Raw genomic sequence first — 115,343 nt, forward strand, 5'->3', positions numbered from 1 at the left:
AAAATGTAGTTATGGATGGTCGCGATATTGGAACTGTTGTTTTACCACAAGCGCCAGTTAAAATTTTTATGACAGCCAGTGTTTCAGAAAGAGCTCAACGACGTTACCGGGAAAATCTAACTCGAAATATTACAACCAGTTTGGAAACTTTGAAGATGGAAATTGCGGCCCGAGATTATAAAGATTCTCATCGGAAAATATCACCGTTAAAAGCGGCTTCGGACGCTGTTCATGTTGATACGACAGGGCTTACAATTGAACAAGTTGTTCAGAAAATATTAGAAATCATTCATGCAAAACTAAAAATATAAATAATAGCACTGGTAATTTGGCAGTTTTTCTATTAATATAGACTGCGAATGATGGCGAGGAGGATCTTAAAATGGCTGAAGATAATAACAGCATAAATCCCATGGAGCAAGCACTTGATAATTTTAATCAAGTTCAAGTTGGTGATGTCGTAGAAGCTGAGGTGCTTTCGATCGATGATCATCAATTAGTTGTCGGTATTGACAACTCCGGTGTTGAAGGAGTTGTTCCGGCTCGAGAATTGAGCGGAAGTTCTAAAACCGATATCCATGAGCTAGCCAAGGTGGGGGATAAATTAGAATTGCTCGTTATGCGGCGTTCTAATAATGATAAAGAAGATGGCAGTTTTATTTTATCACAAAGAAGAATTGCCAATCGCAAGAAATATGAAAAAATGGCTCAGTTACAGGCTGAAGATGCTACGGTAACCGGTCAAGTTACGGGGACTGTCAAGAGTGGTTTATTAGTTGACATTGATGGCTTACGTGGTTTCGTACCAGCTTCAATGATTTCCGATCACTTTGTTCGTGACTTGAAACGTTTTGTGGGTCAAGAATTGGAATTAAAGATTATTGAAGTAGAAGCTGCTAATAACCGTTTTGTTCTGTCACACAAGGAAATTGCGGCAGCTCAAAAAGCTGAACAAGAAGCAAAAGTTTTTGCAGAACTTTTACCAGGGGATGTCTTAGAAGCCCAAGTTTCCCGGTTAACTAATTTTGGGGCCTTTATTGATTTGGGCGGTGTCGATGGTTTGGTTCACATTTCCCAAATTTCTCATCAACATATTGCTAAGCCTTCCGATGTTTTGGAACCAGGTCAAACTGTGAAAGTTAAAGTTTTGGACTTGGATCCCGAACGGGGACGAATTTCCTTATCAATTAAGGCTACTCAACCAGGACCATGGGAAGACGCTGCAGCTAAGATCGCTCCTGGCGACGAGGTTGATGGCGTAGTTCGGCGTTTGACAGACTTTGGAGCATTCATAGAAGTTCTTCCTGGAGTTGAAGGTTTATTGCATGTTTCCCAAATCTCTTGGGATCGGATTAATAAACCAGCTGATGTTCTGGAAGTGGGTCAAGAATTACATTTGAAAGTTTTGAACTTAGATGTTGATCAAAAGCGCCTAGGTCTTTCTTTGAAAGCCTTGATCCCAGATCCGCATGCTAAAGAAGAAACTAAAGAACCAGAAGATGATCACTATACCTTGCCCGAAGAAGAACGTGGTTTTTCCTTAGGTGATATGGTTGATGCTGATCAATTTAAGTAAGATTATTATTAATACTAGGGGCTGGCACTTTAGAGGTGCCAGTTTTTTATCTTTATAAAGTAGGTGTGGATCCATGGTTTTACCAACAGTGGCCCTTGTCGGCCGTCCTAATGTCGGGAAATCGACGCTTTTTAATCGTATCGCTGAAGAAAGAATCTCAATTGTTGAAGATACACCGGGCGTAACTCGCGATCGAATTTATACCCACGCTGAGTGGCTGGGGAAGCAATTTAATCTGATTGATACCGGTGGAATTACGCTGGAAGAGCATGATTTGAATCAAGAGATTCGCAGCCAAGCAGAAATCGCGATTGAAGAAGCTGATGTGATTGTCTTGGTTGTCGATGCCCGTGTCGGAGTAACCGCTGCGGATGAAGTTGTTGCTCAAATCTTGTTTTCGGCTCATAAACCGATCGTGGTAGCGGTCAATAAGGCTGATAACTTAGAACAAAGGCAAGATATTTATGAATTTTACGCCCTAGGCTTAGGCGATCCTTATCCGGTTTCTGGAGTTCATGGAACTGGAATGGGGGATCTATTGGATCAGGTAATTCAAAGCTTTCCACGGGAGACTTTAATTGCTGAAGATGATTCGCTCAAGTTTAGTTTTATTGGTCGTCCCAATGTCGGAAAATCGTCCCTAGTCAACGCCATTTTAGGTGAGCAGCGGGTCATTGTTTCAAACCAAGAGGGAACGACTCGCGATTCAATCGATACGAAGTTTATCGATCAAGATGATGGCCAAGTGTATACCATGATTGATACCGCAGGGATTCGCAAGCGCGGTAAAGTCTATGAAAACACAGAAAAGTATTCTGTGATGCGGGCTTTAAAGGCAGTCGATCGCTGTGACGTTGTGGTTTTGGTCTTGGATGGTGCTCAAGGGCTCCGAGAGCAAGATAAAAGAGTGGCTGGCTACGCGCATGAGGCCGGTCGGGGAGTAATCATTGCTGTTAATAAATGGGATGCCGTTGAATATAAAGATCACAAGACAATGCAAGAATTTACGGATTATTTGCGGCAAGAATTGCAGTATTTAAGTTATGCGCCAATTATCTTCGTTTCGGCCCTTAAGAAACAGCGTCTCCGTCAAATCGTCGAATTAGTTCGGGCAATTAATGAAAATCAGAATCGGCGGATCCAGTCGGCTCTCTTAAATGAAATGTTACTCAAGGCAACGGCAATTGCACCAGCACCAACAGTGAAGCATAAACGTCTGCGAGTTTATTATGTAACTCAAGTAGCGGTGCAACCACCAACTTTTGTGGTTTTTGTTAATGATCCGGAGATTTTCCATTTTTCCTATGAACGATTCCTCACTAATCAACTAAGAGAAATGTTTGATTTTACGGGAACACCAATTCGTTTAATCGCGCGCCAGAGAAAATAAAATTGCGGAAAACGGGGAAAAACAGCAGTTATTTCTTGATACTAAGGTCATCTTATGATAATTTGTAACATGACGATGGTTGCGAGAAGTTATCATGGTTAATTACAGCAATATTTAAGTTATTGCTGGCGGAGGTGAATGCAAATGGCAAATAAGGCTGAATTAATTCAAAATGTTGCTGAAAAGGCTGAGCTATCTAAAAAAGATGCGACTAAAGCAGTGGACGCAGTTATTGAATCAATCAAAGAAACCTTGGTAAAGGGCGAAAAAGTCCAATTAATTGGTTTTGGTAATTTTGAAGTTCGACACCGTGCAGCACGCAAGGGTCGCAATCCTCAAACTAATGCCGAAATTACAATTCCGGAAAGCAATGTTCCAGCTTTCAAACCTGGTAAGACATTGAAGGATGCCGTTAAATAATTTAAATCGCTTTATTAATAAAAGATAGAAACAACGACTGGGTTGTTTCTATTTTTTTGTCTTTGGGAGACTGTTCTGTCTCCTTCAATTATGATAAGGTAAACATTTGAAAGGAAGGTTAACATGGCTTTTGTAGATCAAATGTTAGCACAATTAAATACTGGTGAGCTTGCTAATAGTGTCCAGTTATTAGAAAAGGCCCTCCAGTTCGATGACCCGGAAGAATTGTTTGCGGGAGCTGAACAGCTGGGTCAGGCTGGTTTCAGTCAGCAAGCTGCCCAAATTTATCAACACCTTTTGGATCAATACCCTCAAGAAGATATTTTAAAAGTTAATCTAGCGGAAATAAAAATTTCCAATGATCAAGTTGACGCAGCAACCGACTTATTGGCCCAGGTGTCACCAGATTCCCCGGCCTATTTGAACGCTCTCCTAGTGGGAGCTGATTTGTATCAGACCTTAGGCTTGTATGAAGTTAGTGAGCAGAAATTGCAGCAGGCGATTCATTTAGCTCCAAAAGAATCCGTGATTCAATTTGCTTTAGCGGAATTATACTTTAACGAAAATAAATTTGCAGCTGCCCTAACCTTTTATGAAAAATTACAATCCCAAGGTGAAAAAGAAATCTCAGGAATTGTTATTTCTCAACGTTTAGCTGCTGTTTACGCTGGACTAGGCCAGTATGAAGAAGCCGTCCAGGCTTATCAACAGACTCCCTTGGCTTTTTTAAATGCTGATAACCTATATAATTACGCTAGTCTAGCAAATAAATTAGAGCGAAATTCTTTGACCAAAAAAGTCTTGGAACAATTATTTCAACTTAGTCCCGATTATGCGCCGGGGTATTTATTGGCGGCTAAGTTGGCCTTCAAGCAAGACCAACCAGACAAAGCCTTGCGCTTCGCGCAAACTGGCTTAAGTTATGATCCCTTCCAAGTTAAACTCTATAAAGTTGGTTCTCAGGCTGCCCAGAAGTTGGCAGAGCCTGAAACAGCGGTTCAGTTATTGCAAATGGGAATTAAGCAAGTCAGTGAGAATACAGCTTTAGTCTTGAGTCTCAGTAGCTTGTATTTAAAACTGGGACAAGATCAAACGAACTTAGATCTCTTAGCTCAATTTGAAAAACAGCTTCAAGATGAACCGCAGGCAATTTGGAATCGAGGTCGCTCAGAATTACACTTAGACCAAATTACCGCGGCGCAAACTGACTTATTGGCTGTTTACCAAGCCTATCAAGCTGATCCTGTTTATTTACATGATTTGATTACCGTTTTACAGCAGGGTACTCAAGATAAGCTCCCAGCCCTCAAGGCGGCTTTAGATAAGTATTTAAAATTGGTTCCTGATGATTACGAAATGGATGCCTTAGCCCAAGAATTGCGAGGCCTAGATGAAGATTAAGACTCTACCTCAACCCTTGCAGGATGCTTTACCGGTTTTACAAACTTTAAATCAGGCAGGATTTCAAGCTTACTATGTTGGTGGCTGCGTCCGTGACACCATTTTGCAACGACCAATTCATGATGTTGATTTAGCAACCAGCGCTTATCCGGCGGAAATTAAAAGCTTGTTTGCTCAGACAATTGATACCGGAATTCAACATGGAACTGTAACCGTGGTTTTAAATCACGAAAATTATGAGGTTACAACTTTTCGGACAGAATCCGGTTATCAGGACTATCGAAGGCCAGATCATGTCGAATTCGTGCGATCTTTAGATATGGATCTGCAGCGGCGTGATTTTACGATCAATGCTTTAGCCTTGGATGCGACAGGAGAAGTTCACGACTTATTTGGCGGCTTGGAAGACTTACGGCGAGGTCAAATCAGGGCTGTGGGGCAAGCCGAAGCTCGTTTTCATGAAGATGCCTTACGAATGATGCGTGCGGTTCGTTTTCAAGCGCAATTTGGTTTTCCGATTGCGGAGCAGACTTTGGCTGGAATCACGCAAAATGCAGCTTTATTAACGAAGATTGCTGTAGAACGAATTCATGTCGAGTTTATTAAGTTAATGTTGGCACCTTATCGTAAATTGGGTTTAGACTCTTTTCAAGCTACGGGCTTGGCTAGTTATTGTCCGCAGTTTAAAGGACACGATTGTCGTTGCCTAGCTGGGCAAAGTTCACAACCTTTAACTAGTGAAGCAGTAGTCTGGACTTTAATCGGCTATTTATGGCAATTGCCGCCGACTCAATTGCGATCTTTGTTACGGGCTTGGAAAACGACTAATGAAACTCAAAAGCGGGTTACAAGAGCAGTAACTTTGTTACAATTAAATACATGGCGAGACTGGGATTTGTATCAAGCGGGAACAAAGAGTAGTCAACTAGCGCAAGAGGTTTTATTAGTGACTGGCAAGAGTAACTGGGCGCAAGAGTTACAAGAAAGACAAGAACATTTGCCGATTTACTGTAGCCAGGATCTAGCTCTTGGTGGTCAAGCAATTATGGAAATTTTGCATTTAGCACCGGGGCCAGAGGTGGGACGTCTTTTGGAAGAACTCCAGCAAGCAGTTGTAGCTCGAAAGATACCAAATCAAGTCATTGCTTTGACCCAGTTCTTACAGCAAAAAAGAAATTGAGTGATTAAGATGAAAACATTAAGTGTGGAAAATTTGAGTCAAACAATGGGCGATAAAACTCTCTTTGATCAGATTAGTTTTAAAATTCAAACCCCCGATCGAATTGGGTTGATTGGTCTCAATGGGACCGGCAAGACGACTTTATTAAATTGTCTGGTTGATGAACACTATTATCAAACCAAAACTATTACGCACCCTAGAGATTACCAAATTAGTTATTTACAGCAAAATCCCCAGTTAGATCAGAGTCTTTCGGTTTTGGAAGCGGTTGTGCAAGGGAAAGAAGCTCTATATGCGACCGTCCGTCAGTATGAACAAACTTTGAAAGCTTACGGGCAAAATCCAGAGGATTCCCGAATTGCGGACCACTTTTTTAAATTGCAGTCCCAAATGGATCAAGTTGATGGCTGGGAATTGCAGTCCCAAGTAGAAACCATTTTGACTAAGCTAGGGATTGTTGATTTTCAACAACAGCTAGCCCAACTTTCTGGGGGCCAGCAGCGATTAGTTGCTTTAGCCCAGGTCTTATTAGCTCCAGCCGATTTGTTGATTTTAGATGAGCCAACCAATCACTTGGATGAAGCAGCGATTAAGTGGTTAGCGACTTTTTTGAATAATTATGCTGGCGCGATTATTTTTGTAACCCATGATCGTTATTTCTTAAATCAAGTTGCCAACCGGATTTGGGAAATTGATCATCAGAAATTGCAAGAATACCAAGGTAATTATGAAGCTTATGTAGATCAAAAGGCGCAAAATGAAGCGACTCTCGCGGCGACCCAGCAACATCAACGGAATTTATACCGGCAAGAATTGAAATGGATGCAAGCCGGAGTTCAGGCTCGAGGAACAAAGCAGAATGCGCGCGTGGATCGTTTTCATGAATTGAGTCAACAAGTTCAGCAAGCCGCTGCTGATGATCAACGCGAATTGACCATTGATATTAAACAACAAAGATTAGGTAAAGATGTTTTTCGTTTAGAAGAGGCGGGGCTTGAAATTGGTGGTAAGGATCTTTTAATCGATTTTTCTTTACAAATTAACGCCGGCGAACATATCGGGGTTATCGGAGGCAATGGCGTCGGTAAGAGTAGTTTTTTGAATGTCCTAGCCCAACGGCAAGCTTTAAGTCAAGGAAAATTGACGGTTGGCCAGACCGTGAGAATTGGTTATTACACCCAGCATGTTGAAGGGATGGCTCCGGATCAAAGAGTGATTAATTATCTAGAAGCTGTGGGCCAAAATGTGGAAAATAGTTCTGGCTATCGCCTTTCAGCTTCGCAACTACTGGAACAGTTTTTGTTTTCTTCTCGCCAACAGGGGGCCTTTATCCGAGATTTATCAGGAGGACAACAGAGGCGCTTATATTTATTGGCGATTTTGATTCAGCAACCAAATGTTTTGTTACTGGATGAACCGACAAACAACCTCGATATTCAAACCATGACCATCTTGGAAGACTATTTGAATAATTTTCGCGGTTGTGTCGTTGCGGTTTCTCATGATCGCTACTTTCTCGATAAAATTACCAGTAATCTTTTGGTTTTCCAAGGTCACGGGCAGGTTAAGCGTTATTGGGGTTCTTATTCGGAATATTTAGAAATCGCACACCAAGAGAAAGCTAAAATTGCTAAAGCAGATAAGACCAGCAAAAGTTCCCCAGCAACGACAGCATCTAAGCCGAAGAAATTAACTTATCAAGAACAGTTAGAGTTAAAAGAGTTAGAGCCAAAGATTGAACATTTAGAAGAAGAACAGGAACAATTAAAGCAGCGGATGGCGACAGAAGGTCAGGATTATCAAAAATTAATTGCTGATCAAAAAGAATTAGAGGCTTTAGAACAAACTTTGGACCAAGTTTCTGAACGCTGGTTAGAATTATCGGAGAGGTGAGCTTGATGTCGACAAAAAATGAATTACAGTATTTGCAAATGTTACGCACAGTCTTAGAAGAAGGGCACTACAAGAATGATCGTACCCAAACAGGAACTTACAGTCTATTTGGGTATCAATTGCGTTTTGATCTCCAGGATTCTTTTCCTCTATTAACGACTAAGAAGGTTCCTTTAGGATTAATCAAGACCGAATTACTCTGGTTTTTGCGGGGAGATAGCAATATCAGATATTTACTCGAACATAAGAATCATATCTGGGATGAATGGGCCTTTGAACGTTTTGTGAATAGTAGTGACTATCAAGGTCCTGATATGCAGGATTTCGGTCACCGACATTTGGTGGATCCAGACTTTAATCAGGAATATCAAAGTCAAAAAAAGCAATTTTGTGAGCGAATCTTGGCGGATGTTGCTTTTGCCCAAAAATATGGCGAATTGGGAAATGTTTACGGCAAACAGTGGCGTCATTGGCGCAGAGCTGATGGACAAGAGATTGATCAAATTGCCCAGTTAGTGCAGCAGATTAAGACGACACCGGATTCACGGCGCTTAATTTTAACTGCTTGGAATCCGGCAGAAGTAGCCCAGATGGCCTTACCACCATGTCATACCTTATGTCAATTTTATGTTCGCGAGGGTCATTTATCTTGTCAGTTATATCAACGGAGTGCCGATATGTTTTTAGGGGTCCCCTTTAATATTGCCAGTTACGCTTTATTAACTCATCTCTTGGCGAAGGTGACTGGCTTAGAGGTTGGTGAGTTTGTCCATACTTTCGGTGATGCTCATATCTACCAAAATCATCGGACCCAAGTTGAAGAACAATTGAGTCGGACGCCGACGGCGGGACCACAATTAATTTTGGATCCAGCTTTGACCTCATTAGAAGACTTAAGGCCGCAAGATATTCAAATTCAAGATTATCATCCCCAAGGAGCAATCAAAGCTCCGGTAGCGGTTTAGGAGGAAGGAAATGTTAGCTTTCATTTGGGCAGAAGACCAGAATCATTTAATCGGCCAAGCAGGTCATTTACCTTGGCGTTTGCCTGCTGATTTACACTATTTGAAACAAACGACCTTGGAAAGTACGATTGTGATGGGACGTAAGACTTTTCTTAGTTTTCCCCAAGGGGCTTTACCTCATCGCCGAAATATTGTCTTGACGCGACAAAAGCGGCCTTGGCCACAAACTGAATTGGCTTCCAGTAAAGAGGCGGTAGAAGAACTAATTCAAAATGATCCCCGTGTTTTTATTTTTGGTGGTCGCAGTGTTTTTCAAGCTTTTTTACCAGAAGTCGAGTATTTATATGTTACTAAGATTGCCCATACTTTTACGGGGGATGTGCACATGGTGCCGATTGACTACGACCAATTTGACTTAATTAAACGCCAAAAAGGGATTGTCAATGCAGACAATCCCTGGGAACATGAATTTTTACTTTATCGGCGCCGGAACTTAGAGATAGAAGTAGACTGCAAAAAACATTAAGCCGGTCCCGAGCATCACAAAGAGATGCCAGATAACGTGGATATATTTAATTCCGCGCATGATATAGAGTAAAGCGCCTGCGGTAAAGGCCACGCCACCCCAAAATAAAAGGGCAATCCCGGTATCACCGAGGGCTTGATGTAAGGGTTTCATCGCCACTACGACCATCCAGCCCATAATCACATATAGGCTAGTATCAATAACCGGATGATGGCCGACGTTAAAAATCTTATAAATAATCCCTCCAATGGTGATTGCCCAAATTGTTCCCAAAAGCCACCAATTTAGGGGTTGAGGAATTCCTAAGACGCAAAAGGGAGTATATGTTCCGGCAATTAATAAAAAAATCGAGCTATGGTCAAGAATTTGGAAGACGTGTTGGGCCCGGGTGAAATAAAGACTGTGGTAAAGGGTCGAACAAAGATAGAGAAAAAAAAGAGTAAAGCTGTAAATTAAGTAAGAACTTAATTCGCTGGCCTGTAAAGATCCATGAGTACAAGCCTTGATAATTAAAAGTACCGCCCCGATGACGGCGAGAACAACGCCAATTCCATGGGTCACGGCACTGAAAATTTCGTTTGTTAAACGATAGATTTTGGAAACTTGACGGGGACTTTCAAGTAGTTTCACGGTGTAAGATCTCCTTATTATTCCTTAATTGTTAAAGTTTAGACGATAGTTTATACTGAGAACCAGTAGTCAATAACTTAAATTATATATTAAATAGCCTAAAGGATAAAGGTAGGAATGACATGACAACTGTTAAGATTGTAACGGATTCTTCAATTCAATTAACCGCTGCGCAAATGCAAGCATATTCTATTCACGAAATACCCTTGAATGTAGAAGTTGGAGGGCAACAATATGTTGATGGAGAAACAATTACCCGTTCAGAATTTGTCCAAAAAATGGCGGAATCAGACCAGTTACCCAAATCTAGCCAACCAGCAATTGGCCGTTTTGTGGAGGTTTTTGACGAATTGGGTCAGGATGGTAGTGAAGTCTTGGCGATTACGATGACCAAGGGCTTGAGTGGTACCGTGACCTCTGCTCAACAGGCTGCCCAGCTTAGTTCAACCAAGGTGACGGTAATTGATAGTGACTTTACCGATAGTGGTTTAAGCTTCCAAGTTTTGAAAGCTGCTGAAATGGCGCAAGCCGGGGCTTCAATTGCTGAGATTTTACCAGAATTAACTAAAATTCGAGAGACAACCAAAGTTTACGTGGCGATGCCAACTTTAGAGAACATTGTCAAAGGAGGTCGTTTAGGTAAACTAGCTGCGAGTTTAACGACCTTTTTAAAAATTAGTATTGTTGTTGAATTACGAGATGGCAAATTAAGAATTGCCAAAAAGGGTCGGGGGATTAAGACTATCCAAAACTTTGCCCAAGCGAAAGTTCAAGAATTAATCGAGCACGGAGATCGTTTAGGTGGAGTTTCTTTTTCCTATGTCAATGATGATTATCTGCCCCAAAAGTTTACGCAACAGATTAAAGAACGTTGGCCCCAAGTTCCAATTGTGACGGAAGTTACGAGTCCTGTAATTTCCACCCATGCTGGTTTGGGTGCTTTTGCGATCATTTATTATTACAAGTAAAGTTTTTGTGTAATTTTTAACTTTGCTTTGGAGAAGCTACGTCGCCAAGATCAAAAGATAAAGAGAAGCTTTTGCCTAGTTCTTGTTATTAATCAGTCTTAGTTACGTTCGCTTTTTGTTTGCTTAATTTTCTGCGGAAGAAGGTTTTTCGATGTCTAGGAAGGGCATTTACTGGCGCAGAATAATCTGTGTGAGTTTAGTTTTCTTGTTGGGGACAGTGAGTCTTTCAGTTAGCCAAGCCAAATCCAAAAAGACGGCTTTTCAAGTTACCGCCTTAGGAGATTCCTTAACTTATGGAGTTGGCGATAGTCATCATCGCGGCGGCTATTGTTATTTAATTCAAGCCCCTCTCAAAAAAACAGTTCGCAGACCAGTTCAAGTGCATAATTACGGTGTGAGTGGGGAAACTAGCCAACAAATTTTAGCGCGTTTGCGCGAAAAAACTAAAATTCAAAAAAAAATTAAAAATAGTCGAATCATTATTTTAACTTTAGGTGGCAATGATGTGATGCATGCTTTGCAGCATTATGGAACTAAATTGACACCTCAGAAATTAGCCCATTATCAGCAGGAATATACGGCTAATCTAACTCAGTTGTTGGCTCTAATTCGCTCTCAGAATGCGCGCGCCCCAATTTATGTTTACGGAATCTACAATCCTTTTCAGATTTATCTTCCGCAAGCTGTAGGTGTGAAAAAAGCCGTCAAATATTGGAATCAAAATACAAAAGAAGTCACTACTGAAGAATCTCGCGTTCATTTTGTCGATTTAAGTGCATTAGCACAGCCGAAACGCGTCACATATTCTAAAATTAGTAAAGAAGCTAGTAATCCCTTGTTGTATAAAAAGGATCATTTTCACCCTAATGATCGGGGTTATAAATTAATGACCCAGAAACTGTGGCGACAGCTAGTTAAGACTAAGAAAGAATGGAGTCGATAGAATGCAACGAACACAGGATGCTAAGAAGCACAATTTTTGGAAGTGGGCCTTTTGGCTGTTGGTTATTTTGATTATCGGAACAGTTGCTACGTCCACGACTTTAGCCTTTTGGCCTGAGAAGTCAACTGAACCCCAAACGGAAGAAAGTAGCAAGGCTTCGTCTAAGAAAGCCATCTTTGATGTCGCTTTGACCAATCAACAAGTTGAACGTTTAGCCAATCACTATATTGACAAACAACTCAGTCAAGGTGATATTAAGTATAGTTTAAAAGTTGGGGAACACGTTAGTCTTTTGGGAACGGTCGTTTTCTTAGGGTCGAAGATTCATTTTGAATTGATAACGGATGCTACAGCTACTAAGACTGGTGGGGTTCAGTTACGAGTTCGCGGTTTAAAAGTTGGCAAACTGGGAGTTCCGGTTGAATTTTTAATGTTTTATATCCAGCATAATTATCATTTTCCTAAGTGGGTCCAAGTTCAAAGTAGTCGTCGCTTGATTAAGATCAATTTGGAGCAATATCAGCAGACCAGTAGCGATGGTTACTACTTCCGAATTCAAAAGTTGAATTTGCAAGAAAATCAACTACGGGTCAAAGTTTATTCGAATAAATTTTAGGAGTTAAAATGCACAAGACCTTCTACCAATTTTTAATGAGCCAGCGGGATCCAGAAAATTCTGATCCCCTAGCTCATTTTGCGGATGCTGCTTTTTTTGATCAGCAATTTCCGCAACAAGAAAAAGAATATGAACCTTTATCGGAATACTTGGAATTAAACGGTTCGTATTTACCGAGTATGTCGATTTTTGATCAGGCCTTTGAACGGTATCGGGCGTCCGAAGGTAACTTTAATTAAGGATAAGAAAATATGAAGCGAAAATTTTCAGGAAAATTTGTCCTCGGAGTCAGTGTCCTAAGCCTCCTCTTGGGCTCAGCCTTAACCTTTGCCTTTGTCGCCTTGAAACTCTTAAGCTCTTCTAGTGCACCTTTGAATTCGGTGACCGAGGCTTATCAAAATATTATGCAAAACTATTACCAGCCGGTTAAGTCTCAGCAACTGGTTAATGGGGCAATTCAAGGGATGTTAGATACTTTGGATGATCCTTATTCGCAACTTTTAACCTCGCAAAATCAAACAGATTTTGATGAAAGTATTTCTGGTAAAATTTCGGGAATTGGGGCCACGATCGAACAAAACGGTGACCAAATTCAAATTGTCTCGGCGATGCCGCATTCCCCCGCGGCCAAGGCCGGATTAAAAGCTAGAGATCAAATCCAAAAGATTAATCAACACAGTACCAAGAAAATGACCGTCAGGAAAGCTTCCCAGTTAACTCGGGGTAAGCAAGGGACGAAGGTCGTTTTGACCATCAAGCGTCAGGATCGGACTTTTACGAAGACTTTGCGGCGGGCACCTATTCAAGTAGCCACGGTGCATGGTGAGTTAACCAAACAAAATTCTCAGGTGGGTCAAGTCACGATTACTCAATTTTCTGAAAAAACAGCCACCGAATTAAAGCGGGAGATCCAGAAATTACAGCGTAAGGGAGCCCGCAAGTTAGTCATTGATGTCCGCAATAATCCTGGAGGAGTGATGGATCAGGCGATTGCCGCGGCTAGTCTTTTTGTACCTAATGGGAAAGCCATTATGACAATTACGGATCGAGCAGGTGAACAAAAGACTTATCGGGCGGCAGCAAAGTATCTCGGGGGGACAAAAATTAAGTTGCCAACTGTAGTCCTCGTTGATGGCGGCAGTGCGAGTGCGGCTGAAATTTTTGCGGCAGCTTTGCATGAGTCTGCTCAAATTCCCTTAGTTGGTGAAAAGACTTATGGAAAAGGGGTCGTCCAAACCGTTAATTCTTTGGGGGCTAAGTCAGAAATGAAAATCACAACCGCTAAATGGTTAACGCCTAAGAAACATTGGATTAACCATCGAGGAATTGAGCCAACTGACCTTGTCAAGTATCCGGCATATATGAATTTGACGGCCTTTAAGAGCCAAAAGACTTTAACTGCTGGAGCCAATGATGCCGATATCCAGCGAGCACAAAAAGTTTTAAAGGCTTTAGATTATTCTCTTTCGGTAACCGGAACTTTGGATGCTACGACCGTCCAAGTTCTACGTGACTTTCAAAGCAAACAAAAGATAACGGTTAATGGAAAGTTGGATCTCGCGACTCGCCAAGCCTTGACTCAAGCCTTAGTTAAAAAGGCGCAAGCTCAAGACCCAATGCTGCAAAAGGCCCAAGAAATTTTAACTGCTAAATGATATTAAAAGCAATCCCTATTCAGCAGATTTATTCAGTAAATCTGCTCGAAAAAGAGATTGTTTTTCTTTTTGCTTTCATTACTTTTTAATAAGTTTTTCCTTATAGTAATCTAAAATTATGTTAAGATTTTTACGTGAGAGAATTTGGAGAAGGAGTTTTATTAATAATGACAATCCAATGGTATCCTGGCCATATGAATAAGGCCAAAAATCAAATTCAGGCGAACCTAAAATTTGTTGATGTTGTCTTAGAGTTGCGAGATGCGCGACTCCCCTTAGCTTCAGCTAATCCGGTTTTAAAACAAATTGTTCCGGAACCCAAACGGATCATAATTTTAAATAAAAGTGACCTGGCCGATGGGCAACAAACCCAGCAATGGGTCCGCTACTTTCAAGAACAGGGTGTGACGGTTGTTCCTCTTGATGTTCAACACCATCAGAATTTATCTGAGTTAACGCTAGCAATTGAACAGAAATTAGCCCCGCGGTTGAAAAAATATCAACAAAGTGGAGTGCGTAATTATACGATTCGGGCAATGTGTGTGGGAATTCCCAATGTCGGTAAGTCCACTTTGTTAAACAAATTGGTGGGAAAGAAAGTTGCGGTCACCGGTAATCGTCCAGGGGTGACGAAAAATCAAAATTGGCTAAAGGCTCCCCATAATTTAGAACTTTTGGATACTCCGGGAGTCTTATGGCCGAAAATCGAAGACCAAACCAATGGTCTCAAGTTAGCCTTGAGTGGGGCGATTAAAGATAGCTTAGTTTCGGCTTCAGAACTAGCTGTTTTTGCCTTAGACTTTTGGCGCCAGTATTATCCGGCAGCTCTGCAAAAAATGTATCAGCTCGATGACAGTGATTTAAAAGTCTCTGGGAGTGATCTTTTAATTCATTTAACGCAGGCTTGGGCTTGGCAAGAAGACTATGAGCGGACCGCTCAAAAAATTATTCAAGATGTACGTCAATTGCGTTTAGGACGGTACAGTTTAGATCGGGTGGAGAATAATCATGACTGATTGGCAAACTTATCCGATTTCGCAACTTCGTCAACTTTTTCAAGAAAAACAACTCCCGGATACTGCTTGGCAACAATTAGAAGCAGATCCCCGGAAGGGAGTCCAACTCTTAGTTTGCCAGCATCAGCATCTCCAAGAAAAGCGGGCTGAACTAAGGCAGGCCTTTCAGGATCGAACCAAGTGGGAGCAACCCTACTGGCAAGCTGGACAAATCGTGGCCGGTGTCGATGAAGTAGGGCGGGGTCCCTTAGCGGGGCCGGTAGTTACAGCGGCGGTAATTTGGCCCGCAGAAGCGGTTGTCTTAGGAATTAATGATTCCAAACAATTAAGTGTTCGTCAAAGAGAAAAATTATATCCCCAAATTGTGGCTCAAGCTATTGATGTCAGTATTGGCGTTGGGAGTCCGCAGTTGATTGATCGCGAAAATATTTACCATGCTACAGAATTAACGATGCGCCAAGCTGTTCAACATTTACGAATTCAACCAGATCATTTGCTAGTGGATGCGATGAGGATTCCGGTGGATCTTCCCCAAACCCGTCTGATTAAAGGTGATGCCCAAAGTATTCCGATTGGAGCCGCTAGTATCGTCGCCAAAGTTTATCGTGATCATTTAATGGCTGACTATGATCAGGTTTATCCTGGTTACGGTTTAGCTCAAAATGCCGGCTATGGAACTAAAATTCATCTGGAACATCTCCAAGCCGTGGGTCCTTGTCCTTTGCATCGGCAGAGTTTCGCGCCCGTTGGAAAAGCTCGCCAATCTTTGGGGTAATTTCAAATAAACCGTAAGGGTGGATTTGAAAATGGAATTAAGACAATTAATCAATCGCTGTGTTCAAACGCGAATTCCCAGTAATCGCTTATTGTTGAAAATGTCTCAGTACCAACGCTATACTGGAAGCTCAAGCTCGCAATTATTGACTTGGCTTGAGCAACAACTCTCTTCTGAACGAAAGGAGCTTTTTCAGCGTCGCTGGGGCCAACAAAAAGAAAATCTTAGGGGATCTTATTTAACTTTCTTAGATGATAATTATCCGCAAAAACTACGAGAGATTTACAATCCTCCCGTAATCTTGTATTATCAAGGAAACCTCCGTTTACTTAAGACTCCGACTCTGGCAATTGTCGGTGCCCGTCAGTGTTCCCATTATACGGAGCGGATTATTAAGGGATTGCTTCCCCAGCTAGTTCATCAAAAAATTACGACAGTCAGCGGTTTGGCCTTGGGAGCTGATGCTTGCTGTCATCGAGAAACTTTGTTTCATCAAGGAGCGACAATTGCGGTCTTAGGCAATGGGTTGGATTACTTTTATCCACGGGCCAATCAGCGACTACAAAAGCAAATTGCGCAGCAAGGTTTGTTACTTTCAGAATACCCGCCCCAAACTACACCCCGTCGCTATTATTTTCCACAAAGAAATCGGATTATTGCCGGCTTGTGTCAAAGTTTGCTGGTTACTCAAGCTCGCCATCGCAGTGGAACTTTAATTACTGCCGAACTAGCTTTAGAGAGTAATCGCAATGTTTGGGCGGTTCCTGGACCAATTGATAGTCCGCTATCTTTAGGCTGTAACGAATTAATTGCTGCGGGAGCACGGCCCTACTTGCAAGCAGCAGAATTATTGACAGATTTTTCCTAATTGAAGAGAAAGATTTGACAAACTAGAAAGCTCTGGCATATCATTTGAAGCGACTTATCAAGAAAGGAGCTTTTCTTTGACAGGCTCAAAAACAACGAAGCGAAAAACCGCACCAAAGAATTTGGTTATTGTAGAGTCGCCCGCGAAAGCCAAAACGATTGGTAAATATCTCGGACGAAATTATAAAGTTCTAGCTAGTAAAGGTCATGTGCGGGACCTACCCAAAAGTCGGATGGGAATTGATTTTGAAAACGACTATCAACCCACTTATATCTCAATTCGAGGTAAAGGGGAGACTATTAAAGAATTAAAAAAGGCTGCCAAAAAAGCGCAACAAGTTTATTTAGCTGCCGACCCGGATCGGGAAGGGGAAGCAATTGCTTGGCATGTGGCCCATCTCTTAGATTTAAATTTAGAAGATCAAAATCGAGTAGTTTTTAATGAGATTACTAAAGAAGCCGTTAAAGGGGCTTTTAAGACCCCCCGAAGCGTCGATATGAATTTGGTCGATGCCCAGCAAGCCCGCCGGATTTTAGATCGACTGGTGGGATATTCCATTAGTCCTATTTTGTGGCAGAAAGTCAAAAAAGGTCTCAGCGCTGGACGAGTTCAATCGGTGGCTTTAAAGCTGGTAATTGAACGCGAACAAAAGATCAAAGAATTTAAACCGGAAGAATATTGGACCCTTTTGGCCCATTTTCAAGCGACAACTGTTCGAAGCAAGTTTGCCGCTAATTTTTATGGTTTAAAACAAAAAAAGACCCCTCTGCACTCCCAAGCAGAAGTCCAAAAAGTTTTACAACAAATTAATCGTCAAGAGAAATTTACAGTTACTAAAGTTACCCGTAAGGAACGTAAACGTTATCCAGCAGGACCCTTTACGACCAGTTCCTTACAACAAGAAGCCAATCGCAAACTTAATTTCAAAACGCGCAAAACGATGATGTTAGCCCAGCAATTATATGAAGGAATTAATCTAGGCGGACGGCAAGGTAGTGTGGGTTTCATTACCTATATGCGGACCGATTCGACGCGGATTTCCCATGGAGCTCACCAAGAAGCCCAAGACTTCTTAAAGACCAATTATGGTTCGGAATATACTGCTCCGCGGGCTCGCCAAGTAAAGAACCCAGAAGGAGCGCAAGATGCTCATGAAGCGATTCGACCAACTTCCATTTTGCGGACGCCAGAATCAGTCCAAAAGTTATTGACTCGCGATCAATATCGTTTGTATAACTTAATTTGGACCCGATTTATGGCTAGTGAAATGGCGCCGGCAGTTTTAGATACGATGGGGGTTCGCTTGGAGCAAGGTGAAGTTCAATTTCGGGCGAGTGGTTCGAAAATTAAATTCCCTGGTTTCCTAAAATTGATGCCCCCAGATAGTAAGACCAAGGATAATTTGTTACCGGATCTCGAAGAAGGTCAAGAAGTTAAACTTTTAGATACCAATCCCGAACAACATTTTACCCAGCCACCAGCTCGCTTCACCGAAGCGGCCCTGGTTAAGTCTCTGGAAGAAAATGGTGTTGGTCGGCCCTCAACTTATGCTCCGACTATCGATACGATCCAAAGACGCTACTATGTTAAGTTAAACGGTAAGAGCTTTGAACCCACGGAATTAGGGACGATCGTCGATCATCTGATCGAAGAATACTTTCCAGATATTATTGATATTGACTTTACAGCCCATCTAGAGACCGAATTGGATGAAATCGAAGTTGGCAAACAAAAATGGACAACCGTAGTTGATGAATACTATCAACCTTTTTCTAAAGAATTAGAGGCTGCCGACTCTCAAATTGAGAAGTTACAGATTAAAGATGAGCCCGCGGGAATCGATTGCGAAGTTTGTGGGGCGCCCATGGTTATTAAATTGGGCCGTTACGGCAAGTTTTACGCTTGCAGCCGTTTCCCCGACTGTCACTATACTCAGGCAATTATGAAAGAAATTGGGGTTCAATGCCCGAAATGTAGCCAAGGACAGGTTATTGAACGCAAGTCCAAAAAGAATCGTTTATTCTATGGCTGTTCGCGCTACCCTGATTGTGATTTTGTCGATTGGAATAAACCAGTTGGGCGCAACTGTCCAAAGTGTCAACATTATTTAGTAGACAAGAAGGTCAAAGGTGGTCGTCAGGTCATCTGTCCAAACGGAGATTACGAAGAAGAAATTCAAAAATAGCTAATTTTATTAGCACCACCAATTCTCTTTATGTTATGGTATGAGAAGATTTGGGGGTGCTTTTGTATAGGCGAATTATGCCCCATATTTTTAATTAAACTTTCAAGTGAGGTCAAAGATGACAACAATTTGTGCAGTTCGGCACGGATCACAGACCGCGATTGCGGGTGATGGTCAAGTTACAGCCGGCGAAAAAACGATTATGAAAGCTGGTGCCCACAAGATTCGTCGAATTTTTGATGATCAGGTAGTAATCGGCTTTGCGGGCGGAGTTGCGGATGCGATTACCCTGCAACAATGGTTGGAAGAAAAACTACAAACTTACGCCGGAAATTTGAAGCGGGCTGCTGTCGCCTTGGCGCAAGACTGGCGAAAAGATCCAACTTTGCAGAAATTAGAAGCAATGCTGATTGCCTTTAATAAGGAAGATCTCTTGTTGATTTCTGGTAATGGTGAAGTAATTGAACCAGATGAGAATGTGGTTGCTATTGGTTCCGGAGGTAACTTCGCCCAAGCAGCAGCCTTAGGAATCTTACGCCATCCACAGGACTTATCGGCGCAGCAAATTGCTCAAGAAGCCTTAGAAATTGCTGCGGGAATTGATATTTTTACGAATACTGAGATTATTACAGATCAGATTGGAGGTCCTCAATAATGCCAACCCAATTAACTCCTAAGCAGATTGTTGATGAATTAGATAAATATATTGTTGGCCAAAATTCTGCTAAAAAGGCGGTGGCGATTGCTTTGTATAATCGCTATCGGCGTTCACAATTATCTAGTAGCTTGCAACAGGAAATTACTCCTAAAAACTTATTGATGATTGGACCAACTGGGGTCGGAAAGACGGAAATTGCCCGGCGTTTGGCCAAAGTTGTCGCTGCCCCTTTCGTGAAAGTGGAAGCAACCAAATTTACCGAAGTAGGTTATGTTGGTCGGGATGTGGAATCAATGATTCGCGATTTGGTTGATGTCGCCGTAAAGTTGGAAGAAGATCAACAGTATCAAAGTGTTCGGGCGCAGGCTAGTCGGGAAGCAAATAAGTTATTGGTGAAGTTAATTGTTCCCGGACAGAAGAAAGCAGCTCCACAAGTCAATGGCTTGCAAGATATGTTGACGGCTTTTAATTCCTTAGCTAAGGGGGAAAATCCAGTTGCCGATAATGAAGAAGTAACCGATAAAATTCGGGATCAACGTTTAAGTGTCAAAGAACAACTTGATCAGGGACTTTTGGAAGATGAAGAAGTAACCATTAAAGTTGATGAAAGCAGCAAAGTTAACCCAATGAACGATTTAATGGGGCAGATGGGAATTGATCTCAATAATGCGATGGATTCGATTCTCCCCAAGAAACAAGTTGAACGGACTTTGCCAGTTAAAGAAGCTCGAGAAATTTTGATTCAACAAGAATCAAAGAAATTTGTTGACGAAGCCGCAATTTATCAAGCTGCGATCCAAAGAGCCGAAAATGATGGAATTATTTTCATTGACGAAATTGATAAGATTACAGCGGGAAATAAGAACAGTTCTGGAGAAGTTTCCCGAGAAGGCGTGCAACGTGATATCTTACCAATCGTGGAGGGTTCTAGTGTTAAAACCAAGTATGGTTCTGTCAAGACTGATCACATTCTATTTATTGGTTCCGGAGCTTTCGCGGAAAGCAAGCCTAGTGATTTGATTGCCGAATTACAAGGACGTTTCCCAATTCGCGTCGAATTACAGGATTTAACTGAAGCCGACTCTGTCCATATTTTGACGGCGCCGGATAATTCTTTGGTAAAGCAATATCGGGCGTTAGTTGGCAGTGACGGAATTAAATTAACCTTTACTAAAGAATCCATCTTAGAGATGGCTCATATTGCTCACCAAGTTAATCAAGAAACTCAAAATATCGGGGCTCGTCGTTTGGCGACTATTTTGGAAAAGGTCTTGGAAGATATTATGTATGAAGCCCCTGATATGCAAATGGGCGAAATTACCATTACCCAAGATTATGTAGCGCAAAAGGTAGGGGCAATTGCCCAAGATAGTGATTTAACGAAATATATTTTGTAGAAGGTAATTATCATGACAAAAGTAGAACTGCATAATTCCCAATTAACTGTCCAAGTAGAGACCTTGGGGGCGGAATTACAAAGTGTGGTTGATCATCACCAAAAAGAGCGAATTTGGGGCGCTAAAAAAGAAGTTTGGGGGCGGCATGCTCCGGTCTTGTTTCCGATTGTGGGGCGGCTGCAAGCTAATCAGTATCAGTGGCAAGGTCAATCTTTTACGATGACTCAACATGGTTTTGCCCGTGATCAAGAATTTACGGTTACCCGGCAAACAGCGACGCAAGTTTCGTTACGACTCAAAGCTAATTCTCAAACCTTGGCCCAGTATCCTTTTCAATTCAGTCTGGTAATTAGCTATGTTTTACGAGCTAATTCAGTTTATGTTACTTATAATATCCAAAATCAAGATCAACAGCCTCTGATTTTTGGAATTGGCGGACATCCCGGCTTCAATTTTGATTATCAAAAGCCCCAAGCCCAATTGTTAATTAAGTATCCGCAGCAAGTTCAAAAGTTAAGTTTGGATGATTCTGGTTTAGTTGATCCCTACCAGCCAGAATTATTCCAAAGTGATAGTGTCGCTTTTCGTCAACAAAGTTTTGTCAATGATGCCTGGATTTATCAAAATCGGGCACAAAATGTTTTTACCTTGGCTTATGCTGGTCAGCCCCAAGTTAGTTTGGTGACCACGGCGCCATATCTGGGAGTCTGGTCTGCTTATCCGCAAACCGATCAATTCGTTTGCATTGAACCTTGGTGGGGAATTGCGGACACGGTTGATAGTGATGGCCAATTAACAGATAAGTTCGGAATGCAAACTTTACAACCGGCGCAACTCTTTAATGCTAGTTGGGGTGTTACTTTTTATTAATAATCATAGTTTTCTAATTTTAAAATTTTTACTGAAGAAGGATTGTCTCTAAGGTCAACCCTTCTTTTTTAGGAATATCTGAAAGGTAAATAATCCGCAAATTAATTTAATAAAGTAGTTGTATAATTACTTATTTTTATTAAAATAAATTTATGTCTAGGGAGATAATTAGATCTCATAAACGGAATCCGACAATCAAGGAGTAAGGGAGAATGATGCCTAAGAGGCAAGTGCTTCGTAGTTTTAAATTAATTTTGTTATTTGAAGTGGCGGATCTTTTATTAAGCGGTCAAACGATGTCCTCTTAGAAAACGTTTTCAAAATCCGAACAAGGGGGTTCTTTAGTTAATAAATCACCTAATCGATCAATTTTAAATAATAAAAAATATTTTTATTCTAATAACAAAACTAAGGCGAAACAGTTTCAGGATGACCACACCCGTTCGACTACAAATTTTGCGGCGGCGGATTCTCCAGCTAGCCGGTAAGACGCGGTTGAGAATATTAAACCTAATGCCAATCTGGATGTTACTAATCAAGATGGAAAAGCAGTCGGCGAAGGTAGTAAAGCTACAGCAGCAAAACCAGCTACCGCTGATGACTGGTGGTATTTTGATCAGAATGAAAATGGAGGCACTTTGCACATTAAAGTGGAAGCTACGATTAATTTTGGGAACGAAGATTTAAAAACGGCTCGAGATAAGACTGCGGAGATTTTTCCGCAACGTCTTCCCCGGGGTCGTATTAGGATAGAGTAATAATTCATCTCCTCTGGACTTGTGGTATCCCTCTAGGTGATGTGGCTGCCAATTATCTTGTCGGAATTAACTGTTGGCCAATGATTTGTCTTGGTGGTGTGAAGTTGAACCACAGTCTTTGACTAATGTGGCTAATCCGGGTGGTGATCCGAATAAGAGCATTGATATAGATAATCCGAAATATATTTCTGATTCTAGACATAGTTTTTAAGATGATGTTACGAACAATATGGATAATGGACAAGCTGATTATGATACCTAGCATAACTTTTCGGCGAAGGGGATTGAAAAAAATTATACCAGCACAGATTTAGCAGCTGATGGGAAGGCACACACTTATATTTGGCAACTTTACGATCGTTTTATTAGACTGGAGCAAGTATCTAAGGGTTCTGGTTTTCCCTAAGATAATGCTTGGCCTTATAAAATTAGTTTTAACAGTCAGAAAATTGAAAATACAGGAGGGAGATGTTTACACTCATTGGGCTCCTTCTCATATGGACCAGGACGATAATGATATTTATCCAGAACCTGACCCAGAGTCAATAATGAATTGGGCAAGATTTATAGTTGAGGATGCTCGAAAATTATCGGAACGAGAAAGAGATGTCATTCCTCTGCTGGGTAAAACAGATGGTGCTTGGAAAAATGGTAATGATCAAAAATCTTAGCAGATTAAAACTAAGGCCAGTATCGCAGGGGTACCGGGCTCAGCTAATAAACCTGATTCTATTCAGCCTCCTAAAACTGATGAAGCGGCAGAACCAGTTCAAATTGTACCCAGAAGGCTCCTTTTGACCAGGAAGGTCTTAAGATCCCAGTTGATTATCCTGTCGATTTTCTTAACAAGGGAGATATTGATGCTTGGAATAAGAAGTATGCCTCAGAAAATCCAGCTCTTAAGCGAAAAGAGGATTACTTTGTTTTAGATTTGGGGAATCAACCTCTATATTCCAAGTTGGGAACCTATAAAACTACATTGACTTATTCGATGAAATATACAGCACCAGCGGCTAGTTCGGTTTCTAGTAAGTAAGGTTTAGATAATAAGTGTATTAGGATTTATGATAGAGAAAAATGAGCTTTGCCTTTATGAGATAAAGGTTATTTTTACTTGCTGAGTTGATATAGTTCTAGGCAAAGAAAATTTGCTAAAATTAAAGCTCAGTTAGCTGCCTAGAATTAGTCTTCTTGTTTAGTATAGTAAATGTCTGGAGCTTGACTTTCATCGCTAGCGGTAACTATTTGTTCTGCGATACGCAGTTTGACTGGGCTGGTAATTAGCAAATTTGGGGGCGATGAACTCATCCCAAACGCCACTACTCCATTGATGATAGATCTTTTGATAGGTAACTTTATCAATCTGAATATTGCGCACTAAAATTGCGGTTTGAAGAATAACTACGTTGCAGACCATTAGGAAAATGGACGACAATATTTCGAGTAAGCGTTTTTCTTTCTTGTCTAGTATAGCTTTGATGTTGAACTTGGGCTGGAATGGTCTGCTGATTATCTTTGTTGGCCACAATCGTGGTTGGATTAGTTGTAGCCTCGTTAACTTGGTAGCCAGCAGGTAGTCGGTAAACAAGGGGATCGCCAGCGTAACCGCTGATTTCTTGAGTTTTTACAATTTTATTTTGCTGATCAAGGTATTGAATAGTTACTTTCTGTGATCTTTGATTGTAGAAAATATCAACTGTTTGGTCGGACGTGCTAGCGCTAATTACTTGAACACTAACTTCCTTTTGACTAGGCTCATAACCGACGATTTGTGGCAAAGTATACTTTTGCCAATTGGCGTTTGACCAGCTGCCATAAGTTCGAGTGCCATCGTTATTAATTATCATTGGATGAAAAATAGTTGCCGTTTGGGTTTCCGTATGCATCTCGCCGTTAGGTTGATAAATATTAATAGTTCTGGTTGCGGTATGCGTTTGGATAGTTCTTGTGAATCTAGGGAGACTATCCCATTCGTAAGTATTGGTCTGATTGTGACTATTTAAGTTTACTAGCTCGTCAGAGCTATACTTTTGACCCCTTTGATAACCGCTAATGGCCACCCAGTGAGATGAGCTAATGTGGCGATTAGTTCCGGGGATTTTGGTTCCCGGTCTAGGAACTGTTGGTAAAGCAATCGCCCTACACAAGTTAGGACGATTAGATTCCGGGTTGAGATAAGTATTTGCACCTAAGACTAGATGAGATAGGTTATAATATTTATAAAATAGATGGTAGGGAATATTTGATAAATGGACGGTATTAAAGTTGGCCAAATCCAAGTTAATTAGACTGAGACAGCGATAGAACATAGCATTCATATTGACTACCTTAGTAGTATTAAATTTTTTTAGATCCAGATTAGTCAAACTAACACAGTTTTTGAACATCCCGGCAATGCTAGTTGTATTGATAGTATTCAAATTTTCTAAATTGATGATTTCTCTAAGGTTTGCCAAATTTGCGAATAAAAAATTGGTACTTACGTTAGTCATAACCCCAAGATCGAACTGAATTTGGGTTAGTTTAGGGGGCCGTTCATCGTTAGATTGTAAGACGGTGCTTCCAATAGAGTTATAATAACCTCTTCGACCCAAAGTTCCCTGATGAAAGTGAAGCTGGTTTTTTTCGCCATCATGCAGATATTCTCACTTGCTGTTACCCCAAGTTCTGATTGTCGGTGTTGCTGTTTTCGTCGAGACAGCAGTCTTGGTTGGCGCCGGAAGCTGAGGATCAACAGGGGCTGGCTGAGATTGATTTGAAGTCGATTCTAGGGGGATGTCGGCTTGCTTGCTGAATGATCTGTAGGGTGACTTTAGAACTATCCACTGGTTCGCCTTCATCATTTTGAGAGGAAACCGGTTGATTTGATTGATCTGATTGGGAGATCTTGGCCGGTTTTTTTCGCTCGTGAAGGATTTTGGGAAGTAACAGCAGTCGTTGAAGTTGCCTTAGGGCTTATAGAATTTGCCGCGGGAGTGGTTGTGGGGTCCCGCTTTAGTTTTGTAATTCCGACTTGTCTCAGTTTGATTAATTGTGGGTTTGCTAGCTGTTACAGCTTGGAACTGTTTGGGGCTTAAAGCCCAGCCACAAACTAATCCCAGCACCGTGCTAGTTAAAGCTAACGATTTATTTCTAGAAATATTCATTAGAAGGCCTCCTAATATAATAATTTATTCGAAATATTGTTCGTATTTTTATGGCAACATTTTTAAATGAAATAATTATTTTTAAACTATTGGCTCTATTGAAACATAACTTCTTATACTGTTCAGGTAAATTGAACTGGAAGGGGATTTAAAGCTCTTAGTTTTTGAATAATTGGCGAAAAAACTGCAGAATATTTAGAGATGACTTGTTTAGCTGGATATCGATAACCTTAGTGCTTGCGGATGACAAAGATGAGAAAAAAGCTGAATTTAGGCTTGACTTTCTGAAAGATTCATTATAGTATCACTGCAAGCAGTTAATCAAAATAGTCAACAAACAAATTGAGTGGGGGAAGTAGTCCACAGTTAATGTACAGAAAGCCTCGATTGCTGAAATGAGGTCGTTAACGTGAATGAAAATGACCCATGATTGGTGTACTGAGTTTACTGAAGAGTTTTTTGGTAAATAAGGTAACAATGGCCGGTACCCATTAACGTACACGCGTATAGTTGTTTTGTACGTTGTCGAGTGGTTTAGTGTCAGCTAAACCAGAATTAGAATGGTACCACGGTCAAGCCGTTTCTATGAATTGTCTTTAAGGAGATGATTCGAGGAACGGCTTTTTTGTTTGCTGATTTATCTTGAAACTAGTAAATTTTATGAGGTGAGTTAAATGGTGAGAATTAAGAAAGTCGCATTATTATTGTTTAGTGTCTTAGGAATCTTATTGGTAGCAACCGGTTGTGGCCAAAAAGATCAAGATAAAACTGTCAAAGTGGGAATCAGTAGTGCTGATGCTCCAATTTGGAAGGTTGTCCAAAAACAGGTCAAGAAGGATCACATTAAGTTAAAGGTTGTGGAATTTAATGATTACAACCAACCCAATACGGCTTTATCGCAAGGTGAAGTAGATATCAATTCTTTCCAACATCAATTTTTCCTCGATGCTTGGAATAAGGCACACCACAGCGACATTGTTTCGATTGGAGTTACCATGATTCAACCAATGGCTATTTACTCCCACAAGTTGAAGAGTTTAACTGCTATTAAACCGGGAGCTAAGGTAGCTTTACCAAACGACGCTTCTAATGAAGCTCGGGCCCTACAATTATTAGAATCTGCTGGCTTAATTAGGTTGAGCCCAGCTAAGGATAATTTACCAACCCCTAAGAATGTGCGGGAAAATAAACTAAATTTGAAATTTAATGTTTTGGATGCTGCCCAAACAGCCCACTCGCTCAATGATGTTGATTTCGCGGTAGTTAATGGCAATGTTGCTCGGTCGGCTAAATTAACCGCCAAGGATCGGATTTACATTGAAAAAGTAAGTAAGAAGTCTAAGCCGTGGATCAATATTATTGCTGTTCAAAAGAAAAACAAAGATAATGCGACCTACAAGAAGATCGTTAAAGCTTATCAAACCGAAGCAGTTCTCAAGGCAGTTAAGAAGTTATACGGTCCGCAATCTGTAGCTGCTTGGAAAATTAAATTATAAGAAGAAGGAAGTTTTTAATTATGGTTCAAGTTGATGATCCTTTAATTCAAGAATCATTCCAGAATTTGGCTGCTTATATCGCTTTGCCATCAGTTTCGGCTAAGCAGCAAGCCCAGGCTGAAACCGCAACCTATCTCTGTGATTTGCTGACCGATTTAGGGGCTCAAGTCCAAGTTTTCTCAGATTATCAGGCACCTTTAGTCATTGCTCAATTAACGCCCCAAGACCCTGAAAAAGCCAAAACAACGGTTTTGATCTACAATCATTACGATGTGCAACCAGAAGAACCTCTGGAACTTTGGCAATCGGATCCTTTCAAACTACAACAAACAGCTGAAAAACTGATTGCTCGCGGAGCTTCTGATTGTAAGGCGGACTTAATCAGCCGAATCACTGCCTTAAAGCTTTACCGGCAAAAGCATGGTGATTGGCCATGTACGGTTAAGTTTCTACTTGAGGGGGAAGAAGAAGTTGCTAGTGAGCATTTGCCAGAGTATTTAGCGCAACACGGAGAAAGTTTACAAGCGGACCTAGTAATTTGGGAATCCGGAGGTAAGAATGACCGGGAACAATTCAGTCTGACTGCTGGCAACAAAGGCATCTTATGTTTCCAAATCACGGCTCGTTCTGCCGCAATTGATCTGCATTCCTCATATGCAGCGGTAGCTGATGGGGCTGCTTGGCGATTAGTAGCGGCTCTCAACACGTTACGGGCTAGTGATGGCACGATTCAAATTCCCGGTTTCTTTGATAATGTAGTTTCCCCGACAGATCAAGAAGAAGGATATTTAAAAGCTGCCCAAACACCTGATTTGACCGAACAATGGGGTTTAACCCAAGCTTTACTGAAGCATAAAAGTGTCAATGATAGCTTAGTCTTTCAACCGACGATTAATATTGAAGGTTTGACTAGTGGTTGGCAAGGGGCGGGAGTCAAAACGATCACTCCCAAAGAAGCGACGGCCAAGTTGGAATTTCGTTTGGTTCCTAATCAAGATCCAGAAGATTTATTTAAGAAATTAACGTGCTATTTAGAAGATCAAGGGTTTGCCGATCTTCAAGTTGATTATCTTCTCGGGGAAAAGGGTTATCGTAGTGATTTATCTCAACCAATCGTCCAAAGTCTGATTCAGACAGCACAAGCTTGTTATGGGGGACCAGAGCAAGTCGAAGTTTTGCCTTCGAGTGCCGGGACTGGCCCAATGGAAGTTGTCAGTCGTTATGCCAAAGCCCCAATCGTATCTTGTGGGGTCAGCTATGCGCAAGCCGGAAACCATGCCCCGAACGAAAATATTCGAATTGCCGATTACGTTCAATTTATTAACTTCTTCGGTCAATTCCTCGAGCAGTTGTAGGAGTTCAAATGACAGTCGAAAAGCAAGCAATTATTCAATTAAAAAAGATCAGTGTTCAGTTTCAGAATCAGGCGCGAACTATCGATGCAGTTCAAGATGTTTCTTTGACAGTTACCCCCGGAGATATTTACGGGATCATCGGTTATTCCGGAGCTGGTAAAAGTACCCTTGTCCGGGTGATTAACTTCTTGCAGCGGCCAACACAAGGGACGGTTACAGTGGCTGGTCAAGATTTAGGTCAACTAAGTCAAGCCCAACTGCGGCAGGCTCGAAAAAATATTGGGATGATTTTTCAACATTTCAATTTAATGGCTTCGCGAACGGTTTTTGGCAATATCGAGTTTCCTTTATTGGATCTAAAACTATCGAAAATCCAGCGGCAAGAAAAAGTAACTAAACTTTTGGATTTAGTTGGTTTAGCTGACTTGGCCCAACAATATCCTTCCCAACTATCAGGTGGACAAAAGCAGCGAGTGGCAATTGCTCGGGCTTTGGCCAGTGATCCCCAAATCTTGATTTCAGATGAGGCAACCAGTGCCTTGGATCCCGAAACCACTACGGAAATTCTCAACTTATTGCGTTATTTAAATAAGCAGCTCGGGATTACCATCGTGATTATTACCCACGAAATGGATGCCATTAAACAAGTCTGTAATCGAGTAGCGGTAATGGATCAGGGACAGGTGATTGAAAAGGGAACTGTTTTGGAAATTTTCGGTCACCCTAAAGCTCCCTTGACACGCAAGTTCGTCGATTCTTCGACTCAGTTGCGACCGGCTCTCAAGCAAATTAAAGCTAATAATTTAGTGCCTTTAGATAGTTCCAATCTGGTCGTTTTGAATTACACAGGAGAAGCTACGGAGCAACCTTTAGTCTTGGAACTTTATAAACGCTATCAAGTTAGTGCCAATATCCTTTTTAGTAATATTGAACAGCTTCAAGGAACGACGGTTGGAATTATGTTACTGCTCCTAGAAGGTGAACCAGACCAAATTCAAGCTGGTTTGGACTATCTGCGTGCTTTAAAAGTCCGTGTAAAAACGGTCGATTTGCAGAAAGTGGAGGTGGATTAGATGGGAGATCTAGTCAAAACTTGGCTTCCTAATGTGGTCGCTAATTGGTCGGGAGATAATGGCTTTGTGATGGCGATTTATCAAACTCTCTATATGACTTTTGTGGCGGCTCTCTTTGCGGGGATAATTGGTTTGATTTTAGGAATTATTTTAGTCGTGACTGCTGAAGGTAGTATTTTAGAATATCCTCACCTTTACTACTGGCTCGATAAAATTGTGAACCTCTTTCGGTCAATTCCTTTCATTATCTTATTGGCCGTAATTGGTCCTTTTACGAAGTTGATCGTCGGCCAGACGATTGGACCGACGGGAGCTTTAGTTCCTCTAGTTGTAGGAGCAGCCCCATTTTTTGCTCGGCAAGTGCAGTTAGCCTTGGTAGAAGTTGATCCCGGAGTGATTGAAGCCGCTACGGCAATGGGTTTATCACCGTGGAAAATCATCTATCGGGTTTATTTAAAAGAAGGTTTGCCGGAATTAATTCGTTGTGGAACTTTGACAATGATTAGTTTAATCGGTCTTACCGCCATGGCTGGAGCCATCGGTGGTGGTGGCCTAGGAAATATGGCGGTCGCTGTTGGTTACCAACGTTTTGAAAACGACGTGACTATTGTTTCCATGATTTTCATTTTAATTTTAGTCTTTATCATTCAAGGCCTAGGAGATTGGGCGATTCGCAAACTGAAACATTAATAAAAACTCCAATTATCGGGAATTTAACCTGACAATTGGAGTTTTTTACTGGCTAATTTGAAAGTTATTCGAAAGCTAATAGTGGTACTCTGACAAAAAAATTCCACTTGGAAAAAACCCTTGTTTCCAGTACAATAAATGACGCTCCCTTGCTATTTCCCTTTTCTAAGAGGATTTTTTCTTTTGTTGGAGATAGTAGGCAAGGCCAATATGAACTAAGTTTTCTTGATGATTTAGGAGACGTTTAATATTGGGCCAATGACGATAGTAAACAATGATTGTGACTACCACGGCCGCAAATAACAAGTAGAAATCGCCGGTAAATAAGATAACGATGGTTAAAACCGGTAAGACAATTAGACTAGCCAAACTCACAGTGCTGGAGAGTAAAATGATCGTGGCAAATAAAACCGCTCCAAGAACAAACAAGGGTGGATTATAAGCGAGCAAGATTCCAGAAGCCGTGGCCACCGCCTTACCACCTCTGAAATGTAAGAAGATGGAATAACAGTGTCCAGCTACCGCGGCCAAGCCGACAATAATCATCCAGAAATGATCAGGAATACGGAAGAAGAGTGGTAAACTGGCAGCCAAGGTCCCTTTAAAAATATCAAGGGCTAAAACAGCAGTTCCGGGTAAGACCCCAAAAGCCCGAAAAGTATTGGTCGTTCCAATATTCCCACTACCTATTTGGCGAATGTCTTGGTGGAAAAAGATTCGGCCAATCAGATATCCCGAAGGGAAGGAACCAATTAGATATGCTAGAATAAAACAGATTACAATTTTCAAGATAAAACCTCCGAAGTTAGGTTAGTACATCAAATATTTTAATACAAAGTAAGTAATTATTCTGTTCTTTTTTTGAAAGTAGGATTGTTTTCATGACACAAAGTAATAATTATGATGATGCCGCCATTCAGATTCTGCATGGTCTGGAGGCAGTGCGGAAGCGACCGGGAATGTATATTGGTTCAACGGACGCCCGTGGTTTGCACCATTTAGTTTACGAGATTTTTGATAATGCGGTCGATGAAGCTTTAGCTGGCTACGGTGATCGAATTAATGTCACCTTAAATGCTGATAATTCAGTCACAGTGCAAGATTTTGGCCGGGGAATGCCGACCGGAATGCATGCATCTGGAATTCCCACGATTGAAGTTATTTTGACCGTTCTCCATGCGGGGGGCAAGTTTACCGAAAATAATTACAAAACTTCCGGTGGTTTGCATGGGGTCGGTTCTTCAGTTGTTAATGCTTTGTCTTCTTGGTTAACGGTTGAAGTTGTCCGAGAGCATCAATTATACCGAGAAAAGTTTGTCGATGGTGGTCAACCGCAAGGAACCTTAGAAAAAGTTGGCCGTGTGAAACAAGTTAGTGGAACCACGGTGACCTTCCAACCAGATTCCCAAATTTTTCAAACGATTGAGTTTAATTATGATACTTTAGCGGAGCGATTACGTGAATCGGCTTTTCTTTTAAAGGGGGTCAAGATTACTTTAACTGATCAACGTTGTCAGCCGCAGCGAGTGGAAGAATATTACTTCGAAGATGGGATTAAATCTTTTGTTAAATACCTCAATGAAGGTAAAGATACCCTGAAAGATGTTTTCTACTTTACGGGAGAACAAAACGGAATCGAAGTTGAATTTGCGGGACAATATAATGATGGTTATTCCGAAAATACGATTTCTTTTGTCAATAATGTGCGGACTAGTGATGGGGGAACCCATGAGGCTGGGATGCGGTCAGGTTTAACCAAGGCCTTTAACGAATATGCCCGCAAAATTGGTCTACTTAAGGAAAATGCCAAAAATCTCGAAGGAAGCGATGTTCGCGAAGGTTTGAGTGCCGTTTTATCGGTCCGAATTCCCGAGGATTTACTGCAATTTGAAGGACAAACCAAGGGTAAATTGGGGACGCCGGAAGCTCGGAGCGCCGTGGATACGGTGATTTACGAACAGTTAACTTTCTATTTATTAGAACAAGGCGATTTTGGCCAAGTTTTAGTCAAGAAGGCCCTTAAAGCACGTGAAGCACGCGAAGCTGCCCGCAAAGCGCGGGAAAATAGTCGTTCCGGAAAGCGGAAAAAGAAAGACCAAGGTCTCTTATCCGGAAAGTTAACGCCGGCTCAATCTCGAGATTCTAAGAAGAATGAACTCTTTTTGGTCGAGGGTGATTCAGCGGGAGGTTCGGCTAAACAGGGACGAGATCGAAAGTTTCAAGCCATTTTGCCTTTGCGAGGCAAGGTTTTGAATACCCAAAAAGCTAAGCTGGATGATATTTTTAAAAACGAAGAAATTAATACGATGATTTATACGATTGGCGCTGGCGTCGGGGCGGAATTTCAAGTTGCAGATAGTAACTACGACAAAGTTATTATCATGACGGATGCCGATACCGACGGAGCCCATATTCAGATTCTCCTGTTGACCTTCTTTTATCGCTATATGCGTCCCTTGGTTGAACAAGGTCACGTCTATATAGCTTTACCACCTTTGTATAAGTTACAAAAGAAGTCTAATAAAGGTAAAGTTGATATTGAATATGCTTGGACGGATGCGGAACTAGAAGAATTAACCCAGCAATTTGGTGTTGGTTATAGTTTACAGCGTTTCAAAGGTTTAGGAGAAATGAACGCCGATCAACTGTGGGAAACTACGATGGATCCGACCACTAGAACCCTAGTCCGGGTCCGAATTGATGATGCAGCCCTAGCTGAGCGGCGGGTGACAACTTTGATGGGCGATAAGGTTGCCCCGAGACGGCAATGGATTGAACAAAACGTGAAATTTAATTTAGAAGATGATGGCAGTATTATTGAAACGGAAGTTCCCACGTCATCAGTAAAAGTGAGTGAAAATAAACATGGTAGATAAATCACGGGTTAAAGAACTAACCCTCGAAGCCATCATGGGCGATCGCTTTGGACGCTATTCCAAATATATTATTCAAGAAAGAGCCTTACCAGATGTCCGGGATGGCTTAAAGCCTGTTCAACGCCGAATTTTGTACGCAATGTATTTAGACCACAATACCCATGATAAGGCCTTCAAAAAGTCGGCAAAATCGGTTGGAAATGTGATGGGTAATTTTCATCCACACGGTGATAGTTCGATTTACGAAGCTTTGGTTCGTCTAAGTCAAGATTGGAAGGTTCGGGCACCGTTAATTGAAATGCACGGGAATAACGGGTCGATGGATGGAGATCCACCTGCTGCAATGCGGTATACGGAAGCTCGGTTGAGCTCGATTTCGCAAACCCTATTACAAGATATCGACAAAGATACGGTCCCCATGGTTCTCAACTTTGACGATACTAAGGAAGAACCAACCGTTTTACCCGCCCGCTTTCCTAATTTATTAGTTAATGGGGCGACGGGGATTTCGGCTGGTTATGCAACTTCGATTCCTCCGCACAATCTTGGTGAAGTGATTGCGGCCACAATTGCTTTAATTGACAATCCAGATCTAACTTTGGATCAGGCTCTAGAATATATCAAGGGCCCTGATTTCCCGACAGGAGGGATTCTCCAAGGGCAAGTCGGCTTGAAAAAGGCTTACACAACTGGTCGGGGGAAGGTCGTTTTACGTTCCAAGACTAAGATTGAGACCTTGAGGGGGCATCGGCAACAAATTGTAGTGACCGAAATTCCCTACGAAGTCAATAAAGCCCAATTGGTAAAAAAGATTGATGAATTGCGGGTTTTGAAGAAGGTTGACGGTTTAGCTGAAGTTCGAGATGAATCTGATCGTCACGGTCTGTCGATCGTTATCGAATTGAAGCGGGATGTTGATGCTACTGGGATTTTGAATTATTTGTTTAAAAATACCGATTTGCAGGTCACTTATAACTTTAATATGGTGGCGATTGCCCAAATGAGACCGCAGCAACTAGGACTCTTGCCGATGCTGCAAGCTTATTTGAAACATCAACAAGAAGTTGTTTTGCGCCGAACGCAATTTAATTTAGATAAAGCTCAGAAGAGATTGCATATTGTCGCTGGTTTAATGAAGGCTCTTTCAATTTTAGACCAAGTAATTCAAACCATTCGCGCTAGTCATAATAAAGCTAACGCCAAGGAGAATTTGGTCCAACAATATGATTTTTCACCTGAACAAGCCGAAGCCATCGTGTCCTTGCAGCTATATCGCTTGACCAATACTGATATTCAACAATTACAGGCTGAAAAAGCCGAATTAGAAGCAAAAATTGCCGGTTATCAAGCAATCATCGATGATCCGCAGACTTTAATGCAGGTTATCAAGGATGAATTGCAGGCGATTCGGGACCAATTTCAATCACCTCGCCGGACCCGGATTGAAGCCCAGGTTCAGGAATTAAAAGTTGATCGCCGAGTCTTAGTAACTGAGGAAAAAGTACATTTATTAGTCAGTCATGAAGGTTACTTAAAACGGAGTAGTCTTCGTTCCTATCAAGCTTCGACCGCTGGTGCTAATGGTTTGCGCGATCAGGATTGGCCGGTCTTGGATCTGGAAGCAACAACCTTAGAACATTTGTATATTTTTACTAATCGGGGAAATTTGATTTACCGTTCCGTTCACGAACTCGATGATGCCCGTTGGAAGGATAAAGGGCAACATTTATCCCAGTTAATTGACTTTGCGACCGATGAACAAGTGGTGGCCGCTTTTGTCTTTCCCGATCTAAAAGAAAAAGGGAGTTTTGTTTTAGCTAGCAATGATGGTTATATTAAACAAGTTGCCTTTTCCAATCTCTTGCCAGGACGGACTTACCGCTCCCATGCCCTAAAAGCGATGAAATTGCATCAAGCTGACAGTCAAGTGCTCCATGTTTGGTATCGAGAAGCTCAGGCTCCTGTTCATGAAATCTTTGGCTGTACTCAAAATGGTTATGCCTTACGTTTTGATCTCGATCAAGTTCCCCTAGTGGGGGCTAAGGCGGCTGGAGTTCGCTTTATGACTCTAAAAGCTGGCGAAGAAATAGCTGATTATGCTTTGCTCCAAGATTCCCGGCCACTCTATTTGGGCTTAATTACCCAGCGGGGAGCCTTCAAGAAGATGAAATTAGCAGAATTGCCACTCGGCAGTCGAGCCCGGCGAGGACTGCTAGTCTTAAGAGAGCTGAAAACAAAGCCGCATCGCATAAAATTCATTCACTTATTGGCTAAAGATGATATATTAAAGGTTACAACGAAACAAAATAAACTAGTTTCCATTGTGACGGTAGATTTTGCCCCGGTTGATCGTTATTCGAATGGTTCCTTTGTGGTAGATGTCAACCAGGATGGTCCGATCGAACGTCTTTTTCCCGTTGAGCCGACTCAAGTAGAGGACTAAGTGAGGGGGATTTTCTAATGCAACAAAGCAAAATAAGTTTTACACAAGCCATTACTTCTAAATCTTTGAGTTATTTTTCTAAACTCGCGGCCAATTTGAGTTATACCAAAACAGCTCGAGCTTTAGGGATTACTCAGCCGGCACTGACCCAACAAATCAAAAAAATCGAACATAGTATTGGGACGCCGCTCTTTTACTCGGTAGGCAAACAAATTCACTTAACAGATGCTGGGCAAATTTTGTTGTTGGCGGTCGAAGAAGTCCAAACGACGATTATCAACGCCGTAGATCAGATTCAACAATCGACCCTCTCGTCTACTGGAACCATTAAATTAGGGGTCTTGGCTTCGATGGAAACTTGTGTTTTGGAAGCATTTGCGATTAGTTATCATCAAATCCAGCCAGAAGTGACTTTGGAGATTTCTCTGTTGACTCGGCGGCAGTTGTGGGATGATCTGGAGAATAATAACATTGACTTAGCTATCATGTATTTACCAGATGTGGCGATTCGTAATTGGCGCCCCTACAAAACTAAAAAAATTATTGATGAAAAATTGTTGCTCTTACATGATAATCCCCAATGGTTAGGTCAAAGTAAAGTTAGCCTAAAAAAAGCGGCTCAAGAAGAGCGAGCCTGGGTCATGTATCCGCGAGGTTACTATGTGACCGAGTTACTGTGTGAGAAGTTTAAAAATTTGTTAGTTGATGTTCCTCCTTGCGCTGGACGCTTTGCCGCTCCCCAACAGATTCTTCATTTTGCCCAAACAGAAGAACTTTATACGGCTTTTCCCGAAAGTTTTGTTTTAGCCCATCAGGAGGAAATTCAGTTCCAGACTGCTGTGCTCGAACCAGAAATTAATTTTGAGTTAAATTTTGTTTACCGAAAAGAAAAAATTAATATTCCGCGAATTGCAACCTTTATTCAGAATTGGGATCGGTTTTTACAGGAAGAAAATTATCAAAAACGACTGAAATCTCTTTCCTAATTGAATTTGAGTGTACTATAATTAAAGTGGTTTAATTAAAAGTATGGAGGTAGAAACTTGGCAAAAGAATTAGTTTTCGGGCATCAAAATCCCGACACCGATGCCATTTCAGCAGCAATTGAATATTCTTACTTACAAAATCAACTAGGATATGATACTGAAGCTGTGGCTCTAGGTGAACCCAATAAAGAAACTGAATTTGTTTTAAATTATTTTCACCAAGAAATGCCGCGTGTTGTCCACAACGTTCATGATGAAGTTGATGCGGTGATGTTAGTAGATCACAATGAAAAACAACAAAGTGCCCCAGATATCGATCAGGTAACGGTGACTCACGTAGTGGACCACCACCGGATTGCCAACTTTCAAACTAGTGCTCCCTTATATTATCGGGCAGAACCAGTTGGTTGTGTCAGCACAGTTGTTTGGAAGTTATATCACGAGCATCAGATTGAAATCCCTAAAAAAATCGCCGGTTTGATGGTTTCAGCAATTATTTCTGATACTTTATTGTTGAAGTCCCCAACGACCACGGATACTGATCGCCAAGCAGTTGTTGAAGCAGCCCAGATTGCTGGAATTGATTACGAGGCTTATGGCCTAGAGATGTTGAAGGCTGGTGCCGATATTTCTGACCAAACTGCAGCTGAGTTGATTGATGCCGATGCAAAAAGTTTTGAAATGGGTGGTAATCAATTTCGGATTGCGCAAATTAACGTCGTTGATTTGTCAGCAGCCTTAAAACGTCAGGCTGAATTTGAAACAGCAATGGCTCAAAGCTGCCAAGCTAATAGTTATAACCTTTTCTTGTTGGCAATTACCAACGTCTTGGACAGCGACACAACCGTCTTGGTTAGCGGACCAGAGGCTTTGACTGCTAAAGTTGAAGTAGCTTTTGGGAAGAAATTAGATCAAGGTCAATTGTCTCTTCCTGGAGTAGTTTCGCGGAAAAAACAAATCGTTCCACCTTTACAAGCGCAATTTTAGATTATTAATAAAGAAAGTCCGATTGTTTTACAGTCCTTAGTTCGCTTCAAAGTGTTAGGATTGTGGAAGAGTTGGGCCTTTTTCATTAGTTAAGAAATGGAGGATTAGAGATGCAAGAAGCTGAAAAATTAGCGATTTTAGAACAATTAGTGAGTTTTCCCTCGGTCAATGATCATGAACTTCCGGTAGCTCAGTATCTCCATGATTTATTAGCGCAACATGGAATCGATAGCCAAGTGTTATCCTTAGGCGGTGACCGGGCTAATCTAGTCGCGGAAATCGGTAGTGGCCAGCCAGTTCTAGCACTTTCGGGACATCTGGATGTTGTTGAAGTTAACCGAGATAATTGGCAAACGGATCCTTTTCAATTAACTAGTCAAGGAGATCGTCTTTATGGTCGGGGAACGACGGACATGAAGGCGGGACTAGCTGCTTTAGTTATCGCGATGATTGAATTAAAAGAACAAAACATCTCAATTTCTGGGACAGTTCGTCTCTTAGCGACAGCTGGGGAAGAAGTAGGACAAAAAGGCGCTCAAGCTCTCTATGAGGCTGGTTATATGCAAGATGTAGAGACGCTTTTAATTGGAGAGCCAAGTGGTTATCGGGCTGTTTATGCTAATAAAGGTGAATTGAATTTAACTTTAACAGCGCAAGGACGAGCCGCACACAGTTCAATGCCGAACCTCGGAATTAATGCTGTGGAACACCTTCTTGAATTTTTGCAACAGTTAACAGTGCAAATTAAGCCCTTGATTGCTGCTCATCCTAACGCAACTTTAGGACAGACGGTTTTTAACATTGACCAAATTCAAGGCGGCAGTCAACCCAATGCTATTCCAGGCAAGGCCCAAGCCGTCTTAAATATTCGAACGGTGCCAGAATTAGCGAATGGGACGCTTGTTAATTTGGTGGAAGAAACTTTAGCGAGCTATAATCAAGGACATGCTGGAACGATTAAGCAAACTGTCGGGATGGATATTATGCCGATTGTCGGTCAGCGCGAAGCAAAAATTATTCAACTAATTCAAAAGATTGCCCAACCGTATTTACAAAATTATTCTTTTGATCCTGCCCAGTTAAAGAAATTAGAGGCGGTGGCGCAAGCTCAAGGTGGAGATTATTCTTTAACTGAAGTTGTCCCCATTGCGGTTTCGGGAGGAACGGATGCTTCGCAGTTGTTGATTGATCAGCCCCAAGGAGCCAACTATGTAGCTTTTGGTCCTAGTAGCGATAATCCGCATGAAGATAACGAATATATTTCACGCCAAATGTACTTGGACTTTATTCAAATTTATCAGGAATTAATAACTGCTTACTTTAATCAATAATTGAAGTAAACAAATTAGTTGTTCTAGAAACAATGACCTTTAAAATAAAAATTGAAAGGGTGATTAGATGAAAATTATGGTGATTGGAGCAACGGGAATGGCTGGTTCGGCTATTGTTCAGTTGGCTCTGCAACAGCAGCATCAGGTCATCGCCGTTGGTCGGAATCAAGATAAATTAGAAAATTTGCGCAAAGAGCAGGCGACTGCTGCACAATTAACTTTACAAGCGCAAAATGCTTTCACACTTACTAAAGCGGACTTACAACAAGTCGATGTAGTGGTTGATTGTTTTGCGACTGCTCCAGAACAGGCCTACTTACACGTTGATTTAGCCACCCACCTAGTCGCGGAATTACGTGAATGTACGCAGCCCCGTTTAGTCTTTATTTTGGGAGCGGGAAGTTTGCTGGCTGGAAGCGATCAGCATCTCCATGTTCATGACTTGGAAAAATTACCGGGAGCAGCTAATTTTATTGCTGTCCCACAAAATCAGTTAGCAGAATTGCAATTTCTGCAAACCGTAAAAAATGTTAACTGGGTAGGTATTTCTCCTTCAGATAGTTTTGAAAAAGGGCCCACAAGAGCTTATCAATTAGGACAAGATCAACTTTTGGTCAATGCTGCGGGAGAATCAGTAACTACTTCGGGCACGATGGCTGAAGTAGTCATGCAAGAAATCAGCAATCCCCAGCATCATCAGGAGCGTTTTACGGTCGTGAATCAGTAATTAACTAGAAAAGTGAATCCGGAATTTCTCGGTAAACGGGATCTTCCGGATTTTTATTTTGAAATATAGTGGACAAAAGCCACTAAATAATTTATACTGACCCTAATAAAGGTCAGGAGAGGTTTAGATGGTTCTGCCCAAAAAGCAAATTAATCAAATTCGGGACTTTAATCGGCAATATACACAAGCCTTGGGAGTTTTGGACAAACGACTTTTGGGGCCAACTTTAAATTGGACTGAAGCGCGAGTCTTGTTGGAAATCAAGCTTAATCATTGTCCGACACCACTTGCTTTGGCTCGTTTGTTGGATTTAGACAAAAGCTATACCAGTCGGATCATTAAGAAGTTAGTCCAGAAGCAATTGGTAAGCAAAACGGCTTCCACCCAAGACTTGCGCTCGGTAACTTTGACGTTAACCGCGAAGGGAGACGAAGTGGCGCGAGATTTGGATCAAAAATCGCAGGAACAAATCCGCTGGTTATTACGGAATTTAAATGCTGCAGAACAAGAGGAATTTTACACAGGGATTAGGAAATTAGCTCAGCTTTTAACAAAGGGGAAATCATAAATGTGGCAGATTCAAACTTTTTCCGAATTAGATCAGATTGATTTATATCAAATTTTAGCTCTCCGAACAGCAACTTTCGTCGTTGATCAAAAACGAATCTACCAAGAAGTTGATGGACAAGATCTCAAGGCAATTCATGTTTTTAACCGTTCTCCTGCTCGTCAAATCGCTGCTTATGCGCGGGTCTTTTTAAGTGATCAGGGAACTAAAGTAACCTTTGGGCGAGTTGTGACTGCGCCTGAATTTCGCGGTCAGGGTTTAGGAGCTAAATTAATGGAGCTTGTTTTGACAACGATTGCTCAACGTTTTCCCGGGATTCCGATCGAGATTGAGGCTCAAATTCAAGTGGTTCCTTTCTATGAAAAATATAATTTCACCAAGATTGGAGAGCCCTTTATCTTTCAACAGACACCCCATGTGCGGATGGGGCATCTTGCACTTTAGGGAAAAAGTTCCGGAAATTTAAAATGAAAAACTCAAACCAGTCGATTTCAAAAATGAGATAAACTGGTTTTTTAATTGCCGCTATTGATAGTGCAAAATTGAATTTTAACTAGCTCTAGGGAGTACTTGTAATGAATTTGTAAAGCAAGAGAAGATTCTTTGGAAGGAGAAAAGCGATGAGTGCAGCATAATCATCAATACCAGCTACTAGTTCAGAATCAATGCAGATTATCTTGCATGCAGGAAATGCGAAAAGTGATGTTTGTGAAGTTTTAGCTGCAATTAAAGCCGGACAAATCTGGGTTTATGAGATGAAGCAAGATAAAGCGCAAGAAGAAATTAAACAAGCCCATCACTTATATCAGTAGAAACTAGAAGATGGGGATGTAGCTAGCGATCACTATCATAGATTTTCTGAAGATCTGGAGTTGATGTGCGAAGGTGGACAAAATTCCTATCTTTTCTCACTTTCTTAGCCGCGAATCATTAAAAATTACCGCGGCGAGGTTAATCCAACAGGAATTGATTTTTATAATCGCTTGATTGACGAATGTTTACAAAAAGGAATCACCCCCTTTGTTACTCTCTATCATTGGGATTTATCGCAATGTTGGGTTGAAAAAGGTGGTTGGCTAAATAAGGACGTCTGTACTGCTTATCAGCACTATGCGCAAGTTTGTTTTGCCGCCTTTGCATTGGCCAACTTTTAATGAACCAAAGTGGATTATTGTTAACGGATACTTAATTGGCAACTGATGTTTTCAACAATTGGTTTTTTAATGTTGGTTTTAGATCCCCAAAAACTGGGTTATACCGGTAATTTAGTGGTTGGGATGGTCGGGGAATTATTATTGCCCTAGGGGTAGCTATTTTGACGACTGAAGTTAACTTTGAAAAATAGATCTTATGATTTTGTTTTTGAAATTTTACTGGCAGCTCAAAATAAGCAATCAAAAAAGACAATTACCGCTCGTTTTCTTATTCATATTAGTTGCCTTTTCTTGTATAACTTTTATTTTGCTTTTTGAACTTTGAAAGAAAGCAGAAAAGCCCCTAGAGTTAAAATTAAGACGAAGATTAAGCCCCGTTGCGTACCAAGCTGCAAACCAGCTTGACCCAGTTGCTGGAGACTGCCCGAGGCCATTAGAGAAGTTATGATGGCAGTTGCTAGAGCACCCACAATTTGTTGAAGAGTATTTAAAATGGCGCTTCCATCAGCACTTTGGGGGCCACTTAAGCTATTGAGACTATAAGTTTGTACCGGAGACATAGCTAAGGGAGTACCAACTATTAAGACAATATGTCCGATAATCGCTAAGGTAAGTGATTTTTGAAAGCTGGTCAAAAGAAGAATTAAAGCTCCGATGATTGCAATTCTTGATCCTAGTCGGGTGAGACCTTGAGCCCCAAAACGGTCGTATAGGCGTCCGGATACGGCAGAAACAAGAGCGTTGACAATTCCTCCAGGAAACATCACTAAGCCACAAAGGGCTACCGGTAAGGCTAAAACTTGTTGTAAAAATAGAGGTAGTAGGTACACATAGACCCCAAAATGATGCCAAAGTTGAACATTACCAGAATTGTTCCTACTGTAAAATGCGATTGCTGAAAAACCCGGAGATTGAGAATTGGTTGGTCAAGCTGGGGTTGCCGCCGGGTATAAAAGGCTAATGAAACGAGGCCGATAGTTAGAGAAACGAGCACTAATGGTGCCAGCCAACCTTTTTCTGCTGCTAGAGAAGCTCCGATAACAATTCCAGCAAAGCCAAGAGTTGAAAGAATAATTGAAGGTCAATCAATTGGAGCTTTAGTTTGCGGATAAATATTTTCTAAATTATAAGCCGTGAGGATTAGGGCCAAAATTAGGAAAAATTAGGAAAGGAATAAAGAGCCAGAAAATATAGGGCCAAGATAATTTAGCTAAAAGCAGATCCGTAATCGTCGGACCAACGGCTGGGGAAAACATGATGACTAAAGCAGCACGTCCCATGGCAGTTCCAATTTTGTAAGGAGGAAAGATCTGTAGTGCTACGGAAAAAAGCAATGGGAAAATCAGCCCAGTACTTAAACCTTGGATCATCCGCCCGATTAGAACCATGGGAAAGTTAATCCTCAAAGCGGAAATACAAGCCCCTAGGATAAAGGCACTTAAAGCAAATAAAACAATTTTTTGGTGGCAAACCACTTACTCAGTAAGCTGGAAAGAGGCATACAAATTCCAATAATTAACATATAACCTGTGATTAGCCACTGAATCGTTCCCTGATTGACTTTGAGGGCCGTCATTAGAGAAGGGGAGTGCAATGTTTAAAGAAGTTTCTGAGAACATTCCCACAAAGGCGCCAATCATCAGTCCGAGTATGGCTCCAGTGGGGTGGGCGACTTGGGGCTTAGTTTGTGCAATTTCCATAAATTACTCCATTTCTGTACTCCCTAAAAGGAGCCCTAATTTAGAACATTTTTAGGCGACTTGATTGTGCTAGCAGAAATTGGAGCGCCACGTAAGTAAAAATTACAACTAATTTTTCCGGAAATTTTCCTTAGGGTTTCATGATTTATAAAACTTCGTTTCAAAGTTAAAAAATTGAACGACTTTATTTCTTGTCTTGATCCTTGGAAGTCGGGGGTTGATTAATTTGATTCAAGGCTTGTTTTTGCTGTGTATCGATAATATGCGTATATAAGCCGGTGGCTTTGGTGGAGCTTTGGCCTAATTGAGTTGCGACAAGATGTTCATTTTTAGTTTCTAAGTAAAGTTTGGAAGCCAAAGTATGACGAAGTTTATGGGGTGTAATACGAATCTGATTAAAAGCTTGAGAATATTTGGCCACTAATAATTCAACGGTGGAACTGCTAATCCGCCGGGGGTTAGGGCGCCCTTTGGTCAAGAAGAGGGCAGGGGTAGAGGAGGTAGCTTGGTAACGCAGCGTGCGGATTTCTAGATAAGGTTGTAAGTAAGGCAAAACCCACTGGGCAATAGGAACAGTATCAAACTTCCCTCCCTTACGTTGAACTTTAACTTGAGCCTGTTCCCAATTTAAATCGGTGAGATTGGTGTTGGTCAGTTCTGAAACTCGAATACCACTCCCCAGCAACAAAGCATTAATTGCCAGATCGCGTTCCCGATCGCGCTGGTATAAATTAAGTTTTTTACGATTATTTTGCTGAGCACCATAATCGTGAGCAATAAATTCCAGATATTGCTGATCATTATCCAATAAAAGTTGGGCTTTGATATTTTGAGCCCGCGCTTGAAAAGTTTCACTATCTGGAATCAGACTAACTTTTTTCATAACATTTCGATAAAAGTAAGGTTCACCATCAGGACCCTCTGATTCGACGGTTAAATAACGAAAGAGTGCTCCCAGAGCATTTAAAGAACGATTGACGGTTTTAACTGAGAGAGTTCCCTGAGGGTTTTTCTTATTAGCTTTTCCGCGGTTGAGTAAGAAGGCTTTGTAGAGACCAACGTCCTGTTTACTGAGATGTTCCAATTCTTCTAAGGTAATGGCTGCGGGATTAGCTGCTGAACTGACCCCGGTATCAATCAACCAAGTAAAGAAACGCTTGAATTCATTTAAGTACTGATACAAAGTTGCTGGTGATAACGGGACCACGCTTTTTTCCAAATAATATTGTTGGACATAAGTTGGTAGCTGTGCGACCAGTTGCTCGTTGTTAGCAATGTAATGGGCTTTATCCATAAGTAAAAAACCTCCAGTTAAAAATTAGACTTAATGGGACTGAAAAATTGGTGGGCTGATTCTTCTTATCCATAACTCAATAAAATGTCAATTTTATTGAGTTATATTTTAGCATATGAGGGACTGGAAAACCACTAATTGAATAGTTCTCCTGGTTCTGAAGTTTTTATGTTTTTAAATTAAGAGTTTGACCAATCAAAAAAATTAAGAATCAACTGCTGGCCGGAATTCCCTTTTTAAAACTCAAATCCAAGTAATAGATCAACAGATTAAGGCTGGATGAAATTTAAAATAAATAATTTGGGACTTTAATTACTTATAATTAATTATTTGTCTTTATTAAGTTACTCCAAACAATTATTTACCAATCCCTTTTCTTGGCTTTAAAAATTCCGATTTTAAATTATGAAAAAACCTATCAATTCCAGCCAATTTAAATGGGAAATTCCTCATTACCCTGAATGATAGCTCTCTTCAGGCTTTCACTCTACTTTTATGGAAGTCGTTTACAATTAAAATTAAGAAAAATCCTATTTTATCAAGATTAAATCTTAATTTAAACGGACTAAACTTCATTTTAAGATAATTGACATTCTAGTAGAGTGTGATAAATTAGGTTCAATTTACAATTATTTTCTGTAAAGATAGCTGGAATTAATAGCTTTAGGAACTTAATTTAAGGAGGAATTATTTTTGAAAAAAACAGATAAATTTACGCAGTTAGGTTTGACTTTTGATGATGTCTTATTAATTCCAGCTCCTAGTGATGTTTTGCCTCGAGAAGCTCAACTTGAGACCCAATTAGGTTCCAACTTAAAGTTACATATCCCAATCATCAGCGCTGGGATGGACACAGTCACAGAAACGGAAATGGCCCAAGCGATGGCTCAACAAGGTGGTTTAGGTGTCATCCATAAGAATATGGGAATTGCCGAGCAAGCTCAAGTTGTGCAAGCCGTTAAAAAAACACCCGTGGAAGATCCAGCCCTGGCCGCAGTTGATGATCAAGGCCATTTATTAGTCGCCGCAGCCATTGGTGTTGCTCATGATACTAAAGAACGTACTACTGCCCTCTTAGCTGCTGGTGCTGATGTTTTAGTGATTGATACAGCACACGGTCATTCTCATGGTGTTTTAAAAGTAATTGCTCATTTACGAGAAGAAAATCCCGATGTAACCTTGATCGCCGGAAATGTAGCTACTGCCGCGGGTACTAAGGCTCTTTTTGAAGCCGGGGTTGATGTCGTTAAAGTGGGTATTGGACCGGGTTCAATTTGCACGACTCGAGTAGTTGCTGGTGTGGGAGTTCCACAAATTACGGCAATTTTTGAAGCGGCTCAAGTAGCGCAGGCTTATGGGAAACAAATTATTGCCGATGGGGGCATTAAATACGCTGGCGATATTGTCAAAGCTTTAGCTGCCGGGGGAAATGCGGTCATGTTAGGAAGTATGTTGGCAGGAACTGCAGAAGCCCCAGGAGATGTTTTCCTAGCTGATGATGGGCGCCAGTATAAATCTTATCGCGGGATGGGTTCTGTAGCTGCGATGCAAGAAGGTTCTTCTGATCGCTACTTCCAAAACAATGTTCATGAATCCAAAAAGTTGGTTCCGGAAGGAATTGAAGGTCGTCTCCCCTACAAAGGTAGCGTGCGTGATGTTTTATTTCAGCTAACGGGAAGTTTGCGCTCTGGAATGGGTTACGTCGGAGCTCGGACAATTGATGATTTGATTGAGCAAGCCCAGTTTATTCAGATTACAAATGCTGGCTTGATTGAATCCCACCCTCATGAAGTAACAATTACCAAATCAGCTCCTAACTATAGTGGTCGCTAATTAACCACTTATTTGATTAATAAATTACTTTAGATACGACAGATACGACAAAAGGACCCTCCCAAAATGATCTGAGAGGATCCTTTTTCTAATCCAACTTTTGCAGTTGCTATTTGGAATTGGAAGATGATTGTTTAAAAAGCTTTTGCCAATCAATCATCAAAATTTTTCCTTGAGAATCGCGAGGGACTACTTCAGCAAGAGAGTGACTATTGAGGACATGTTTATAGCTTTCCTCGGCGTCGGAAAAAATATCTTTGGCGACTTGACCATATTTGGTAACTAAGTTCTCGGAATTAAAAATTTTATAGAGCATATCGTAGTTACCTTTTTGAACGAAACTATGATTAGATTCTGCAATAATGAATAAATCATAGAAACTAATATCTTCAACTTTCTTATTTAAAGAATAACCTCCATTCTTGGAAGCTGTAGATTTAATTAAACCAGCGTCCTTTAATTTTTTAGCTATTTTCTGGAGATAAGTATGCGAGACTTCTAAGCGTTCGCTTAGTTCGCTAGACTTGAGTTTAACACCATCTGGTAATTCCGCCAAAATCACGATAATTGCTATAGATTGAAGGAACGAATTACTTAATTTCAAAAAAACCACCGCTTATTTTTATTTTTGTGTTTTCCTATTGACATTTAATATCTACGGATTTATTATATCCACAGATGTTAAACATCCGTAGATTTATTATATCCATGAGTTAAGTTAATGGTAAGTTATTTGGACATAAGAATCAATAACAAGAGGTGGAATTTATGAAAAAGATTTATAAGTTGACCCTGATTATTACAATCATGGCGTTGATCCCGGTTATTTACTCAAGTCTGTTTTTGGGGGCTTTGGAAGATCCTTACGGGCGGTTAGATACCTTGCCCGTAGCGGTGGTCAATACCGATCAGGATGCTAATCCTGTCTATCATCGCCTAATTAAGGCTAAGATTTTTGATTATAAGTTAGAAAGCTCAACTAAGGCTCAAAAAGACTTACAAAATGGCGATGTTTATGCTGTTGTTAGATTTGATAAAGATTTTAAGAACAAGATGCAAAACTTTGTTCGGACTTCGCAGTCACCGAAGATTCAACTCACGACTTCTGAAGGTTTAAGTTATTCAACGACTAAGATGGTTCGCAGTGCGATAGAACAATTCACAGATCGGGTCAATCATGCTAATAGTCAGTTAATGATAGTCCAGTTACAGGCGCGGCATATCCCCTTACCAGCCAATATTAGTTCGGTTATTCAGTTGAAGAATAATGATATCCATCCGGTTAAGAACAATGGTGAAGCGATGACTCCTTATATTCTTTCTTTAACCCTCTTTGTTGGTGGAATCTTTGTTAACCAGTTTGTGATGCGGAAGTTTGCTAAAAAAGGTGACGACTTACCAGTTTACTGGATGAAACAATTCTTATTGCCATTATTTATTAGTGTTTGCCAAGTCGGCTTATTGTTGCTCTTTAACCAATTATTCATTCATATCTCAATTGATAAGTTCTGGGGTGCTGTTCCCTTCCTTCTCCTTGTCGCGGCAACCTTCTGTAGTATCATCGTCGCCTTTAATAAGTTAATCCCGGGAATTGGGAGTTTAATTGTTCTTTTACTAACTATGCTACAGACTTCTTCTTCGGGTGGAGCTTACACCATTGCTTTATCTGCTCCATTTTTCCAAACCATTCATCAATTCTTGCCGATGACTTATAGTGTGGCCGGTTTACGAAAGTTAATTAGCTTGAACACTTACAATGTTTGGCCGGAAGTTGGAATTTTGTTATTGTTCTTTATTGGTGGACAGATTATTTTACTGTTAGCTTATCATAAACATGAAAATCGGCTGTTTGGCTAAGCTTATCCATTGATAAAGATTTTAAGTTATAATGTAATTTTACCAAGTTAAGTAAGATTTATTTTTAAGAAAAGAGGAATCATTATGGATCGTGAAGCTAAAGATGAAAGTATTAAATCAATTAAGGAAAGTAGCAAGAACTTAGGCCATATCTTCAAAAAAGAAGGCAAAGCTTATGCTGATTTAGGTAAGAAAGTTGCTCAAGAATTCAAAGACTTGAAGAACAAGGACTAATTGCCTCCTTTAAAAGATAAAAAGCATTAGTGAAATTAACTTTTCACTAATGCTTTTTTGATCTGTATAATAAAAAAATAATCCGCTATCGTTACTAAGAAACGAAGCAGATTGTAAACTAAACTTTTTCAAAATCTTTGATCCAACCGAGGGCCATAGCATTTTCTCCCAGATGAGTACCAATGACCGGACCAAAATAACTTTGTTCAATTGTTAAATTCGGAAATTTCTCGCGAAGATGTTTTGTCCAAAGATCATTTTCCGGCCGATTATTGGCATCTAAGACTAATAGTCGATAAGGAAAATCGGCAGCTGCTTGGACCGCCTCAAAACGTTGTTCAGATTTGAGATAGGCTTTTTTCATGGAACGAACCTTTCCAAAGGCGACGATCTTGTCGGTTTGGTCGTCAAAGGTTAATAAGGGTTTAATATTGAGCATCGAGCCAATTACGGCGGAAGCGTTCGAAAGCCGCCCGCCCTTTACCAGATTATTGAGGTCGTCGACAATTAAATTTTCATCGATTGTACTCCGTAAGTCCTCTAGACGAGCCAAAATTGCTTCCAGTTCTATACCCTCTTGAGCCATTCTTCCAGCTTCTAAAGCTAAATAACCCATTAAACGTACTGTAATATGAGAATCAAAAGGAATAATTTTGATATTGGTTTTGGATTGGGCTAAAGACTGTAAACTATTAATAAAGCCAGAAATAGTCTTTGCAAGGTGAATGGAAATTACCACTTCGTAGCCTTCGGCAGCGAGCTCGTCATAAAGTTGGCTGACTTCTTGGATTTCCGGTTGGGAAGTTTTGGGAAGTTCAGTAGTTTTCCGCATTTGCGTATAGAATTCTTCATTTGTAATATCAATTCCCTCGTGAAACACGTGATCATTAATAATTACGGGTGTGGAAATTACCCGAATGTGATAACGGTCGGCTTCTGCCTTTGAGAGATACGAAGAACTGTCGGTCACGACAGCAATTTTCATAGATTGTCACCAGCCAAATTTTAAATTCAGTTCATTGTCTAAATAATACAATAAAATATTATATCACACTCCTTAATCTAGTGTAAAATAAGAAAATGAAGTCTACGAGCTAAAAGAAAAAAATCTTATCAGGAGTTAAAATATGTCATTTGATGGTGTTTTTACCCACGTAATGGTTCAAGAATTAAAAGCTGCTTTAGAGGGTGGACGTTTAACTAAAATCCAACAGCCCTTTGCCCAAGAATTAGTCTTCACGATTCGAAGTCATGGAAAAAATCAAAGCCTGTTATTATCAGCTAATCCGACTTATGCTCGGGTGCAATTGACCCAAGTTAAATTGGCCAGTCCGCAACAACCCAGTACTCTAGTGATGACTTTTCGAAAGCATTTAACTGGAGCAATCTTACAAGCGGTGAACCAAATTGCTAATGATCGGATTATGGTTTTTCAATTTCTAACCCGGGATGAATTTGGCGATCCCCAAACTTTCTTATTATGTGTTGAAATTATGAATCGTCATAGCAATATTATTTTGGTTCACCAGGCCACTGGGAAAATTGTAGAAGCCATTAGACATATTAGTTGGCAGCAAGATCGTTACCGCGAATTGTTACCCCAAGTAACTTACAAGTTGCCACCAGCTTTAAAACAAGCTGACCCATTTGATCAGTTTGCCCGAGAGAAGTTTCTAAAAGCTCAAGGGCAAGCAATTGCCCTAGCTTCAGCTGTTGAACTTGCTAGTTTGTTGCGCCAAACATGGATGGGTCTAGGGAAAGAGACTAGCCAAGAACTAGTGACGATTACACTACAAGCTCGCCCCGATTTGCGTTCCATTCAACGAGCTTGGCAGCAATTTTTCACGGCTTTGAGAAAACCTCAGCCAACTATTAGTCTTGATTCCAAGGATCGTCAAGTGTTTACGCCTCTTCCCTATCAGTATTTGCAAAATCTCGAAAAAAAATCATTCCAGTATTCAACTTTGAGTGGCATGTTGGATGTTTACTATGCTGACCGGGCGCGGCAAGATCGGGTTCGCCAACAGGGAGCCAATATTTTACAAGTTGTTAAACGTGATTTGAAAAAAAATCAAACTAAACTACAGCGTTTGCAGCATGATTTAGCTAAAACTGATTCTGCAGAAACTAGCCGAATCCGAGGGGAACTTTTGACAACTTATTTAAATCAAGTTCCTCGAGGAGCACAATCAGTACAATTGGCTAATTATTATGATAACAATCAACCACTGACGATTCCGTTGCGCCCCGAACTTTCGCCAAGTCGCAATGCACAGAGGTATTTCAAAACTTACCAAAAATTAAAGCACTCGGTACGCCATCTGCAGTCGCAAATTACGACAACCCAAACAGAGATTGACTACTTAACTGGTATTTTGAGCCAGTTAGCTTACGCCCAGCCCCAGGATATTGCCGAAATGGAAATGGAATTACGACAACAGGGTTATTTAAAGCAAAAATCACACCGATCAAAGCCGCACAAAACGAAAGTCCGTTTAGGTGAAAAGTGGTCTTTGAATGACCAAACAGAGATTTATATTGGAAAGAATAATCTACAAAATGATTATCTGACTACCAAGTGGGCCGATAAAAGATATACTTGGTTGCATGTTAAAGATAATCCCGGCAGCCACGTTATTATTGCCAAATTTGCAGTGACTGCTGCTGAGCTTACTCAAGCGGCGCAAGCAGCAGCCTACTATTCTCGGGTGGGACGAGCGGGCGCCAAAGTTGCGGTTGACTACACCAAAGTTAAGTATGTGCATAAACCTAATGGTGCCAAGCCGGGCTATGTAATTTATACCCATCAAAAGACGCTTCTAGTTGAACCGCAATTACCAAAAAAGAACTTGAACTAGCTCAATCTTTAATGCTGAGCTTAATTCAAGTTCCTTTTTGGTGTCGGAAGATTAACAAAATTACTTATTAGATCACGGGGTCTCGACCAGTGTCCATATCTAGATTAGTTTGTAAAAAAGCAAGCAAGTACAGATTATAAGCACCAGCTAATACACAAGACCAATTTTAATTAATCCCTAGTTCAGAAAGTATTTATTCTTCAATTTTCCTTTTTATCCTCTTTACTAGTAGAAAGATCATCTTTCTTAGTTAAAGAAGCTACATTATCGGATAAGATTCCAATGACAGTAAGAAAAGTTGTACCACCAAAGATACCGCCGATAATCTGGTGATTATTAAATATTAAATAAAAAGATAAAATTATGAATACCAATAAAATAGCGATAGAAGAAATCAAAGAAACCCAGGCCAATTTATTTTTAGTATTCTGTCGAGAGGTTTCTAGCTTTCTTCTATGGACAGAGGACAGATTCATTAACGCCGTTTTCGATTATCTCCTTTGCTGCACCGTCATAACCCTTGAGAATTTTAGGGTGTGGGATAGGACCACTATACATTTCCATTGTGGCCAACATGTTTTTGCGCTTAGATTCTGGCAAGCTTTTCACTTCATCCAAAAGAATCTGATCTTTGGTTTTATTATCCTTATCACTTTTATTGTTATTTGTTAATTTATTTGTTGTCATATTGGTGTACACTAAATCTTAAATCAGCACCAACTTTTTCCCAGCCCTTGGCAATCGATTTCTCTACACTCGGGATGGAATCAGTAGTGAAAAGTTTAAAAACGAATGGATTAACGATGTCCGAAGCAATTCCTTGAATAGTTGAACTAATGTTTTTACCAATACATATAAACATTCTGTATCATTGCTCCCTTCCTAAATCCTATAGAATCGTATTATAACATGGTTGATTAGAAATACTGAATTTTTTATTTTTTAGAAGGTAGTTCCTGTAAGGGATCAAAATAGCGAATCCGAGTGGTGTAAACACCGTTGGTGTTTTGATAAATTAATAATTTTCGACCTAGGCGAATGCCCGGAGTTCTCATCGAATCTAATCTTAGAGGATTGCCTAAGAGGGCATGACTCAAAAGATTAATAAAGTCTGGATTCAATTGTTGAATAAGTCCAAGATTGTTGCTGAAGCCAGCCTTAATTTGCCGAACTTGGTTGTCCTGGATCAGAATCGTTCCAAATTGAAGTGTCGATTGATGATGTTGCAAGTAGTGCTGAGCCTGTTGGCGAAAATTATAACTGTGATGCCCAGGCACAGTAGTGACTTCGTAGCGCTGCTTGTTTAAGGGTTTTAAAATACTAGTAATTGGATCAGCAAACCAATATTGCTGGTTTTCCGTGCGGATAAAAGCGATCTCTTGTAAGAATTGCACCTGCTGTTGGTTAAAGTAGGACCAGAGATTATATAATTCAATAGTTTGCTGGATAGCTGGTTGCTCATCTAGTTGGTAACTTAATTGTAAATGGTCAGTTGCCGAATATAAAATTGATGGTAACTCCAAAGACTGCAAGCCGGGTTCAGTGACAGCTTGGACAGCGGTTTGCGAAGTGAAATTAGCTAAAAGATTCCCCTTGGTAGCTACAGAAAAGCCATCGTTAACGTACTGATTGACTAATCCTTGAGCTAATATAAAGAGCTCATAGTTCGAAATGACGTTAGTGTTTTGCTGCCCAGCGAGCGTAATTTGGGCCGGGGCTAAAGTTTGTTGAGGTTCCGTTAAATACAAGTCGTAATGATTAGTTACTGCCCCGTGCTCCAGATCAAAGGAAGCTGGTGTGGCTTGGGGAGTAAGATTCAAATGTAATTGTTGTGTAATTTTTTGGACTTGTTCGGCGGTTAAATGCCAAAGTTTAGCAATTAATTGATTATCAAAACCATAATGCTTAGCTTCTAGTAATAACTCAAAGTCCCCTCTTTGATAAGCCAAAAGCCGTGCTAAATCGAGGAGATGACGGAGAGTTTGTAAAAAAGTTAAGTCATATTTGGTGAAACTATAAATTTCGCTAATTTCAAAGCCCCGATCTAAAGCTTCACAAATTGTAATAATTAGTTGGGTATTATTGTGAAATAAGGAAGATTCAATTTGTTCATCTAAAAGAACTTTTTGGGGACGTTGGAGAAAGATTAAATCCGTGATTTGCCAAATTCGAAAGCCCTTCATAAGAATTGTTTCCAGATTATTGCTATTGACGATAAAAGCACCACTGGAAGTTTTACGGGGACCTAAGTTGACTTTAGGATTTTGATTTTTCTTAGTTTGCCAGACAGGAAAACGAGCGGTCAAGTGATTGGGGGTTAATTCGACGGCGCCGTTAATTGTTGCTCCATTGAGAGCAGTAATCGTCTGCAAACGCTGCCCCCGGGCTACTTGACACCAAATTTCCAAGATTGGATAACCGGTATTTTCCAATAAAGGTAAGATCTTACTTTGAAAAAGTGGTGAAATTTCTAAAATATAAAAAGATCTGCTTTGTTCATCAACGGCCAAATGGTAAGTACAACTACCGACAATTTTGAGGAGCGAACTAAGGCGAATAACCGCGTCTCGTAAGCGTTGCAGTAAAGTGTTTCCAATAGAAAAAACGGGAGCAATGCTGATCGAATCTGTGGAATGAATTCCGATGGGATCAAGATCTTCAGACTGATAAACTAAGGCATGATTATCGAATTTATCACTCATTGTCACTAAGGTAATTTCTTTGAAATTACTGATACTTCGTTCGACCTCAAAACTGGTAACTTCTGAATTGGCTTGGAAGAAGTCGTGAAGTTGTTTTTGCGTGGTAATATTATGCCAATAAGTTTTTTGCTCATTAAGATTGCTGCGAATAATAATTGGAAAATTATGTTGATGGGTAAATTCTAAGGCTGCCGGGTAATCAGTCACTGTTTCGCGTTCGATGAGGCGAAAACCTTGACTATCAAGAAATTGATTTAGTAAGCGACGACTTAAAGTCAAATTTAAATTCTTAGTATTTAAACCAAGAACCTTAACCTTTTCTTGAGTAAAAAAATCAACACGAAACAAAGTACGCAGAACCTGCAAAGCTGTCGGATTACTAAAGCTAGGAAAAATGGTCGTTATTTGGTAATCATGGATTACCTGCTTGATTGTTGCGCTGGTTAAAGGGGCTCGAATAATTGTTACTAGATCATGGACCATGGTAGTAAGGGCCTCGTGATTTTCAGTTAGTAAGAAAACTTGGTCCCCAGCCTGACGAAAGACTTGACTAGCAACTAATTGGGCCTTTTCTTGTTCTAGACGTTCACTGGAGGCAAGACCACTAGCCGTCCCGAGAATTAAAAGGTTTTGTGTCATAGCTGTTTACCTTGCTTAAAGGAAGTTATCATTTCCATAAATTCATCAAAAACATAGCTGGCATCGTGAGTTCCGGGAGCAGCTTCAGGCTGAAATTGAACGGTCATTGTGGGGTCACTTCGGTGACGCAGACCTTCAATAGCATTGTCAGTCACACAACGATAAGTAATAAAAAAGTCTGTATCTTTAATACAAGTGGGATCCACCGTGTAGTTATGATTATGATTTGAAAATTCAATGTTTTCTGTAGCAATTTCTAAGGTAGGAACATTTGAACCATGATGTCCATATTTAAGATTAGTAATTGTCGCCTGATTAGCTAAGGCCACGACTAAATGACCCAAACCAATCCCCAGAATCGGTAACTTTCCTTCAAGATCATGACAAGTTTGAATAGTTTCCGAGATTTCTTGGGGACTTCCAGGACCACTAGTGAAAAGAACCGCATCGGGGTCAAGATCTAAGATATCTTGAGCAGAAGTATTATAGGGTAAGATAATGGAGTCACAATTTCGAATTGAAAGTTGGCGGAGCATCGAAAACTTTAAGCCTAAATCAACAATCGCAATTTTAAAACTAATATTGGGATTGGGATAGGGTTGTTTGGTCGAAACGGTCTTCACCCGGTCTCGAGGAATTACTAAAGCGCGAATTTGATCGCGAGCATGTTCATCAGCCGTATCCATAATACTAGCTTTCAAAGCACCATTTTTTTTAATATGAGCGGCTAAACGCTGCACGTTTATGTTGGTAATTCCCGGTAAGTTTCTTTTTTTTAAGAAACTATTAATAGATCTGGAATTATTAGTATCTAGTTGACTAAAAGGTAGGCTATTGAAGATAACTCCTTTACAACTAGGGGTAATTGATTCGTAGTCATCACGGTTGACGCCGCGATTATTGATGATCGGCGCGGTGAAAACAATAATTTGATCGTTATATGTCTGATCAGTAATTGTGTTTTCTAGGCCGCCCATATTATTGGTAATTACTAGTTCTCCGGTTGAAATTGAAGGAATTCCAATACTGTCACCTTGAAAAACGGTCCCATCCTCGAGAATCAAATATTTTTTCATTCGGAACGCGAATCTACAATTTCAATTTTATCTTCATCGTCGATTTCTGCCATCAAGACTTGGATAGTTTCACGATGAGAAGTGGGAATGTTTTTCCCAACGTAGTCGGCGCGGATGGGAAGTTCGCGGTGACCTCGGTCAACTAAGACGGCTAGGGAAATTTTACTAGGACGACCAACATTCATAATGGCATCTAAAGCGGCTCTGATTGTCCGTCCGGTGTACAAAACATCATCAACCAAAACGACATGTTTATTATTTATGTCTTCGGCTTGAAATGGTGGCTGACTAATTTCAGCTTCGCGTTCTGGTTGATCGTCGCGCCAATGGGTAATATCGAGGGCAAATTCTGGAACGTGAATTTCTTCCAATTGCTGTAAACGCATTTGGATTCGTTCGGCTAAAAAAGCTCCGCGAGTTTTAATTCCAATGAGAATCAAATTTTGATTACCTTTATTTTTTTCGATAATTTCATAGGTGATTCGAGTTAGAGTTCGTTTCATTGTTTTATCATCGACAATTTCTTTGTGCATCAGTTTTCTCCTTACTAGTTATTCTAGTTATTTTTGCTTGATGATTGGCGTAAGTTTGTCAAAGTGGTTTGGAAAATAGTCGGTGGTTCGACACTAAATTCTAGCCATTCTCCGGTTCGGGGATGGTAAAAGCCCAACCGAGCAGCATGAAGAAATTGTCCAGCTCCCGGGAGGGTTTTTTTGGGTCCATAAAGCAGATCTCCCGCTACAGGATGTTTAATATATTGGAGGTGGACGCGGATTTGATGGGTCCGCCCAGTTTCCAAGTGGCATTCAATTAAGGCATAATTGGCAAAATTTTCTCGAACCTGAAAATTAGTAACTGCGTTTTTTCCGTTGGCCACCACAGCTTGCCGTTTTCGATCTTGAGGGTCACGACCGATGGGGGCTTCAATCCTCCCCTTTTTCTCAGCAAATGGACGATGAACAATGGCTAAATAACTGCGCAAATTAGTTTTGTCTTTTAATTGCTGGGATAGACTCTGTTCAGCTAATTCAGTTTTGGCCACCATGAGCAGGCCGGAAGTATCCTTGTCAATTCGATGGACGATTCCTGGGCGTAAGGAATCATCACTTTGAACTTGGGTATGGTACAAAATGGCATTAACTAAAGTATGGTCTGGATGTCCGGCCGCTGGGTGAACCACTAAACCTTGGGGTTTATTAACCACCAAAACATCTTGATCTTCGTAAACAATATCCAGTGGTAAATCTTGGGGGAAAGCTCGCAATTGCGGACGTGGTAAAACTTGAACCGTAATTTTGGCTCCTGCCTGAACTTTGGCACCACTCTTGGTGATTACTTGCTGATTAACTTCAACTGCTCCAGCCTTAATCCAGCGTTGAATTTGAGCTCGGGGATAGTCATTTTGAGCTTGACTAATGGCTTGGTCTAAACGAAGCGGCCCGGTTGAAGTAGTAAATTCGATCGTCTTAATAACCTTTATCCTCACTTTTCAATAGACTTCCTAATAAGAAAATTACACCAATCGTAATAAAAATATCAGCTAAATTACAAACGAAATTTAGAAATGGTAAATTAGCAAGATTCAAATAAATGAAATCTACTACATACCCACTAAAGAGCCGATCGCAGGCGTTGCCTAAGGTGCCGGCCAATAGAAGTGCTAGTCCCCAAGAAAGAAGTGGTCGTTGTCGATAGTTGTGAATTAAATAGTAACCCAAAATGAGGACGGATACCCCACTAATGAGGAGAAAGAACCATAATTGACCCGCAAGTAAGTTATAAGCGGCCCCTTGATTGTGTAATTTTAGAAAGCCCAAGGTGTTGGGAATTAGAAAAATTGGTTGGGATCCAGTAAGGACTTTAGTAGCAATCCATTTACTTAACTGGTCTGCCCCTAAACCACCAAAAATAATTATTAAATAAAGCCACATTAATTAAATCTCCTAAAATAAGCCCGTAATTTCACCATCAGCAGCGATATCCATATCCAAAGCTGCTGGATGAGCGGGTAGTCCGGGCATCGTTAAAACATTACCCGTTAAAACAACTAAGAAACCAGCTCCTAATTTAGGTACAACGGCGGTTACTTGGAGCTCAAAGTCTGTTGGTGCCCCCAATAAGTGTGGGTTGTCACTAAAAGAATAAGGTGTTTTGGCAACGCAAATGGGAAGTTGGTCCCAGCCTTGCTGGCGCAGTTCTTGAATTTGTTTTTGAGCGGTCGGGCTAAAATTAACCTTGCGGGCATGATAAATCTTTTGGGCTAAACATTCAATTTTATTGACAACGTCTGTTTTTGCTTCATAGATCGGCTTGATTGTCCCCGTTGTGACCGGAAGATCAATGAGGGATTGCGCCAGACTTTGGGCCCCGGCTCCCCCATCACGAAAGACAGTTACTGGATGAACAGCGATCCCTAATTCCTGACAAAGTTGCTGTAATAACTCAACTTCGGCTGGATTATCATCTGCAAATTGATTTAAAGCAACAATAACGGGTCTTTGATAAGCTTGCAGATTAGTTAAGTGCCGTTTCAAGTTGACAAAACCTCGGCGTAAGGCCGCAAGATCACTAGTCTTGTTTTGGGCTAAAGGCTGACCCCCGTTGTAACGTAGAGCTCGTAAAGTTGCCACCAAAACGATTGCGGTTGGCGAGGTAACTAAGTGTTGGGATACGAGATCAAGAAATTTTTCCGCGCCTAAATCAGCCCCAAAGCCAGCTTCAGTCAAAGTATAGTCACTTAGACGCACGGCTAGATTGGTTGCAATAATACTATTACAACCGTGGGCAATGTTCGCAAAGGGGCCTCCGTGAACAAAAACGGGGGTATGTTCTAAGGTTTGAACTAAATTAGGCTTGATAGCATCTTTTAAAATAAGGGTTAAAGCCCCTTCAGCATGTAAATCGTGAACAAAAACGGGTTCATTGTCCACATTATAACCAATTAGCATCTTTTGAATCCGTCGTTTTAGATCCTGTTGATCTTCTGTAAGACACAAAACGGCCATCAACTCAGAAGCTACGGTAATTTGAAAATGTTCTTCGCGGACAACTCCAGATTTGGGGCCACCTAAGCCTAAAACAATATTTCGTAAGCCCCGATCGTTAACATCTAAGGCCCGTTGCCAGATAATTCTTCGGGGGTCTAGACGAAGTTGATTTCCTTGCTGTAAGTGATTATCAATTAAGGCTGCTAAGGTATTAATCGCTGTGGTTAAAGCGTGCATGTCGCCGGTAAAATGAAGATTCAAGTCTTCCATAGGAACAACTTGCGCATAGCCTCCGCCAGCAGCACCACCTTTACGTCCCATGACGGGACCTAGCGAAGGTTCCCGCAAGGCCACAGCTGTTTTTTGATGGAGTCGTTGGAGAGCATCTCCTAGTCCAAGCATGACCGTTGACTTCCCCTCACCTGCTGGCGTGGGGTTCATGGCAGTAACTAAGATTAATTTCCCCGGAGCTTGTTTTTGAGCTCGAACTTGAGCTTCTGAGGTAATTTTGGCTTTCGCTGATCCATAAAGTTCTAATTCTTCTGCCGTCAGTCCTAATTTGGCAGCTACTTGGGTAATTGGCCACATTTCTTGTTGAGCATTGGTTTGGGCAATTTCAATATCACTTAACATTTTGATTAGCTCCTTCAACGAATTTCGCTAATTTTTTTTGTGTCGTAGTCCGCATAAATAAAGTTAAGGGCAATTCAGTAGGATCTTGAAAAATTAAAATACTGCAAAATCGTCGAGGATTGATAGTTTTGATTTCCTTGAAGTTCAGTTGAACAGCTCGAGTCAAAAACCAGCCCTTAATGGTCAAAGTTTGACTCTTTGGATCAACTAGAACTTGGTGACTCCACCAAGTAATCACAATCAAGGCTAAAATTAGGAGGCTGATGCTGATAGCTAGCCAATTATAACTAGTGCTTTCTAATTGGAGAATGCCTGCTCCCAGTAAGCCGATCCCGACCCAAATCCAAAATAATTGAGTTAAAGCATTATTCATTTGGTAATGAAACTTCAGCATAAGGTTTTCCCCCCTCCTCTCCCACCGGATACATGTACATTTTATCATATTTACGAGTTTTATTTGCTCTGGTGTTGGTAATTAGGATGTCCCCAATATTGGAAGTAATCTGTCCTTAAAGAACCGTTGTATAATTTTCTTTTTTTAGTTGCTGGGCGGCCAAAAGATTTTTCAAATTGGAGATCACTAGTTAAATAGTATTGACTCCAAGTAGTTTGGGGTGAAAATAATTGCCCCAACTGGCGATATGTCTGGCGAGCTAACTCTAGCTCTTGCATTCTTTGTCCATAAGGAGGATTGGCAATTAAAATTCCGTTGGGTAAGTCCAAGTGTAAGTCCTTAACAGCTACTTGTTTGAAAGTAATGTCCTCGAAGACTCCTGCCGCTTGAGCATTGGCTTGAGCCATAGCGATCATTTGACCATCAATATCACTGGCTAAGATAGTTAGTTCGCCACTAGGTTTAATCATTTCTTGGGCCTGTTTTTGGGCGTGCTTTAAAAGTTGAGGATCAAACCAATTGAAGTTTTCAAAAGCAAAATGACGGTGAAGTCCTGGAGCAATTCGCCGTCCAATTAAAGCGGCTTCAATCGCAATCGTTCCCGAACCCGTCATGGGATCACAGAAAGGATCATTGGCTCGCCAGGGAGTTAACAGAATTAAGGCTGCCGCCATATTTTCTTTCAAGGGAGCTAGACCATGTTCTGTCCGATAGCCTCGTTTAAATAGGGAGCTTCCGGTAGTATCTAACGTTAATTCTACTTGATCTTTGACAATTCGAACTTCTAAGGGATATAAGTTGCCCGTTTCTGGTAAGCGTCCGTGGCGATGGTAAACTTCAGCTAATTTATTAACGATGGCTTTCTTGGTGATTGATTGGATATCTGGTTCATGATGCAACTGAGATTTGACAGAACGTCCTTGGACGGGAAATTCAGCATCTAGTGGTAACCACTGATCCCAGTCGAAAGCATAAACATGGTCAAAAAGTTCACTAAAAGACCGCGCTGGAAATTCTTGAAGCACAATTTTTATCCGATCGGCGCTCCGGAGCCAAAGATTGGTTCGGACGATATCGTTTTGATCGCCTGTAAAATAAATTTTGCCATTGGCCACCTGTAACTGCTGGTAACCGAGTTGATTGAGTTCTTTTTTTGTCACAGCTTCTAATCCGCTGGCCATTGTCGCGACTAATTTCATGTTTTCTCCTTTGTATTAAAAAAGGGTGGATTATTATCCACCCTGAGGTTATACAGATTTCTATAAGCCACGTTTTGTTCCAGTTAGCTTAACCACAACTAACTTTCAGTAATCATCTATCTACATTAAATCGTAATGATCCAATGTCTTTGACTTTGGTTTGTTTCCCGTTGTCAAAGCTCCCCTACCAAAGTTTGGGTTTCCTGCTCGAGGGGTTTACCCGTTCCACTCTTTTGTTTCCAAAAGTTTACGTTTCTGTGGCACTTTCAAGTTACTCATACTTAGCTTGCGCCTTAGCACTTTCACTGCCGTTACCTAATTATAAGAAATAGGTACTCCAGCTTCTTGGGCTGAACACGAACACTATAAGCATTGCAGCTTATGCCGGCGTGGACTTTCCTCAATTTGCATAAGCAAACCGCAATTACTCAAAACCTGCAGATAATATAATACACTTTATTATTTATAAAAGCTAGTTCTTTTAGCTTTAAAGGTCGGAGTTAAGTGGATTAGTGTCGTCTTGAGTATAATAGTCATTCTTAATAGTTTGTTTGGGATTAGATTGACCGAAAACATGGCGTTCCAAATTGGACAATCGTTTTAAAATATCATAATTTGTGGTTCCAGGTAAGGCTGCTTCGTCAACGTCACCACTATGGTTAGACATCATTGGCGTGGTCGTAACTGGATCGGGAGTCGCTGTAGGTTCAGGACTCGTTGCGGGTGTTTGTTGAAGTTGCTTTGTTAAATCTTGGGTTTGGACAGTTAATTCAGCGATATTTTTTTCATAAGCTTCGTAATCTTGAATAATTTGATCGAGAAAGGCATCAACCTCTTTTCGGTTGTAGCCACGGGTAGAGACCTTGAAATTTTTCTCTACGATTTGTTTTGGGTCTAATTTTATTTCTTCCATGTTCATGACACTCCCATCTTACTGATTTCAATTATAGCAAAAAATGGGTCACTTAGCCTACTTAAGAGCTAATTTTAAACAGGAAAATCTGTTTGACTACTAGTAAAATCCTGAAGGTCATCCATAGTCACTAATTGGAGTTGATAATCAACTTTTTGTTGGTAGTTTTGGATTGCCTGCCAGTCGTATTGGGATTTGCCCGGATATTCCGGATCATAGATTAAGAGAGCTCCTTGGGTATGTTGGAGCATAAATTGTTGGTAAAGTCGAAATTGACTGGGATTTTGATAATCTTGTTGGCTAACATAATTATGATAATCAGCTTGCTGGAGAATTTTTTGAAACTGAGTCTGTTTGTTTTCCGACCAGCGTTGCGCAAAATTTGTAAAAGGTAACATAACGGCAACTTGTAACTGGTAATCAGCTAAAGCTGCTGTTTGGCTGGCAGAGACACTATATTGCTCAACTCCTGATTGGCCGCCAGTTAAGACCCATTCTAGACCTTGGTCACAGTATTCAAATAAAGTTTGACTTAAGTAATTCATAATAATTTTTTGTTTAGGATCATTATCTTGAAAAATTTCTAGTTCGTAAGCCCGATACCCCGTGACCCATAAATTTTTTAAAAGTGACATTTAACTATCCTTCTATCTATGCTTAGAGTTAAAGATGATATAATGGGCATCAACTAGGAGTTGATTATAACGTGTCCATCAAATATCCTCAAGGAAGTGTCTCCATCTCAAATTCAACCGATTTAGCTCAACCAACGGTCTTTGGAGATCGAGGCATGACCTTGGAACAAGAAATCAATGAAAGTAATATTTACTACCGGAATCATCAGCTGGCAGTTGTCTACAAGAAGCCAACTCCGATTCAAATCGTGAAAGTTGATTATCCCAAAAGAAGTCGAGCGGTCATTAAAGAAGCCTATTTTCGGCAGGCCTCGACCACGGATTATAATGGTGTTTATCAAGGTTATTACCTTGACTTTGAAGCCAAAGAAACTCGGAGAAAATCTTCCTTTCCTCTGGGAAATTTTCACGAGCATCAAATTGAACATTTAGCTGCTTGTTTACAGCAAGCAGGAATTTGTTTTGTAATTATTAAATTCGTAGTTTTACAACGTTACTTTGTTTTGCCTGCTTCGAAGTTAATTGGTTTTTGGCGGCAAGCTCAACGAGGTGGAACGAAATCGATGTCTTTAAAATTTATTGAACAATTTGGCTACGAAGTCAAGTCAGGGTATAATCCAGTTTTACCTTATTTAGAGGTCTGTCAACAGTTAATTAATCTGATAGGAGAAAAGCATGAGTAACTCTCGTTTACAAAAGTATCATCGTTCTAAATCACCTTTTAAGCGTTGGTTCTGGCGCTTATTCTGGGGATTAATTGCCCTGATCGTCCTGATCGCTGGAATTTTATTTTATTACGGTTCCAGTGCTCCTAAAATTTCTCAGCGAGATTTGACCAGTGGCGGTTCTTCAACTATTTATGATACAAATGGCAAGTTGATTACGGCTTTAGGAACTGAAAGTCGAACTTATGTCACTATTGACCAAGTTCCCCGGCAAATGCAAGATGCAGTTATTTCGATTGAAGACCGGCATTTTTATCAAGAACAATTGGGAATTAATCCTTTACGAATTGCTAAAGCCGCCGTTAATAATTTAAGAAACCGTGATGATGATGGCGAAGTTCAAGGGGGGAGCACTTTAACCCAGCAGTTAGTAAAACTTTCCGTCTTTTCGACTAAGAAATCGGACCAAACTTTTAAACGAAAATTACAGGAAGCTTGGTTGTCGATGAAAGTTGAAAGTCAATATTCTAAGGATCAAATTCTTGAATATTATTTAAATAAAGTTTATTTGGCCAATGGAACTTATGGCTTTCAAACGGCGGCTCGTTACTATTATGGTAAAAACTTAAAGCAGCTAACCTTGCCGCAAATGGCTCTTTTAGCAGGGATGCCCCAGGCTCCTAGTTACTATGATCCCTATAAGAATCCGTCCGTTGCTAAAAATCGCCGGGATCTGGTTTTAAAAGCAATGTTGAGCAATCATAAGATTTCTGATACTCAAGCCCAAGAAGCTTTGGCCACACCAATTCAATCTGGCTTACGGACCTACCACCCTAACGCCGGTTTAGGAGAAAATAAACTGGTTGTCGATCCGTACATCAAAGAAGTTATTCAGAATGTTAAGAAGAAGGGTTTTGATCCCTATCGGGATAATTTAAAGATTACGGTAAATATGGATATTACCGCGCAAAAGCAACTCTATACCTTAGTTAATGATGACAGTTTGGCTTTCCCAGATCAGAACTTACAAACTGGTGTGAGTGTTGTTAATCCAAACAATGGTGCGGTAGTAGCCATGATTGGTGGTCGTAAATTAGGCGATGTCCAACTAGGCTTAAATCGAGCGGTTCAAACTAGTCGCAGTAATGGTTCAACGATGAAGCCTTTGATGGACTACGCACCAGCGATTGAATATCTCCATTGGGCCACAAACCATACGGTTGTCGATAGTCCGTATCGTTATCCGGGAACTGATGTCGACTTACAAAACTGGGACAATAATTATCTGGGAACGATGACGATGCGCGAAGCCTTAGCCCAATCACGTAATGTTCCAGCAATTCGAACTTTAAGTTCCGTCGGTTTCAATCGGGCGAAAACTTTTGTCGGTAAGCTAGGAATTAAAGTGGGCAGTGATGCTGGTCTATCTGCTGGGATCGGAAGCAATATTTCTAGTCTTCAATTAGCCAGTGCCTATGCTGCCTTCGCTAATGGTGGAATCTATTACCAGCCCCAATATGTTGATAAAATTCAAACTACCGATGGGGTTGTTCACCAATATAGTCCTGAAGGTCAACGGGCCATGAGTGCTTCAACTGCCTATCTGATTACCGATATCTTAAAGGATGTCGTTAAAACAACTGGAATGGGTTCGCAAGCTTATATTTCAGGACTTTATCAGGCTGGAAAAACGGGCACGACAAATTATAGTAGTGAAGAATTGGCCCGCAATCCGATCTTAGCTGGTCAGGCTAAAGATTCCCTTTTTGCTGGCTATACTCCAAATTACTCCATCGGGGTCTGGACCGGCTATGATCAACCTAATTTAAACGGATTGAGTCAGACGCAACAAAAACTAGCTGGAGAAATTTATCAACGTTTGATGAGTGACCTAGCAGTTAAAACGACTAATCGAGACTTCACGAAGCCCGATGATGTTGTTCAGGTTTCTGGAACTGATGTTCTTTACGTTCAAGGCTATCAACCGAGTCATTTACCAAGTCCCAAAAATAATAAGGCTCGCGATAATCGAACGACAGACTCTTCTGCAGCAACAAGTAGAAGTTACCAGAATAGTACTGATGGTAATCAAGCTCCTAGTGAAAAACCTGATTCAGATCAAAATTCTACGAAAGCGACTCCTGACCAAGACAAGAATAAAAATAATGAGTCTAAGCCCGCAGAAGATTCTAAGGAACAAAACTCTAATACAGATAATAATAAGTCTTCAAATCAAAATAACAATTCGGAAACTAATTCAAATGGTCAAAGTTCAACCCCTACTCCACCAACCACAGATAATGATGCTGCAAACAATAATTCCACTCACTAAAGATAACAGTTACAAATTAAAAATCCGCTGAGTCAATTAAGTTTGACTAAGCGGATTTTTGTTAATCTGAAAGTTGATTTTCCTGTTCCCATTGATCACATTGGCGAACAACTGGTAAATCTTTAATTTGAGCTTCGTTGTTAAAGTTATATTTACGACCCATTTCAATTAAAGCATGGTGACCGTGAATCCAGTCTTTAGGATCTAGAGCTTGCGTAACTCTTTTTTCTACGACTTGGACACTGGATTTAGGAGCAACAAAGTGCAGTCGTTGAGAAATGTGACTTACATGGGTATCAACCGCAAAAGCGGGAACTTGGAAGCGGTCAGCTAAGACAACGTTGGCGGTCTTTGTCCCGACACCACTTAAAGTAGTAAGTTCCTTTTTAGTATGAGGAACTTCACCGCCAAAATTAGCTAAAACTTCTTGAGCACAGGCGATAATGTGTCGCGCCTTATTGTGATAGAGGCCAATTGATTTAATTAACTCTTCAACTTCAGGTACCGTTGCTTGAGCCAAATCTTCTGGATTGGGATATTTTTGAAAAAGTTTCGGGGTAATCTTATTGACTGCCTTATCGGTTGTTTGGGCACTCAAGACAACAGAAATCATATATTGGAAATTTGTTCGGGCATCTAAGCTGGGACCAGCTTGGGGAAATTCGTCCATAATCATCTGCATGGCAGTAACAATTTGGGGATCAGTTAACATTAGTATCCTCCTGTACGTTCGCGGTATTTTTGTAATTGTTGTGCGGTCTGAATGTGTTGTTTCTCCCAATTTAACAAAATTCGATCCATATATTTAAGAGAATAAACTTGATTCAAAACAGCTTCTTTTAAGGCTAAGGTAATTAATTCAACGGGATAATGATCTTCAACTAGCCAAGCTTGGATCGTTTCCCGTTCCAGAGGTGATAAGGTTCGGCCAAACTCGACTTCAATCTTTTGGAATAAAGTTTGTAAATCATTATTTAGCGGATTAGGATCACTTGCTTGGTCGTGATCCATTAGCCGTTTTAAAGTTGGTGATAAGTCATAACAATCTTGATACTTTTGTCCCTGTTGGTTTTGGGATTCAATGCGAATTAATTTTTTCTGAATTAAACTTTGGAGCAACTGATAAATTTGATCAGCTGTAAAGCCTGTATTTTGTTCCAACTGTTCGGTGGCTGGAAATCTAACCCCTAATTCTTGAAACATTCTTAGATTCAGATATAAAAGAAATTCATCACTCGTCATTTGCAACCGAGGTAAATTTTGAAGGATCAGATTGTTAATGGTAGTTGTTCCGGCATTCCAGATCGTAGTTTGATTTAACAAAATTAAGCTTCCTTTCACGACAAGATCTCGGGCCGATAGTTAGTTAATCAAGTAAGAAAGTGTGACATGAGATAGTAGCAAAGAAAGATAACTAATAATAAGCCGAATGAGAGTCTTTGTTCTCATTCGGCTTATTATGGACTTGACTGTCTTGTAAAGCATCTTTATTCATTCGGATTTAATAAATAACTAGGTATCTTGATCACAGTCGCCAACTTGTCTCAAAGAGAAAATTGGGGCTCAACTTGCTCTCCAAAATTCCTTTATAACTAAACAAGAATTGTTTAAGGACGCAAACGATTAATCATCCGTGGGAAAGGAATGGTTTCTCGTAAATGATCTAATTTACAGATCCAAGTTAAGACTCTTTCTAAACCGAGGCCGAATCCAGCATGTGGAACGCTGCCATATTTACGTAAGTCAAGATACCAACCGTAATCATCTAAATTGAGCCCTTGAGCTTCCATATTTTTCTTGAGATAGTCGTAATCGACTTCTCTTTCGGAGCCCCCAATGATTTCACCGTAACCTTCAGGAGCTAGTAAGTCAGCACAAATATAGACATCATCGCGAGTTGGATGGGACTTCATATAGAAAGGTTTAATAGTTTTGGGGTAATTCAAAATAAAGACTGGCTTATCAAATTGATCAGAAATATAAGTCTCGTCAGGAGCACCAAAATCGTCACCCCATTGAATGTCGATTCCCCCCTCTTGACACATCTTGATAGCTTCGTCATAAGAAATTCGCGGATATGGAGTCTGAGTGTAAGGTTTCAAAACTTCTGGATCACGATCTAAGAGTTTTAATTCATATTGGCAGTTATCTAAGACCTTTTGGACTAGATAGGCAATGTATTGTTCCTGAATCGCTAGACTTTCTTCTTGATGCATGAACGCCATTTCTGGTTCAATCATCCAAAATTCAGTTAAGTGCCGCCGAGTCTTAGATTTTTCGGCCCGAAAAGTAGGACCAAAGGAATAAACTCGGTCATAAGCTAGTGCGCCAGCTTCTTCATATAATTGTCCACTTTGAGATAAGTAGGCTGGAGTATCAAAGTAATTCGTTTCAAATAGTTCGGTTGTTCCTTCCGGAGCGGTCCCCGTTAAAATAGGCGGATCCATTTTGATGAAGCCTTTTTGGTGGAAGAAATCATAAGTTGAACGGATAACTTGGTCCCGAATTCGCATAATCGCATAAGGACGCCGAGAACGTAACCAAAGATGGCGATGATCTAGTAAAAATTCAATTCCGTGTTCCTTAGGACTGATGGGAAAATCTTCACTTTGACCGACGATTTCGATATCTGAAACTTCAATTTCATAACCGAAGTGAGATCGGTCATCTTGATGAATGGTTCCAGTAACGTAGAAACTGGTTTCTTGGTGGAGTTTTTTGGCTTGTTCAAAAACAGTTTCGTCGACATTATTCTTGACGACAACTCCTTGGAAAAAGGCTGTTCCATCACGTAACTGAAGAAAAGCAATCTTTCCCGAAGATCGTTTATCTGTTAACCAAACTCCAATTTTAACCTCTTCATCAACGTGCTTGGGAGCATCGATGATATTTATCTGCTGCATAACAGCTCCTCCTCTATCTAAATACTAAAACCATTTTACTGTAAATTATTCAACCCGTAAATGCTGGAAGCCTTGGAAACTAGTGCTTATTTTCTGATTTTTATTTTTATCGGCGATATTTTAGCAAACGGATCCTGATACGAGTGAATCATTGGTTAGAAAATGATCTTAATCAAACTCATATCACTGTACCATTGTTTTCAAAAGAGACCAAGTCTGGATTACAGAAATTAAAAAAGGCGATCCTCATGGTTTAAAAAACCAGCAAGATCAGCCCTTAGTTTAGAGATTATCAATAATTTGAATAATTTTGGTGTTTTTAAAATTAGTTAGGTAATAACCTAGAGTATGATTCTTATTAAAGTAACTAACCTCCCAAACCAGTTGGTGGCGATAGTAACCCAAAGCAACCTGTTTGATTTTTGCCGGGTGGCGTTGATCATTGACGATTTGGCGAGCTTGCTGCGGCGCGTCGTCATCACCAGAAATAATTCTTTGATTCCCACTTTGCCCGTCAATTAGAACATATTGGTATTTTTGAGGTTGTTTTTTAGTCCAGCCACCAACACAAAAATAAGTTTTATCACGATTAAACTCGGAGTAAAAGCGAGCTTTTTGAAGTGGTCCTTGCGTAGTCGCAATTTGAACTGCCTGTTTGTGGGCTGAACTTTGACTGCTCGTTAAGGCAAAGTAAATCCCAACAATAATTGCTAGGAAGACAATCAAGCTCGCACCAATAATTGAACGTCTCTTCATTTAAAAAATCACCATTCTTGTTGTTTAATTAGGGATGTGGATCTTCTTGTCCCTGTTTTTTAATTAACCGTCTTAATTCTAGCAAAGTTTGCTGCTGAACGGGAGGTAAGTTTAACTCTTGAATTATTTGAGGTCCATAGGCTGAATTTTGCAAACGAGGATCAAGAATAATTAAAATTCCTCGATCTTGGGGGGAACGAATTAGGCGTCCGACTTGTTGTTTAAGTCGACGGGTTGCAGTAGGTAAAGTTTCTACCAAAAAAGGATTTTCTCCTTGCTGACGCCAATAATTATCTTTAGATTGGACTAAAGGATTAGTTGGTGCATCAAAAGGTAAACGGGTAATAATAACTAGCTTTAAGGCTTGCGGGGCTAAGTTCAAGCCTTCACCAAAACTCTGAGAAGCTAATAAGATGGCCCGACGATTTAGAGCAAAACGTTTTTTCAAACGAGCATTGGAACCATGGGTACCCTGAACTAGTAATTCATAACGGTCATTTAAAGGAGTAGCTCGTAATTTTTGGGCTACGGCTTGGAGAGTGGTTAGTGAATTAAATAAGATTAAAGTTCGGCCAAGATCGGTACTGACTAGTAAGCTAAGGGCCTGCACCAGATCTTGGACATAAGTTTCGGTTGTTAATTTATTGGGAGCAGATAGATCAGTCGGAAGATAGACTTGTAAACAGTTATCTAAAGCATAGTCTCTTTGTAATTGTAACTCTTGACTAGCGGCTTGATCAGATAAGCCCAGCTGTAAGCGAAAATTAGCGAAGCTTTGCTGATAGCTAAGACTTCCGCCCAGGAAAAAACAAGTAGAAAATGGTTCCTGAAGTTGGGCTAGGAGTTCTTGATTAACGAAAGTTTGAGTGGCGATTTGCATCGTGTCCCAATTTTGATAATTAGTTTGGCTAATTATCAATCCCATGGGAGATTGTTGCCAAGGGGATAAGCTGGCCAAAATGGCTTCTAAATTTTGGTTTTGCTGCCAAGCAACTTGATAGTCTAATTTTAGCTGATAAAACAGATGCTGCATTTCTATCGGAGCCCCTTCAGCAATCGTCGGATAAATAGTCAAGATGGGATTTAGTTTTAAGAGCACGGCTTGTAAACTTCGGGCTAATTTTTGCAAACGTTGCTGGGTTTTAGGCGTGATTTGTTCTAGGCGGAGAGCCAGATTCAAAGGTTGTTGCCGCTGATTTAACGGGATTAAGCTTTTGAAGTAATTGCTGCTCAAATCAGCTTGCAATTGGTCTAAATATTGTTGCCAAGTATTTCTTTCAGCCTCAAAACTAGCTAAATCATTAGCTTGCCAGACTTTTAGAGAATTATTCCGTAAAAATTGGCGTAAGGGCTGACGTTGCTGGTAAAGTAGATCGCTAACTTTTTTGAGCGTATTTTTTAAAGTCCCTAATTTTAATTGAGTTTGGGGCTCTAGGGTTTGATCCAACAGATGGTTAGCTTCATCGAAGATAACGACAGCGGCCGTTTGCCAAAGAGGATCGGTTAAATGTTTTTGGAGATAGGCATGATTAGTAATTAAGAATTGACTTTGTTGGGCTTGAAGCTGGAGATGTTGCCAAAAATCATATTTATAAAATTTTCCTTGAGTTCGCTGCCCATTGCTACAAACTAAATGACACCAATCTTGATCATACTGGGTTAAATTGAGCTCACCGAGATCCCCTGTTTGGGTGCGGGTTAACCAGACTAGTAAGCGCAGCTTCATTAATTCGGTGCTTCGTTGATTAGTTTTTAAAAAGAGCCAATGATAAAAATTATCGAGGTCTAAATAATGCTGTGGGCTAGAGATCACCGTCGTCAAGTAAGTTTGTTGCCGAATTTGTTCCAATAAAGGAAGAGCTTCTTGGACTAATTGCTGTTGTAAAAGTCGAGTTGAAGTTGCGATGACCACTGCTTGACCTTGATCAACATAGTAAGAAAGTGGTAGCAAATAGCCTAGAGTTTTACCCATTCCTGTTGGAGCATCAATCAGGCCAATATTTGTTGGCTGTTCTAGTAATTGATGGATAAAATCCATCAATTGAGCTTGCTGGGGCCGATAATTAACTAGGGGTTCTAGTAATTTCTTTTTGGCCGCGACAGTTTGAGGATAAGAGCTAATCCTAGTTGTTGGAGTATGGCGTCGCGGACGGGTCAAGACCAAACCGTGAACTAGCACTAAGTGAGTTGGAAGAACTTTTTTGGGAGCTGATTGAGCGGCATCCGTAATTAAGTCCCCCGTTTGCCGGATTAATCCCGAAGCAAAACGGTCCATTAGAGCTAAAGTCGGTTGGGGTAAAGATTTGAGTTGTTCTTGCAAATACAAAAATAACTGGGCGGTTGCTAAAGCATCGCTATCAGCTTGATGGGGATTAAGATGTTGAATATCTAAATAGCGAGTTAAATCGGTCAGTTTGAAACTGGGAGCTTCTGGCAATAAAACCTGAGCTAATTCGACAGTATCCACAGCTCCCAGTGGTTCTATCTCCTGCCCTGCCGCTTGTAGCTCAGCCTGTAAAAAAGGTAAATCAAAATTTACATTATGAGCTACAAAAATCCGTCCTTGGAGTAAGTTTTTAATTTGTCCAGCAATCTCCGGAAAAAGTGGTTGATCTAATAACATTTTGGGAGTAATGCCCGTTAATTCTTGAATCCGAGAAGTGAGATCTTGCTGAGGATTAATTAAAAAATTATATTGACCACTGATTTGTCCTTGATCGATTAAAACCGCGGCAAATTGAATAATCCGATCACCTTCGCGCCATTTTGTACCGGTGGTTTCTAGGTCCACCACAATATATTTTTTATCCTTCATAATTCACTATTTTACTCTAACTAGCTGGTTAATTGAGAGAAAACATAAATATTTTTGAGTTACATTGCGTTGTAGAATCTGCTCTGCGGCAGTTTGATAAAGATTTAGTTGCCCAGAGTAATTAGTTACTGCTTGCGCGATGGAATGAGGTCCCGATTTTTTCTGAGCTTCTAAATAGTCAGTTTTGTAATCAAATAAGGTAACTTGATCTTGATCATCAATAAATAAACCATCAATAATTCCGTGAACTAAAATTTGATCGGTCTGTTTTGAATCAGTTGGATCAGCAAAAATCTTATTCGCCGGTAGTAAAAGTGAAAAAGACCACTCACGTTTTAGACTTTGTTGATGTTCATAAATTTGTTGGCCTAAGGCAGATTGATAAAACTGCCCTAGGCTTTGATAATTAATCTTTTCGGCCAGCGCCGCACTTAAAATTCGCTTTTGAACTAGCTGTTGGGCGAATTGTTGAAAAGTTGCCACGGTTGGGATTTGTTTCAAGGAAACCTGTTGTAACAATAGGTGGGTCGCACTTCCGACTTCTGCGGCGGTGATTTGACTAGCAGTAGTCGTTAAAAAGTTGGGCCGGGAAAATTCTGGCAAGAAAAAACGTTGTCCAGTACTACTGGTCTGTGGATCGAGAATGGGCAATTTCTGGTCAGCTGGATCGGCGAAGAGGTGTTTAATTTCTGAAACCGATTGGTAGGCTGTCGTTACTGTGGCCGGAGAATAAGGATACTCGAAGTTGAGGATTTGGGCGGCTGTTTGGCGAAAAAGCTCCGAAACTAGTTCAGAGTTTTCTGCAGCGGGAGAACTATCAAGAATTGTTTTTTTATTTGTGCCAGAAGTTATGTTTTGACTACCATCAACGAATTGAATTTGGAAATCAAAAGCACTAGGGTCATTTTTGGTCATAGTTTCAGCTTGTAATTGACTATTTTCCCCTAAGACGTATTTGAGACAGTCTTGGAAGGAATTAAAGTTCATGCGCAAGGAACTGTCTAAAACGGTCGCCTGATGAGCACCGGTCGGTAGTTGCCATTTCTGCCAAGTTTGCTCTGGATTAACTTTAGTGGCCCCAACTAAAAATAATTTTTGTTGGGCTCGGGTCAAAGCAACATAGAGTAAACGAATTTCTTCAGAGATATTCTTATTCTTCTTTTGAACTTTCATCGCTGAAAATTGGAGACTTTCATAGAGAATCTGAGTTTGTAAATCACGATACTTAATTCCTAATCCACCTTGAGTATCCAGTAAATATTTTTGTTTGAGATCACTAGTATTGAATTGATGGTCAATCCCGAGGACAAAGACCAAGGGGAACTCCAACCCCTTACTACCATGAATGGTCATCACCTGAACTTCATTTTGTTGGCGGTTTGCTTCCAAGGGTTGAGCAAGATCTTTTTGGTTAGCTTGTAAATGTTTGATAAAGCGAACAAATTGAAATAAACCCTTGAATTCCATCTGCTCAAACTGCTGGGCGCGTTGGTAGAGGGCGTGGAGATTGGCCCCTCTTTGTTGCCCATTAGCCAGTCCTTGAACGTAAGTTAAATAACCTGTATCCAAATAAATTTGCCAAATTAATTCGGCTAAACTAATTTTAGGAGTCAACTGCCGCCAATTTTCGAGCTGTTTTTGAAAGTGTTGCATCTTTTCGGTTAGTTGTTGGGTGAAATCATTATCTCGGGAGGGATTCTTTAAATAATGAGTTACTGCTTGGTAGTAGTCTCCGGTATGTTGATTAATCCGCAAGTAGGCTAATTCATTTTCTTTTAAGCCCACTAGAGCTGAACGTAAAACAGCAACTAGCGGGATATCTTGTTCAGGATTATCAATCACTTGAAGTAAGGCCAGCATTGTCTGAACCTCGGTAGTCTGAAAATAATTAGTTGTATCTTGTACCACAATCGGAATTTGGGCTTGCTGAAATTGAGCCACTAAATCGTTATTCCAAGTTTTTACCCGAGTTAAGATGGCAATATCAGAGTATTGAAGGGTACGTGTTGTCTGGGTCTGCGGATTATAAATTTGGTAATCCTGGGCCATTAAAGCTTGAATCTGCTCGATAATGACTTGAATTTGGGCCTGCTGGCGTGTCCAAGGAGCGGTTAAAGGTTCAGTCTGTAATAGAACTTCAGTTTGGCTATCAATATTCTGCGGCCAAGTAGTACCACTAATTAATTCGGATTCCTGATCGTAATCTAAATCTCCGATTTCTTGGTCCATGATCCGCTTAAAAATGGCATTTACACTGGATAAAACATTGGGCGCTGAGCGAAAATTTTCCGCTAGATGAATTAATTGTCCGTTACTGGTATCTGCTTGCATCGCCTGATACTTGCCGGTAAATAAATAAGGGGCTGCCTGGCGAAAACCGTAAATTGATTGCTTAACGTCCCCTACCATAAACAAATTTCCCGGTTGCTGGTGTTTAAAAGTCTGAATAATGGCTTCTTGTAAGGGATTGGTATCCTGATATTCGTCAATTAAAATTTCATCAAAAAGGTCGTAATAATATTCTTGGGCAATCGGTTGCTCATTTTTAGTGGCTTGTAAAATTTGGAGGGCATAATGTTCTAAATCATTGAAGTCTAAAGCGTGCTGGCGCTTTTTTTCCAGTTGGAATTGTTTTAAAAATTGTTCTTCAACCTCAATCAGCTTGCTAACTAAATTTTGGCTTTGTTGAGTAATTTGTTGCCAGCTAGCATTATCTAGGGCAAAAAATTTATATTGCCAAGTTTGAATCTGCGCCGTAATCGCCTTTCTCTGCTCTTTAAAAGGCTCGGCAATCTCTGGATCACTTTTGGGCTTGACTCGCCCGGTGATTGGCACAAGTTCTAGAACAGACCGGCGCAAATTATCCCAAGTTTGCTGGGGTAACTCGGCCAAGAGTTGGGCTAATTGTTCCTGTAATTTTTTTAAACTGTCTTGGAATTTAGTCAATTCATCATAACTTTGGCTGGCAATCATAGCTTGATTGATCTGCAGCTTACAATAATGAAATTCGTTAGCCAGTAACGGCAGAAATTGTTGCTGATAAAAAGAACTGTTTGTTAATTCTTCCGTGGGTTGATAGCTTTGCGTTAATTGTTGAAGCCAATTTTGGGGATCTTGATTAGTGAGGGCAAAATTAGTCAACTGAAAAATGACTGTTGCCATCTGTTCATCATCGCTCCCAGTTACAAAATTACTCTCTAGATCGTAAAAAGCCTCATCACTTTGTTGGTAGTAACGATGGCGGACTTTTTCCCAAGCTCGCTCCTGTAAAAGACTCCGCTCATTATCATCGCTCAAGAGGCGAAAGCCTGGATTTAGGGCAATTAAATAATAGAATTTCTGGAGGATTTTGAGGCAAAAAGCATGCAGAGTACTAATTTGGGCTGCGGGAATTTGTTGTAATTGCCGGCTTAAATGGGCTTGGATTGCCGGATTAGTTGCGGTGGCTAAAGTTTGGCGGAGTTTTTTGGTTAGACGTTGTTTCATTTCTTGGGCTGCCGCATCTGTAAAAGTAACAACCAGTAAATGAGATAATTCTTGACCCGCAGTTAATTCGCGGATAATCCGGTCAACTAAGATAGTCGTTTTGCCGGACCCTGCTGAAGCCGAGACTAAGATGTCACTTCCCTGGGCAGTTAAAGCCTTTTGTTGACTGGGAGTAGCTTTAAAGTGAGCCATTATTGATCCTCCTTAGAGTCTAAATGTTGAAAGAATTCTTTTCTATTCATCTTGGGGATTAAGCGATAGTTATTTTCTGGAAGCATGGCGTCAAAGCGCATGATTGGACGATAATCGCTATAAGTTAAGGCTGTAGTTTGTTGGTCAAGCCGGACGGGACTAAGGGCTAAGTCCCCTTGTAAAATCCGCTGCGCAGCCTGGATGATTAATTCTTGATTATATTGCAGCATTTCTTGTAATTGCTGTGAGGTTACGACTTTTTGCGAAGTCGGTTTATGATTTTTATTTAGTTGAAAAATAGCTGAATTTTGTCCAGACAAATCCGGCTCTAATAATTCTCCAGTAGTTCCATCATCAACTAACAGACCTTTATAGCGATATTTTTTGAAGAGAAATTCTAAATAATTGGCTAGTTGTCCCTTTAAATCTTCAAAATTAACGGTGGGATCTTGGAGATAAAAGTAAAATCCACCTAGGGGTTGAGCTGGGGTCTCAAAGAGCGAATTATCATGAGCTAAACTTGCCAAATAAGTCAGCATTTGTAAATCTACTCCGGCATAAACCCGATTAAATTGGAAATCGTGGGCGCTAGATTTGTAATCGACAACAAAATAATTTTCGGGATGTTGCGTCAAACGATCAATCCGATCGATTCTTCCGCGGACTACGACACTTTGTTTTTGATTAATGGGATATTCTAGCGGCTCCAAATTATGAATCGCCCCGACTTGACCAAAAGCAACTTCAGTTTTGAAAGGATAGAAATCGGCGGCTTGAGCTTGTTGGCGAATGGCTTCCAAGGCTCTTTGGACAGTTTGCGTGAGCCGCCGGCGGGCAAATTCCTCATCACTTGTAAACATGGAGAAAGCCCTTTGATCCAATAGTTGGTAAATTAATTGATTAGCCAATTGGCGGAGTTGCGGAGCAGTCAAATCGTGGAGAGAAAGTTTTTTTTCTTGTAAGGACTTGAAGGTCAGATCAAGAACGCTGTGAAAGAAGGTTCCCCGATTAGCCGGGGTGATTTTTAACTCGGTCCGGGGATGAAGATGTAAACCATAGCGTAGAAAATATTCGTAAGGATTTTGATAGAAAGTTTCCAGTTGAGAAATTGAAACGACTAACTGATCTCCGTAGAGCTGCCGTGCTAAAGCTGGCTGCAATGATTCGGGAAGATTTTGATCAGTTAAGGAAGCCCAAATTTTTGTCAAATGAAATTTTTCTGGATCTTGCTGCCAAACTAGCTCGCGTAAAGCTTGCCAAGTCGCTGGCGGAGTCTGTTTTTGGTCTTGAGCTTGGCGGTAAATTTGAACTAGATGGTTAGTCGTAATGCTCGGACTAGCAACGGTTGCCAAAACCTCAGTTTCGGCATTGTTGGCCAAGCTAGAAGGAAATTGGGTTGGTAAATTAAAATGTTCTTGCAGAACTTGTACGTAAGGAGAAATTTGATTTTCACCTTGAGCGTCATTAGCTGCATAACTAAAAATTAGCCGCTGACTGCTACTTAAAAAAGCCAAATCGTGCAAGTAAGGCTCAGCTTGGTTCAATTCTTGTTGACTTGCGGGCAGTTGGAGGTCTGGTTCAAGGGCTTGTAAACTTTTTAAGTCATCGTCGGATAATAAACTGTTTTTTTCATTGAGATGGGGCATTTCTGTACTGTTAGCGCCGATAATGATCGTGATCTTATGGTTTTGGTTTTGTACCATTCCTAATTCAGATACTTGGATAGCATCTAAAACCGCCGGGATCGTTGAATATTGCGCATTTTCAAAGCCGTTATCCAACATAATTTGAAATTCATTGGCCTGAAAGGGTTGATCCCCAACGATTTGAACATACTCCTCTAGTAAGCGAACAAAAGTATTAACAATTTGTTCAGGTTGTTGACTTAGAGCTAAGTTCCCCACTTGGACGGCTTCTTGTTCCCATTCTTTGAGAATTTTAAAGACTTGTAAATCAGCCAGTAGTTGATATAACTTGCCACAAGCCTCCTCGCCCTTCAAATTATTCTGCATAATTTTAGTAATCGCTTGGTAAGTTTTTTGAATGAGCTGTTTGAGCTGATTCAACTGCTGCCATTTTTGAACTTCTCTTGGGTGGGCTTTTTCACTGGCAAAGTCTTTTGGACTGAGCCAATCAGATTTTCGTAAGGCGTGCGCTAAGATGTAGTTGTCTAGTTGATCTACAGTTTGGCGATAAGTGGTGCGATCCCAACCTTCTGGCCGCACAAGTTCTGTGCGTAAAAAGCGCATAATATCTTGGTATTGTAATTGATTTTGCACGAGTAGAAATAGACTATCTAAGAGGTCCTTAAAGGCATGATCTTTCATGGAATGTTGCAAATCGATGAAGTAACTAATCTTCTGATTTTGTAAATAAGGATCCAAAAATTCTTGATAAGGACCTAGATTGCGGGCTAAAACCAAGAAATCACGATAGCGGTAATCTTGAGTGGCCACAAGTTGACGAATATAAGTTGTGACCGCGATAATTTCTTGCTGTGGCGTGGGACAAGTCCAAACTTGAATTGCACTAGGATCAGTTAAGCTTGTTGGAGAAAGTTCTTGAAACTGAGTTTGATGTTTAATCCAAAAATTTTCCAGTTCAACTAAGTCTTTTTGGACCCGAAAGTCCGGCGCATTAATGGTTCTATACGGAATTTGGGCTTGTTGGGCAAACTGACGTAAACGAGTGTAGGTTCTTAACGGCCGTTGCCAAAAGAAATCACTTTCGGCACTAGTCACTTGAGGATCTAATTGGAGGGCAATTTCTACGCCAGCACTATGCTGAATTAAAGTTTTAATTAAATTTTGTTCTTGCATTGTAAATTGGGAAAAACCACTGATGAAGTATTGAATTTGGGCCTGTTGTGGATCTTTTTTCAAAAAATCCTGTAAGTTTTGGTAAAGAGCTTGTTGATCACTAAATTGATGTTTAATTCTAGCGAGATAGGCTTGATAAATTATCTGCAAGTCGACCAGTTTTAAAGGGAGATCTCCTCGGAGAGGAACTTCTTTTTGCCAGCCTGCCAAATCTTCCACATTAATTTCTTGGTTTTGCAAATCATTAATCTGGGCCTGTAAAATCGTGATAAAACCGAATTGTTGTTCCTCACCAGCGTAAAGTTGTAAATCGGTCGCTTTTTCGCGCACAATCTGCGCTAAAATCATCGTTTGTAATGTCGGAGTTAATTGGGGACTCTGATAGATAGAATGAGTCCGTAAAAAATACCAAAGCAAACGTGAAAAAGAAAAGACTTGAACTTGATTGCTCGCAAAAACGCTGGTTTCGGTCTGCAAGCTTTGGAGAACCTTAACTTCCATTTCAAATTTCAGGTGATTAGGAACTAACCAAATAAATTTAGTGTCGGGCTGTTTTTCTTGTGCTTGTTTTAAATCGTGCAACATAATTTTTTGGTGGTCATTTTGAGCCTTGCCTAAAACAAATTTCAAGGTCATAAGTAATAAACCTCCTTGAGGTGGAATAAAAAGTGCTAAATCAGAATTAGTTGTGTAAAATAATAGAGGTTAGAAAGGTGATTGACAATGATAGCGACAGGAAAGGCGCATGGAAAATTAATTCTGGTTGGGGAACATGCCGTAGTCTACGGACAACCAGCAATTACGATTCCTCTTCTTAACTTACAAGTTCAAGCGACAGTCAAGTCGGCACCAGCAGCATATTTGAGCTCGGATTATTACCAAGGCCTTTTAGCACAAGCTCCTCAAGATTTTGCAGGAATTAAAAGTCTTGTAAATCGTTTAGAGGAAGACTTGAAATTAGAGCCGACGACTTTAGCTCTGCAAATTAACAGTGCCCTCCCCTTAGAACGAGGATTAGGATCTTCCGCAGCTACAGGAGCGGCTATTTGTCGAGCTTTTTTTGCGCTGGCTCAAAAAGACCTTAGTTGCCAGACTTTGATTAATTATACCAACTTTTCAGAAGAGATTATTCACGGAACTCCCAGTGGTGTCGATGCAGCAACGGTCAATTCTAAGCAGCCACTATACTTTATTAAAAACCAAGAGACAAGCCCCTTTGCGATGAATTTTCACGGTTATTTAGTGATTATTGATTCTGGAATTAAAGGCAAGACAGGCGCCGCCGTTGCCGCTTTACGACTTTTAAAAAAAGAACAACCTGAATTTGTCAATCCACGCTTAGAAGAGTTAGGTAGCCTAGCTCAACAAGCTCGCAAGTTATTACAAACTGATGGCTTACTTGAATTAGGCCAAGTTTTTCGGGCTGCGCAAAAAATTTTAAGGGAATTACAAATAAGTAACCAGCAATTAGACCAGTTAGTTCAAGGGGCTAGTCAAGCTGGAGCCTTAGGGACAAAAATTACTGGCGGTGGTCGAGGAGGCTGTTTAGTGGCCTTGGCCAGTGATTTTGACCAAGCTCAAAAAATTGGTCAAGCAGTCTTAAGACAAGGTGCAGCTCAAGTATTCTTTCAAGATTTAAAAATTTACTCATAAAAACAAAGGATTTTAAAATGACGACAACAACAACGGCGCATACAAATATTGCCTTAATTAAGTATTGGGGGAAAAAGGATCCTCAACTTCATCTTCCCTATACTGATAGCTTGTCTTTGACTTTGGATGGTTATTCTACAACAACGACAACCCAATTTTTACCGGGAAGACAGGACCAAGTCCAAGTTAATGGTCACCCAGCTAGTCCCGCTTTTTTTCAAAGAGTGGTTAACTTTTTAGATCTTGTCCGCCAAGTGAACCATTCTCAAAAAGGGATTCTGGTTCAAACTACTAACCAAGTTCCGACCGCAGCTGGACTGGCCTCCTCAGCGTCGGGCTTCGCTGCTTTAGCGGGATCTTTAAATCGTCTCTTCCAAATGAATTTAACCCCCACGCAATTATCTTGTTTAGCTCGGCGCGGGTCAGGGTCGGCGAGCCGTTCAATTTTTGGCGGTTTTGTCCGCTGGCAACACGGAACTGGTGATTTCGATTCCTATGCCCTGCCGATTGATGAACATCCTCAGTTACCCTTAACTCTTTTAAGTGTGGTTTTTAATGGCCAAGCTAAGAAGGTTTCCTCGACTCAGGGGATGGAACAAGCTGTTCAAACTTCGCCTTTTTACCCGCAGTGGCCCCAAATCGTTGAACGGGATTTAGATGAGATGTTACTAGCAATTCAAAAACAAGATATTGCTGAAATTGGTCAATTGGCAGAAAGTAATTGTTTGGCAATGCACGCTTTGAATTGGACCGCGCGGCCCTTTTTCACCTACTTTACTGCCGAAACTTGGCAGTTGATTAATTTATTGCCGATTTGGCGCCAGCGAGGTGTTCTTGTTTATGCAACCGTTGATGCCGGACCGAACGTTAAGTTGATTACCAACCAAGAAACTCTTCCAGTGGTACGGAAATTGGTTCAAAGTAAATTTCCGCAAGCTCAGTTAACAACCCTCTATCCGGGACCAGGACTTACTTAGTTATTAATTATGCTATAATACTAATTTAGTGATTTATTTGAGGAAAGGTTTTGATGATGTGTTAACTGTGAAAGCTCCGGGAAAATTATACATTGCAGGTGAATATGCAGTGGTCGAACCCGGTTATCCTGCCATTTTGGTAGCCTTAGATCAATTTGTGACAGTTTCGATTGCCCAAGCCCAAAATTATGGAACCATTAATTCGAAACAATATGAAGAAGTCCCCGTTTTCTGGCGCCGGCAAGGAAATCAGTTAGTGATTGATAAGCGAGATAATCCTTTTGAATATATTTTGGCGGCGATTAAGTATACTGAAGCTTATGCTGTCCAAAAGGGAGCAACTTTAACGCTCTTTAATTTAACTATTAATAGTCAACTAGATTCGGAGGATGGGCGAAAGTATGGACTGGGTTCTTCAGCTGCTGTAACTGTTGCAACGGTCAAAGCCTTGACACAGTTCTATCATCTGAACCTAACGCTTGAAGAAATTTTTAAATTAGCGGCAATTTCTCATTTCACGGTCCAAAATAACGGATCTTTTGGTGATATTGCGGCCAGTGTTTATGGGGGCTGGATCCTTTATCAGTCACCTGATCGCCAGTGGCTAACGCAAATGTTAAAACATGAATCCTTACAGCAAGTTATTGAACTCCCTTGGCCCCAATTAAAGATTGAATCTCTGCCAGTACCTGCTGAACTACGTTTATTGATTGGTTGGAGTGGTAGTCCAGCCTCAACCCCCGTTTTAGTAGATGAAATTGCGGTTTCGAGAGCCCACAAGCAGCAACGTTACAGTGAATTCTTATCTGTCTCGCGTCAGTGTCTACAAAAATTGACTCAAGGTTTTAAAGAAGGCCAAATTGACCTAATTAAGGAACAATTAGCGGTCAATCGCCAATTACTCCAAAATTTAAGTGCTTTCAGTGGGGTGGTAATTGAAACCCCAAAATTAGCCCAGTTATGTCAACTGGCCTGCAACTTTGGTGCCGCGGCTAAGAGTTCTGGTGCTGGTGGTGGTGATTGCGGGATTGCTTTGTTACAAGCCAACACCCAAATTCAGACGCAGATTCAAGCCGCTTGGCAAAAAAATGGTATTCAGCCCTTAGCTTTTAATGTTTACAATTTACCCCAAGAGTGAGGTTTTAAAAATGCCCCAACAACCATTGGACTGGCAACGTAAATTAGAACATGTTTTTTTAGCAGAGAAATATTATCAAGCCACTAATCCAGAATGGCAGAGAATGCGAATAGATCCGGTGACTCTTCCCAATTTAGCGATTAAAGAAGTTGACTTACGGACCTCATTTTTTAGTAATTTTACAGCCAATGCCCCAATTTATATTAATGCAATGACCGGTGGAGCTCCGCAAGTCAAAAATTTAAATGCGCAATTAGGCGCTTTAGCCGCCCAATTAAACTTACCAATCGCCGTGGGCTCAATGAGCAATTATTTAAAGTATCCCCAAAATCAAGATGTAATCGATTCTTATACAGTGGTTCGAAAAGCCAATCCTCAAGGAATGGTTTGGGCTAATCTTTCGGCTAAAGCTTCATGGCAAGAGGCGCAGCGTTGTATCGATTTAATTCAGGCGGATGCTTTACAAGTCCATTTGAATCCAGCTCAAGAATTAGTTATGGCTGAAGGTCACCAAGATTTTCGTTGGCAGGAAAATTTACGCGTTCTTTGTCAAAAAATAGCGGTACCTATAATTATCAAAGAAGTTGGTTTTGGGATGACTGGTAAAACAGTAACCCAATTAACTGAGCTTGGGGCCCAAGTAGTTGACGTTTCTGGAGTTGGGGGAACTAATTTTGCGCAGATTGAAAATGAACGAAATCCAGAGCATGATTATTCTTATTTACAAGATTGGGGTTGGACAACTTTAGAGTCGCTATTAGATCTACCAACTCTTCCCCTAACGAGTCAGATCTGGGCTTCTGGAGGGATTCGGACACCTTTAGATGCTCTCAAAAGCCTGATTTTAGGAGCCCAAGCGGTCGGTTTAGCCGCCCCCTTCTTGCATACTGTTCAACATCATGATTTAGCAACAGCTGTTACGATTTGGCAGACATGGTTGCAGCAATTACAGGAGTTAGTTGGTCTAGTCGGCTGTCGGCAAGTGTCAGAATTAACTCAAGTTACTTATCAGATCCGAGCATAGATAAAGTACTTCTTTAACCAGCCAGTCGGCTGGCTATTTTTTTCAAAATAAAAAAATCCCCTACTGTTAAGTATATTTCCAAATTCTCAATCTGATTATGATTGAAAACTGTTTGAGCTGAAAATAATTTTAAAAACTTCGGTAAAGGGAATTTTTATTCTAAATTAGATTAGGACTCGTTTATTTCTAAGGTTGGCGGAGACCTTTAGGTAAAAAGTTCTTTAATTGGTTTTGAACCACTTTCCCCCAAGCAAAAATTTTATTCTGATAGCTAACAGCAATCCAACCTTTAGGAAGGTTTTGGGTCAGAATCAAAGCTTCACCGTGGACGAAGTGTTGAAACTGGCTCGAATTTAAATCAAAAACTTGTTGGAATTGGTCGGGCCGTAAGGCAAGGACTAGAGCGTGATCAGGTTCAAAACGTTTCTTTTTGAAAGTTCCCAGTTTCAGGCCATTTCGCAAAACTTTGCTAGAAGCCAAAGTTTCGGGATTTAACGCCGGACAATAAAGATTATCTTGTTGACGCAACAGTTGAGGCCAAGAGATATTTTGCAGAGTTTGTTGTTCAAAGTCCTGCCATAATTGCTGGTCGGGCCAATTAGAGCGGTGATAAGGTTCCTGGGAGGACTGATAAGAAGAAGCAGTCTCAGTGCACTGTAACGCACAAATAAAATGACCTTCCCCAGCATAGTGTTGCGGAAATAACCGCCAAGCCTTTTTCAATTCCATTTGCTGATTGCCCCACTCTGGTCGTCCGGAGTCGACCCCTGCTGGACGGGGTAGATCTTGGACAGTTAGGGGGTAATTGTCTAACAACCAGGCAATGATTTGTTCATCTTCTTCGGGGGCAAAGGTACAAGTTGAATAGATAATCCTTCCCTGCGGAGCTAACATTTGCATAGCGGAAATGAGAATTTCTTGTTGACGCTGAGCGCATTGTTGCACCAGGTCTAAGGACCAATATTGCATTGCGGTCGGATCTTTACGAAAGAGTCCCTCACCTGAGCAGGGAGCATCGACTACAATACAATCAAAGAAATGGGGAAAAATAGCCGCTAGTTGAGCTGGACTATTGTTGGTAACTACTGTCTGGGTTAAGCCCCATCGTTCAACATTTGAAGAAAGAACGCGCGCTCGACTGTGATTAATCTCGTTAGCAATTAAAAGCCCTTGGTTATGCATTAAGGCAGCCAGCTGAGTCGTCTTCCCTCCCGGAGCTGCACAAAGATCCAAAACCCTTTCATGGGCTTGTGGTTGAGCTACTTGGGCGACATTCATGGCACTCGGATCTTGAGAATAGATCCACCCTGCGAGGTGATCAATACTATGCCCGTCGATTTTTCCGCGATAGCCATTGCTGACTTCGGTGATCGGCTGTGATAAATCTTCATTGACCTGCTCTAGTTGGGCCTTTTGGGGATTGAGACGAAAACCAGCCGTTGGAGCTTGTGCCAGGCTAGTCAAGAATTCTGGAGCTTGGCTAGCCAAAAGCCTTTGATATTTTTGAATGAAATCTGTTGGTAATGACATTAACTTATCCTTTGCGTGGTTTTGTGAAATTAAGTTGGAGTAAGACTTGAAGATTAAGCAAAATGAAAACTACGCCAAAGTAGAGAAAAAGATAACGCCAACTAATGATTTGAACTTTATTGAAAGCAATTAGTCCGGCAATGGCAAAGGTAATCACTTGTCCTAAGAAAAATTTAAACCAAGTCTCTAATTTGAAAGTTGATAGAAGACCGTTTTGTAAGGCGCTTGCTTTAACCGAATGAACCGCGGGAATTTGACTCAGCCAACCGAGAATTAAAATAACTAACGCCGTCACGCTTAAAGAACAAAGAGTGTCGCCCCAACGGGTCCACCAAGTTTGCTTAATATTATTAATTCGGTTGACCGATCGAGCCGGTTTGCGGGCGTGAAAAGCAGTTTGCAATTGTTTTAATTTCTGGGGATGATTCAAAATGGGACCGTCAACAACAATCTGATAATGGCGAATTTGGGTGCGGTTATTTTGTTGAGGTGATGCTGAAATAAAAATATGTTGGTTCAATTTATTATGATCATTAATTCCCGTAGCACCAATGACTGAATAGTAACGTTGTCCAATTTGATAATACCTTTGAGCTTGCGGATGGTAAGCTTTTTGGTATAAATCTTTTCCTAAGATAACAAAGGGAATTGGCGATTGGAAATCACTTTTGATGAAAAAGCGCCCTTTGGTTATTGGTGTAGAGCGTAAAACTTCAGGCATGTAGACGTAACTTACATTGGGATTTTTTTTCTGAATGAAATAGATTTGGAGTTGATCTAAATGGCGCTTCTGTAATTTTTGCAGAGCTTGGGGAATAGATTGCTGTGAACGAGATGGAAAAATAACCGCTCCTTCGCGGATATTCCCCCGTTCGAGGAGTCGTTGATAATTGCGGGTATCGCTATGAGATACTAAAACAGCACTCCAGACAAGAAAGATGATAATTAAGATATTATACAAGATAGTTTTTTTCATAAAGTCACCTAATTACAAATAAATGGTCTTTAATAAGATCTAAACTGGGATAGTAACGATTAATCTGAGCAATTCGCCGATCATAATGGAGCTGAGCTTGATCCCAGAAGAGTTGACTATTAGTTACCCCCCGGTATTCTCCAATTAACCAAAATTGGGGTCGAGGTTGAAGTTGGCGAATTGCTTGGAGCAGTTGCCAGTCAATTTCTTCTCGATCGGGACTCCAAGCTAGTAAAATCACATCAACTTGTTGCCCTTTCTCGAGAACGGCGGTCAGGGCATCTTGTTTTTGAACCGAAGTCCAAAGTTTACGGCCGGTCTTGCTAGTTTGGGCCCAAGAGAAATTATCAGTGGCATAAACCGTCTGTTGCTTTTGGCGGAGAGCCCAAGAGAGCATTCCGTTGCCACTCATTAATTCTAAATAACGGTAATGAGGAAATTCTTGGGTCCAGCAAGTAAGCATTGGTTGATTTAACAAGGCCCAAATTCCTAGTTCTTCTTGTAAATAATTGCGAAAATCACCTAAAAAACGGGCTAGATCTTCAATTTGTTCTTCTTTTTGACTCCAGTTCTTCCCTACCGAGAATTTGGAATTAGTTAAAAGCCGAGTTAAATCATCCGGGGTAACGTCTAAATTTGGTAAAATAAAAGTTGGTAACCGTTGTTGCCGGTAGGCAGCAATTGTTTGTGCTAATTGCTTTAAAAGAACTGAAAATTTAGGATCAGTTTGGAAAAGAGTTTGATAAAGTTGTAGTTTAGTTTCATAATCTATCGACATGAATTTTCCTCGGGAATTTTTTGTTCTTAACCTAGCAAAAGTGTATCATATGCTTGTATTGATTACCGCATAATAAAGTGAGGTGAAATGAATGGGCGCTGAAAAAAGTAGTTCAGGGACGGTTCGCTCATGGTTGATTTGGTTGGCTCAGACGATCGGCCTGTTGATTGTAATTTGGGGAGCTTTCTTTCTCTTAAATCGTTATTTGATTGACAATACCCGAGTTTCGGGAACATCGATGCAACCAACTTTTGAAGATAATGATCGGGCCATTGCTTGGCGTCATAGTAAAGTTAAAACCGGTGATGTGGTAGTCATCGATGCTCCAGATCAACCGGGAGCTTTTTATATCAAAAGAGTAATTGCTACTCCGCAGCAAACCGTAGTGGCGAAAGATAATCAGATTTATGTTAACGGTAAGAAACTTCAGCAAGATTATTTAAAGCCGGGATCTAAATTAGTTGATGATGGCACCGCCGGAGTTTATGGAACCAAGTATACAGATACGGATGACTTTAGCCTGCGAACCTTAGCTAAAAGTAGTTATTATCGAAAATTGTATACCCCGCAACAGCTCCAACAACTTCAAGCTACTAACCAAGTTCCCAAAGGCAGCTATTTCGTCATGGGAGATCACCGGAGTGTTTCCAAGGATAGCCGCTATATCGGTTTTATCCCTCGAGACAAGATTGAAGGTGTCGTTAAGGTGCGTTATTGGCCTTTAACGAGTTGGAAAATTTTTAATTAGGAACTAGCAAAATTGCCAGCCTCAGGCTTGGCAATTTTTTGTTGTCTGCAAGAGATAAAGAAAACTACTAAATAGGCGAATGAAAACTAAAATTTTCATTCACCTATTGGTAAATTGACGAGCGTTCCTAATTGTCAGGAGAATCTCTCTAAAGATCCTTAATGTTTATTCGTCAGACTTCAAAACTCCACCAACTGAATAGTGATCCGGTTGCATTTCATTGAGAACAATGTGGACATGTTCAGCCGGAGCTCCGGTATTTTTCATAATTGCTTGGGTGACATCAGCCACCATTTGTTTAAGTTGTTCCGGCTTACGACCGGCAATTAATTCAATATGAACTAAAGGCATAATTATTCTCCTTGCGTATTTAAACGACTGATTTCTAAAATGACATCGACCGCTTTATCCATGACCTGCTCGGACACATATTCAAAACGTCCGTGCATGTTTTCGGGACCCGCAAAGATATTGGGAGTCGGTAAACCCATGAAAGAAATGGTTGAACCGTCTGTGCCGCCCCGAACAGCAGTTTTATCCGGGACAATACCTAAATTGTGCATGGCTTTTTCGGCTAGTTGGACGACTTCCATATGGTCTTTAATCACTTCATACATATTATAATACTGATCATAAATTTTAGCTTGAATTGTTTGAGATCCATACTTTTGCTTCAATTTAGCGATAATTTGTTGCAGGAATTCTTTTCGTCTTTCTAGGCCTCCACGATCGAAATCCCGGATAATATAAGAGAGATTAGCTTGATCGACACTCCCTGTAAATTCAGTTAAAAAGTAGAAACCTTCCCGACCACTAGTCTTTTCTGGGACTTCATTAGCAGGAAGTTGACTTTGCAGCTCCATGCCGATCAAGCTGGCATTAACTAAAATATCTTTAGCTTCACTAGGATGGACATCTTTTCCCGTAATTTGAATTTTAGCAGCAGCGGCATTAAAGGTTTCATATTCAAGTTGACCTTCGCTACCACCGTCTACAGTATAGGCAAAGTCCGCTGCAAAAGCTGGAGCATCGAAGTTTTTAGCGCCCTTTCCTGTTTCTTCATCGGGGCTAAAGCCCAGGCGAAGAGTGCCATGTTCAATTTCTGGATGTTCCAGGAGATACTCTACTGCGGTGATAATTTCACTGACGCCAGCTTTGTCATCTCCTCCGAGTAAGGTTGTTCCATCAGTGGTAATTAAAGTTTGATCAGTATACTTCTTTAAGCTAGGAAAGACTTTAGGATCTAATTGATATTTACCTGCCGGATCAAGTTTGATAATTTGCTGGCCATCGTAGTCAGAAACAATCTGGGGGTTAACGTGTTCAGAATTGAAGTCTGCCGTGTCGACATGGGCTAAAAATCCAATTACCGGAACTTGTTTGGCAGTATTGGCTGGCAAAGTGGCTGTTAAATAACCGTTTTGCGAATTATAAACTACTTCTTGGAGACCAAGATTGGTTAGTTCAGTTGCTAGTTTTTTCAAAAAAATCACTTGGCGTTGCGTAGTGGGAACGGTGGTTGATTGTTCATCAGACCGAGTATTTTGGCGAACATAGCGTAAAAAGCGTTCTTCTAGTTGAGGATATTTCATTTCTTAAACTCCTAAAAAATAAATTGGAATGGTTCGGTATTTGCCTGAGCGACTTGGACTTCAATTTGCCAGTCAGCCGCTTGCGCCCAGCTTTTAATTAAAGACTGCATCTGATCTTGGAAGATTACTTCAATGTGGTGTCCTGGATCAATCACACTCAAGTTAGTTGTTAACATTTCATGAGCCGTATGGTAGTAAACATCACCCGTAATTAGAACTTCTAGACCACGGGCCACGGCTTGGGGATAAAATTTACCACCATCACCACCCAAAAATCCGATCTTACGGACAATTTGTTCCGGCTGCTTACTAATCAAACGGAGCCCACTTAGTTGGAATTTTTGGCGAACGAGGCGAGCTAACTCTTGAACTGATAAGGCGCTAGGAAGAAGTCCCCAGCGACCTAGAGGAATCCCATCTTGGTCAGTTCCCCAAGTTTGAATCTCTTGTAAGCCTAATTTTTGCGCCAACCAGTCGTTCATTCCGCCGGTGGCTTTATCCACATTAGTATGGGCTGCGTAAACCGTAATTTGGTGTTGGAGCAGTTGCGCGTACATTTGATTTTGGGGATCACGAGTATCTAGATTAGTCGCTGGATGAAACATTACCGGATGATGAGCCACGATTAGGTCAACTTGCTGGTCAATCGCTTCTTGAACGACCTCCGGACGAACGTCTAAAGTTGTTAAGACCTTGTGAACCGGTAAATCAGGATTCCCTAATTGAAGCCCCGTAGGATCATGAGCTATTTTAATCGCTAAAGGAGCAAGTTTTTCGATTCGTTCGATAATCATGGTTGCCGTAGGAATCATTTTAAAACCTCCTCAATTTCTTGAATTCGTTGCTGGGCCCAAGCAATCTTTGCGGGCTCTTGTTTTTGAGCATGCTGCAAATTTTGGTACATAAATTTCGTTCGTTGAAGTTTGTCACGCCATTTATTGAGAAAAACCGAACTTCTTTCAGCCAATAATTTGGGGCCAAATAAAAGTTCTTGAGAAGTCAAAAACACTGCTTGCTCAACTTTTTCAGCCCGGATAATTTCATAAATATGGCCATCTTCTTGAACCAAGCATTCAGCCGTAATTTGCCAATGATGTTGACTAAGCCACAAGCGAACTTGAGGTTCATCGTTATTGGCTTCTAAAATCAAACAGGAAATTGAAGCTAGAGCGGCAATTCCTTGCGTCAAAATACGAGTAATCAATTGCCCGCCCATCCCCGCAATAATCACGACTTCTACTTGGTCAGCCTCAGTTAAGCCCTGTAAGCCGTCGGCTTGTCGGGTCTGAATCACTTTTCCTAAGTTAGCATCCGCAATGTTTTGTTGGGAAATTGCTAAAGGTCCGGGAGCGATTTCACTGGCAATAGCCCGTTGAGTCTGGTGTTCTTGGACTAAGGTGATGGGAACAAAAGCATGATCTGATCCAATATCAGCGACACAAGTTGTTGAAGGAACCAATGAAATAATGGTTTGAAGACGGTGGGATAGTTTCGGCATACAAAACTCCTTTAATTATGTAAACCTAACTCAATTGAGTTAGGGAGTAAACTTAACTTTTAATCTAAAAAGTCGCGTAATTGTTTGGAACGAGAAGGATGTCGGAGTTTTCTTAAAGCTTTCGCTTCAATTTGGCGAATCCGCTCACGGGTTACACCGAAAACTCGACCAACTTCCTCTAAGGTTCTAGTTCGACCATCATCCAACCCAAAGCGCAAGCGTAAAACATTTTCTTCTCGATCGGTCAAAGTGTCGAGGACATTTTCCAATTGTTCTTTGAGTAATTCATAAGAAGCATGATCTTCGGGACTAGTAGCTTCATTATCTTCAATAAAGTCACCCAAATGAGAATCGTCTTCTTCCCCAATTGGAGTTTCCAAGGAAACTGGTTCTTGAGCAATTTTGAGAATATCGCGGACCTTGGAAGTCAAAATTTCCATTTCGGCGCCAATTTCCTCTGGCGTCGGTTCCCGACCTAAATCTTGCAGTAGTTGCCGCTGAATCCGAATCAGTTTATTGATGGTTTCGACCATATGCACTGGAATTCGGATGGTCCGCGCTTGGTCAGCAATGGCACGGGTGATGGCCTGACGAATCCACCAAGTAGCATAAGTTGAAAACTTGAATCCCTTCCGGTAATCAAATTTCTCAACCGCCTTCATCAAGCCCATATTTCCTTCCTGAATTAAATCCAAGAAGTGCATTCCCCGACCAACATAACGTTTAGCAATTGAAACCACTAACCGCAAGTTAGCTTCCGCCAATTGTTGCTTGGCTTCTTCGTCACCGTCTTCAATTCTTTGGGCTAAGTCAACTTCTTGTTGGGCATTTAATAAAGGAACCCGACCAATCTCTTTCAAATACATTCGGACAGGATCGTTAATCTTAATACCCGTCGGAGCTGACATGTCAGTTAATTCGTGATTGTTGACCTCTTTTTGGCTTTTTAGGGCTAATTGACTAGGATCACCGTTTTGGTCGACAACGCTAATGCCGCGATCTTGTAAATGTTCAATTAACTCTTCAATTGAGTCTCCCTTCAAGGCAAAAGGTTTCACGAGGCGCTCTTCTAAGACACTATCAGCAACCTTCTTATCGGCCTTATATTCTTTAATTAAGCTATTGGTTGCTTTTTCAAGTTCTTTGCTTGATTTGACGACACTCTTTTTTTTCTTATTCTCCATCCAAAAGCTCCTTTTTTTCTGCGTGATCAATTTGCTGGCGCAAAGTAATCAGTTTCAGGGTAAATTCCAGTTCTTGTTGCGAGTCACCAATTTGGGCGGCTTGCTGGATCTTTTGTTGATATATCCGTAATTGTTGCTCCTCCGAATTTGCCTGTAAATTATTGATATAATCTTGGACTTCAGCTTCAGAGTAACTGGCCGGACGAGGCATCATTTCAATCGTGGTTACCAAGTTGCGCAGATTTTCAGGAATTAGATCTATAAATTGAGCAACAGTTAATTGATCTTGAGTCAGACTAGCCCGCAACCAAACATCAAAAATTTCTTGATATTGCTCGTGCACAAAATGAAAATTATTTTGCCGGTCCAAGATGTTAATTACCTCGGGAAAGTGAAAAACAATCTGTAATAAATTTCTCTCTGACTTTTCTATCCGGTCCAAATGACTATACTCTAAATCTCGATTCGGAGCAGCTTCTTGGGCTTGTTTAGTTAGACCTTCTTGGGCTAAAGGTTGCAGCAGCTTTTGACTTTTGATTTGATCAGCCAATTCTTGTTGCACTGCCGTTACTGAAAGTTGCAGACGTTCAGCTAGTTGACGGACGTATAGTTCTTGTTCAACAGGTGACTGCACCGGAGCTAAATATTTTAAAGCCGAATTGAGAAAGTCAACTTTTTGTAAATCATTACTGAGGTCATATTGTTGACTGAGAAACTCAATCATAAAGGCTACCGGGCTCAAAGACTTATGCTGAACTAATTTGACAAAAGCATCTCCACCCTGTTTTTTAATAAATTCATCTGGATCTTGTCCACCGGGAAGAACTACAACTCCAACTTCCAAGTTAGTTTCTTGCAGTAATTTTAAAGCTCGCTGGGCGGCTTTAATTCCTGGAGCATCTCCATCATAACAGATAATCAAACGATGGGTTAGACGTTGGAGTAGATAGATCTGTTCACTAGTTAAACTAGTCCCCATGGAAGCCACGCCATTTTTAAGACCGGCTTGATAAGCACTAATCACATCCATGAAACCTTCGAATAAAACAACTTCCCCTTGTTTGCGAATCGCGGTTTTGGCGGCAGCAAGATTGAAGAGGGTTTTACTCTTATGAAAGATTTCTGTTTCCGGGCTATTTAAATATTTTCCCACTGGTCGATCAGGCGGTGGTGGTTGCAATAGCCGTCCTGAGAAGGCGATCGTCTTTCCACTTTGATCGGTCACGGGAAAAACGACCCGATCTTGAAAACGATCGTAAAACTGACCTTGATCACTTTCTGTAAAAAGTCCAGAACGTTGTAGTTCTGGGGTTGATTTAGACTTCTCCTGGAAAAAACTCCAAAGAATCTGAGATTGATCTGGAGCATAGCCAATTTGAAAGTGTTCAATCGTCTCATCAGTCAACTGTCGTTGATGCAGATATTCCAGAGCAGAAACTCCAGCTTGAGTTCGTAGGAGAATATGATGGTAAAAATCCTGGGCGGCTTGATAGTCCTGTTTTAGAATGGCATGCGGCTCTGAACTATGATCAGAGGGAGCCTGATAATTCGCTGGCAAGGAAATCCCACTAAAGTCTGCGACTTTTAAAACGGCTTCCGGGAAATTCAGATCTTCCATATCCATTAGAAACTTATAGACGTTACCCCCCCGTCCACAACTGAAACAATGGAAAATTTGTTTACTTTCAGAGACCGAAAAACTAGGAGTTTTTTCTTCGTGAAAAGGACATAAGCCAAACAGATTCTGACCAGATTTCTTCAGCTGTACGTAAGGCTCAATTACATCCGCGATATTGGTTTGTTGGCGAACTTCTTCAATGAAGTCTTCCGGAATTTTAGTAACCAGTAGTCACACCTCCCGCCCTAAGCGAAAAGAGAGCCGCATTAAAAATGCGACTATCTCTCCTTATAAATATAATACTATAACTATACACCTAATCACCAGTTATGGTAAAGCAATTTAACCGGTGATTTATTTAATAACCAGCTGATTCAAGTCACCTAAGCTGTTAATCAATTGGGCTAATAATTGGAGCTGTTTAAGGCGATTAGCCCGAATTTTTAAGTCGGAATCGAGAATCATATTGGCGTCGAAATAAGCAGTAATCGTTGGTTGTAAGGCAATTAAAGCGGCGAAACGATCCGGAGCTTCCAACTGGGAAAATTGTTCTTGTAATTTTTGAACAGCTTGGTAAAGATCTGTTTCTGTAGAATCAACGAAGAGCCCAGAATCAACCGCTTGCGGCAGATCAGCAGTCTGATTTTGTTGGGTTAGATGTAAAACTCGCGTCAAAGCTTCCATGCTTGGCTTATAAACAGCAGTCTCTTGAGCGGCTTGAATACTTTGAGCTAAAGTAAGCATCGTTACGGGGTCAACTTTTGAATTAGCAACTACGGCTTCAATGACACCATGATTAATGTTTCGGGGAGCTAAGAATTGTCGGACCCGATCTTGGAAGAAGGTCGTCAGTTCTGCTTGGTGCTTTTGATAATCAAAGTTTCCTGGAAGTTGAGCAGCTTGATAAGCGGCACTAATCTCAGTTTGTAACTCTTGTAAGTCGAGATGCCAATTTTGCGCTTGGAGAATCCTGATTAAACCGTAAGCCTGACGCCGTAAACCATAAGGATCATTAGAACCAGTGGGGAGTAAATCAACGGCGAAGAAACTCATTAGACTTTCTAACTTGTCAGCTAAAGAAAGAATCTCTCCGGTTCGCGATTGCGGTAAGTCTCCTTCGGCAGCGGTTGGCAGATAGTGTTCACGAATGGCTTGAGCAACGGTTGGTTTCTCACCAAAAATCAGAGCATATTTTTCGCCCATGACGCCTTGGAGTTCAGAAAATTCTCCAACCATATCGGTAACTAAATCAAACTTGTAAATTTCAGCAGCCCGTAAAACATCAGCAGTAGTCGAACCATCAAGCTTGAGCTTTTGCGCTAAAAGTTGAGCAATTACTTTGGTCCGCGCCATCTTGGCGCTCATCGAACCAATTTTATCGTGGAAAGTAACATTTTCCAATTGAGATACGTAATCTTGCAAGCTTCGCTTTTGATCTTCCGCAAAGAAGAAGGCGGCATCTTCTAAACGAGCAACGAGAACTTTCTCGTTACCGGCAATAACATTGTTTAAATCGTTTTGATTGCCATTACGCACGCCGATGAAGTAAGGAGCAAGTTTTCCTTCTTGATCACGGACGTAGAAGTAACGTTGATTATCTTTCATTGAGGTAATCAGGACCTCTTCCGGGATTTGGAGATACTTGGGGTCGAATTGACCTGCAAAAGCGGTCGGAAATTCCACTAAATTAGTTACTTCTTCTAATAGATCTGGATCTAAATTGATTTGCCATTGGTGTTGGCTAGCCAGTTGTTGAATTTGCTTTTTAATTTCCGCTTTACGTTGGTGAGCATCAGCAATTACAAATTCTTGTTCCAAAGCGGTCGGATAGTCACTAGCCTGAGCTAAGGTAATTGGTCCCCCTAAGAAGCGATGTCCCCGGGTTTGATTCCCCGCCTGGAGATTTAGAAATTTAAAGTCCAGAATTTGATTATCCAGAAGAGCGACAATCCAATGTAAGGGACGAATAAATTCAAAATTAAATTTATTCCATTTCATCCGCGTTGGGAAAGTCAGATCAGAAATTACCGTGGTTAGTCCAGGAAGAACACTGGCAGCACTTTGGCCAGCGATATGCTTCTTTACATAAGCGTATGGTGTTCCCTTAAAATCTTGGAAAAAGATACTCTCAACGCTAGCACCCTGTCCCCGAGCAAAACCTTGCGCTGCTTTACTCCAATTTCCGGCAGCATCTTGGGCAATCTTTTGGGCGGGGCCTTTCATTTCTAGATCTTGATCAGCTTGTTTGTCAGCCAAGTCATGAATTAAAAGGGATAGCCGACGCGGAGTTGAAAATTGTTCAATCTTACCATGAGTTAACTTTTGGTCATCTAAAAAGGCAGCAACTTTTTGAGCAAATTGCTTTTCAGCCGCCGTTACAACGTGAGCTGGCATTTCTTCAAGACCTAATTCAAATAAGAAAGTTTTAGTCATTTGCTTGCTCCTCCTTGAAAAGTTTTTCTCGGCTGGCCTCATCCAATAAAGGAAAACCACGTTTCTTACGTTCGGCGACGAAGGCCTGAGCAATTTGATGGGCCATGGTCCGAATTCGATGCATGTAGCCGGCTCTTTCGGTAACGGAAACCGCTTTTCGTGCATCTAATAGATTAAAGGTATGACTACATTTAAGAATATAATCATAAGCTGGATGAACTAAACCAGCTTTAATTAACCGCTTAGCTTCGGTTTCGTAAGCATTGAAAAAGTTCAGTAACATTTCTTGATCGCTAGCTTCAAAAGCATACTTCGAATGTTCATATTCGGGTTCTTGGAAGATATCGCCGTAACGAACGCCATTGCCCCACTCTAAATCGAAAACAGAATCTACATTTTGGATATATGAAGCTAGTCTTTCAACACCATAGGTAATTTCACTAGTTACCGGAGAGGCGGTTAATCCACCAACTTGTTGGAAATAGGTAAACTGGCTGACTTCCATTCCATCTAGCCAAACTTCCCAACCGACCCCAGCACAGCCCATAGAAGGATTTTCCCAGTTATCTTCTACAAAACGAATATCATGTTCTAATGGATTAATTCCTAGAGCCTTAAGACTATCAAGATAGTAATCTTGAATTTCTAAGGGTGAAGGTTTCATCACTACTTGGAATTGATGATGTTGATACAAACGATTGGGATTATCCCCGTAGCGACCATCATCTGGTCGTCTTGAAGGTTCTACGTAAGCTGCATTCCAAGGTTCTGGTCCAATAGCCCGTAAAAAAGTATATGGACTCATGGTTCCAGCTCCCTTTTCTGTATCGTAAGCCTGCATTAACATGCAGCCTTTACTGCTCCAGAATTTTTGGAGCGTAAGGATCATTTCCTGAACATTCAGTGCTTTTTCCACCTGTCTACCTCATTTCTGATTGCATAAAAAAAGTCCCTTATGCAATCAATAATTGCATAGGGACGAGAGTTCTCGCGGTTCCACCCTACTTCAGGTCTGAGACCTGCACTTCATTAGAATGTTAAATTTAAGAAATAAAACGACCATTTTTAAAACGTGCTCGCACTATCCACGCTCGCTGAAACTTCCATTGTGCATTTTATCATTCCGCACCAACTTGTCAAGAATCCAATTGCCACTTATACATGGAGTCAAGAAACTTCTTACTACGGGGATAGATTCCCACGTGATCACGATAAATTAAATCTAGGATCTGGCGTAATTGGACTTTAGTTGCAGAGGTTACTTTGATACTATGCACTCGGTCAAGAGCTAAACGCGAGAATAAACGCAAGTAAGTAACCGTTTTGGGATCCAAGTGTAAACGATGCTCATCTTGTGACCAATGCTTTTGGCATAAAATTCCACTATAAACTAGTGAAAAATCAAACTTCCCCGTGGTCTCTGGTCCCAAAACACAATGTTGCCACTGGGGTGCAACTCCTAAGGGCTGGAGTAACTGGACAGCAATAATATCAGTAATGATTTCTGGATCTAAACCTTGGTCAATTAACTGAGTCGCTGTTAAAATTTGGTGAAACCAACGAGGATAAGCCCGCTTGGCGGTTAAAGACCGCAAAACCAAATCGTTAAGATAGGTAACGTAGGCGTTCTTGGTAATATCTTGACTAATTTTTGCAAATTGATGCAAGTTTTGAGCAGATTCTAGATAAGAAAAACCACGATCATTGAGGGTTCCTTGATAAGTTCCCGTAGTAAAGATCAGACCTAAAGCCCTTTTTTTAGAAGTTAATTTCTTAGTTCCTCTTAGTAAAAAAGTTAAAATACCAAAACGGTCAGTAAATAAATAAACCAACTGATCGTTCTCGTGATAATCTTGCGTACGTAAAACTAGACCCTGGAATTCTTGGTGACGCTGTAAAGTCATCTATTTTAAATCCTTTGAAGAATAACCGATGCGGGCTAAGAAAAGTGGATCATTGCGCCAATTTTTTTGGACCTTAATCCAGAGTTTCAGATTGATCTTTTCCGCCAAGAGATTTTCAATTTTTCGACGCGACCGAATGCCGATCTGTTTCAGCATTTGCCCCTGATTACCAATCAGAATTTTCTTTTGGCTAGCTCGTTCGACATAAATTGTCACTTCTACTTGGCGTTTATTGTTTTCATATTGATTCATTTGTTCAACAACTACAGCCACAGCATGCGGAACCTCCTGGCGCGCCAATTCCAAAATCTTTTCACGGATAATTTCGGCGACAATGAAGTATTCTGGATGGTCGCTAAGTTGGTCTTGGGGGTAATAGGCCGGACCAGCCGGTAAATGTTCCCCTAGAGTTTGTAAAAGCTCAGGAACATTGTTTCCTTGCGTTGCCGAAATCGGAAAAATATCAGTCCAATCAACTAGTTGCCGGTACTGATCCAATAACGGCAAAAGCCGGTCTGGATGAATGAGGTCGATTTTATTAATGACCAAAATAATTGGTTGAGAACGCCCCTGTAATTGAGCGACTAGCTTGCTGTCGGGAGCCGGAATGGAATCCTTGGCACTAACCATCCATAAAATTAAATCAACATCTTTTAGCGTTGAAAAGGCTGCTAAATCCATATATTGATCAAGTTCGTTTTTAGGATCGTGGACCCCAGGAGTATCTAAAAAAATAATTTGTTGCTGATCATCAGTATAGATACCTTGAATCTTATTGCGTGTTGTCTGTGCTTTAGGTGAAGTAATCGCGATTTCAGTCCCTAGAATTCGATTCATAAAGGTTGATTTTCCGACATTAGGAGCACCAATAATGCTGACAAAGCCCGAGCGAAAAGAATCTTTAGTCATGATCGAGATCCTCCGCGTCAAAGGCTCCGGGTAATAATTCTTGAACTGTCATTTTAGCCACCTGCTGATTTTGATTAGTTAAGTAAACTGGCATTTCTGGAGTACAGAATTCACTGATTACTTGTCGACAAGCACCACAAGGTGAAATAACTTCATCGGTTACACCGGTTACTAAAAGGGCCTTAAAATCGCGGTGACCTTGAGCCACGGCTTGAAAAATCGCGGTCCGTTCGGCACAATTAGTTAAACCGTAAGAAGCATTTTCGATATTGCAGCCGGTAATAATTTGATCATCGGTCGTTAATAAGGCTGCCCCAACGGGAAAATGGGAATAAGGAACATAGGCTTGGTCAAGCAATTTGGTCGCCGCAGACAATAGTTGAGCAACTGACATAAAAATTCCTCCTAACGCTGTAATTGAGCTTCCTGCAAAATTTTTTCTTGTAAGGCAAACATTTCCTGAGCTGCCTGGGATTCAATATGGTCAAATCCTGACAGATGTAAGAGACCATGGACGACTGTATAGCCGAATTCTCTCTCGACAGAATGACCGTACTCTTGAGCATGAGCTTGGACGACTTCAGGACAGATAAAAAGGTCCCCTAGATTACGTGGTAGACCAAACTCTTCTTCCAAAGCACGCGTCTTAATCCCCGCGTCGTCACCATCCTCTAAGGCAAAGCTAATTACATCTGTCGGTTTGTCGGTTGCTCGATAGCGGCGATTGAGCTGTTGAATTCCAGTTGCCGTACAAAAGGTTAAAGACATTTCTGTATCGGCAGCTAAATTAATCTCTTGCGCTCCCAAGCGAATTAAATCTTGGGCTAATTTTAAATGAGAAGCAGATACTAATTCGTGTTCATCATAAATCTCTAAATCCATTATTTATTCCTCATATCTTGTTGAGCATAAGCGGTAATAATTTCCGCAACGACCGGGTGACGAACAACATCGTTAGCCTGAAATTCAACCAAGCCAATTCGGGGTAAATTTCGTAAGATTTTCGTTGCCGTTAACAGACCACTTTGGGTGTGGCGGGGCAAGTCAATTTGGGTTAAGTCCCCATTGACAACCATTTTGGAACCAAATCCTAGACGAGTCAAAAACATCTTCATTTGCGCCCCGGTTGTATTTTGAGCTTCGTCTAAAATTACGAAAGCTTCATCCAGCGTTCTCCCGCGCATATAAGCCAAAGGAGCAACTTCAATTATTTGCCGGTCGAGTAAGCGTTGAGTATGTTCTCGACCTAAAATATCGTATAAAGCATCATAGATTGGCCGAAGGTAGGGATCGACTTTTTCCTTTAAGTCCCCTGGTAAAAAACCTAAACTTTCGCCGGCTTCGACTGCTGGTCGAGTGAGAATCAGGCGTTTAACCTGCCCCTTTTTCAAGGCGGCAACAGCCATGACTACAGCCAGATAGGTTTTCCCAGTTCCAGCAGGGCCTAAGCCTAAGGTTAAGTCACATTTTTTAATGGTTTGTAAATATTTACGCTGTCCTAAATTACGGACTCGAATAGCTCGTCCATGGGCATTACGGAGAATTACCTCATTATATAAATCTGAAAAATATTCTAATTCACCAGCTTGGGCCATTTGAATAGCACTGATGAAATCAACTTCTCCAATTTGAATTCCTGTATGTTGGAGTTTGATTAAAGTTTGTAAAACTTGGATTGCTAAATGGACGCTGGGTTGATCCCCCGAAAAATCGATCCGTTCGCCAAAGCCATGAACTTGCAGCTGAAATTTAGTGGCCAATAATTGGAGGTTACTATCGTTAACTCCCAAAACGATTTGATCATCGCGAGTTGGTAAAGTAAATGACTGTGTTATTTGTTCTCCCAAGACTCTAACCCCTATCATGAATAATAGTAATCATTAGTTCCATTATAAACGAAGATAAAAGAAAAAGGTTAAAGTGTTTCACCACTTCAACCTTACTTGAGTAATTCTTTTACAATCTTATTTACGAGCTGACCATCCGCTTTACCTTTTAATTCAGGCATTACGGCTTTCATTAACCGACCAAAATCAGCTTTAGTCGTTGCTTGTAGTTCTTGAGCCTTCTGGTTCACAAACTGCTGCACTTCATCTGCTGATAATTGCTGCGGCATATACTTCTCAAGTACTGCCATCTGCGCTTTGGTTTGATCAACTAAGTCTTGTCTTTGCCCTTGGATAAATTGTGCCAAAGAATCTTTCTGCTGCTTCATTTGTGAAGCCACTACTTGGGCTTCTTCTGCGGCAGTCAACTCATGTCCCAGTTCGATTTTTTTATTCATCAAACCTGATTTAAGCATTCTGATAACCGATAATGAAGTCTTATCATGACCCTTCATTGCAAGCTTCATATCAATCATTAACTGATTAGTAAGGGACATTAACATCACACCTCAATCTTAACGTCGTTTCCTCTTCTTATTACGCTTGCGAGCGGCTTCAGATTTTAATTTACGTTTCACACTAGGCTTCTCGTAAAACTCACGTTTGCGATATTCTTGAAGAGTACCACTCTTAGAAACAGAACGTTTAAACCGACGAAGAGCATCATCAAGAGACTCGTTCTCACGAACAACTGTCCTAGCCATATGATATCCCTCCTTCCGATTATTAACGTAACTATTATTTGAAACAGTTCCTACACAGTATAACAAAAAATGAGCAAAGTTGGAATAATAAATTCTATAGTTCAGCTAGCTTTTTTTTTTAGAACATGCTACTTTTAGAAAAGAATGGATGGTGAAGACAATGAAACAAGCAGTTTATGCAATTTCAGATTCCTCTGGGGAAACATCTGCCGGTTTTTCGCGCTCCATGATGGCCCAGTTTCCCGAAATAGAAATCAAGCAACGGCGCTTTGGCTTTGTCCAAACGACGGCTGAGCTAAATCATATCTTGCAACAAGCAGTGGTAGAAGATGCAATTTTATTTTATACCTTGAGTCACCGAGAACTTGATGAGATCGTTAAAGATTTTACTCATCGAAATAATTTATTAGCTTTTGATATTTTAAATCCTTATCTTGATCGGATTGGTCAACGATTCCAACAGCATCCAAGTCACGAAATTGGCGCCGCTCGGAAATTAAATGCTCAATATTTTGATCGTATTGCCGCCATTGATTTTGCTGCTGAAAATGATGATGGTAAGAATCCCCGGAGTATGCTTCATGCCGACGTAGTTTTATTAGGAATTTCGCGAACTTCTAAAACCCCTCTCTCCTTTTTCTTAGCTAATCAACATATTAAAGTTACTAATTTACCCTTAGTTCCCCAAGCGCAATTGCCACCAGAATTATGGCAAGTAGATCCCAAAAAGATTGTCGGTTTAACTAATGATGAAGAAGTCCTGCAAAAGATTCGTCAAGAAAGAATGCTAGCTTATGGACTACAGGCAACGACAGCCTATTCAGACACCGCAAAAATTCAGGCGGAACTTGATTATGCCGACCAACTTTATCAGAAGTTAAATTGTTTGGTAATTAATGTCGCCAACAAATCAATTGAAGAAGTGGCTTCAATTATTACCAGTGAATTAAAACTGCCAATTTAAAGTAAATATCCAAATAAAAACAAGGTCAGATCTTGTGCTGTTAGAAAAATTCTATCGGCACTTTTTATTTTGATTTTTGAGAATCAAAAATCAGTGCTCAACAAATACCCCTAGAGTCGTTTCCAACTCTGGGGGTAAATGTCATTTTTGTAAGGTTCACTTTGAAAAAAATAGTAATTTGCAACTAAGAGTTAGCGATAATTAATTTTTCTTGCATCTCAGGATCAAACCTTTGTTCAGTCAACATTTTAATTTCAGCAGCATACGGAGCCGCTGACTTTTTTCGATCTTGATCAACTAAGACATAAGGTGTTTCCATAATCTTGGGGACTTTTTCTAATTGAGGATGATGACAAATATAATTTAAACTCTGAAAACCGATGGTTCCAAAGCCGATGTTGGTATGGCGATCCTTATGTGACCCTTGCGGATTTTTCGAGTCATTTAAGTGAATCATCTGTAAGCGATCCAAGCCAATAATTCGATCAAATTCCTCTAAAACTTCATCGAAATTATCTTTAATTGGATAACCAGCATCACTCGCATGACAGGTATCTAGGGTAATCGCTAGTTGTTCGTTATGAGGCGTTAAGTCAATAATTTGCGCTAATTGTTCAAAATTAGTTCCGACTTCGGTCCCCTTTCCCGCCATGGTTTCTAGAGCAATTTTAACTTGGTTTTTTGTCGCTGCTAGAACTTCATCAAGACCATGAGCGATTGAATGAATGGCCTTGTCGGCTCCCAAACCAACGTGGGCTCCAGGATGAAAGCTCAAAGTCGTAATTCCTAAGGCCTCACAACGTTGAATTTCATCTTTCATAAATTCAATTCCAAATTCGTACTGTTCACTTCTTTTGGTATTTCCTAAATTAATAATATAAGGCGCATGACCCATAATAAATTGGGGGCCATGTTCTTTGATATAAGTTTGACCAGCAGAGATATTCATCTGATCAACTGTTTTCCGCCGAGTATTTTGCGGAGCCCCTGTGAAAATCATCATGGCATTAGCTCCATAACTGACGGCTTCTTGGGCGGCTCCTAAAAGCATCTTTTTTCCGCTCAGACTAACGTGTGAACCTAAAATCATTGTTGACCTCGATATTTTTTAATAGATATGTTCTTGATAAAAACGTCCGAGAATCATCTCGGCTTTGGTAATGCTGACAAAGGCATTCGGGTCGGCAATTTGGAGAGCCATTTGAAAATCACGGAGTTCATAACGGGAAATAACTGTAAAAAGCATCGTCTTGGGACGATGACGGTAAGCCCCTTCTACATTGTGAACGATGGTAATTCCCCGACGCATCTCATCTTGAATCTGATGAATAACTTGTTCTGGATTGGAGGTAATGATAATTACCTGAAGTTTGCGATCGCGGGTATATAAAGCATCAATCACGCGACCGTTAACAAAAATTCCCAAAATAGTATAAAAAGCATAGACCCAGCCAAAAAGAAAACCAGCACCAGCAACAACGATGGTATTAAAAGCGATGTTAATCGAACCTACGCTTTTTCCCCAACGTTTGCGGAGAACGATACCAATAATATCTAGTCCCCCCGTCGACATTTCATTTTTAAGCGCCAGTCCGGTTCCAAAGCCATTGAATAATCCCCCAAAAATAGCACAAATAATGGGATCAAATTGAACTTTAACCGGCGGTAAAGTACGCATTAAAATGGTCGAGAAACAAACTGCAATTACGGTAAAAACGGTAAAATTATGACCGATCTTTCGCCACGATAAAATCAAAAGCGGAAAATTAAGGGCCGCATAAAGCAAAGGGATTCCGATGTGAAATGGAAGCCAGCGTTGACTGACAGATGATAGTAACTGAGCCACTCCCATGATTCCCGAACCATAGATATGCCCCGGTGTCCAAAAGATATTGACAGCTAAGGCCACACAAAGGGAGTAAACTACGGCCACGGAAAGGCGAGTAACATTACGGTAGCGTTTGACGATTTGTTCTAATTCGTTCATTAATATATAAATCCTTTACGATTGATTACTGTTACACTTTAACACATTCTGTACGTAATCACGGCGGGAATTTATTTTTCAATTTCGGCGAGATAATCGCCATAGCCTGCGGAAACCATTTGGTCAAGGGGAATAAATTTTAAGGCTGCAGAATTAATACAGTAGCGTAAGCCTCCTTGATCTTGGGGTCCATCGGTAAAGACATGACCGAGATGCGAATCGGCTTGCGGACTGCGGACCTCGATTCTTTCCAAACCATGAGATTGATCGCGTTTTTGTTGTAATTTAGTAATCGGTCGAGAAAAAGCAGGCCAACCACAGCCTGAATTGTATTTAGCAGTGGAAGCAAACAAGGGCTCTCCACTGACAACATCAACATAAATTCCGGGTTCAAAGTTTTGATCGTACTCATTGTGAAATGCTGGTTCGGTTCCGTTTTCTTGAGTCACCGCGTATTGTTCTGGTGTTAACGCCTTTTTTTCTGATTCATACATTAAAAAACACCTCCTAGTTAGTTATTATAACTAACTTGGCGGTGTTCGAAAAGAAAGTGCTTTAATCGGTAATCTTTAGATGGAGATCATTTAATTGAGCTTGAGCAACAATTGACGGAGCCTTGGTCATCGCTTCAGTAGCCTTGGAATTCTTAGGAAAGGCAATCACATCCCGAATATTTTGCCGATGGGCCAGTAACATTGCGAAACGATCTAAGCCAATTGCTAATCCTCCATGAGGTGGGAAACCATACTCTAAAGCATCAAGGAGAAAGCCAAACTGCGCTTGGGCTTGTTCTGGTGTAAAGCCAAGTGCCTTGAGCATCTTTTCTTGAATTGAGCGTTGATGGATCCGGATTGATCCCCCACCTAACTCGTAGCCATTTAAGACAATATCATAACTTTGGGCATGAGCTCGATGCGGATCAGTATCAAGTAAAGCTACATCTTCTTCATTAGGCATCGTGAAGGGATGGTGGGCACTGATCCAACGTTGATCGCCTTCATCATATTCAAATAAAGGCCAATCTACTACCCAGAGGAAATTATATTGATCTTCTTGATATAAGTTTAATTCCTGAGCAAAGTGGGTCCGTAAATAACCTAAAGCCGCGGCACAGACCTTCTTGCTGGCAGCAACAAAGAGGACCAAGTCATTGTCAGCGAGACCTAATCTTTGAATTAATTGTTCAGTTTGTGGTTTTAAGAATTTAGCGGCGGGACCAGTAAGTTGATCTTCAGCCACTTTTACCCAAGCTAGTCCTTGTGCATGGAAACGTTTGATATACTCTTGTTGTTCTTCAATCTTCTTACGGGAGTATTGATTAGCTGCGTTCTTGATTACAATGGCTTTAACTTGTCCGCCTTGGGCAAGAGCCTGCTGGAAAACCTTAAAGTCACTGTCTTGGAATAAGGGACTCAGATCTTGTAATTCCATCCCATAACGGGTATCGGGCTTATCGGAACCAAAGCGATCCATGGCCTCATTCCAAGTAATTCTTGGGAATGGCAACGAAACTTTAATTCCTTTGGTGTCTTCCATGACTTGGGCAATTAAACCTTCAGTATAATCTTGAATTTGTTCAGCACTTAAAAAGCTAGTTTCTAAGTCAATTTGGGTAAATTCTGGTTGCCGGTCACCCCGCAAGTCTTCATCACGGAAACACCGCGCAATTTGGTAATATTTATCAAATCCTGCTCCCATCAGCAGTTGTTTAAATAACTGTGGTGATTGGGGTAAAGCATAAAAGCTTCCCGGATAAACCCGCGAAGGAACTAGATAATCTCGAGCTCCTTCTGGAGTTGACTTGGCTAAATCTGGAGTTTCAATATTAATGAAGCCCTGTTGATTTAAATAATTATGCGTCGTCGCCATAATCTGGGAGCGAAGGCGTAAACCCTGCTGCATTTCGGGACGACGTAAATCTAAATAACGATATTTTAATTTAGTATCTTCTGTAGCTTCGACTTGATCTTCGATTTGAAAAGGAATTACTTTGGATTCATTCAAAACCGTTAGTTGTTGAACTTCAACTTCAATTTTTCCCGTTTTCATATCAGGATTGATATTCTGTTCTTGACGAGCAACGACTTGACCGGTAATTTGAATTACATATTCAGCATGGAGCTGGCTGGCAGTCGTAAAAATAGCTTCGTCCGTTTTTTGATTGAAAACTAACTGAACCAAACCTTCTCGATCACGTAAATCCACAAAAATTAAATTACCTAAGTTTCGTTGAGTTTGCACCCAACCAGCTAAAGTAACCTCTTGTTCTAAATATTTCTCGGTAATTAAACCACAATAATTGGTTCGCTTCATTCTTTCCTACCCCGCCTTTATGGTCTTCAAGATGTTTACAATTTTGGTTAAATCAATTTGAGTTTCTCGACCATCACTCATCCTTTTTAATTGTGCCGTTTGTGATTCTAACTCACTGGCTCCAATAGCTAAAGTAAAGCGGGCCTGCAAACGATTAGCTTGCTTAAATTGCCCCTTAACTTTCTTAGAAGCATAATCCCGTTCAGCAGAAATTCCAGCTTGGCGAAGTTGATTTAATAACTGGGAAACCGCCGTTGAACTAGCAGGGTCAACGGTTACTAAGTAAATATCTGGACCAGCTAAGCTAGGCAAGGGAACATTTTCGTTTTCTAGTAATAATAAGAGACGTTCTAAACCAATTCCGAAACCAACACCAGAAACATCCGGACCGCCTAGTTGTTGAACTAAACCGTTGTAACGTCCTCCAGCAACGATGGTCATTTCACGATTATCAAAGGCGGGACTCTGAACCATAATTTCAAAAATAGTGTGATTATAGTAATCTAGTCCACGGACCATTTGTGAATCGACTTGATAATTAATCTTTAAGGCTTGTAAGGTTTTTTCAACTTGATTAAAGTGTTCTTTAGCTTCAGGAGTTAAATAATCTAAAATTTTGGGAGCTTGGGTAACTAACTCTTGATCTTTCGAATCTTTACTATCTAAAATCCGGAGCGGATTCTTCTCCAAACGAACCTGAGAATCAGCACTCAGTTGCTCTTTAAGAGGGTTCAAATAGGCTAAAAGAGCCTGATGATAATCTTTTCGGGTTTGGGGATCACCTAAAGTATTAATAACCACTCGATAATTGTGGAGTCCCAATTTTTGGAGATAAGTTAAGGCTACAGCAATAACTTCAACATCTAGATCGGGACTATCACTACCGAAAGCTTCAATTCCAATTTGATTAAATTGCCGTTGCCGACCGGCTTGGGGCCGTTCATAACGAAACATCGGGCCCTGATACCAGACCTTGTAGGGACTGAGATGGTCTGGACCAAAAAGTTTATTCTCTACGTAAGCGCGCACAACTCCCGCCGTGCCTTCCGGCCGCAAAGCTAAATGCCGGCCACCTTTATCCGCAAAATCATACATTTCTTTGGAAACAATATCGGAGCTATCTCCCGAAGAACGAGCAAAGACCTCATATTGTTCAAACAATGGTGTTCGGATTTCATGATATTGATAATTATTGAAGACCTCTTGGGCCACAGTCGTAATATACTGCCAGTGACGAACTTCTTCAGGTAATAAGTCCGCGGTACCCTTGGGTTTTTGATAACGCACGGGAATTCCTCCTTAATATTCAGGGGTTTTCGACAATAAAAAACACCCTTATAGCAAATAATGGTGTTAAAATAAAGGTATTTTTGAAGTTCGAAACAATACCGCTCCAGTGGGACTAACTTGTTAGTCCCACTAGCCATTTAATTTACTTAATTCATATTATAAGTTAACCATCCTCTTAAACAAAGTCAAGCCGCAAATCTAGGTTAAATCGTGTGCTTTAATATTTTTTATATTATAATGTTTTTGAAAGATAATCAGGGGAGTTTATGTTTATGAAAAGATCAAAGCGTTCTCCAATTCCTAATCCCCGTGTTTTTTGGACCTACTTAGTTGTTTTGGGTTTAATTCTTCTATCTGGAGTTTCAACTCTCTCTCTGGCCCAGGATAATCAAGTAGTTGTTAAAGCAAAGTTTTTAAATGTGCGGATGGGACCCAGCCTCGCCTATTCTACTATTATGCAGGTTAAGCGTGGTGAGACTTTAACTATTTTAAGTAAAAAGAATCAATGGTATCAGGTTCGCCTAGCTGGCGATCGAATTGGTTGGGTTGCTAGTTGGTTGATTGAAAATGGCGACGTGAATACTTCCCATAATACTGTTGGCGTTATTAAAGCTGTAAATACCGAAGTTTATAAGTATGCCGAAAAAAATTCCGAAGTCTTGGGAACTCTAAATCAAGGTCAACATGTTAATGTTGTTTATACGCAAAAAGACTGGAACCAAATTCTCTATCAAAATACCGTTGCTTGGGTCCCTGATTCCGCAATTTTGATGACCGATCAAGTTGCGCAAAAGATTAAAGACCCGACCCCCAATTCCCAGCAAGCGACGGTTAATATTCAGTCAGTAACAACTTTACAAAATAACACTAAAATTTATAAGCAAGCTAATGAACGTTCTGAAGTTGTGGCCCATGTTCCCGATCAAACGACACTGCCCTACTTAGGAACAGAGCATGATTTTTATAAAGTCAAACTAAATTCGGGAGATACGGGTTATCTATATAGTCGTTTAGTTTCTATTTCTGATAATAAGCATCAGATTAAGTCTGCCGCAACTAACTTATCAGAAGCAACGATTGTGATTGATCCAGGTCATGGTGGGCGCGACACGGGAGCTCTTTCGGAAAGTCAAAAGGGCTTTGAAAAAAACTATACCTTGGATGTCGCTTCACGCTTACAACAGCATCTGAAAAAATCGGGTGCAAATGTGATTTTAACGCGGAGCAAGGATCAATTTGTTGATTTAGCCGAGCGAGCTCGCTTGTCCAATAAGTTGAATGCCGATGCCTTTATCAGTATCCATTTTGATTCAACACCCAAAGGAGGACAAGCAACGGGGCTAACTACCTACTATTATTCGGCTAAGAAAGATCAACGTTTAGCGAATCAAGTTAACCAACAATTGCGTGGTCTTCCAATTTCTAATCGAGGAATTCGGACGGCCGATTTTGAAGTTACACGAGAAAATGAACAACCGGCGATCTTAGTTGAAGGAGGTTATATCAATAATCCTCACGACTTTAAGCAGATTAAGTCGGAACATTATCGCGACCAATTGGCCGCTAAAATTGCCACTGGTCTCGCTAATTATTTTAAATAAAATTAAAAACGGAGCTCAAAATTAAAATCTTGAGCCCCGTTTTTAATTTGTCTAAGCTTCGTAAATAATCGTCAAAGGACCATCGTTAACTAATTTAATTTGCATATCAGCCCCAAAGACTCCCGTTTGAACCAGAATTTGCGGATTATAAATTTGTAACTGCTGATTGAAACGTTGATATAATCTTTCGGCCGCTTGCGGGGCTAAAGCCTCCTGAAAGCTAGGACGATTCCCCTTTTTCGTATTAGCATAAAGGGTAAATTGGGAAATTGAGAGAAATTCCCCCTGAATATCTTGAATACTACAATTAATTTTCCCGGCTGGATCAGCGAAAACGCGACTTTTAGCAATTTTTCCGGCCAAATAATCGACTTGTTCCACCGTATCTTCTTGACCCAGACCAACTAATAAAAGAGCTCCCAGACCAATCTTGGCGTGTAGACTTCCAGCAATTTCAACTTGAGCTTCTTGAACACGTTGTAAAACAACTTTCATTTTTTTACCTCAGTTAATTAATGATTCGTTTAATATCGTAGACATCAGGGACGTTATTGATTCGCTGCATGATGTCTTTTAGGTGGGATAAGTTTCGAACGCCTACGGAAAGTGAAATATTGGCCATTTCATTATGGTCCATCCGGCCATTAATTCCCGCTAAGAGATTAGTTTGTTTATTAACCACTTGTAAAATGTCGTTGAGCAAACCGTTGCGATTATAACCAAAGACTTCTAATTTAACTACATAATTATGATTTTGGACATTTCCCCAGTTAGCTTCAATTAAGCGAGATTGCTGCTGATCATCTTGAATGTTAGGACAATTTTGCCGGTGAATTGTGACTCCCCGGCCTTTAGTAATATAGCCCACGATAGGATCCCCGGGAATCGGAGTACAACATTTTGCCATATGAATTAAGAGATTTTCAATTCCTTGGATCTCCACTTCCCTTTCTTCGGTCTCCGGAGCTGGGGTAGAAGTTTCTGGAATTGGAGTTTCAGTGTCAGCAGTTAAAATCTTATTTTCCCGTTCATTTTTTGTCTGTTGAGCATTTTTTTTGAGATTGACTTCGGTTAAACGATTAATAACCCCAATAGCTGAAACTTCTCCATAACCAACCGCGGCTAATAATTCTGATTCGGTTGTGAAGTTATAGTGTTCCAAAATCGGTTGCAGCTCTTTTTTATTTAAATAATGCTTCGGGGCTAGATTTCGATCAGTCAATTCTTGTTCAAGTTTACTGCGTCCCAGATCAATATTATCTTGGCGATCCATAATCTTGAAATAACGCTTGATTTTATTTCGGGCTCGCGCTGTATGCACTAAATTTTCCCAATCACGACTTGGAGAAGCATTAGATTGCGTCAAGAGTTCAACTAAATCACCATTGCGTAATTTATAGTCAAGGGGAACAATCTTGCCGTTAACTTTAGCGCCAATTGTGTGATTCCCAACTTCAGTGTGAACTTGGTAAGCGAAATCAAGGGGAATCGAATTTTGCGGCAACTCCATAACTTCACCCTTAGGAGTAAAGACATAAACTCGATCGGTGAAGATGTCTCCTTGGACATTGCGCATAAAATCAGTATCAGTCGATGATTCTTCTTGGATTTCCATAATTTCTCGAAAAACATCGATTTGGTGATCATTACTATCTAAAGTTAGTTTATTTTTTTTGCCTTCTTTGTAGGCCCAGTGAGCAGCAACCCCAAATTCAGCGATTTCGTGCATTTGATAAGTTCGAATTTGAACTTCCAAAGGACGTCCTTGAGGTCCGATAACTGTAGTATGCAGCGATTGATAACCATTAACTTTAGGAACCGCGATATAGTCCTTAAAACGTCCAGGAACAGGCTTCCATTGGGCATGAATGTTTCCTAACACTCCATAACAATCGCGAACCGACTTGACCATGATCCGAATCGCCAGCAGGTCATATAACTCACTAAATTGTTTATGTTTTTCGACCATCTTTTTATAAATAGAATAGATATGCTTAGCCCGACCGCTAATATCGTAATCAATTTTTAATTGGTCAATATTTGCTTTAACGCCCGCAATTGCTTCTTGAATATAGGCTTCCCGTTGATTTCGTTTGGAATTCATCAAATGAACGATGCGATAATACTGTTGGGGATTCAAATAACGAAGCGATAGGTCCTCTAGTTCCCATTTAATCGTACTAATTCCTAAGCGATCGGCTAAAGGAGCATAGATCCCTAAAGTCTCGTTGGCAATCCGCCTTTGTTTATCAGGACGTAAATGTTGCAAAGTTCGCATATTATGCAGACGATCCGCTAATTTGACCATGATAACCCGCATATCTTTAGCTGTCGCTAAGAGCATCTTGCGGTGATTAGCCGCCAGAAGTTCTTGGTGTGACTGATATTTATAGCGGGAAATCTTCGTGACTCCCTCCACGATGTTAGCGACATCATTCCCAAATAATTCCCGAATATCTTCCGAAATAATTGGAGTATCTTCGACAACATCGTGCAAAAATCCAGCCGAAACGGTATCAGGATCCATCCGCAAGTTGGCCAAGATTGCTGCTACTTGAATTGGATGAATAATGTAAGGTTCCCCTGAAGCACGCTTTTGATCACGATGAACATATTTTGCCATTTGGTAAGCTTTTTTAATATAGGTAATATGGCGTTCATTCATGTATTCTTGACAAATTGAAAAGACTTCAGTTGCAGTATAGATTTTTTCCTTCGACATGAAGTGTACTCACCACCAATTTTAAAATATAAGAAAAGCACACCCTAAGTGTGCTACTAATCTTAGTTAATGTAATTATGGAGAAAAAAACTGCTAATTACAATCTTTCTTATTTATTTTTTTCTAAAATAAAAGCTAAATATTCAATCAAAAAATAGAGGACTACTAGAAGATAAGCGTAGATACTTAGGGGATAACGCAATAAGACCAGCATCAAAAAGCATCCCGGAACAATTAAAAAAGTCCACTTGGCTTGTTCGTTTCTTTGAATCCAGCGACCGAAATACCATGCGTAGAGAGAATTAATGATCAAAAATAAGCCACCCACGCGTCCCGGTTTGCCAATTCCGAGAGAGCCAGTTAGTAAAGGTAAGGTAATGATAATGACAATTGTTAATAGTAGAATTGGACAATATCTTGAATTCCAAAAATTTCTAATTTGTATTTTCACTCGTTATTCCCACTTACTTAATTCAGTTTGATAGGAAACAGCACTCAAAAAATAGAGAGGTGCTGTTTCAGCACGCAAAATTCGCGGTCCTAAACCGCAAACTTTATAATTATTTTGCCTCAATTGAGTAATTTCTTCAACTGTAAATCCCCCCTCGGGGCCAAAAACTCCAATTAGCGATTGTTGGGGCTTTAAACTGGTTAAACTAGTCGTTAATTGTGCACCCTCCCCTTTTTTAGCCGCTTCTTCATAGGCTACTAGCTGACAAGAATAGCTGGTCGCGGCTATTTTTGCCAGCTGATCGTAATAGTGAACTTGCGGAACTAACAGCCGCTTCGATTGTTGAGCAGCATTTAGAGCAATTTGTTGAAGTCGAGCGAGCTTTTTTTCTTGAACGTTGGCTTTCCACTTCATAATCGAATAATGGGCTGGGAAAAAGATTAAATTGGTCACACCCAGTTCAGTAGCTTTTTGCGTAATCCATTCCAATTTATCCTTTTTGGATAAGGCACAAGCCAAAGTTACTTGTAGAGGCAATTCAGAGCTAACCCGCTTTTGTGGGACTAAATTCACCTGAAAAGTAGTCTGAGAAATATTTTTAATCGTAGCTTGATAAGTAGCATGGCCAGAATCGACAATCCAAAATTGATCCTTGACCCCTAGACGGAGGACCTTGATTAAATGTTGAAAATCAGCTTCGCCCAAGGTTAATTGCGTTTGATTTTGTAAGTCGAGGGCACTAAAGATTTGTTGCATGAACGTCTTCTCCCTGTTTTTGAAGTACTAAACAGCCCCAAGTGGGAGTTTGCATTAATTGAATCATCTTTAAGCCTTCAGCTTGTAAACTAACTTGAAGTTCAGCAGTCTTTTCGGTTAAAAAACCTGATAAGATAACTTGACCTTGGGCTTTTAAATGCGGCGCTAGTTGAGGAATCAACTGGCGCAAAGGTTCTTCTAACATATTTGCGGTAATTAAGTCGACTTGGCGGTCAATCCCATCTAATAAGGAATTAGTTCGAACCTTAATTTGGTCTTGGCAATGATTAAGATGGAAATTAGTTTCTGCAACCGAAATAGCTACCGGATCTAAATCATAAGCCCAAATTTTTTGAACACCCAATTTAGCCGCGGCAATCGCCAAAATTCCGGTACCTGTACCAACATCGATTAAAGAAGCTAGCTGAGGGGGACAAAACTGTTCTAAAGCTTGTAAACATAACTTAGTTGTCTCATGTTCTCCGGTCCCAAAAGATTCCTGAGGATCAATAAGGAGATCATAAGGTGATGTCGCTAATTCTTTTTGCCAAGGCGGAACAATCTGCATAAAATGACTGATTCGAGAAGCGTGGTAATAAGGTTGCCATTGTTGTCCCCAATTCCAAGTAACATTTTTAATGATCTCAATTTGGTATTGGCTAGGCTGAACTTGAAATTTCTGCAGTCGTTCTTGGAGCTCTTCTTGCCAAGAATGGGTTAGTTGATCCGCTGGCAAATAAATAGTCAAACCCTGATCTTGGGGAAGCAGCTCAATTCCGGTAATTCCTTGCAGAAGTAAAGTACTACTGATTGCTTCAAAATTTTGCGGAAGCGTAAAAATTTTTAATTGATTCCAGACTTTCATAAGAGATCCTTTGTAAATTCATTTTTTATCATTAGTGTACTATTATAAAATGTTAAACTTAGGAAAACAATATCCCGTAAGGAAGGTTCAAGATGTCCAAAAAACAAAAACACTTATCTAAAACCTTAGTTGAAAAAATCTTAGACAAAGAGAAAATCCCCTATCAAGCTTTAGAATTTCCAACTGAATTGCAAGGAGACGTTTATCAAATCACAACTGCTTCAACCCCAGCTCCGATCTATAAAACTTTAGTTTTAACCGGGACCCAAACGGGACCGTTAGTCGGTGTTTTACCTCTCCAGGCGCATCTAAGTTACAAGTTGTTAGCTCAATTATCCGGAAATAAAAAGGTCACCATGGTTCCCCTCAAGAAGTTGCAAGCAACTTCTGGTTTTATCCATGGAGCTAATAGTCCAATTGGAATTCGGGAACAACATAACTACCCGATCTTCTTTGACAATCAGGCCCTTAAGGATCAAAAAATTGCCATTTCTGCAGGAAAAGTTGGTCGATCTGTCTTAGTAGCTGCTAGCGATATCGCTAGTCTAGTTCAAGGTAAATTCGGTGACTTTGCGGTCTATAATAATGAAAATAAATAAGACGTAAGTTTCACCGAAAGGTGAATCCTATGTCTTATTAAGTGCCCCTGCCAAGGAGGTAAATTATAACATAGAGTTAAATTTATTTCTTTAAGCGTATATCTCTATTCGAGATATACGCTACTTTTAGCCTTAATCATCATAGAATAAGTAATTAATCCCCTGTATTAATCGAATTGTCCTTTTTTGCATGATATGTTTATCTCGAAGGGGGATTTTTATATCTAAAAATCTATTTGGAAATATTATTAAAAAAGTTCAGCAGCAAAAACATCTCAAACAAGCTCAGTTGGGACAATTGACTGGTTTTAAGTAAAATACCATTTCCAATTACGAGAACGGTAAAAGATCACTTACTGAACAAGATTTTGGAGTTTATGCTCAAGCTCTCAAAATGGCCGTTTCCGAATTACTAACAGCGGATCTTTAAATTCGGCCTCAGAATTATAATTATTTTGATTTAGAGTTGTTAGCCGGAATGCCCAAAGAATTTGATCTATTTACGACTTCGGGGATTCCCAAAGTTAATTTTTCCGAATTAGTTTTAGGAAAACAAAGTGACCCAGAAAGCTTTTTCATCACTCGAGCTAACGGAAACGCAATGGATCGAAGTATTCCTAATGGAGCCTTATTAATTGTAAAGAGGGTTAGCGACTGGCAGGAGTTGCAAGATGGCGTGATTGTAGTTTTTCAAAATTGTGAAAAAATGACAATTAAGCGTTACTACTATGACGATCAAACTAAGATTCGTTGTTTCAGTCCTGATTCGGCTGATGCCAATTTTAAACCGCACTGCTAT

General features: G+C 40.6%; 103 protein-coding genes, 1 other RNA gene, 2 pseudogenes and 1 other annotated feature (2 of these 107 running past the window's edge). Of the genes and pseudogenes, 51 read left to right on the forward strand and 55 right to left on the reverse strand.

Annotated features, from left to right (window positions below; all coding sequences use genetic code 11):
* From cmk to HU830_RS00880, 9 genes are all read left to right on the forward strand, one after another.
* Positions 1-311, forward strand: the end of a protein-coding gene (cmk, locus tag HU830_RS00840) for a (d)CMP kinase (protein ID WP_176941927.1). 355 nt of this gene lie to the left of the window's left edge; the window shows 311 of its 666 coding nt (coding positions 356-666); its start codon lies off the left edge, out of view; its stop codon occupies positions 309-311.
* A 71-nt stretch (positions 312-382) separates the two neighbouring features.
* Positions 383-1,576, forward strand: coding sequence for a 30S ribosomal protein S1 (gene rpsA, locus HU830_RS00845; protein ID WP_176941928.1), 1,194 nt, complete (start codon positions 383-385; stop codon positions 1,574-1,576).
* 73 nt (positions 1,577-1,649) lie between these two features.
* Positions 1,650-2,966, forward strand: coding sequence for a ribosome biogenesis GTPase Der (gene der / locus HU830_RS00850; protein WP_176941929.1), 1,317 nt, complete (start codon positions 1,650-1,652; stop codon positions 2,964-2,966).
* Between the two features lie 144 nt (positions 2,967-3,110).
* Entirely contained in the window at positions 3,111-3,386 is a 276-nt protein-coding gene (locus tag HU830_RS00855; protein ID WP_176941930.1) for an HU family DNA-binding protein, read from the forward strand.
* Positions 3,387-3,509: 123 nt separating this feature from the next.
* Positions 3,510-4,787, forward strand: a complete 1,278-nt coding sequence (locus tag HU830_RS00860) for a tetratricopeptide repeat protein (protein ID WP_176941931.1) — start codon at positions 3,510-3,512, stop codon at positions 4,785-4,787.
* Entirely contained in the window at positions 4,777-5,967 is a 1,191-nt protein-coding gene (locus tag HU830_RS00865; RefSeq protein ID WP_176941932.1) for a CCA tRNA nucleotidyltransferase, read from the forward strand. Before HU830_RS00860 ends, HU830_RS00865 begins: the two co-directional genes overlap by 11 nt.
* 9 nt (positions 5,968-5,976) lie before the next feature.
* Positions 5,977-7,860, forward strand: coding sequence for an ABC-F family ATP-binding cassette domain-containing protein (locus HU830_RS00870; protein ID WP_176941933.1), 1,884 nt, complete (start codon positions 5,977-5,979; stop codon positions 7,858-7,860).
* A gap of 5 nt (positions 7,861-7,865) precedes the next feature.
* Positions 7,866-8,825: a thymidylate synthase gene (locus HU830_RS00875; protein ID WP_176941934.1), complete on the forward strand. Its 960-nt coding sequence runs from the start codon at positions 7,866-7,868 to the stop codon at positions 8,823-8,825.
* Positions 8,826-8,835: 10 nt separating this feature from the next.
* A complete protein-coding gene (locus HU830_RS00880) occupies positions 8,836-9,351 on the forward strand; it encodes a dihydrofolate reductase (protein WP_176941935.1) in 516 nt (171 codons plus the stop codon).
* On the opposite strand, the gene trhA is transcribed toward HU830_RS00880, so the two are convergent.
* Positions 9,319-9,981 carry a PAQR family membrane homeostasis protein TrhA gene (gene trhA, locus HU830_RS00885; RefSeq protein WP_324196225.1) on the reverse strand — a complete coding sequence of 221 codons (663 nt, stop codon included), beginning with the start codon at positions 9,979-9,981 and terminating at the stop codon, positions 9,319-9,321. The two genes, HU830_RS00880 and trhA, sit on opposite strands and share 33 nt — an antisense overlap.
* A 122-nt stretch (positions 9,982-10,103) precedes the next feature.
* On the opposite strand from trhA, the gene HU830_RS00890 reads away from it, so the two are divergent.
* The 13 genes from HU830_RS00890 (at position 10,104) to HU830_RS00950 (ending at position 23,361) form a co-directional block, all read left to right on the forward strand.
* The gene (locus HU830_RS00890) at positions 10,104-10,949 is read left to right on the forward strand and encodes a DegV family protein (protein WP_176941936.1); all 846 of its coding nucleotides are present in this window, start codon (positions 10,104-10,106) and stop codon (positions 10,947-10,949) included.
* Positions 10,950-11,100: 151 nt separating this feature from the next.
* Complete coding sequence (locus HU830_RS00895; protein ID WP_176941937.1) at positions 11,101-11,892, forward strand: DUF459 domain-containing protein; 792 nt, start codon at positions 11,101-11,103, stop codon at positions 11,890-11,892.
* A 1-nt stretch (position 11,893) separates the two neighbouring features.
* Positions 11,894-12,508 carry a YpmS family protein gene (locus HU830_RS00900; protein ID WP_176941938.1) on the forward strand — a complete coding sequence of 205 codons (615 nt, stop codon included), beginning with the start codon at positions 11,894-11,896 and terminating at the stop codon, positions 12,506-12,508.
* Between the two features lie 8 nt (positions 12,509-12,516).
* Entirely contained in the window at positions 12,517-12,747 is a 231-nt protein-coding gene (locus HU830_RS00905) for a YozE family protein (RefSeq protein ID WP_176941939.1), read from the forward strand.
* A 12-nt stretch (positions 12,748-12,759) separates the two neighbouring features.
* Complete coding sequence (locus tag HU830_RS00910) at positions 12,760-14,163, forward strand: S41 family peptidase (RefSeq protein WP_176941940.1); 1,404 nt, start codon at positions 12,760-12,762, stop codon at positions 14,161-14,163.
* Positions 14,164-14,330: 167 nt separating this feature from the next.
* Positions 14,331-15,179, forward strand: a complete 849-nt coding sequence (gene ylqF, locus HU830_RS00915) for a ribosome biogenesis GTPase YlqF (RefSeq protein ID WP_176941941.1) — start codon at positions 14,331-14,333, stop codon at positions 15,177-15,179.
* A complete protein-coding gene (locus tag HU830_RS00920) occupies positions 15,172-15,954 on the forward strand; it encodes a ribonuclease HII (protein ID WP_176941942.1) in 783 nt (260 codons plus the stop codon). Before ylqF ends, HU830_RS00920 begins: the two co-directional genes overlap by 8 nt.
* Positions 15,955-15,985: 31 nt before the next feature.
* On the forward strand, positions 15,986-16,822 hold the full coding sequence (dprA, locus tag HU830_RS00925; RefSeq protein WP_176941943.1) for a DNA-processing protein DprA: 837 nt from the start codon (positions 15,986-15,988) through the stop codon (positions 16,820-16,822).
* Between the two features lie 76 nt (positions 16,823-16,898).
* The gene (gene topA, locus HU830_RS00930) at positions 16,899-19,007 is read left to right on the forward strand and encodes a type I DNA topoisomerase (RefSeq protein WP_176941944.1); all 2,109 of its coding nucleotides are present in this window, start codon (positions 16,899-16,901) and stop codon (positions 19,005-19,007) included.
* Positions 19,008-19,125: 118 nt separating this feature from the next.
* Complete coding sequence (gene hslV / locus HU830_RS00935) at positions 19,126-19,662, forward strand: ATP-dependent protease subunit HslV (protein WP_176941945.1); 537 nt, start codon at positions 19,126-19,128, stop codon at positions 19,660-19,662.
* Positions 19,662-21,062: an ATP-dependent protease ATPase subunit HslU gene (gene hslU, locus HU830_RS00940; RefSeq protein ID WP_176941946.1), complete on the forward strand. Its 1,401-nt coding sequence runs from the start codon at positions 19,662-19,664 to the stop codon at positions 21,060-21,062. Before hslV ends, hslU begins: the two co-directional genes overlap by 1 nt.
* A gap of 12 nt (positions 21,063-21,074) precedes the next feature.
* On the forward strand, positions 21,075-21,932 hold the full coding sequence (locus tag HU830_RS00945) for an aldose 1-epimerase family protein (protein WP_176941947.1): 858 nt from the start codon (positions 21,075-21,077) through the stop codon (positions 21,930-21,932).
* A gap of 1,207 nt (positions 21,933-23,139) precedes the next feature.
* Positions 23,140-23,361, forward strand: a complete 222-nt coding sequence (locus tag HU830_RS00950; RefSeq protein WP_176941948.1) for a hypothetical protein — start codon at positions 23,140-23,142, stop codon at positions 23,359-23,361.
* Between the two features lie 687 nt (positions 23,362-24,048).
* On the opposite strand, the gene HU830_RS00955 is transcribed toward HU830_RS00950, so the two are convergent.
* Both HU830_RS00955 and HU830_RS00960 read right to left on the reverse strand, forming a co-directional pair.
* Positions 24,049-25,182 carry a BspA family leucine-rich repeat surface protein gene (locus tag HU830_RS00955; RefSeq protein WP_176941949.1) on the reverse strand — a complete coding sequence of 378 codons (1,134 nt, stop codon included), beginning with the start codon at positions 25,180-25,182 and terminating at the stop codon, positions 24,049-24,051.
* Between the two features lie 456 nt (positions 25,183-25,638).
* Positions 25,639-25,836: a hypothetical protein gene (locus tag HU830_RS00960; RefSeq protein WP_176941950.1), complete on the reverse strand. Its 198-nt coding sequence runs from the start codon at positions 25,834-25,836 to the stop codon at positions 25,639-25,641.
* A 333-nt stretch (positions 25,837-26,169) separates the two neighbouring features.
* Positions 26,170-26,424: a binding site (T-box leader), on the forward strand.
* A gap of 86 nt (positions 26,425-26,510) precedes the next feature.
* On the opposite strand from HU830_RS00960, the gene HU830_RS00965 reads away from it, so the two are divergent.
* Genes HU830_RS00965 through HU830_RS00980 form a run of 4 tightly spaced genes read left to right on the forward strand, consistent with a single transcriptional unit; the run spans position 26,511 to position 30,450 of the window.
* A complete protein-coding gene (locus HU830_RS00965) occupies positions 26,511-27,332 on the forward strand; it encodes a MetQ/NlpA family ABC transporter substrate-binding protein (protein WP_176941951.1) in 822 nt (273 codons plus the stop codon).
* 20 nt (positions 27,333-27,352) lie between these two features.
* Positions 27,353-28,687: a M20/M25/M40 family metallo-hydrolase gene (locus tag HU830_RS00970; RefSeq protein ID WP_176941952.1), complete on the forward strand. Its 1,335-nt coding sequence runs from the start codon at positions 27,353-27,355 to the stop codon at positions 28,685-28,687.
* Between the two features lie 8 nt (positions 28,688-28,695).
* Complete coding sequence (locus HU830_RS00975; RefSeq protein ID WP_176941953.1) at positions 28,696-29,760, forward strand: methionine ABC transporter ATP-binding protein; 1,065 nt, start codon at positions 28,696-28,698, stop codon at positions 29,758-29,760.
* On the forward strand, positions 29,761-30,450 hold the full coding sequence (locus tag HU830_RS00980) for a methionine ABC transporter permease (RefSeq protein ID WP_176941954.1): 690 nt from the start codon (positions 29,761-29,763) through the stop codon (positions 30,448-30,450).
* A 165-nt stretch (positions 30,451-30,615) separates the two neighbouring features.
* On the opposite strand, the gene plsY is transcribed toward HU830_RS00980, so the two are convergent.
* Positions 30,616-31,239: a glycerol-3-phosphate 1-O-acyltransferase PlsY gene (gene plsY / locus HU830_RS00985; protein WP_176941955.1), complete on the reverse strand. Its 624-nt coding sequence runs from the start codon at positions 31,237-31,239 to the stop codon at positions 30,616-30,618.
* A gap of 92 nt (positions 31,240-31,331) precedes the next feature.
* Here plsY and parE point away from each other — a divergent pair, with 92 nt between their 5' ends.
* The 10 genes and pseudogenes from parE (at position 31,332) to HU830_RS01040 (ending at position 41,522) form a co-directional block, all read left to right on the forward strand.
* Positions 31,332-33,326, forward strand: a complete 1,995-nt coding sequence (gene parE, locus HU830_RS00990; RefSeq protein ID WP_176941956.1) for a DNA topoisomerase IV subunit B — start codon at positions 31,332-31,334, stop codon at positions 33,324-33,326.
* The gene (gene parC, locus HU830_RS00995; protein ID WP_176941957.1) at positions 33,316-35,769 is read left to right on the forward strand and encodes a DNA topoisomerase IV subunit A; all 2,454 of its coding nucleotides are present in this window, start codon (positions 33,316-33,318) and stop codon (positions 35,767-35,769) included. The genes parE and parC overlap by 11 nt, the downstream gene beginning before the upstream one ends.
* A 17-nt stretch (positions 35,770-35,786) precedes the next feature.
* Positions 35,787-36,755 carry a LysR family transcriptional regulator gene (locus tag HU830_RS01000; protein WP_176941958.1) on the forward strand — a complete coding sequence of 323 codons (969 nt, stop codon included), beginning with the start codon at positions 35,787-35,789 and terminating at the stop codon, positions 36,753-36,755.
* A gap of 57 nt (positions 36,756-36,812) precedes the next feature.
* On the forward strand, positions 36,813-37,742 hold the full coding sequence (locus tag HU830_RS01005; RefSeq protein WP_176941959.1) for a manganese-dependent inorganic pyrophosphatase: 930 nt from the start codon (positions 36,813-36,815) through the stop codon (positions 37,740-37,742).
* A gap of 110 nt (positions 37,743-37,852) precedes the next feature.
* Positions 37,853-39,073, forward strand: coding sequence for an ArgE/DapE family deacylase (locus HU830_RS01010; protein ID WP_176941960.1), 1,221 nt, complete (start codon positions 37,853-37,855; stop codon positions 39,071-39,073).
* A 67-nt stretch (positions 39,074-39,140) separates the two neighbouring features.
* Positions 39,141-39,800: an NAD(P)-dependent oxidoreductase gene (locus HU830_RS01015; RefSeq protein ID WP_176941961.1), complete on the forward strand. Its 660-nt coding sequence runs from the start codon at positions 39,141-39,143 to the stop codon at positions 39,798-39,800.
* 127 nt (positions 39,801-39,927) lie between these two features.
* Positions 39,928-40,368 (forward strand): MarR family winged helix-turn-helix transcriptional regulator, encoded by a 441-nt coding sequence (locus HU830_RS01020; RefSeq protein ID WP_176941962.1) that lies wholly within the window; start codon positions 39,928-39,930, stop codon positions 40,366-40,368.
* A complete protein-coding gene (locus HU830_RS01025; RefSeq protein WP_176941963.1) occupies positions 40,369-40,812 on the forward strand; it encodes a GNAT family N-acetyltransferase in 444 nt (147 codons plus the stop codon).
* 221 nt (positions 40,813-41,033) lie between these two features.
* Positions 41,034-41,180, forward strand: a complete 147-nt coding sequence (locus HU830_RS01030) for a PTS lactose/cellobiose transporter subunit IIA (RefSeq protein WP_176941964.1) — start codon at positions 41,034-41,036, stop codon at positions 41,178-41,180.
* Positions 41,181-41,243: 63 nt separating this feature from the next.
* Positions 41,244-41,522, forward strand: a pseudogene (locus HU830_RS01040) (family 1 glycosylhydrolase).
* A gap of 302 nt (positions 41,523-41,824) precedes the next feature.
* Here the strand turns inward: HU830_RS01040 and HU830_RS09125 are convergent.
* Positions 41,825-43,222 (reverse strand): annotated as a pseudogene (locus tag HU830_RS09125) (DHA2 family efflux MFS transporter permease subunit).
* Between the two features lie 184 nt (positions 43,223-43,406).
* Positions 43,407-44,516, reverse strand: a complete 1,110-nt coding sequence (gene xerS, locus HU830_RS01050) for a tyrosine recombinase XerS (protein WP_176941965.1) — start codon at positions 44,514-44,516, stop codon at positions 43,407-43,409.
* Between the two features lie 693 nt (positions 44,517-45,209).
* On the opposite strand from xerS, the gene guaB reads away from it, so the two are divergent.
* Positions 45,210-46,349, forward strand: coding sequence for an IMP dehydrogenase (gene guaB / locus HU830_RS01055; RefSeq protein ID WP_176941966.1), 1,140 nt, complete (start codon positions 45,210-45,212; stop codon positions 46,347-46,349).
* A gap of 109 nt (positions 46,350-46,458) precedes the next feature.
* On the opposite strand, the gene HU830_RS01060 is transcribed toward guaB, so the two are convergent.
* A complete protein-coding gene (locus HU830_RS01060; RefSeq protein WP_176941967.1) occupies positions 46,459-46,953 on the reverse strand; it encodes an RrF2 family transcriptional regulator in 495 nt (164 codons plus the stop codon).
* Between the two features lie 164 nt (positions 46,954-47,117).
* Between HU830_RS01060 and HU830_RS01065 the strand changes: the two genes are divergently transcribed.
* A complete protein-coding gene (locus HU830_RS01065; protein WP_176941968.1) occupies positions 47,118-48,206 on the forward strand; it encodes a YhgE/Pip domain-containing protein in 1,089 nt (362 codons plus the stop codon).
* Between the two features lie 84 nt (positions 48,207-48,290).
* Positions 48,291-48,440 (forward strand): hypothetical protein, encoded by a 150-nt coding sequence (locus tag HU830_RS01070; RefSeq protein WP_176941969.1) that lies wholly within the window; start codon positions 48,291-48,293, stop codon positions 48,438-48,440.
* A gap of 118 nt (positions 48,441-48,558) precedes the next feature.
* On the opposite strand, the gene HU830_RS01075 is transcribed toward HU830_RS01070, so the two are convergent.
* Entirely contained in the window at positions 48,559-49,425 is an 867-nt protein-coding gene (locus HU830_RS01075; protein WP_176941970.1) for a DegV family protein, read from the reverse strand.
* Between the two features lie 142 nt (positions 49,426-49,567).
* Between HU830_RS01075 and HU830_RS01080 the strand changes: the two genes are divergently transcribed.
* Positions 49,568-51,298 carry an Rqc2 family fibronectin-binding protein gene (locus HU830_RS01080; protein WP_176941971.1) on the forward strand — a complete coding sequence of 577 codons (1,731 nt, stop codon included), beginning with the start codon at positions 49,568-49,570 and terminating at the stop codon, positions 51,296-51,298.
* Between the two features lie 453 nt (positions 51,299-51,751).
* Here the strand turns inward: HU830_RS01080 and HU830_RS08710 are convergent, their stop codons facing one another.
* From HU830_RS08710 to HU830_RS01140, 12 genes are all read right to left on the reverse strand, one after another.
* Positions 51,752-51,985: a hypothetical protein gene (locus HU830_RS08710; protein WP_176941767.1), complete on the reverse strand. Its 234-nt coding sequence runs from the start codon at positions 51,983-51,985 to the stop codon at positions 51,752-51,754.
* Between the two features lie 248 nt (positions 51,986-52,233).
* Positions 52,234-54,639 (reverse strand): ATP-binding protein, encoded by a 2,406-nt coding sequence (locus tag HU830_RS01090; protein ID WP_176941972.1) that lies wholly within the window; start codon positions 54,637-54,639, stop codon positions 52,234-52,236.
* Entirely contained in the window at positions 54,636-55,715 is a 1,080-nt protein-coding gene (locus HU830_RS01095) for a carbamoyl phosphate synthase small subunit (protein WP_176941973.1), read from the reverse strand. The genes HU830_RS01090 and HU830_RS01095 overlap by 4 nt, the downstream gene beginning before the upstream one ends.
* Positions 55,712-56,251, reverse strand: a complete 540-nt coding sequence (gene pyrR, locus HU830_RS01100; RefSeq protein WP_324196246.1) for a bifunctional pyr operon transcriptional regulator/uracil phosphoribosyltransferase PyrR — start codon at positions 56,249-56,251, stop codon at positions 55,712-55,714. Before pyrR ends, HU830_RS01095 begins: the two co-directional genes overlap by 4 nt.
* 20 nt (positions 56,252-56,271) lie before the next feature.
* Entirely contained in the window at positions 56,272-57,201 is a 930-nt protein-coding gene (locus HU830_RS01105; RefSeq protein WP_324196234.1) for an RluA family pseudouridine synthase, read from the reverse strand.
* A complete protein-coding gene (lspA, locus tag HU830_RS01110) occupies positions 57,182-57,646 on the reverse strand; it encodes a signal peptidase II (RefSeq protein ID WP_176941975.1) in 465 nt (154 codons plus the stop codon). Before lspA ends, HU830_RS01105 begins: the two co-directional genes overlap by 20 nt.
* Positions 57,647-57,658: 12 nt before the next feature.
* Positions 57,659-59,335 carry a formate--tetrahydrofolate ligase gene (locus tag HU830_RS01115; protein ID WP_176941976.1) on the reverse strand — a complete coding sequence of 559 codons (1,677 nt, stop codon included), beginning with the start codon at positions 59,333-59,335 and terminating at the stop codon, positions 57,659-57,661.
* Complete coding sequence (locus HU830_RS01120) at positions 59,325-59,729, reverse strand: EbsA family protein (protein WP_176941977.1); 405 nt, start codon at positions 59,727-59,729, stop codon at positions 59,325-59,327. The genes HU830_RS01115 and HU830_RS01120 overlap by 11 nt, the downstream gene beginning before the upstream one ends.
* Positions 59,730-59,788: 59 nt before the next feature.
* Entirely contained in the window at positions 59,789-60,928 is a 1,140-nt protein-coding gene (locus HU830_RS01125) for a THUMP domain-containing class I SAM-dependent RNA methyltransferase (protein WP_176941978.1), read from the reverse strand.
* A gap of 58 nt (positions 60,929-60,986) precedes the next feature.
* An RNA gene (rnpB, locus tag HU830_RS01130) (RNase P RNA component class B) lies at positions 60,987-61,364 on the reverse strand.
* Positions 61,365-61,415: 51 nt separating this feature from the next.
* Positions 61,416-61,841: a cell division regulator GpsB gene (gene gpsB, locus HU830_RS01135; protein WP_228765675.1), complete on the reverse strand. Its 426-nt coding sequence runs from the start codon at positions 61,839-61,841 to the stop codon at positions 61,416-61,418.
* A gap of 74 nt (positions 61,842-61,915) precedes the next feature.
* Entirely contained in the window at positions 61,916-62,476 is a 561-nt protein-coding gene (locus tag HU830_RS01140; RefSeq protein ID WP_176941980.1) for an SLOG family protein, read from the reverse strand.
* Between the two features lie 77 nt (positions 62,477-62,553).
* On the opposite strand from HU830_RS01140, the gene recU reads away from it, so the two are divergent.
* Positions 62,554-63,159 carry a Holliday junction resolvase RecU gene (recU, locus tag HU830_RS01145; RefSeq protein ID WP_324196247.1) on the forward strand — a complete coding sequence of 202 codons (606 nt, stop codon included), beginning with the start codon at positions 62,554-62,556 and terminating at the stop codon, positions 63,157-63,159.
* The gene (locus HU830_RS01150) at positions 63,152-65,473 is read left to right on the forward strand and encodes a transglycosylase domain-containing protein (protein ID WP_176941982.1); all 2,322 of its coding nucleotides are present in this window, start codon (positions 63,152-63,154) and stop codon (positions 65,471-65,473) included. The genes recU and HU830_RS01150 overlap by 8 nt, the downstream gene beginning before the upstream one ends.
* Positions 65,474-65,534: 61 nt before the next feature.
* Here HU830_RS01150 and HU830_RS01155 read toward each other — a convergent pair whose 3' ends face one another.
* The 7 genes from HU830_RS01155 to HU830_RS01185 form a co-directional block, all read right to left on the reverse strand.
* Entirely contained in the window at positions 65,535-66,185 is a 651-nt protein-coding gene (locus HU830_RS01155; RefSeq protein ID WP_176941983.1) for an endonuclease III domain-containing protein, read from the reverse strand.
* Positions 66,185-66,796 carry a DnaD domain-containing protein gene (locus tag HU830_RS01160; protein ID WP_176941984.1) on the reverse strand — a complete coding sequence of 204 codons (612 nt, stop codon included), beginning with the start codon at positions 66,794-66,796 and terminating at the stop codon, positions 66,185-66,187. Before HU830_RS01160 ends, HU830_RS01155 begins: the two co-directional genes overlap by 1 nt.
* Before the next feature lie 284 nt (positions 66,797-67,080).
* Entirely contained in the window at positions 67,081-68,376 is a 1,296-nt protein-coding gene (asnS, locus tag HU830_RS01165) for an asparagine--tRNA ligase (protein ID WP_176941985.1), read from the reverse strand.
* 282 nt (positions 68,377-68,658) lie between these two features.
* Entirely contained in the window at positions 68,659-69,132 is a 474-nt protein-coding gene (locus HU830_RS01170) for a hypothetical protein (protein WP_176941986.1), read from the reverse strand.
* Positions 69,133-69,160: 28 nt separating this feature from the next.
* Positions 69,161-71,947, reverse strand: coding sequence for a helicase C-terminal domain-containing protein (locus tag HU830_RS01175; protein ID WP_176941987.1), 2,787 nt, complete (start codon positions 71,945-71,947; stop codon positions 69,161-69,163).
* A 6-nt stretch (positions 71,948-71,953) separates the two neighbouring features.
* On the reverse strand, positions 71,954-75,625 hold the full coding sequence (gene addA, locus HU830_RS01180) for a helicase-exonuclease AddAB subunit AddA (RefSeq protein ID WP_176941988.1): 3,672 nt from the start codon (positions 75,623-75,625) through the stop codon (positions 71,954-71,956).
* Positions 75,625-79,080, reverse strand: a complete 3,456-nt coding sequence (locus tag HU830_RS01185; RefSeq protein ID WP_176941989.1) for a PD-(D/E)XK nuclease family protein — start codon at positions 79,078-79,080, stop codon at positions 75,625-75,627. Before HU830_RS01185 ends, addA begins: the two co-directional genes overlap by 1 nt.
* Before the next feature lie 87 nt (positions 79,081-79,167).
* Between HU830_RS01185 and mvk the strand changes: the two genes are divergently transcribed.
* The 4 genes from mvk to fni are packed head-to-tail and all read left to right on the forward strand — an operon-like array spanning position 79,168 to position 83,236.
* Positions 79,168-80,097, forward strand: a complete 930-nt coding sequence (mvk, locus tag HU830_RS01190) for a mevalonate kinase (protein ID WP_176941990.1) — start codon at positions 79,168-79,170, stop codon at positions 80,095-80,097.
* 17 nt (positions 80,098-80,114) lie between these two features.
* Positions 80,115-81,074 (forward strand): diphosphomevalonate decarboxylase, encoded by a 960-nt coding sequence (gene mvaD, locus HU830_RS01195; RefSeq protein WP_176941991.1) that lies wholly within the window; start codon positions 80,115-80,117, stop codon positions 81,072-81,074.
* 58 nt (positions 81,075-81,132) lie between these two features.
* On the forward strand, positions 81,133-82,212 hold the full coding sequence (locus HU830_RS01200; protein ID WP_176941992.1) for a phosphomevalonate kinase: 1,080 nt from the start codon (positions 81,133-81,135) through the stop codon (positions 82,210-82,212).
* 10 nt (positions 82,213-82,222) lie between these two features.
* Positions 82,223-83,236 (forward strand): type 2 isopentenyl-diphosphate Delta-isomerase, encoded by a 1,014-nt coding sequence (gene fni / locus HU830_RS01205; protein ID WP_176941993.1) that lies wholly within the window; start codon positions 82,223-82,225, stop codon positions 83,234-83,236.
* A gap of 186 nt (positions 83,237-83,422) precedes the next feature.
* Here fni and HU830_RS01210 read toward each other — a convergent pair whose 3' ends face one another.
* Genes HU830_RS01210 through HU830_RS01220 form a run of 3 tightly spaced genes read right to left on the reverse strand, consistent with a single transcriptional unit; the run spans position 83,423 to position 86,520 of the window.
* Positions 83,423-84,766 (reverse strand): RsmB/NOP family class I SAM-dependent RNA methyltransferase, encoded by a 1,344-nt coding sequence (locus HU830_RS01210; protein WP_176941994.1) that lies wholly within the window; start codon positions 84,764-84,766, stop codon positions 83,423-83,425.
* A gap of 4 nt (positions 84,767-84,770) precedes the next feature.
* Entirely contained in the window at positions 84,771-85,742 is a 972-nt protein-coding gene (locus HU830_RS01215; protein ID WP_176941995.1) for a hypothetical protein, read from the reverse strand.
* Positions 85,743-85,746: 4 nt separating this feature from the next.
* Positions 85,747-86,520: a hypothetical protein gene (locus tag HU830_RS01220; RefSeq protein WP_176941996.1), complete on the reverse strand. Its 774-nt coding sequence runs from the start codon at positions 86,518-86,520 to the stop codon at positions 85,747-85,749.
* Positions 86,521-86,611: 91 nt separating this feature from the next.
* Between HU830_RS01220 and lepB the strand changes: the two genes are divergently transcribed.
* Positions 86,612-87,268 (forward strand): signal peptidase I, encoded by a 657-nt coding sequence (gene lepB, locus HU830_RS01225; RefSeq protein ID WP_176941997.1) that lies wholly within the window; start codon positions 86,612-86,614, stop codon positions 87,266-87,268.
* A 165-nt stretch (positions 87,269-87,433) separates the two neighbouring features.
* On the opposite strand, the gene HU830_RS01230 is transcribed toward lepB, so the two are convergent.
* The 15 genes from HU830_RS01230 to rpsU all read right to left on the reverse strand — a co-directional run bounded on the left by HU830_RS01230 (position 87,434) and on the right by rpsU (position 100,996).
* A complete protein-coding gene (locus HU830_RS01230) occupies positions 87,434-87,619 on the reverse strand; it encodes a 2-hydroxymuconate tautomerase (protein ID WP_176941998.1) in 186 nt (61 codons plus the stop codon).
* A 2-nt stretch (positions 87,620-87,621) separates the two neighbouring features.
* Positions 87,622-88,860 carry a peptidase T gene (gene pepT / locus HU830_RS01235; RefSeq protein ID WP_176941999.1) on the reverse strand — a complete coding sequence of 413 codons (1,239 nt, stop codon included), beginning with the start codon at positions 88,858-88,860 and terminating at the stop codon, positions 87,622-87,624.
* An 11-nt stretch (positions 88,861-88,871) separates the two neighbouring features.
* Positions 88,872-89,672: a Nif3-like dinuclear metal center hexameric protein gene (locus HU830_RS01240; protein WP_228765677.1), complete on the reverse strand. Its 801-nt coding sequence runs from the start codon at positions 89,670-89,672 to the stop codon at positions 88,872-88,874.
* On the reverse strand, positions 89,669-90,358 hold the full coding sequence (locus HU830_RS01245) for a tRNA (adenine(22)-N(1))-methyltransferase (RefSeq protein ID WP_176942000.1): 690 nt from the start codon (positions 90,356-90,358) through the stop codon (positions 89,669-89,671). Before HU830_RS01245 ends, HU830_RS01240 begins: the two co-directional genes overlap by 4 nt.
* A 59-nt stretch (positions 90,359-90,417) precedes the next feature.
* Positions 90,418-91,542, reverse strand: coding sequence for an RNA polymerase sigma factor RpoD (rpoD, locus tag HU830_RS01250; RefSeq protein ID WP_176942001.1), 1,125 nt, complete (start codon positions 91,540-91,542; stop codon positions 90,418-90,420).
* Positions 91,532-93,388 (reverse strand): DNA primase, encoded by a 1,857-nt coding sequence (gene dnaG, locus HU830_RS01255; protein WP_176942109.1) that lies wholly within the window; start codon positions 93,386-93,388, stop codon positions 91,532-91,534. Before dnaG ends, rpoD begins: the two co-directional genes overlap by 11 nt.
* Positions 93,389-93,514: 126 nt before the next feature.
* Positions 93,515-95,593, reverse strand: a complete 2,079-nt coding sequence (gene glyS, locus HU830_RS01260; protein ID WP_176942002.1) for a glycine--tRNA ligase subunit beta — start codon at positions 95,591-95,593, stop codon at positions 93,515-93,517.
* A complete protein-coding gene (glyQ, locus tag HU830_RS01265) occupies positions 95,586-96,482 on the reverse strand; it encodes a glycine--tRNA ligase subunit alpha (RefSeq protein ID WP_194946704.1) in 897 nt (298 codons plus the stop codon). The genes glyS and glyQ overlap by 8 nt, the downstream gene beginning before the upstream one ends.
* A 247-nt stretch (positions 96,483-96,729) precedes the next feature.
* On the reverse strand, positions 96,730-97,497 hold the full coding sequence (gene recO, locus HU830_RS01270; protein ID WP_176942004.1) for a DNA repair protein RecO: 768 nt from the start codon (positions 97,495-97,497) through the stop codon (positions 96,730-96,732).
* Positions 97,498-98,406, reverse strand: coding sequence for a GTPase Era (gene era, locus HU830_RS01275; protein WP_176942005.1), 909 nt, complete (start codon positions 98,404-98,406; stop codon positions 97,498-97,500).
* Positions 98,399-98,800: a cytidine deaminase gene (locus tag HU830_RS01280; RefSeq protein ID WP_176942006.1), complete on the reverse strand. Its 402-nt coding sequence runs from the start codon at positions 98,798-98,800 to the stop codon at positions 98,399-98,401. The genes era and HU830_RS01280 overlap by 8 nt, the downstream gene beginning before the upstream one ends.
* Positions 98,801-98,811: 11 nt before the next feature.
* Entirely contained in the window at positions 98,812-99,288 is a 477-nt protein-coding gene (gene ybeY, locus HU830_RS01285; protein WP_176942007.1) for an rRNA maturation RNase YbeY, read from the reverse strand.
* Positions 99,288-100,253: a PhoH family protein gene (locus HU830_RS01290; RefSeq protein ID WP_228765679.1), complete on the reverse strand. Its 966-nt coding sequence runs from the start codon at positions 100,251-100,253 to the stop codon at positions 99,288-99,290. The genes ybeY and HU830_RS01290 overlap by 1 nt, the downstream gene beginning before the upstream one ends.
* A gap of 92 nt (positions 100,254-100,345) precedes the next feature.
* Positions 100,346-100,789 carry a GatB/YqeY domain-containing protein gene (locus tag HU830_RS01295; RefSeq protein ID WP_176942009.1) on the reverse strand — a complete coding sequence of 148 codons (444 nt, stop codon included), beginning with the start codon at positions 100,787-100,789 and terminating at the stop codon, positions 100,346-100,348.
* A gap of 18 nt (positions 100,790-100,807) precedes the next feature.
* The gene (gene rpsU / locus HU830_RS01300; protein WP_176942010.1) at positions 100,808-100,996 is read right to left on the reverse strand and encodes a 30S ribosomal protein S21; all 189 of its coding nucleotides are present in this window, start codon (positions 100,994-100,996) and stop codon (positions 100,808-100,810) included.
* 160 nt (positions 100,997-101,156) lie between these two features.
* Between rpsU and HU830_RS01305 the strand changes: the two genes are divergently transcribed.
* Positions 101,157-101,960: a pyruvate, water dikinase regulatory protein gene (locus HU830_RS01305; protein WP_228765681.1), complete on the forward strand. Its 804-nt coding sequence runs from the start codon at positions 101,157-101,159 to the stop codon at positions 101,958-101,960.
* 184 nt (positions 101,961-102,144) lie between these two features.
* Here HU830_RS01305 and HU830_RS01310 read toward each other — a convergent pair whose 3' ends face one another.
* The 5 genes from HU830_RS01310 to hisS all read right to left on the reverse strand — a co-directional run bounded on the left by HU830_RS01310 (position 102,145) and on the right by hisS (position 107,547).
* Entirely contained in the window at positions 102,145-103,050 is a 906-nt protein-coding gene (locus tag HU830_RS01310; RefSeq protein ID WP_176942012.1) for a deoxyribonuclease IV, read from the reverse strand.
* Positions 103,051-103,068: 18 nt separating this feature from the next.
* On the reverse strand, positions 103,069-103,947 hold the full coding sequence (locus HU830_RS01315; protein WP_176942013.1) for a YitT family protein: 879 nt from the start codon (positions 103,945-103,947) through the stop codon (positions 103,069-103,071).
* A 71-nt stretch (positions 103,948-104,018) separates the two neighbouring features.
* Positions 104,019-104,441 carry a peptide-methionine (R)-S-oxide reductase MsrB gene (msrB, locus tag HU830_RS01320; RefSeq protein ID WP_176942014.1) on the reverse strand — a complete coding sequence of 141 codons (423 nt, stop codon included), beginning with the start codon at positions 104,439-104,441 and terminating at the stop codon, positions 104,019-104,021.
* A 61-nt stretch (positions 104,442-104,502) separates the two neighbouring features.
* Positions 104,503-106,260, reverse strand: coding sequence for an aspartate--tRNA ligase (gene aspS / locus HU830_RS01325; protein WP_176942015.1), 1,758 nt, complete (start codon positions 106,258-106,260; stop codon positions 104,503-104,505).
* A 6-nt stretch (positions 106,261-106,266) separates the two neighbouring features.
* Positions 106,267-107,547: a histidine--tRNA ligase gene (gene hisS / locus HU830_RS01330; protein WP_176942016.1), complete on the reverse strand. Its 1,281-nt coding sequence runs from the start codon at positions 107,545-107,547 to the stop codon at positions 106,267-106,269.
* Between the two features lie 275 nt (positions 107,548-107,822).
* Here hisS and HU830_RS01335 point away from each other — a divergent pair, with 275 nt between their 5' ends.
* Positions 107,823-109,151 (forward strand): N-acetylmuramoyl-L-alanine amidase, encoded by a 1,329-nt coding sequence (locus HU830_RS01335; RefSeq protein ID WP_176942017.1) that lies wholly within the window; start codon positions 107,823-107,825, stop codon positions 109,149-109,151.
* A gap of 51 nt (positions 109,152-109,202) precedes the next feature.
* Here HU830_RS01335 and dtd read toward each other — a convergent pair whose 3' ends face one another.
* The 5 genes from dtd to HU830_RS01360 form a co-directional block, all read right to left on the reverse strand.
* Entirely contained in the window at positions 109,203-109,646 is a 444-nt protein-coding gene (gene dtd, locus HU830_RS01340; RefSeq protein WP_176942018.1) for a D-aminoacyl-tRNA deacylase, read from the reverse strand.
* A 13-nt stretch (positions 109,647-109,659) separates the two neighbouring features.
* On the reverse strand, positions 109,660-111,873 hold the full coding sequence (locus tag HU830_RS01345) for a RelA/SpoT family protein (RefSeq protein WP_176942019.1): 2,214 nt from the start codon (positions 111,871-111,873) through the stop codon (positions 109,660-109,662).
* Positions 111,874-111,982: 109 nt separating this feature from the next.
* Positions 111,983-112,324 carry a hypothetical protein gene (locus tag HU830_RS01350; RefSeq protein WP_176942020.1) on the reverse strand — a complete coding sequence of 114 codons (342 nt, stop codon included), beginning with the start codon at positions 112,322-112,324 and terminating at the stop codon, positions 111,983-111,985.
* A gap of 3 nt (positions 112,325-112,327) precedes the next feature.
* Positions 112,328-113,080, reverse strand: a complete 753-nt coding sequence (locus HU830_RS01355; protein ID WP_176942021.1) for an RsmE family RNA methyltransferase — start codon at positions 113,078-113,080, stop codon at positions 112,328-112,330.
* Positions 113,064-113,945: a 50S ribosomal protein L11 methyltransferase gene (locus HU830_RS01360; protein WP_176942022.1), complete on the reverse strand. Its 882-nt coding sequence runs from the start codon at positions 113,943-113,945 to the stop codon at positions 113,064-113,066. Before HU830_RS01360 ends, HU830_RS01355 begins: the two co-directional genes overlap by 17 nt.
* Positions 113,946-114,037: 92 nt before the next feature.
* Here HU830_RS01360 and HU830_RS01365 point away from each other — a divergent pair, with 92 nt between their 5' ends.
* Together HU830_RS01365 and HU830_RS01370 are read left to right on the forward strand one after the other, a co-directional pair.
* Complete coding sequence (locus HU830_RS01365) at positions 114,038-114,544, forward strand: aminoacyl-tRNA deacylase (protein ID WP_176942023.1); 507 nt, start codon at positions 114,038-114,040, stop codon at positions 114,542-114,544.
* A 478-nt stretch (positions 114,545-115,022) separates the two neighbouring features.
* On the forward strand, positions 115,023-115,343 hold the 5' portion of the coding sequence (locus HU830_RS01370) for a S24 family peptidase (protein ID WP_176942024.1). It continues 66 nt past the right edge of the window; the window shows 321 of its 387 coding nt (coding positions 1-321); the start codon lies at positions 115,023-115,025; its stop codon lies off the right edge, out of view.

It is taken from the genome of Bombilactobacillus apium (assembly GCF_013385145.1).
Lineage (GTDB): Bacteria > Bacillota > Bacilli > Lactobacillales > Lactobacillaceae > Bombilactobacillus > Bombilactobacillus apium.

Coding starts and splice junctions, on each gene's coding strand:
- rpsA (WP_176941928.1), top strand. CDS start 383: ATGGCTGAAGATAATAACAGCATAAATCCCATGGAGCAAGCACTTGAT.
- der (WP_176941929.1), top strand. CDS start 1,650: ATGGTTTTACCAACAGTGGCCCTTGTCGGCCGTCCTAATGTCGGGAAA.
- HU830_RS00855 (WP_176941930.1), top strand. CDS start 3,111: ATGGCAAATAAGGCTGAATTAATTCAAAATGTTGCTGAAAAGGCTGAG.
- HU830_RS00860 (WP_176941931.1), top strand. CDS start 3,510: ATGGCTTTTGTAGATCAAATGTTAGCACAATTAAATACTGGTGAGCTT.
- HU830_RS00865 (WP_176941932.1), top strand. CDS start 4,777: ATGAAGATTAAGACTCTACCTCAACCCTTGCAGGATGCTTTACCGGTT.
- HU830_RS00870 (WP_176941933.1), top strand. CDS start 5,977: ATGAAAACATTAAGTGTGGAAAATTTGAGTCAAACAATGGGCGATAAA.
- HU830_RS00875 (WP_176941934.1), top strand. CDS start 7,866: ATGTCGACAAAAAATGAATTACAGTATTTGCAAATGTTACGCACAGTC.
- HU830_RS00880 (WP_176941935.1), top strand. CDS start 8,836: ATGTTAGCTTTCATTTGGGCAGAAGACCAGAATCATTTAATCGGCCAA.
- HU830_RS00890 (WP_176941936.1), top strand. CDS start 10,104: ATGACAACTGTTAAGATTGTAACGGATTCTTCAATTCAATTAACCGCT.
- HU830_RS00895 (WP_176941937.1), top strand. CDS start 11,101: ATGTCTAGGAAGGGCATTTACTGGCGCAGAATAATCTGTGTGAGTTTA.
- HU830_RS00900 (WP_176941938.1), top strand. CDS start 11,894: ATGCAACGAACACAGGATGCTAAGAAGCACAATTTTTGGAAGTGGGCC.
- HU830_RS00905 (WP_176941939.1), top strand. CDS start 12,517: ATGCACAAGACCTTCTACCAATTTTTAATGAGCCAGCGGGATCCAGAA.
- HU830_RS00910 (WP_176941940.1), top strand. CDS start 12,760: ATGAAGCGAAAATTTTCAGGAAAATTTGTCCTCGGAGTCAGTGTCCTA.
- ylqF (WP_176941941.1), top strand. CDS start 14,331: ATGACAATCCAATGGTATCCTGGCCATATGAATAAGGCCAAAAATCAA.
- HU830_RS00920 (WP_176941942.1), top strand. CDS start 15,172: ATGACTGATTGGCAAACTTATCCGATTTCGCAACTTCGTCAACTTTTT.
- dprA (WP_176941943.1), top strand. CDS start 15,986: ATGGAATTAAGACAATTAATCAATCGCTGTGTTCAAACGCGAATTCCC.
- hslV (WP_176941945.1), top strand. CDS start 19,126: ATGACAACAATTTGTGCAGTTCGGCACGGATCACAGACCGCGATTGCG.
- hslU (WP_176941946.1), top strand. CDS start 19,662: ATGCCAACCCAATTAACTCCTAAGCAGATTGTTGATGAATTAGATAAA.
- HU830_RS00945 (WP_176941947.1), top strand. CDS start 21,075: ATGACAAAAGTAGAACTGCATAATTCCCAATTAACTGTCCAAGTAGAG.
- HU830_RS00955 (WP_176941949.1), bottom strand. CDS start 25,182: ATGACTAACGTAAGTACCAATTTTTTATTCGCAAATTTGGCAAACCTT.
- HU830_RS00960 (WP_176941950.1), bottom strand. CDS start 25,836: ATGAATATTTCTAGAAATAAATCGTTAGCTTTAACTAGCACGGTGCTG.
- HU830_RS00965 (WP_176941951.1), top strand. CDS start 26,511: ATGGTGAGAATTAAGAAAGTCGCATTATTATTGTTTAGTGTCTTAGGA.
- HU830_RS00970 (WP_176941952.1), top strand. CDS start 27,353: ATGGTTCAAGTTGATGATCCTTTAATTCAAGAATCATTCCAGAATTTG.
- HU830_RS00975 (WP_176941953.1), top strand. CDS start 28,696: ATGACAGTCGAAAAGCAAGCAATTATTCAATTAAAAAAGATCAGTGTT.
- HU830_RS00980 (WP_176941954.1), top strand. CDS start 29,761: ATGGGAGATCTAGTCAAAACTTGGCTTCCTAATGTGGTCGCTAATTGG.
- parE (WP_176941956.1), top strand. CDS start 31,332: ATGACACAAAGTAATAATTATGATGATGCCGCCATTCAGATTCTGCAT.
- parC (WP_176941957.1), top strand. CDS start 33,316: ATGGTAGATAAATCACGGGTTAAAGAACTAACCCTCGAAGCCATCATG.
- HU830_RS01000 (WP_176941958.1), top strand. CDS start 35,787: ATGCAACAAAGCAAAATAAGTTTTACACAAGCCATTACTTCTAAATCT.
- HU830_RS01010 (WP_176941960.1), top strand. CDS start 37,853: ATGCAAGAAGCTGAAAAATTAGCGATTTTAGAACAATTAGTGAGTTTT.
- HU830_RS01015 (WP_176941961.1), top strand. CDS start 39,141: ATGAAAATTATGGTGATTGGAGCAACGGGAATGGCTGGTTCGGCTATT.
- HU830_RS01020 (WP_176941962.1), top strand. CDS start 39,928: ATGGTTCTGCCCAAAAAGCAAATTAATCAAATTCGGGACTTTAATCGG.
- HU830_RS01025 (WP_176941963.1), top strand. CDS start 40,369: ATGTGGCAGATTCAAACTTTTTCCGAATTAGATCAGATTGATTTATAT.
- HU830_RS01030 (WP_176941964.1), top strand. CDS start 41,034: ATGCAGATTATCTTGCATGCAGGAAATGCGAAAAGTGATGTTTGTGAA.
- xerS (WP_176941965.1), bottom strand. CDS start 44,516: ATGGATAAAGCCCATTACATTGCTAACAACGAGCAACTGGTCGCACAG.
- HU830_RS01065 (WP_176941968.1), top strand. CDS start 47,118: ATGAAAAAGATTTATAAGTTGACCCTGATTATTACAATCATGGCGTTG.
- HU830_RS01070 (WP_176941969.1), top strand. CDS start 48,291: ATGGATCGTGAAGCTAAAGATGAAAGTATTAAATCAATTAAGGAAAGT.
- HU830_RS01075 (WP_176941970.1), bottom strand. CDS start 49,425: ATGAAAATTGCTGTCGTGACCGACAGTTCTTCGTATCTCTCAAAGGCA.
- HU830_RS01080 (WP_176941971.1), top strand. CDS start 49,568: ATGTCATTTGATGGTGTTTTTACCCACGTAATGGTTCAAGAATTAAAA.
- HU830_RS08710 (WP_176941767.1), bottom strand. CDS start 51,985: ATGACAACAAATAAATTAACAAATAACAATAAAAGTGATAAGGATAAT.
- HU830_RS01090 (WP_176941972.1), bottom strand. CDS start 54,639: ATGACACAAAACCTTTTAATTCTCGGGACGGCTAGTGGTCTTGCCTCC.
- HU830_RS01095 (WP_176941973.1), bottom strand. CDS start 55,715: ATGAAAAAATATTTGATTCTCGAGGATGGGACCGTTTTTCAAGGTGAC.
- lspA (WP_176941975.1), bottom strand. CDS start 57,646: ATGTGGCTTTATTTAATAATTATTTTTGGTGGTTTAGGGGCAGACCAG.
- HU830_RS01115 (WP_176941976.1), bottom strand. CDS start 59,335: ATGTTAAGTGATATTGAAATTGCCCAAACCAATGCTCAACAAGAAATG.
- HU830_RS01120 (WP_176941977.1), bottom strand. CDS start 59,729: ATGCTGAAGTTTCATTACCAAATGAATAATGCTTTAACTCAATTATTT.
- HU830_RS01125 (WP_176941978.1), bottom strand. CDS start 60,928: ATGAAATTAGTCGCGACAATGGCCAGCGGATTAGAAGCTGTGACAAAA.
- gpsB (WP_228765675.1), bottom strand. CDS start 61,841: ATGGAAGAAATAAAATTAGACCCAAAACAAATCGTAGAGAAAAATTTC.
- HU830_RS01140 (WP_176941980.1), bottom strand. CDS start 62,476: ATGTCACTTTTAAAAAATTTATGGGTCACGGGGTATCGGGCTTACGAA.
- HU830_RS01150 (WP_176941982.1), top strand. CDS start 63,152: ATGAGTAACTCTCGTTTACAAAAGTATCATCGTTCTAAATCACCTTTT.
- HU830_RS01155 (WP_176941983.1), bottom strand. CDS start 66,185: ATGTTAACTGATCCCCAAATTGTTACTGCCATGCAGATGATTATGGAC.
- asnS (WP_176941985.1), bottom strand. CDS start 68,376: ATGCAGCAGATAAATATCATCGATGCTCCCAAGCACGTTGATGAAGAG.
- HU830_RS01170 (WP_176941986.1), bottom strand. CDS start 69,132: ATGAAGAGACGTTCAATTATTGGTGCGAGCTTGATTGTCTTCCTAGCA.
- HU830_RS01175 (WP_176941987.1), bottom strand. CDS start 71,947: ATGAAGGATAAAAAATATATTGTGGTGGACCTAGAAACCACCGGTACA.
- addA (WP_176941988.1), bottom strand. CDS start 75,625: ATGGCTCACTTTAAAGCTACTCCCAGTCAACAAAAGGCTTTAACTGCC.
- HU830_RS01185 (WP_176941989.1), bottom strand. CDS start 79,080: ATGACCTTGAAATTTGTTTTAGGCAAGGCTCAAAATGACCACCAAAAA.
- mvk (WP_176941990.1), top strand. CDS start 79,168: ATGATAGCGACAGGAAAGGCGCATGGAAAATTAATTCTGGTTGGGGAA.
- mvaD (WP_176941991.1), top strand. CDS start 80,115: ATGACGACAACAACAACGGCGCATACAAATATTGCCTTAATTAAGTAT.
- fni (WP_176941993.1), top strand. CDS start 82,223: ATGCCCCAACAACCATTGGACTGGCAACGTAAATTAGAACATGTTTTT.
- HU830_RS01210 (WP_176941994.1), bottom strand. CDS start 84,766: ATGTCATTACCAACAGATTTCATTCAAAAATATCAAAGGCTTTTGGCT.
- HU830_RS01215 (WP_176941995.1), bottom strand. CDS start 85,742: ATGAAAAAAACTATCTTGTATAATATCTTAATTATCATCTTTCTTGTC.
- HU830_RS01220 (WP_176941996.1), bottom strand. CDS start 86,520: ATGTCGATAGATTATGAAACTAAACTACAACTTTATCAAACTCTTTTC.
- lepB (WP_176941997.1), top strand. CDS start 86,612: ATGGGCGCTGAAAAAAGTAGTTCAGGGACGGTTCGCTCATGGTTGATT.
- HU830_RS01230 (WP_176941998.1), bottom strand. CDS start 87,619: ATGCCTTTAGTTCATATTGAATTAATTGCCGGTCGTAAGCCGGAACAA.
- pepT (WP_176941999.1), bottom strand. CDS start 88,860: ATGAAATATCCTCAACTAGAAGAACGCTTTTTACGCTATGTTCGCCAA.
- HU830_RS01240 (WP_228765677.1), bottom strand. CDS start 89,672: ATGATTCCTACGGCAACCATGATTATCGAACGAATCGAAAAACTTGCT.
- HU830_RS01245 (WP_176942000.1), bottom strand. CDS start 90,358: ATGCCGAAACTATCCCACCGTCTTCAAACCATTATTTCATTGGTTCCT.
- rpoD (WP_176942001.1), bottom strand. CDS start 91,542: ATGGAGAATAAGAAAAAAAAGAGTGTCGTCAAATCAAGCAAAGAACTT.
- glyS (WP_176942002.1), bottom strand. CDS start 95,593: ATGACTAAAACTTTCTTATTTGAATTAGGTCTTGAAGAAATGCCAGCT.
- glyQ (WP_194946704.1), bottom strand. CDS start 96,482: ATGATCCTTACGCTCCAAAAATTCTGGAGCAGTAAAGGCTGCATGTTA.
- recO (WP_176942004.1), bottom strand. CDS start 97,497: ATGACTTTACAGCGTCACCAAGAATTCCAGGGTCTAGTTTTACGTACG.
- era (WP_176942005.1), bottom strand. CDS start 98,406: ATGACTAAAGATTCTTTTCGCTCGGGCTTTGTCAGCATTATTGGTGCT.
- HU830_RS01280 (WP_176942006.1), bottom strand. CDS start 98,800: ATGTCAGTTGCTCAACTATTGTCTGCGGCGACCAAATTGCTTGACCAA.
- ybeY (WP_176942007.1), bottom strand. CDS start 99,288: ATGGATTTAGAGATTTATGATGAACACGAATTAGTATCTGCTTCTCAT.
- HU830_RS01295 (WP_176942009.1), bottom strand. CDS start 100,789: ATGTCCCTTACTAATCAGTTAATGATTGATATGAAGCTTGCAATGAAG.
- rpsU (WP_176942010.1), bottom strand. CDS start 100,996: ATGGCTAGGACAGTTGTTCGTGAGAACGAGTCTCTTGATGATGCTCTT.
- HU830_RS01305 (WP_228765681.1), top strand. CDS start 101,157: ATGAAACAAGCAGTTTATGCAATTTCAGATTCCTCTGGGGAAACATCT.
- HU830_RS01310 (WP_176942012.1), bottom strand. CDS start 103,050: ATGATTTTAGGTTCACACGTTAGTCTGAGCGGAAAAAAGATGCTTTTA.
- HU830_RS01315 (WP_176942013.1), bottom strand. CDS start 103,947: ATGAACGAATTAGAACAAATCGTCAAACGCTACCGTAATGTTACTCGC.
- msrB (WP_176942014.1), bottom strand. CDS start 104,441: ATGTATGAATCAGAAAAAAAGGCGTTAACACCAGAACAATACGCGGTG.
- aspS (WP_176942015.1), bottom strand. CDS start 106,260: ATGAAGCGAACCAATTATTGTGGTTTAATTACCGAGAAATATTTAGAA.
- HU830_RS01335 (WP_176942017.1), top strand. CDS start 107,823: ATGAAAAGATCAAAGCGTTCTCCAATTCCTAATCCCCGTGTTTTTTGG.
- dtd (WP_176942018.1), bottom strand. CDS start 109,646: ATGAAAGTTGTTTTACAACGTGTTCAAGAAGCTCAAGTTGAAATTGCT.
- HU830_RS01345 (WP_176942019.1), bottom strand. CDS start 111,873: ATGTCGAAGGAAAAAATCTATACTGCAACTGAAGTCTTTTCAATTTGT.
- HU830_RS01355 (WP_176942021.1), bottom strand. CDS start 113,080: ATGCAACAAATCTTTAGTGCCCTCGACTTACAAAATCAAACGCAATTA.
- HU830_RS01360 (WP_176942022.1), bottom strand. CDS start 113,945: ATGAAAGTCTGGAATCAATTAAAAATTTTTACGCTTCCGCAAAATTTT.
- HU830_RS01365 (WP_176942023.1), top strand. CDS start 114,038: ATGTCCAAAAAACAAAAACACTTATCTAAAACCTTAGTTGAAAAAATC.